At 59.9% G+C, this 115343-nt stretch carries 95 protein-coding genes, 4 tRNA genes and 1 pseudogene (2 of these 100 only partly in view); 47 read left to right on the plus strand and 53 right to left on the minus strand.

Annotated features, from left to right (window positions below; genetic code table 11):
• Positions 1-44: the end of an NUDIX hydrolase gene (locus B9G99_RS10075; RefSeq protein WP_086622064.1), read on the plus strand. Its footprint begins 454 nt before the window's first position; only the last 44 of its 498 coding nucleotides appear in the window; the start codon falls outside the window, past its left edge; the stop codon is at positions 42-44.
• A gap of 43 nt (positions 45-87) precedes the next feature.
• On the opposite strand, the gene dgcA is transcribed toward B9G99_RS10075, so the two are convergent.
• The 3 genes from dgcA to B9G99_RS10090 all read right to left on the minus strand — a co-directional run bounded on the left by dgcA (position 88) and on the right by B9G99_RS10090 (position 3101).
• A complete protein-coding gene (gene dgcA, locus B9G99_RS10080) occupies positions 88-1065 on the minus strand; it encodes an N-acetyl-D-Glu racemase DgcA (protein WP_086622065.1) in 978 nt (325 codons plus the stop codon).
• The gene (dgcN, locus tag B9G99_RS10085) at positions 1065-2099 is read right to left on the minus strand and encodes an N-acetyltransferase DgcN (protein WP_086622066.1); all 1035 of its coding nucleotides are present in this window, start codon (positions 2097-2099) and stop codon (positions 1065-1067) included. Before dgcN ends, dgcA begins: the two co-directional genes overlap by 1 nt.
• A 105-nt stretch (positions 2100-2204) precedes the next feature.
• Complete coding sequence (locus B9G99_RS10090; RefSeq protein ID WP_086622067.1) at positions 2205-3101, minus strand: LysR family transcriptional regulator; 897 nt, start codon at positions 3099-3101, stop codon at positions 2205-2207.
• 346 nt (positions 3102-3447) lie between these two features.
• On the opposite strand from B9G99_RS10090, the gene B9G99_RS10095 reads away from it, so the two are divergent.
• The gene (locus tag B9G99_RS10095; RefSeq protein ID WP_227875779.1) at positions 3448-5916 is read left to right on the plus strand and encodes a mechanosensitive ion channel domain-containing protein; all 2469 of its coding nucleotides are present in this window, start codon (positions 3448-3450) and stop codon (positions 5914-5916) included.
• Positions 5917-5989: 73 nt separating this feature from the next.
• Here the strand turns inward: B9G99_RS10095 and B9G99_RS10100 are convergent, their stop codons facing one another.
• Positions 5990-6403 carry a DUF7079 family protein gene (locus B9G99_RS10100; RefSeq protein WP_086622069.1) on the minus strand — a complete coding sequence of 138 codons (414 nt, stop codon included), beginning with the start codon at positions 6401-6403 and terminating at the stop codon, positions 5990-5992.
• 241 nt (positions 6404-6644) lie between these two features.
• On the opposite strand from B9G99_RS10100, the gene fabV reads away from it, so the two are divergent.
• The 17 genes and pseudogenes from fabV (at position 6645) to B9G99_RS10315 (ending at position 46691) form a co-directional block, all read left to right on the plus strand.
• Entirely contained in the window at positions 6645-7844 is a 1200-nt protein-coding gene (gene fabV / locus B9G99_RS10105; protein ID WP_086623418.1) for an enoyl-ACP reductase FabV, read from the plus strand.
• 8 nt (positions 7845-7852) lie between these two features.
• Positions 7853-8527: a DUF2959 domain-containing protein gene (locus B9G99_RS10110; RefSeq protein ID WP_086622070.1), complete on the plus strand. Its 675-nt coding sequence runs from the start codon at positions 7853-7855 to the stop codon at positions 8525-8527.
• 275 nt (positions 8528-8802) lie between these two features.
• Entirely contained in the window at positions 8803-27714 is an 18912-nt protein-coding gene (locus B9G99_RS16685) for an Ig-like domain-containing protein (RefSeq protein ID WP_158521485.1), read from the plus strand.
• A gap of 187 nt (positions 27715-27901) precedes the next feature.
• Positions 27902-30121 carry a type I secretion system permease/ATPase gene (locus B9G99_RS10250; protein ID WP_227875780.1) on the plus strand — a complete coding sequence of 740 codons (2220 nt, stop codon included), beginning with the start codon at positions 27902-27904 and terminating at the stop codon, positions 30119-30121.
• Positions 30105-31508, plus strand: coding sequence for an HlyD family type I secretion periplasmic adaptor subunit (locus B9G99_RS10255; RefSeq protein WP_227875781.1), 1404 nt, complete (start codon positions 30105-30107; stop codon positions 31506-31508). The genes B9G99_RS10250 and B9G99_RS10255 overlap by 17 nt, the downstream gene beginning before the upstream one ends.
• A 41-nt stretch (positions 31509-31549) precedes the next feature.
• Positions 31550-32902 (plus strand): TolC family outer membrane protein, encoded by a 1353-nt coding sequence (locus tag B9G99_RS10260; protein WP_158521486.1) that lies wholly within the window; start codon positions 31550-31552, stop codon positions 32900-32902.
• Positions 32899-34824: an EAL domain-containing protein gene (locus tag B9G99_RS10265; protein ID WP_086622073.1), complete on the plus strand. Its 1926-nt coding sequence runs from the start codon at positions 32899-32901 to the stop codon at positions 34822-34824. The genes B9G99_RS10260 and B9G99_RS10265 overlap by 4 nt, the downstream gene beginning before the upstream one ends.
• 51 nt (positions 34825-34875) lie before the next feature.
• Positions 34876-35535 (plus strand): transglutaminase-like cysteine peptidase, encoded by a 660-nt coding sequence (locus B9G99_RS10270; protein WP_086622074.1) that lies wholly within the window; start codon positions 34876-34878, stop codon positions 35533-35535.
• Between the two features lie 136 nt (positions 35536-35671).
• A pseudogene (locus tag B9G99_RS10275) lies at positions 35672-36885 on the plus strand (aspartate aminotransferase family protein).
• Positions 36886-36898: 13 nt separating this feature from the next.
• Positions 36899-37945 (plus strand): arginine N-succinyltransferase, encoded by a 1047-nt coding sequence (locus tag B9G99_RS10280; protein ID WP_086622075.1) that lies wholly within the window; start codon positions 36899-36901, stop codon positions 37943-37945.
• Entirely contained in the window at positions 37939-39000 is a 1062-nt protein-coding gene (locus B9G99_RS10285) for an arginine N-succinyltransferase (RefSeq protein WP_086622076.1), read from the plus strand. Before B9G99_RS10280 ends, B9G99_RS10285 begins: the two co-directional genes overlap by 7 nt.
• Positions 39001-39031: 31 nt before the next feature.
• A complete protein-coding gene (gene astD, locus B9G99_RS10290; protein WP_086623421.1) occupies positions 39032-40549 on the plus strand; it encodes a succinylglutamate-semialdehyde dehydrogenase in 1518 nt (505 codons plus the stop codon).
• Between the two features lie 12 nt (positions 40550-40561).
• On the plus strand, positions 40562-41929 hold the full coding sequence (astB, locus tag B9G99_RS10295; protein WP_086622077.1) for an N-succinylarginine dihydrolase: 1368 nt from the start codon (positions 40562-40564) through the stop codon (positions 41927-41929).
• A 93-nt stretch (positions 41930-42022) separates the two neighbouring features.
• On the plus strand, positions 42023-43078 hold the full coding sequence (locus tag B9G99_RS10300; RefSeq protein ID WP_086622078.1) for an NAD(P)-dependent alcohol dehydrogenase: 1056 nt from the start codon (positions 42023-42025) through the stop codon (positions 43076-43078).
• A gap of 86 nt (positions 43079-43164) precedes the next feature.
• Positions 43165-44109, plus strand: a complete 945-nt coding sequence (locus tag B9G99_RS10305) for a carbohydrate kinase family protein (protein WP_086622079.1) — start codon at positions 43165-43167, stop codon at positions 44107-44109.
• A gap of 322 nt (positions 44110-44431) precedes the next feature.
• Positions 44432-45868 carry an ethanolamine permease gene (gene eat, locus B9G99_RS10310; RefSeq protein WP_086622080.1) on the plus strand — a complete coding sequence of 479 codons (1437 nt, stop codon included), beginning with the start codon at positions 44432-44434 and terminating at the stop codon, positions 45866-45868.
• 70 nt (positions 45869-45938) lie between these two features.
• Entirely contained in the window at positions 45939-46691 is a 753-nt protein-coding gene (locus tag B9G99_RS10315) for a type 1 glutamine amidotransferase (protein ID WP_086622081.1), read from the plus strand.
• Positions 46692-46764: 73 nt separating this feature from the next.
• On the opposite strand, the gene B9G99_RS10320 is transcribed toward B9G99_RS10315, so the two are convergent.
• Positions 46765-47799 carry an FAD:protein FMN transferase gene (locus B9G99_RS10320; protein ID WP_086622082.1) on the minus strand — a complete coding sequence of 345 codons (1035 nt, stop codon included), beginning with the start codon at positions 47797-47799 and terminating at the stop codon, positions 46765-46767.
• 135 nt (positions 47800-47934) lie between these two features.
• Here B9G99_RS10320 and B9G99_RS10325 point away from each other — a divergent pair, with 135 nt between their 5' ends.
• Together B9G99_RS10325 and B9G99_RS10330 are read left to right on the plus strand one after the other, a co-directional pair.
• Entirely contained in the window at positions 47935-48894 is a 960-nt protein-coding gene (locus B9G99_RS10325; RefSeq protein WP_158521487.1) for an alpha/beta hydrolase, read from the plus strand.
• 275 nt (positions 48895-49169) lie between these two features.
• A complete protein-coding gene (locus tag B9G99_RS10330) occupies positions 49170-50636 on the plus strand; it encodes a carbon starvation CstA family protein (RefSeq protein WP_086622084.1) in 1467 nt (488 codons plus the stop codon).
• Between the two features lie 92 nt (positions 50637-50728).
• Here the strand turns inward: B9G99_RS10330 and B9G99_RS10335 are convergent, their stop codons facing one another.
• The 5 genes from B9G99_RS10335 to B9G99_RS10355 form a co-directional block, all read right to left on the minus strand.
• The gene (locus tag B9G99_RS10335; RefSeq protein WP_086623422.1) at positions 50729-51517 is read right to left on the minus strand and encodes a transporter substrate-binding domain-containing protein; all 789 of its coding nucleotides are present in this window, start codon (positions 51515-51517) and stop codon (positions 50729-50731) included.
• A 128-nt stretch (positions 51518-51645) separates the two neighbouring features.
• Complete coding sequence (locus tag B9G99_RS10340) at positions 51646-52371, minus strand: ABC transporter permease (protein WP_086622085.1); 726 nt, start codon at positions 52369-52371, stop codon at positions 51646-51648.
• Complete coding sequence (locus B9G99_RS10345; RefSeq protein WP_086622086.1) at positions 52371-53075, minus strand: ABC transporter permease; 705 nt, start codon at positions 53073-53075, stop codon at positions 52371-52373. The genes B9G99_RS10340 and B9G99_RS10345 overlap by 1 nt, the downstream gene beginning before the upstream one ends.
• 16 nt (positions 53076-53091) lie before the next feature.
• On the minus strand, positions 53092-53865 hold the full coding sequence (locus tag B9G99_RS10350) for an ABC transporter ATP-binding protein (protein ID WP_086622087.1): 774 nt from the start codon (positions 53863-53865) through the stop codon (positions 53092-53094).
• 126 nt (positions 53866-53991) lie between these two features.
• Positions 53992-55020, minus strand: coding sequence for a succinylglutamate desuccinylase (locus tag B9G99_RS10355; RefSeq protein ID WP_086622088.1), 1029 nt, complete (start codon positions 55018-55020; stop codon positions 53992-53994).
• A gap of 151 nt (positions 55021-55171) precedes the next feature.
• Between B9G99_RS10355 and B9G99_RS10360 the strand changes: the two genes are divergently transcribed.
• Positions 55172-56077: a cation diffusion facilitator family transporter gene (locus B9G99_RS10360; protein ID WP_086623423.1), complete on the plus strand. Its 906-nt coding sequence runs from the start codon at positions 55172-55174 to the stop codon at positions 56075-56077.
• A gap of 75 nt (positions 56078-56152) precedes the next feature.
• Positions 56153-57403: an ABC1 kinase family protein gene (locus B9G99_RS10365; protein ID WP_086622089.1), complete on the plus strand. Its 1251-nt coding sequence runs from the start codon at positions 56153-56155 to the stop codon at positions 57401-57403.
• A 16-nt stretch (positions 57404-57419) separates the two neighbouring features.
• On the opposite strand, the gene B9G99_RS10370 is transcribed toward B9G99_RS10365, so the two are convergent.
• Positions 57420-57743 carry a DMT family transporter gene (locus B9G99_RS10370; RefSeq protein ID WP_086622090.1) on the minus strand — a complete coding sequence of 108 codons (324 nt, stop codon included), beginning with the start codon at positions 57741-57743 and terminating at the stop codon, positions 57420-57422.
• A complete protein-coding gene (locus B9G99_RS10375) occupies positions 57725-58072 on the minus strand; it encodes a DMT family transporter (protein WP_086622091.1) in 348 nt (115 codons plus the stop codon). Before B9G99_RS10375 ends, B9G99_RS10370 begins: the two co-directional genes overlap by 19 nt.
• Before the next feature lie 125 nt (positions 58073-58197).
• On the opposite strand from B9G99_RS10375, the gene B9G99_RS10380 reads away from it, so the two are divergent.
• Positions 58198-58776 carry a TetR/AcrR family transcriptional regulator gene (locus tag B9G99_RS10380; protein WP_086622092.1) on the plus strand — a complete coding sequence of 193 codons (579 nt, stop codon included), beginning with the start codon at positions 58198-58200 and terminating at the stop codon, positions 58774-58776.
• Positions 58777-58788: 12 nt separating this feature from the next.
• Here B9G99_RS10380 and B9G99_RS10385 read toward each other — a convergent pair whose 3' ends face one another.
• Positions 58789-59328 carry a lipocalin family protein gene (locus B9G99_RS10385; protein WP_227875783.1) on the minus strand — a complete coding sequence of 180 codons (540 nt, stop codon included), beginning with the start codon at positions 59326-59328 and terminating at the stop codon, positions 58789-58791.
• 133 nt (positions 59329-59461) lie between these two features.
• On the opposite strand from B9G99_RS10385, the gene B9G99_RS10390 reads away from it, so the two are divergent.
• Entirely contained in the window at positions 59462-61105 is a 1644-nt protein-coding gene (locus B9G99_RS10390) for a methyl-accepting chemotaxis protein (RefSeq protein WP_269466777.1), read from the plus strand.
• Positions 61106-61211: 106 nt separating this feature from the next.
• Here the strand turns inward: B9G99_RS10390 and B9G99_RS10395 are convergent, their stop codons facing one another.
• The gene (locus tag B9G99_RS10395) at positions 61212-62291 is read right to left on the minus strand and encodes a tartrate dehydrogenase (RefSeq protein WP_086622093.1); all 1080 of its coding nucleotides are present in this window, start codon (positions 62289-62291) and stop codon (positions 61212-61214) included.
• A gap of 19 nt (positions 62292-62310) precedes the next feature.
• Complete coding sequence (locus B9G99_RS10400) at positions 62311-63237, minus strand: alpha/beta fold hydrolase (protein WP_227875784.1); 927 nt, start codon at positions 63235-63237, stop codon at positions 62311-62313.
• A gap of 85 nt (positions 63238-63322) precedes the next feature.
• Here B9G99_RS10400 and B9G99_RS10405 point away from each other — a divergent pair, with 85 nt between their 5' ends.
• A complete protein-coding gene (locus B9G99_RS10405) occupies positions 63323-64228 on the plus strand; it encodes a LysR family transcriptional regulator (RefSeq protein WP_086622094.1) in 906 nt (301 codons plus the stop codon).
• 52 nt (positions 64229-64280) lie between these two features.
• Here the strand turns inward: B9G99_RS10405 and B9G99_RS10410 are convergent, their stop codons facing one another.
• Complete coding sequence (locus B9G99_RS10410) at positions 64281-64721, minus strand: hemerythrin domain-containing protein (protein WP_086622095.1); 441 nt, start codon at positions 64719-64721, stop codon at positions 64281-64283.
• Positions 64722-64998: 277 nt separating this feature from the next.
• Between B9G99_RS10410 and B9G99_RS10415 the strand changes: the two genes are divergently transcribed.
• Positions 64999-66468: a glycosyltransferase gene (locus B9G99_RS10415; protein ID WP_086622096.1), complete on the plus strand. Its 1470-nt coding sequence runs from the start codon at positions 64999-65001 to the stop codon at positions 66466-66468.
• 19 nt (positions 66469-66487) lie between these two features.
• On the opposite strand, the gene B9G99_RS10420 is transcribed toward B9G99_RS10415, so the two are convergent.
• A complete protein-coding gene (locus B9G99_RS10420; protein ID WP_086622097.1) occupies positions 66488-67165 on the minus strand; it encodes a TVP38/TMEM64 family protein in 678 nt (225 codons plus the stop codon).
• Positions 67166-67383: 218 nt separating this feature from the next.
• On the opposite strand from B9G99_RS10420, the gene B9G99_RS10425 reads away from it, so the two are divergent.
• Positions 67384-68262, plus strand: a complete 879-nt coding sequence (locus tag B9G99_RS10425; protein ID WP_086623427.1) for a LysR substrate-binding domain-containing protein — start codon at positions 67384-67386, stop codon at positions 68260-68262.
• Positions 68263-68267: 5 nt separating this feature from the next.
• Here B9G99_RS10425 and B9G99_RS10430 read toward each other — a convergent pair whose 3' ends face one another.
• Positions 68268-69101 (minus strand): DODA-type extradiol aromatic ring-opening family dioxygenase, encoded by an 834-nt coding sequence (locus tag B9G99_RS10430; protein WP_086622098.1) that lies wholly within the window; start codon positions 69099-69101, stop codon positions 68268-68270.
• A gap of 1 nt (position 69102) precedes the next feature.
• Positions 69103-69561, minus strand: coding sequence for a DoxX family protein (locus tag B9G99_RS10435; RefSeq protein WP_227875785.1), 459 nt, complete (start codon positions 69559-69561; stop codon positions 69103-69105).
• Between the two features lie 102 nt (positions 69562-69663).
• On the opposite strand from B9G99_RS10435, the gene B9G99_RS10440 reads away from it, so the two are divergent.
• Complete coding sequence (locus B9G99_RS10440; RefSeq protein ID WP_086622099.1) at positions 69664-70560, plus strand: LysR family transcriptional regulator; 897 nt, start codon at positions 69664-69666, stop codon at positions 70558-70560.
• A gap of 11 nt (positions 70561-70571) precedes the next feature.
• On the opposite strand, the gene B9G99_RS10445 is transcribed toward B9G99_RS10440, so the two are convergent.
• The 3 genes from B9G99_RS10445 to B9G99_RS10455 all read right to left on the minus strand — a co-directional run bounded on the left by B9G99_RS10445 (position 70572) and on the right by B9G99_RS10455 (position 73418).
• Positions 70572-71393 carry a M90 family metallopeptidase gene (locus tag B9G99_RS10445; protein ID WP_086622100.1) on the minus strand — a complete coding sequence of 274 codons (822 nt, stop codon included), beginning with the start codon at positions 71391-71393 and terminating at the stop codon, positions 70572-70574.
• A gap of 147 nt (positions 71394-71540) precedes the next feature.
• A complete protein-coding gene (locus B9G99_RS10450) occupies positions 71541-71750 on the minus strand; it encodes a hypothetical protein (RefSeq protein WP_086622101.1) in 210 nt (69 codons plus the stop codon).
• Between the two features lie 105 nt (positions 71751-71855).
• Positions 71856-73418 (minus strand): bifunctional GNAT family N-acetyltransferase/carbon-nitrogen hydrolase family protein, encoded by a 1563-nt coding sequence (locus tag B9G99_RS10455; protein WP_086622102.1) that lies wholly within the window; start codon positions 73416-73418, stop codon positions 71856-71858.
• Positions 73419-73634: 216 nt separating this feature from the next.
• Here B9G99_RS10455 and B9G99_RS10460 point away from each other — a divergent pair, with 216 nt between their 5' ends.
• The 3 genes from B9G99_RS10460 to B9G99_RS10470 all read left to right on the plus strand — a co-directional run bounded on the left by B9G99_RS10460 (position 73635) and on the right by B9G99_RS10470 (position 76977).
• The gene (locus B9G99_RS10460; RefSeq protein ID WP_086622103.1) at positions 73635-74996 is read left to right on the plus strand and encodes a Na+/H+ antiporter family protein; all 1362 of its coding nucleotides are present in this window, start codon (positions 73635-73637) and stop codon (positions 74994-74996) included.
• A gap of 107 nt (positions 74997-75103) precedes the next feature.
• Positions 75104-75793, plus strand: a complete 690-nt coding sequence (locus B9G99_RS10465) for a glutathione S-transferase N-terminal domain-containing protein (protein WP_086622104.1) — start codon at positions 75104-75106, stop codon at positions 75791-75793.
• 143 nt (positions 75794-75936) lie between these two features.
• Positions 75937-76977 carry an extracellular solute-binding protein gene (locus B9G99_RS10470; protein ID WP_227875786.1) on the plus strand — a complete coding sequence of 347 codons (1041 nt, stop codon included), beginning with the start codon at positions 75937-75939 and terminating at the stop codon, positions 76975-76977.
• 58 nt (positions 76978-77035) lie between these two features.
• On the opposite strand, the gene B9G99_RS10475 is transcribed toward B9G99_RS10470, so the two are convergent.
• The 6 genes from B9G99_RS10475 to B9G99_RS10500 form a co-directional block, all read right to left on the minus strand.
• On the minus strand, positions 77036-77794 hold the full coding sequence (locus B9G99_RS10475) for an RNA methyltransferase (RefSeq protein ID WP_086622106.1): 759 nt from the start codon (positions 77792-77794) through the stop codon (positions 77036-77038).
• Entirely contained in the window at positions 77787-78284 is a 498-nt protein-coding gene (locus B9G99_RS10480; protein WP_086622107.1) for a GNAT family N-acetyltransferase, read from the minus strand. Before B9G99_RS10480 ends, B9G99_RS10475 begins: the two co-directional genes overlap by 8 nt.
• Before the next feature lie 119 nt (positions 78285-78403).
• Positions 78404-80044: a chaperonin GroEL gene (groL, locus tag B9G99_RS10485; RefSeq protein WP_086622108.1), complete on the minus strand. Its 1641-nt coding sequence runs from the start codon at positions 80042-80044 to the stop codon at positions 78404-78406.
• A 58-nt stretch (positions 80045-80102) separates the two neighbouring features.
• Complete coding sequence (locus tag B9G99_RS10490) at positions 80103-80396, minus strand: co-chaperone GroES (protein ID WP_086622109.1); 294 nt, start codon at positions 80394-80396, stop codon at positions 80103-80105.
• 164 nt (positions 80397-80560) lie between these two features.
• The gene (locus tag B9G99_RS10495; RefSeq protein WP_086622110.1) at positions 80561-81046 is read right to left on the minus strand and encodes an FxsA family protein; all 486 of its coding nucleotides are present in this window, start codon (positions 81044-81046) and stop codon (positions 80561-80563) included.
• A 237-nt stretch (positions 81047-81283) separates the two neighbouring features.
• On the minus strand, positions 81284-81550 hold the full coding sequence (locus B9G99_RS10500; RefSeq protein ID WP_086622111.1) for a ComEA family DNA-binding protein: 267 nt from the start codon (positions 81548-81550) through the stop codon (positions 81284-81286).
• A gap of 160 nt (positions 81551-81710) precedes the next feature.
• Here B9G99_RS10500 and pyrF point away from each other — a divergent pair, with 160 nt between their 5' ends.
• Entirely contained in the window at positions 81711-82412 is a 702-nt protein-coding gene (gene pyrF / locus B9G99_RS10505; RefSeq protein WP_086622112.1) for an orotidine-5'-phosphate decarboxylase, read from the plus strand.
• Positions 82413-82437: 25 nt separating this feature from the next.
• On the opposite strand, the gene lapB is transcribed toward pyrF, so the two are convergent.
• The 3 genes from lapB to B9G99_RS10520 all read right to left on the minus strand — a co-directional run bounded on the left by lapB (position 82438) and on the right by B9G99_RS10520 (position 84366).
• Positions 82438-83628: a lipopolysaccharide assembly protein LapB gene (gene lapB, locus B9G99_RS10510; RefSeq protein WP_086622113.1), complete on the minus strand. Its 1191-nt coding sequence runs from the start codon at positions 83626-83628 to the stop codon at positions 82438-82440.
• Positions 83629-83934, minus strand: a complete 306-nt coding sequence (locus tag B9G99_RS10515; RefSeq protein ID WP_086622114.1) for a lipopolysaccharide assembly protein LapA domain-containing protein — start codon at positions 83932-83934, stop codon at positions 83629-83631.
• Positions 83935-84069: 135 nt separating this feature from the next.
• Positions 84070-84366, minus strand: coding sequence for an integration host factor subunit beta (locus B9G99_RS10520; RefSeq protein ID WP_086622115.1), 297 nt, complete (start codon positions 84364-84366; stop codon positions 84070-84072).
• A 208-nt stretch (positions 84367-84574) separates the two neighbouring features.
• Between B9G99_RS10520 and B9G99_RS10525 the strand changes: the two genes are divergently transcribed.
• Together B9G99_RS10525 and B9G99_RS10530 are read left to right on the plus strand one after the other, a co-directional pair.
• Positions 84575-84868: an FAD assembly factor SdhE gene (locus B9G99_RS10525; RefSeq protein ID WP_086622116.1), complete on the plus strand. Its 294-nt coding sequence runs from the start codon at positions 84575-84577 to the stop codon at positions 84866-84868.
• Complete coding sequence (locus B9G99_RS10530; RefSeq protein WP_148663944.1) at positions 84828-85238, plus strand: hypothetical protein; 411 nt, start codon at positions 84828-84830, stop codon at positions 85236-85238. The genes B9G99_RS10525 and B9G99_RS10530 overlap by 41 nt, the downstream gene beginning before the upstream one ends.
• Here B9G99_RS10530 and B9G99_RS10535 read toward each other — a convergent pair.
• The 7 genes from B9G99_RS10535 to B9G99_RS10565 all read right to left on the minus strand — a co-directional run bounded on the left by B9G99_RS10535 (position 85229) and on the right by B9G99_RS10565 (position 93544).
• Positions 85229-86368: an FUSC family protein gene (locus B9G99_RS10535; protein ID WP_086622118.1), complete on the minus strand. Its 1140-nt coding sequence runs from the start codon at positions 86366-86368 to the stop codon at positions 85229-85231. The genes B9G99_RS10530 and B9G99_RS10535 overlap by 10 nt on opposite strands.
• A gap of 116 nt (positions 86369-86484) precedes the next feature.
• Positions 86485-87510, minus strand: coding sequence for a dipeptide ABC transporter ATP-binding protein (locus B9G99_RS10540; RefSeq protein WP_086622119.1), 1026 nt, complete (start codon positions 87508-87510; stop codon positions 86485-86487).
• A complete protein-coding gene (locus B9G99_RS10545) occupies positions 87507-88508 on the minus strand; it encodes an ABC transporter ATP-binding protein (RefSeq protein ID WP_086622120.1) in 1002 nt (333 codons plus the stop codon). Before B9G99_RS10545 ends, B9G99_RS10540 begins: the two co-directional genes overlap by 4 nt.
• A 71-nt stretch (positions 88509-88579) precedes the next feature.
• Positions 88580-89518, minus strand: coding sequence for an ABC transporter permease subunit (locus tag B9G99_RS10550; RefSeq protein WP_086622121.1), 939 nt, complete (start codon positions 89516-89518; stop codon positions 88580-88582).
• 15 nt (positions 89519-89533) lie between these two features.
• Positions 89534-90544: an ABC transporter permease subunit gene (locus B9G99_RS10555; protein WP_086622122.1), complete on the minus strand. Its 1011-nt coding sequence runs from the start codon at positions 90542-90544 to the stop codon at positions 89534-89536.
• A gap of 409 nt (positions 90545-90953) precedes the next feature.
• The gene (locus B9G99_RS10560) at positions 90954-91880 is read right to left on the minus strand and encodes a S66 peptidase family protein (RefSeq protein ID WP_086622123.1); all 927 of its coding nucleotides are present in this window, start codon (positions 91878-91880) and stop codon (positions 90954-90956) included.
• A gap of 68 nt (positions 91881-91948) precedes the next feature.
• Positions 91949-93544, minus strand: coding sequence for an ABC transporter substrate-binding protein (locus B9G99_RS10565; RefSeq protein ID WP_115504164.1), 1596 nt, complete (start codon positions 93542-93544; stop codon positions 91949-91951).
• 719 nt (positions 93545-94263) lie between these two features.
• Here B9G99_RS10565 and B9G99_RS10570 point away from each other — a divergent pair.
• Positions 94264-94869 carry a cytochrome b/b6 domain-containing protein gene (locus tag B9G99_RS10570; protein WP_086622125.1) on the plus strand — a complete coding sequence of 202 codons (606 nt, stop codon included), beginning with the start codon at positions 94264-94266 and terminating at the stop codon, positions 94867-94869.
• A 305-nt stretch (positions 94870-95174) separates the two neighbouring features.
• Here B9G99_RS10570 and B9G99_RS10575 read toward each other — a convergent pair whose 3' ends face one another.
• The 6 genes from B9G99_RS10575 to uvrC all read right to left on the minus strand — a co-directional run bounded on the left by B9G99_RS10575 (position 95175) and on the right by uvrC (position 98719).
• Positions 95175-95597 (minus strand): GFA family protein, encoded by a 423-nt coding sequence (locus tag B9G99_RS10575; protein WP_086622126.1) that lies wholly within the window; start codon positions 95595-95597, stop codon positions 95175-95177.
• Positions 95598-95816: 219 nt separating this feature from the next.
• Positions 95817-95903, minus strand: a tRNA-Leu gene (locus tag B9G99_RS10580).
• A 64-nt stretch (positions 95904-95967) separates the two neighbouring features.
• Positions 95968-96041: transfer RNA gene (locus tag B9G99_RS10585), tRNA-Cys, on the minus strand.
• Positions 96042-96105: 64 nt separating this feature from the next.
• Positions 96106-96180, minus strand: a tRNA-Gly gene (locus tag B9G99_RS10590).
• Between the two features lie 83 nt (positions 96181-96263).
• Positions 96264-96812 carry a CDP-diacylglycerol--glycerol-3-phosphate 3-phosphatidyltransferase gene (gene pgsA / locus B9G99_RS10595; protein ID WP_086622127.1) on the minus strand — a complete coding sequence of 183 codons (549 nt, stop codon included), beginning with the start codon at positions 96810-96812 and terminating at the stop codon, positions 96264-96266.
• A 71-nt stretch (positions 96813-96883) separates the two neighbouring features.
• The gene (gene uvrC, locus B9G99_RS10600) at positions 96884-98719 is read right to left on the minus strand and encodes an excinuclease ABC subunit UvrC (protein WP_086622128.1); all 1836 of its coding nucleotides are present in this window, start codon (positions 98717-98719) and stop codon (positions 96884-96886) included.
• A gap of 201 nt (positions 98720-98920) precedes the next feature.
• On the opposite strand from uvrC, the gene B9G99_RS10605 reads away from it, so the two are divergent.
• Positions 98921-98996 (plus strand) — tRNA-Ala (locus tag B9G99_RS10605).
• Positions 98997-99264: 268 nt separating this feature from the next.
• Here B9G99_RS10605 and B9G99_RS10610 read toward each other — a convergent pair.
• The 3 genes from B9G99_RS10610 to B9G99_RS10620 form a co-directional block, all read right to left on the minus strand.
• A complete protein-coding gene (locus tag B9G99_RS10610) occupies positions 99265-99468 on the minus strand; it encodes a putative motility protein (protein WP_086622129.1) in 204 nt (67 codons plus the stop codon).
• Positions 99469-99521: 53 nt separating this feature from the next.
• Positions 99522-99752: a hypothetical protein gene (locus B9G99_RS10615; protein WP_086622130.1), complete on the minus strand. Its 231-nt coding sequence runs from the start codon at positions 99750-99752 to the stop codon at positions 99522-99524.
• Between the two features lie 113 nt (positions 99753-99865).
• Complete coding sequence (locus tag B9G99_RS10620; RefSeq protein ID WP_086622131.1) at positions 99866-100072, minus strand: hypothetical protein; 207 nt, start codon at positions 100070-100072, stop codon at positions 99866-99868.
• A 158-nt stretch (positions 100073-100230) separates the two neighbouring features.
• Here B9G99_RS10620 and B9G99_RS16750 point away from each other — a divergent pair, with 158 nt between their 5' ends.
• The gene (locus B9G99_RS16750) at positions 100231-100779 is read left to right on the plus strand and encodes a hypothetical protein (protein ID WP_148663945.1); all 549 of its coding nucleotides are present in this window, start codon (positions 100231-100233) and stop codon (positions 100777-100779) included.
• 179 nt (positions 100780-100958) lie between these two features.
• Here B9G99_RS16750 and argF read toward each other — a convergent pair whose 3' ends face one another.
• Positions 100959-101879 (minus strand): ornithine carbamoyltransferase, encoded by a 921-nt coding sequence (gene argF / locus B9G99_RS10635; protein WP_086623429.1) that lies wholly within the window; start codon positions 101877-101879, stop codon positions 100959-100961.
• A 348-nt stretch (positions 101880-102227) separates the two neighbouring features.
• On the opposite strand from argF, the gene grxD reads away from it, so the two are divergent.
• Complete coding sequence (gene grxD / locus B9G99_RS10640) at positions 102228-102575, plus strand: Grx4 family monothiol glutaredoxin (protein ID WP_086622134.1); 348 nt, start codon at positions 102228-102230, stop codon at positions 102573-102575.
• A 75-nt stretch (positions 102576-102650) separates the two neighbouring features.
• Here the strand turns inward: grxD and rnt are convergent, their stop codons facing one another.
• Positions 102651-103313 (minus strand): ribonuclease T, encoded by a 663-nt coding sequence (rnt, locus tag B9G99_RS10645; RefSeq protein WP_086622135.1) that lies wholly within the window; start codon positions 103311-103313, stop codon positions 102651-102653.
• A gap of 255 nt (positions 103314-103568) precedes the next feature.
• Between rnt and B9G99_RS10650 the strand changes: the two genes are divergently transcribed.
• The 4 genes from B9G99_RS10650 (at position 103569) to B9G99_RS10665 (ending at position 108118) form a co-directional block, all read left to right on the plus strand.
• The gene (locus tag B9G99_RS10650) at positions 103569-104789 is read left to right on the plus strand and encodes an argininosuccinate synthase (RefSeq protein ID WP_086622136.1); all 1221 of its coding nucleotides are present in this window, start codon (positions 103569-103571) and stop codon (positions 104787-104789) included.
• Between the two features lie 105 nt (positions 104790-104894).
• Complete coding sequence (locus tag B9G99_RS10655) at positions 104895-105215, plus strand: HlyU family transcriptional regulator (protein ID WP_086622137.1); 321 nt, start codon at positions 104895-104897, stop codon at positions 105213-105215.
• A 45-nt stretch (positions 105216-105260) separates the two neighbouring features.
• Complete coding sequence (locus B9G99_RS10660) at positions 105261-106982, plus strand: SulP family inorganic anion transporter (protein ID WP_158521488.1); 1722 nt, start codon at positions 105261-105263, stop codon at positions 106980-106982.
• 74 nt (positions 106983-107056) lie between these two features.
• Positions 107057-108118, plus strand: coding sequence for a tRNA-queuosine alpha-mannosyltransferase domain-containing protein (locus B9G99_RS10665; protein ID WP_086622139.1), 1062 nt, complete (start codon positions 107057-107059; stop codon positions 108116-108118).
• 7 nt (positions 108119-108125) lie between these two features.
• Here the strand turns inward: B9G99_RS10665 and nth are convergent, their stop codons facing one another.
• From nth to metG, 4 genes are all read right to left on the minus strand, one after another.
• Positions 108126-108764 (minus strand): endonuclease III, encoded by a 639-nt coding sequence (gene nth / locus B9G99_RS10670; RefSeq protein ID WP_086622140.1) that lies wholly within the window; start codon positions 108762-108764, stop codon positions 108126-108128.
• Between the two features lie 42 nt (positions 108765-108806).
• Positions 108807-109820, minus strand: coding sequence for an RnfABCDGE type electron transport complex subunit B (locus B9G99_RS10675; RefSeq protein ID WP_086622141.1), 1014 nt, complete (start codon positions 109818-109820; stop codon positions 108807-108809).
• A 112-nt stretch (positions 109821-109932) separates the two neighbouring features.
• Positions 109933-111522 carry a sensor domain-containing diguanylate cyclase gene (locus B9G99_RS10680; RefSeq protein WP_086622142.1) on the minus strand — a complete coding sequence of 530 codons (1590 nt, stop codon included), beginning with the start codon at positions 111520-111522 and terminating at the stop codon, positions 109933-109935.
• 202 nt (positions 111523-111724) lie between these two features.
• A complete protein-coding gene (gene metG / locus B9G99_RS10690) occupies positions 111725-113809 on the minus strand; it encodes a methionine--tRNA ligase (RefSeq protein WP_086622144.1) in 2085 nt (694 codons plus the stop codon).
• A 116-nt stretch (positions 113810-113925) separates the two neighbouring features.
• Here metG and B9G99_RS10695 point away from each other — a divergent pair, with 116 nt between their 5' ends.
• The 4 genes from B9G99_RS10695 to B9G99_RS10710 all read left to right on the plus strand — a co-directional run.
• Complete coding sequence (locus tag B9G99_RS10695) at positions 113926-114390, plus strand: ASCH domain-containing protein (protein ID WP_169712219.1); 465 nt, start codon at positions 113926-113928, stop codon at positions 114388-114390.
• Positions 114387-114803 (plus strand): DoxX family protein, encoded by a 417-nt coding sequence (locus tag B9G99_RS10700; protein ID WP_086622145.1) that lies wholly within the window; start codon positions 114387-114389, stop codon positions 114801-114803. The genes B9G99_RS10695 and B9G99_RS10700 overlap by 4 nt, the downstream gene beginning before the upstream one ends.
• Positions 114804-114872: 69 nt before the next feature.
• Complete coding sequence (locus B9G99_RS10705; protein ID WP_086622146.1) at positions 114873-115190, plus strand: YkgJ family cysteine cluster protein; 318 nt, start codon at positions 114873-114875, stop codon at positions 115188-115190.
• 72 nt (positions 115191-115262) lie between these two features.
• On the plus strand, positions 115263-115343 hold the start of the coding sequence (locus tag B9G99_RS10710; protein ID WP_086623431.1) for a spermine/spermidine synthase domain-containing protein. It continues 594 nt past the right edge of the window; only the first 81 of its 675 coding nucleotides appear in the window; its start codon is at positions 115263-115265; its stop codon lies off the right edge, out of view.

Consider the following 115343-nt stretch of genomic DNA (forward strand, 5'->3'; position numbering starts at 1 on the left):
GGCAGGCGCTGAAGGCTCTGGTTGATCAGGGCTTCTTGTCATGAATGACGGATGTGAGCGCCCGCCTGCAGGCAGGCGCCCTGACTTTCAGGTGTCGTGGGTTTCCCTGACCCAGCCGTTGCGATAATCCAGTGCCGGAACATCATCATTTGACAGCCAGATCGGGCCATCCAGATCGACAATGTCGGCGTGTGCGGCCACCGGCAGTGCTGCCCGCATGGCCATGGAAGTGCCCAGCATGCAGCCCACCATGATGCGCATGTCATGTTTACGGGCCTCTTCCACCATCGCCAGCGCTTCTGTCAGCCCGCCGCTTTTATCAAGCTTGATGTTGATCATTTCATAGCGATCGCTCAGAAGGGCAATATCTTCCCGGGTATGGCAGCTTTCATCGGCGCACAGTGCTACCGGGTGAGCGAAGTCTGCCAGCACGCTGTCTTCTCCGGCGGGGAGGGGTTGTTCGATCATCTCGACATCGAGTTCTGCCAGCGCCTGACACCAGCTTTCCACGTTCTCCGGTGACCACGCCTCATTGGCATCAATGATGAGACGTACATCGGGAGCGGCTTCCCTTACCGCGCGTACCCGTTCGACAACCTGCTCATCGTTGAGCTTGATCTTCAAAAGCCGTGCGCCCTGTGCCAGCTCCCGACGAGCCGCCTCGGCCATCTCCTCCGGCGTGGCGATGGAAATGGTATGAGCCGTGACGATTTCATGTCCGATCGGAGGGCCCAGTCGTGCTGTTGGCGTTGTGCCCTCGAGGGCGCATTCCAGCGACCACAGGGCGCAGTCGAGTGCGTTGCGCGCAGGGCCTGCCGGCAGGCGCTTGAGCAATGCCTTGCGATCGATACCCTGTTCAATGGCCAGCGACACTTCGTCGATCTCTTCCATGACCGACTCTGCGCTGTGCCCATAGCGCGGGGTGGGTTTGCTTTCGCCCGTTCCCACAACGCCGTCCTGGTGAATCTCGACGCGGATAATTTCAATCGATGTACTGGCGCCGCGCGCGATCACGAAGGGGCGATCCAGCGGCCAGGTCTGGGTATAGCGCTTGAGCGTACGCATTACGCAGCTCCTTTCGTAAAGGTGGCGACCAGCGGTTCGATACCAAAGCGTATGGGGTCGGTTGCCGGTACCCCAAACTGCTGGCTCAGCGCTTCCAGCTCACGTCTCGCCGTCGCCTCATCCACCTGAGACGTATTAACGGAAAAACCGGCGAGCTGCACATCGGGGTTGGTAATGCGAGCAGCGCTCAGGCTGGCCTCGACACAGGCAGCCATGTCAGGCATCGGCCGGTTGGGCAGGTGGCGCATATGAGGCCGGCCCAGTTCATGACACATCACGATGTAGTCGGGCTGGGCACCATGTAGCAGGCCAAGGCTGACGCCTGCATAGGCAGGATGAAACAGCGAGCCCTGACCTTCGATGATGTCCCATTGGTCATCAGCGGCTGCCGGGCTCAACCACTCCACGGCACCGGAGATAAAGTCGGCGATGACGGCATCGATGGCGACGCCTTCACCGGCCACCAGTACCCCGCACTGCCCGGTGGCGCGAAAGCGTGCATTGAAACCGGCCTCTTCAAGGCCGCGCTGCAGTGCCAGTGAGCTGAACATCTTGCCCAGCGAACAGTCGGTGCCGACAGTCAGTATTCGCTTGCCCTGGCGAGGCTCGCCGTTGCCTACCTCCAGTGGCGGGTGGCTATGACGAATGTCATGAAGCGTGACGCCATGTTTACGTGCCAGTTCGGCCACGCCTTCGATGGCATCAAGGCGCTGATGCATGCCACTGGCCACATCCATACCGTTCTCGATGGCCTGACAGATGACATCGCGCCAGTGTGACGGAAGCTTGCCGCCCGAGTTGGCAACACCAATCACCAGCGTACGTGCGCCGCGGGCGCAGGCTTCTTCGATGCTGAGATCCTCGATGCCGACGCTGACCGTCTTCTCGGTCATGCGCAGCTGACCAACGGCTTTTTCCGGGCGCCAGATAACCACGGCACGCGCCATCTTCGCCGAGACGCTGTCTTCAATGTCTCCCAGAAACAAAAGGTAGGGCGAAACAATTTCTGCAGGTCGATAGGGCTGGCTCGTCATCACTGGCTCCGTGTGAGTGGGAAAGGGAGTCAGTGTCGACGAAAAAGGTCATAGCTTCGAATGCTGATTTGTCGATTCGGTATAACTTCAGCGTATACCTTGTCTCTAATCTGTCTGCCAGCGTTTTGAATGCGTTGCCAGCTGATCAATCAGCAACGTTCTCAACTGATGCGCCGCGTGGGGCCAGGGCACATGGCGCGCCCTTAGCAGGGCTACATTCATGTTCAGCTCGGGCGCCAGCGGCAATACCTGCAAACGGTCGCGGTAGCGCTCGGCAGTAAAGGGATCAACGATTCCCGTCCCGCCACCGGCGATGACCAGTTCGGCAATCACGCTGTAGGTCTTGACCCGAAGACGTGCCGCTGGAGACAGCCCCCGGGCCTTTAGTGCCTGACCCAGCAGGGTGCCCAGCGGGTCCTCTTCCGGCATCAGAATCAAACCGTGGTCGTTGAGCCATTCAAGCGTCGCCTGCATCGGGGCATCCATATCCGGCGGCAGCAGGGCTTTCATGGGTGCGCGCATCAGGTGCTCGCACTCGATCCCTTCAGGGGCCGGCTGTTCAAACGCCAGCGCCATGTCCAGCCGGTGGGCCAGCAGTTCATCGCACAGGGTGGAGAAATGCGAGGTGACCAGTTCGATCTCCAGCGCTGGTAGCCGGCGTTGAAGGGCAATAAGTGCCCCCGGTATGACCAGGTGTCCGGGCGCATGGGATGCGCCCAGACGCAGATGCTGATCCACGCCATGAGAGAGCTGGCGGCCCAGTTGATCCACCACGTCCAGCTGTTTGACCGCCGCCTCGATGGCCGGCCACAGCCGCAGCGCTTCCGGCGTGGGGGTCAGCCCACGCGGATGACGCTCGAACAGACGAACGCCCAGCGTGGTTTCGGCGTGAGCCAGCGTACGCGTGACGTTGGGCTGGGAAACATTAAGTCTTCGAGCGGCTGCACTGACACTGCCGCAACTGATCAGGGCATGGAAGACTTCGATATGACGCAGTTTCATGTTGAGGCCACATTGGCGAGGGGTTCATCCATGATGCCGACTGTCAGTGCCACATGCATTACCGGCTTGAGAGGCATGGGTATACCGATGAGACAGCGCATTCAAAATGCGGTGGCGTGTTTCAGAGAGCCTGACGGTATTTTTCATGGGCGCTGATGATTGAAGCAGGGCCTGCACCAGAACGTGCTCATGACAGACCGCTCTGGTGACAAGAAGGCCTGGACGATAGACTCTGGTCAGCGTTTTGAAAGCACTGGCCTTTTGTACCAGGTTATGAAAGCTTGTGCGCCGCAAAGGGGTTTTCGGGCCCGACGGTACCTATCTGATATGACCATGGAGAATACACGTGGCTTTAACGAGGCTGTTTTATTGGCTTCGGCTACCTCTGATGGTGCTCTTGTTGAGCACGATGTCGGTAGCCGCAATGGCAAGCCCCCAGGCAGAAGGGGCATCTTCTCAATCTTCCGAGCAACCCTCCTATGCGGCGCTGGCGGATCTGCTGGAAAATGAGCAAACGCGTAATGAAATGATCTCGCAGCTGCGCAGCCTTGCGCAGGGTGAGGCGCCTTCAGCCGAGAAGAGCAGCGATGCTGCCGCCGAAGCCGGCGTGCCGGCCGAACAGCAGTCACTGGGCGGACGTATTGCGAACATGACCCAGGGCTTTGCCCAGGGGGTTGCCGAGGATGTCACCAATGCCATCGCGGCTTTCCGTAGTGCCGGAGATGGCGAAGGCGCCGGGCTGCCCTGGGCGCTCTGGGGCACTATCCTGCTGGCCTTCGGTATTGCCGTAGCCTCAACGGTTGTCGCCTTTTATGTCTTTCGAGCTCTGGTGGCTCGCATCTATCAGCGTATCAATGCGTGGGTTGCACGTCGGCCTGCTCCTGCTTCAGCACCACCGATCGAGGCAGGAGATGAGGAAGCTCAGCAGACGCTGGACGAGAAGGAACAAAAGCAGGCCGCTGGAGCACTGCTCAAGCGCTGGAGTGCCGTACTCGGCGCGCTTTTAATCGATGTTGTCGTGATTTTGCTGGCCGGCGCCGTGGGCTACGTGATCAGTCTGTTCTTTGCCGGTGAAGCGGGCGAGATTGGCCGTGCCGAATCCCTGTTCATCAATGCCTTTGTCATCGTTGAGATCGTCAAGGCGCTGATCAGAATGGTGTTTTCGACCCGCTATGATTCTCTGCGCCTTTTTGCCATGTCGAGCGAGACGGCGTCGTACTGGAATCGCTGGCTGGCGCGTCTGGTAGGCATTACCGGTTATGGTTTGATGGTGGCGGTACCGATGGTCAATGCCATGCTGTCACCGGCGGTGGGGCAGATCCTGAGTTTGCTGATCATGATTGGGGTCTACATCTACGCGGTGCGCGTCATTCTGAAAAACCGCAAGACACTGCGTGATAACCTCAATGGTCGTGCCGACGAGAGCAACTTTGCCTTCTTCAGCACCCTGCTGCGTATTCTGGGTCGGGTCTGGCATCTGTTCGCGCTGGCCTACTTCACCGTGCTGCTGGTGGTCAGCCAATTGCAGCCAGCAGAAGCACTGCCGTTCATGGCGCACGCGACCGTGCAGACCCTGTTGGCCGTCGGGGTCGGTATCCTGATTTCGTCGCTTCTGACCATCGCTCTGTCACGTCGTATCCATCTCTCCGAGGGGCTTCGTGAGCGTCTGCCGCAGCTGGAAGCGCGGATCAACTCCTACGTGCCCAAGGCCCTGCGTGGTCTTCGCATTCTGCTGGGCATCTTCGTGGTCCTGACGGTGCTGGATGCGTGGAAGGCCTTTGATCTGCCGGGCTGGCTGACCTCGGACAGTGGCGCCGAGACCATCGGCATGATCGTGCATGTCGCGATTATCCTGCTGATTGCCACGCTGATCTGGACGGTCGTTGCAAGCTTTATCGAGCATCGCCTGAGTGCTGCTTCGGCGCCAAGCGCTCGCGAGCAGACCCTGCTGTCGCTGTTTCGTAATGCGATCCTGATTCTGATCGTGACCATGACCCTTTTGATCGTGCTGTCCCAGATCGGTATCAACATCGGGCCACTGATTGCCGGTGCCGGTGTCGTGGGTCTGGCGATCGGTTTCGGTGCCCAGAAACTGGTGCAGGACATCATTACCGGTGTGTTCATTCAGCTGGAAAATGCCATGAATACCGGGGATGTCGTGGGCGTGGCCGGTCTGACCGGGACGGCCGAGAAGATCACCATTCGCTCGGTAGGGCTGCGGTCACTTGATGGCACCTTCCACGTGATTCCGTTTTCCTCGGTGGATACGGTCTCCAACTACATGCGTGACTTTGCCTATCACGTGGGTGAATACGGCATCGCTTATCGCGAAAATGTGGATGACGCTATCCATCATCTGCACAAGGCCTTTGATGAGCTGCGGGAAAATCCGGAGCAGGCGGTCAACATCATTGATGACATGGCCGTACCGGGCGTGGTGTCGCTGGGCGACAGCGCGGTCAATATCCGCATCATGATCAAGACCAAGCCCGGCACACAGTGGGGGGTTGGACGTGCGTTCAATCGCCTGGTCAAGAAGCATTTCGATGCGGCCGGTATCGAGATTCCGTACCCACATACCACGCTCTATTTCGGTCAGGACAAGAATGGCGGCGCACCGCCGGCCAACGTTCACGTCCTCGACGAATACGTGGTGGAAGAAGGGCAGGCCGGCGCGGCAGGTCAGACGCCATCACAAAAGAGTGCCAAAACCGTTTCCAGAGGGGAGGCCGAGCGCAGTCGCCTGAAGGAAAACGAAAAGCTGCCGGATGAGGATAATGACGAGGGCGAGGGAGATAACGACGTCGATCGTTAAACCGGCGTGATCGTCAGCAACGACAGGGGCATCCAATGGATGCCCCTTTTTTTGCGCATGTCATGACGATGGTTTAATCGCCGGAAGCGGCGTCCTGCTCGGCGGCCATTCTGCGCCGGGTCAGCACGACATCCATGAGCATGTTGTAACGGTGGCGCGTCATCATGGTGGTCAGGCCGGAAAAAAGCAGCCAGAACCCGCGGCGCCAGCGAGTCAGCTTCCAGACATGGAAGGTCAATTGACGAAGCAGTCGATCTTCATCGAAGGCGCGCCACTCTCCGGCCAGTGACACCTGGTGGCGAACCAGCACCGGTGACATCTCGACACGATAGATGCGCTCGAGCTCGTCCGTGGTGAAATCATATCGCTCGATGACATCGGCCATACGGGCATAGTCGCGCTCACCCGGTTCTCGATCCAGCCACAGCGGTGCCAGCGCCATCCAGAGGTCACGACGATGATCGAGCAGACGCTGTGGGTCATTCATGTTGTCATGTGAAGATGACACCGTTTTCACCCTGCAGTATTGAGGTGGTTAAGAAACATTGGTTCCGGCGTGTGCGGACACCTGCGCCCGTACCCGGTAAAATACGCGTCAGGTCGTCATGACTCAATTTTGAGTATTACGGGACACTCGGTGGCCCGGCCAGCATTGATGCAGCATGACGGGAGGGCATTTCATTCATTGAGATGCCGTTCGTTTATCTTTCAGGCAAGTAGAGGTGAGTGTGGTTATCCATCCCAAGGTTCGCGGTTTTATCTGTACGACAACCCATCCGGTCGGCTGCGAGCAGAACGTGCGCGAGCAGATCGAGATCACTCGCTCGCGCGGCACCATCGAAGGCGGTCCGAAAAAGGTTCTGGTCATCGGTGCCTCTACCGGTTATGGCCTGTCGGCACGTATCACTGCCGCCTTCGGATGTGGTGCCGATACGCTGGGCGTTTTCTTTGAAAAGCCGGGTACCGAAACCCGCCCGGGATCGGCAGGCTGGTATAACTCGGCAGCCTTTGATCGGCTGGCCAGTGCTGAAGGGCTCTATAGCCGTTCGATCAACGGTGATGCCTTCGCCCATGAAACGCGCGATCAGGCCATCGAGATGATCAAAGGCGAGATGGGTGGTCAGATCGATCTGGTGGTCTATTCGCTGGCATCACCGGTGCGCAAGCTTCCCGACAGCGGTGAAGTCGTCAAGTCAGCCCTCAAGCCGATCGGTGAGACCTATCGAGCCACGGCGCTGGATACCAACAAGGATCAAATCATCGAGGCCTCGGTCGAGCCGGCGTCACAGGAAGAGATCGACAATACCATTCGCGTCATGGGTGGTGAGGACTGGGAGCTCTGGATCGACGCGCTTGATCAGGCCGGCGTGCTGGCCGAAGGCGCCAGCACGGTGGCCTTCAGCTATATCGGCACCGAAATCACCTGGCCGATCTACTGGCACGGCTCGCTGGGCAAGGCCAAGGAAGATCTCGATCGTGCGGCGCAGGCGCTCGACACCCGCTTGAGCGAAAAGGGCGGCCATGCCAACGTTGCCGTGCTCAAGTCCGTGGTCACCCAAGCTAGTGCCGCCATTCCGGTCATGCCGCTCTACATCTCCATGGTCTATCGCATCATGAAAGAGAAGAATCTGCATGAAGGCACGATCGATCAGCTCAACCGACTGTTCCATGAGCACCTGACTGCCGGCCAGCGCCCGGCTCTGGATGACGCCGGCCGCATGCGTCTGGATGATCGCGAACTGCGTGATGACGTGCAGGATGAGTGCAAGGCGCTGTGGCCGAAGGTTACCAGCGATAACGTTTTTGAGATGACCGACTACGCTGGCTACAAGCACGAGTTTCTCAAGCTGTTCGGTTTTGACCGTGATGACGTCGACTACGATGCCGACGTCAATCCGAAGGTCGATTTCGACGTGGTTCAACTCTGAGGCCTGCCATGGCGCTATCGAGACTCTCACGCCCAACGACATGGGCGCCTGTAGCGGTGCTGCTGGCGACCCTGACACTTTCAGGTTGCCAGAGTGCCTACTACGACGTCATGGAGCAGGCCGGCGTACACAAGCGAGATATCCTCTCGGACCGTGTCATCGCCGCCCGTGATGCGCAGCAGGATGCCGATGAGCAGTTCTCTTCCGCGCTGGAGCGCTATCAGAGCGTGGTCAAGGTACCTGAGAGCAAACTGTCCCGGACCTACGGTGAACTCGAGTCCGACTACGAGCGCAGCCAGGCGGCTGCCGAGCGTGTCAGTCAACGCATCGATGCCATCGAGAGCGTGGCACAGGCGCTTTTCAAGGAGTGGGAAGGCGAGCTGGACCAGTATCAGAACCAGGCGTATCGACGTCAGAGCGAGCGTGAGCTGGAGCAGACACGTCAGCGCTACGGCGAGATGCTTGATGCCATGCATCGCGCTGAAGACACGATGCCGCCGGTCCTGACGGCCATGCACGACAATGTGTTGTTTCTCAAGCATAACCTTAATGCGCGCGCTATCGGTGCGTTAAAGGGGGAGGTCAATCAGCTGGAAATGCAGATCGCCACCCTGAGGCGTGAGATGCAGGCCTCGATCGAACGCTCCAATCGCTTTATTGATGGCATGACGCCCATGGACTGATGTCTCCTGGCGTTTCGCTCGTCAAAGGCAGCCTCCCAGGCTGCCTTTTTTTATGCTGAAAGATCGGCTGCTTAGTCCAAGGCCTGATTGATTGTTTAGAAAGACTTTATGAATACTATTTCTGGCTGATACTTTTATGGCTTATAGAATTAATTAAAAGCAGGGATTGAAGCGTAGAAGAATCGTTAATCGACGATTAAAACAAGGCATCGATCGCTATATATTCACCGGTGCTGAAATTTGTCAGCAATATGGCGGGACAAGGGACGAACGTTATGGCTGCTTACACGGTTGCACGCGTTGATGGCGTGGTCTGGTTGCTGGATCCACGGACGCTGGTCATTCAGGGAATGGTGTTGCCGGAAAATGCTGTGTTGGTTGCAGCCGATGGGGGCCGCATCGTTATGGCGGATGGCAACGTCCTGAGCCTAAGCGCCGGACAGCCCGCCACTCTGGTCAGCACCGAAAACGTACCGGAGCTTGTCACGCAACAGCCGACAGGGGTCGACCCTGAAATTGCTGCGCTGCAGGCCGCCATTGCCGCCGGGCAGGATCCTACTCAGGTACAGCAGGCACCGGCCGCCGGTGCTGCATCTGACGCTGGTGGTGGCGACGCTTCTCAGGGCGGAGGGTTCTCTCAGCCTTTTGACGTGGATCGCAGTGGTCGTCAGCAGCAGACCGAATACCGTTACAGCGCCAGTTTCGAAGATACCGGCACCACGCCCTCTACCTTCAACAGCTTTTCAAATAGCGCCGAAGCGGACAATGCTGCGACAGCTCCTGTTGATAGCGGCGACACAATCACGCCCACCGCCCCGACCGATAACGGCGGCACGAACACGCCTACAGATCCGTCTGACGAGAACACACCGACCACGCCCAGCGATCCAGCCAATGGCGATAGCATAACCACGCCCACCGATCCGACCGATGGCGGCAGCACGGCCACACCCACCGCACCAAACGATGGCGGCGACACGACCACGCCTACAGATCCGTCTGACGAGAACACACCGACTACGCCCAACGATCCAGCCAATGGCGGTAGCACAACCACGCCCACCGATCCGACCAATGGCGGCAGCACGACCACACCCACCGTACCAACCGATGGTGGCAGCACAACGACGCCCACCGATCCGACGGATGGCGATGGTACGACCACGCCCACTGACCCAACGGATGGCGATGGTACGATCACGCCGGTCGATCCGGCCGATGGCGGTGGCACGACCACGCCCACTTACCCAACGGATGGCGATGGTACGACCACGCCGGTCGATCCGACCGATGGCGGTGGCACGACCACGCCCACTGACCCAACGGATGGCGGTGGTACGACCGCACCGGTCGACCCGACTGATGGTGATGGCACGACCACGCCCGCTGACCCAACGGATGGCGGTGGTACGAACACGCCGGTCGATCCGACCGATGGCGGTGGTACGACCACGCCGGTCGATCCGACCGATGGCGATGGCACGACCACGCCCACTGACCCAACGGATGGCGGTGGTACGACTACACCGGTCGATCCGACCGATGGCGGCGACACGACCACACCTTCCAGAACGCCTGTGGTGACGGTAGCACTTGATGCCATCGCCGTTGATGATGTTGTCAATCAGGCAGAGTCCCAGGGAACTGTTGCGTTGACGGGTCGGGGTGGCGAAGACGCCACTGCTGGTGATGCCATAACCGTCACCATTGGTGAAGCTACCTACTCAACGACGCTTGACGACAACCTGTCGTTTTCCATTTCGGTACCCGGTTCACTGCTGATCAATAATCCCTCGGCGACCGTGACGCTGACGCATGAGGAAGGAAATGTCAGCGTTACTGCCAGCTCTACCCGTCCTTATAGTGTCGATCTTGACGCCCCATCGCCGACCATTCAGCTTGATCCAATTGCCGTTGACGACATTGTCAGTGCTGAAGAATCCCGTCAGCCGATTGAACTGACAGGCGTTGTAGGTGGTGACGCCGCCGTTGGCGATCGGGTCACAATTCTGGTTGGAGAGGCGCAATTCACTGCAACGGTTGATCAGGACCTTCGGTTCAACGTTGCGGTGCCCGGTAATGCACTGGCAGAGGCTCAGGGCAGCCCCGTTATCGCTGTCATCAGCCACACTGATGCCGCGGGTAACGTCGGCAGTGCCACGACCTCGCGTGAGTATGTGGTGGATGCCACGCCACCTGCCCTGTCGATCACCCTGGATACGATCGCCGGCGACAACATCATCAACGCCGATGAATCGAGCCAGACTATCCCTGTTACCGGCGCCGTTTCCGGCGAGTTTAACGCTGGCGATATCGTCACGCTGACGGTTGGCAATCAGACCTACACTGGCGCGGTAAACGCCGAAGGCACGTTCTCGATCAACGTGCCCGGCAGCCAGCTGGCACAGAACACGTCCATGACTGCCGGGGTTAGCCACGCTGATGCCGCCGGCAATATCAGTTCGGCCAACACCGCAGTTAGCTACAGCGTCGATACCAACGCGCCCGTGGTCACCATCAACCTCGATACCATCGCGGGTGATGACGTGATCAACGCTGCGGAAGCCGGGCAGGACGTTGCCATCACCGGTCAGGCCGGCGGGGACGCCGTGGCCGGTGATACCGTCACCGCCACGGTCGGTGGTCAGAGCTACACCGCTACCGTGGGACAGAACGGCACGTTCAGTGTCGCGGTTCCGGGTTCGGTACTGATCCAGGCTGGTGCCAACACTGTGTCTGCTTCGGTCAGTCATATTGATGCCACCGGTAACGTCGGCAGCGCGGAGACCAGTCGCGATTACACCGTCGACGCTACCACGCCCTTGATCACGATCAGCCTCGACACCATTGCGGGCGATGACGTGGTTAATGCCACAGAAGCCGATCAGGATGTTGCCATCACCGGTCAGGCCGGCGGTGATGCAGTGGCCGGTGACACCATCACGGTCTCGATCGGTGGTCAGACCTATACCACCACCGTGGTTCAGAACGGTGCCTTCAGCGTTGCGGTGCCAGGCAGTGTGCTGGCCGCTGCGGGCACCAATACCGTCAGTGCGTCCGTTTCGCATACCGATGCGGCGGGCAATGTCGGCAGTGCCGACACCAGTCGCGATTACACCGTCGACACTACACCGCCGGCGCTGTCGATCACACTCGATACGATTGCCGGTGACAACATCGTCAATGCTGATGAGTCGAATCAGACCCTCCCTGTCACGGGTACGGTCAGCGGCGAATACGTCGCAGGTGACCTCGTCACCGTCTCGGTCGGCGGTCAGAGCTACACCGGCGCCGTGAATGCCGACGGCACGTTCTTGATCAATGTGCCCGGCAGCCAGCTGGCCCAGAACACGTCCATCAGCGCTGCCGTCAGTCATACCGACGCCGCCGGCAATATCGGTTCGGCCAACACCGCGGTCAGCTACAGCGTCGATACCGCTGCGCCGATCGTCACCATCAGCCTCGACACTATCGCAGGCGATGACGTTCTTAACGCTACGGAAGCCGGTCAGGACGTTGCCATCACCGGTCAGGCCGGTGGTGATGCCGTGACGGGTGACACCGTCACCGTCTCGATGGGTGGTCAGAGTTACACCACCACCGTGGGTCAGAATGGCGCGTTCAGCGTGGCCATACCCGGCTCGATACTGGCCGCTGCGGGTACCAACACGATCAGTGCCTCTGTTTCGCATACGGATGTGGCAGGTAACGTTGGCAGCGCCGAGACCAGTCGCGATTACGCCGTTGATACCGCACTGCCGGCGCTGTCCATCACGCTGGATACCATTGCTGGCGACAATATCGTCAACGCTGAGGAATCAGGGCTCGATATTCCGGTAACTGGTTCGGTCAGCGGCGAGTTTGTGGCGGGCGATACCGTCACGCTGACGGTGGGCGACCAGACCTATACCGGTTCGGTCAACGCCGACGGTACGTTCTCGATTAATGTGCCGGGCAGTCAGCTGGCACAGAATACCTCCATTAGTGCTGCCATCAGCCATACCGACGCCGCGGGGAATACCGGCTCGGCCAATACCGCCGTCAGCTATAGCGTCGATACCGCTGCGCCGGTCGTCACCATCAGCCTCGATACCATCGCCGGCGATGATGTTCTTAACGCCACAGAAGCTGATCAGGATGTTGCCATCACCGGTCAGGCCGGTGGTGATGCCGTGGCGGGTGACACCGTCACCGTCTCGGTGGGTGGTCAGACCTATACCACGACCGTGGGTCAGAACGGCGCGTTCAGCGTTACGGTACCGGGCAGTGTGCTGGCCGCTGCGGGCACCAACACGATCAGTGCATCTGTCTCACATACCGATGCGGCCGGCAACGCTGGCAGCGCCGACACCTCGCGCGATTACACCGTCGACACTACCGCGCCGGCGGTGTCGATCGCACTCGATACGATTGCCGGGGACAACATCCTCAACGCCGACGAGGCCGGTCAGAGCATTCCGGTCACGGGTTCTGTATCTGGCGAGTTTGTGGCCGGCGATACCGTCACCCTGACGGTGGGTGATCAGAGCTACACCGGCGCCGTGAATGCCGACGGCACGTTCTCGATTAACGTGCCGGGCTCGCAGCTTGCTGCCAATGACGCCGTGCAGGCTAGTGTCAGTCACATTGACGCGGCCGGTAATGTCGGCTCGGCCAATACTGCGGCCAGTTACAGCGTCGATACCGACGCCCCTGTGGTTACCATCAGCCTCGATACCATCGCGGGCGATGACGTTCTTAACGCCACGGAAGCCGATCAGGATGTCGCCATCACCGGTCAGGTCGGCGGTGACGCCGTGGCCGGTGACACCGTCACCGTCTCGGTCGGCGGTCAGAGTTACACCACCACGATAGGGCAGAATGGTGCGTTCAGCGTCGCGGTCCCGGGATCAGCGCTGGCGCAGGCCGGCACCAACACCGTGTCGGTTTCGGTCAGTCATGTTGATGCCGCCGGTAACGTTGGCAGTGCTGAGACCAGTCGTGACTACTCGGTGGATACCGCAACTCCGACGCTGTCGATCACGCTGGATACCCTTGCCGGCGACAACATCGTTAACGCCGACGAGGCTGGTCAGACCATCCCGGTGACAGGATCCGTTTCGGGCGAGTTTGCGGCCGGTGATACCGTCACCCTGACGATCGGCGACCAGAACTACACTGGTGCCGTGAATGCCGACGGCATGTTCTCGATCAACGTGCCCGGCAGTCAGCTGGCACAGAATACCTCCATCAGTGCTGCCGTCAGTCACACCGATGCGGCCGGTAATATCGGCTCGGCCAACAACGCCGTCAGCTATGGCGTCGACACCGATGTCCCGATCGTCACCATCAGCCTGGATACCATCGCGGGTGATGATGTGATCAACGCCACGGAAGCCGATCAGGATGTTGCCATCACCGGTCAGGCCGGCGGAGACGCCGTGGCCGGTGACACCGTCACCGTCTCGGTCGGCGGTCAGAGTTACGCCACCACCGTGGGGCAGAACGGCACGTTTAGCGTCGCCGTGCCGGGCGCGGTACTGGCTACTGCGGGCACCAACACGATCAGTGCGTCCGTTTCGCATACCGATGCGGCCGGCAATGTCGGCAGCGCCGACACCTCGCGCGATTACAGCGTCGACGCTACCGCGCCAGTGCTGACGATTGCGCTGGACACCATCGCCGGCGACAACATCGTCAACGCCGATGAGGCCGGTCAGAGTATCCCGGTCACGGGCGCCGTTTCGGGCGAGTTTGCGGCGGGCGATACCGTCACCCTGACAGTGGGTGATCAGAGCTACACCGGTACCGTGAATGCCGACGGCATGTTCTCGATCAGCGTGCCGGGCAGTCAGCTGGCACAGAATACCTCCATCAGTGCTGCCGTCAGTCACACCGACGCGGCCGGTAATATCGGCTCTGCCAACACCGCGGTCAGCTACGGCGTCGACACTGACGCGCCCGTCGTCACCATCAGCCTCGATACCATCGCCGGCGATGACGTGATCAACGCCGCGGAAGCCGGGCAGGATATTGCCATCACCGGTCAGGCCGGCGGGGACGCCGTGGCTGGCGACACCATCACGGTCTCGGTCGGCGGTCAGAGCTACACCACGACCGTGGGTCAGAACGGTGCGTTCAGCGTCGCGGTGCCGGGCAGTGTGCTGGCCGCTGCGGGTGCCAATACCGTCAGTGCGTCCGTTTCGCATACCGATGCGGCCGGCAATGTCGGCAGCGCCGACACCAGTCGTGACTACGCGGTGGACACTACACCGCCGGCGCTGTCGATCACGCTGGACACCATCGCCGGCGACAACATCGTTAACGCTGACGAGGCGAATCAGGCCCTCCCGGTCACGGGTACGGTCAGTGGTGAATATGTCGCGGGCGATACCGTCACCCTGACGGTGGGCGATCAGACCTACACCGGCGCCGTGAATGCCGACGGCACGTTCTTGATCAACGTGCCGGGCAGTCAGCTGGCACAGAACAGCGCCATTAGCGCTGCCGTCAGTCATACCGATACCGCGGGCAATACAGGCTCCGCCAACACCGCTGTCAGCTACGGCGTCGACACTGACGCGCCCGTGGTCACCATCAGCCTCGATACCATCGCCGGCGATGACGTCGTCAATGCGGCGGAAGCCGGGCAAGACGTCGCCATCACCGGCCAGGCAGGCGGAGACGCCGTTGCTGGTGACTCTGTCACGGTCTCGGTCGTTGGTCAGAGTTACACCACCACCGTGGGGCAGAACGGCGCGTTCAACGTTGCGGTGCCTGGCAGCGCACTGGCAGAGGCTCAGGGCAGCCCCGTTATCGCTATCATCAGCCATGCTGATGCCGCGGGTAACGTCGGTAGTGCTACAACCAGTCGCGATTACGCTGTTGATACCACGCCGCCGGCGCTGTCGGTCACGCTGGATACGATTGCTGGCGACAACATCGTCAACGCCGACGAGTCCGGTCAGAGCATCCCGGTCACGGGATCCGTTTCGGGCGAGTTTGCGGCCGGCGATACCGTCATCCTGACGGTCGGCGACCAGACCTATACTGGCGCCGTGAATGCTGACGGCACGTTCTCAATCAACGTGCCGGGCTCGCAGCTTGCTGCCAATGACTCGGTGCAGGCAGTCATCAGTCACACCGATGTCGCGGGGAATATCGGCTCTGCCAATACCGCGGCCAGCTATAGCGTCGATGCCGCTGCCCCGATCGTCACCATCAGCCTCGATACCATCGCTGGCGATGACGTGATCAACGCCGCGGAAGCCGGTCAGGATGTTGCCATCACCGGTCAGACCGGTGGTGATGCCGCGGCCGGTGACACCGTCACCGTCTCGGTCGGTGGTCAGAGCTACACCACTGCCGTGGGGCAGAACGGCGCGTTCAGCGTCGCGGTGCCGGGCGCGGTACTGGCCGCTGCGGGCACCAGCACCGTGTCGGCTTCAGTCAATCATGTTGATGCGGCCGGTAACGTCGGTAGTGCCAACACCAGTCGCGATTACACCGTCGACACCACACCGCCGGCGCTGTCGGTCACGCTGGATACGATTGCTGGCGACAACATCGTCAACGTCGACGAGGCTGGTCAGACCATCCCGGTCACGGGCAGCGTTTCCGGCGAGTTTGTGGCGGGCGATACCGTCACCCTGACGGTCGGCGATCAGACCTATACCGGCGCCGTTAATGCCGATGGCACCTTCTCAATCGACGTGCTGGGCTCACAGCTTGCCGCCAATGACGCCATGCAGGCCGTCATCAGTCACACCGATGCCGCGGGGAATATCGGCTCGGCCAACAACGCCGTCAGCTACGGCGTCGACACTGCAGCGCCCGTGGTCACCATCAGCCTCGATACCATCGCCGGCGATGACGTGATCAACGCCGCGGAAGCCGGGCAGGACGTTGCCATCACCGGTCAGGCCGGTGGAGATGCCGTGGTCGGTGACACCGTCACCGTCTCGGTCGGTGGTCAGAGTTACACCACCACCGTGGGTCAGAACGGTGCGTTCAGCGTCGCGGTGCCGGGATCAGTGCTGGCACAGGCCGGCACCAACACCGTGTCGGCTTCGGCCAGTCATGTTGATGCCGCTGGTAATGTTGGCAGCGCTGAGGCCACTCGAGATTACACCGTCGACACTACCGCGCCGGCGCTGTCGATCACACTCGACACCATTGCCGGGGACAACATCGTCAACGCCGATGAGTCGAACCAGTCCCTCCCGGTGACCGGGTCGGTCAGCGGCGAGTTTGTGGCGGGCGACACCGTCACCCTGACGGTTGGCAATCAGAGCTACACCGGCGCCGTGAATGCCGACGGTACCTTCTCGATTAGCGTGCCGGGCAGCCAGCTGGCCCAGAACACGTCCATCAGTGCTGCCGTCAGTCACACCGACGCGGCCGGTAATATCGGCTCGGCCAATACCGCGGTCAGCTACAGCGTCGATGCCGATGCGCCAACCGTCACGATCTCGTTGGATACCATCGCAGGCGATAACGTGATTAACGCGTCGGAAGCCGGGCAGGACGTTGCCATCACCGGTCAGGTCGGTGGAGACGCCGTGGCTGGTGACACCGTCACCGTCTCGGTCGGTGGGCAGAGCTATACCACCACCGTGGGTCAGAACGGCGTGTTCAGCGTCGCGGTGCCCGGTGCGGTATTGGCCGCTGCGGGCACCAACACCGTGTCGGCTTCGGTCAGTCATGTTGATGCCGCCGGTAACGTCGGCAGTGCCGAGACTACGCGTGACTACTCGGTGGATACCGCAACACCGGCGCTGTCAATCACGCTGGACACCATTGCCAGTGACAACATCGTCAACGCCGACGAGGCCGTTCAGAGTATCCCGGTGACCGGGTCGGTCAGCGGTGAGTTTGTGGCGGGCGATACCGTCACCCTGACGGTGGGCGACCAGACCTATACCGGTTCGGTCAACGCCGACAGTACGTTCTCGATTAATGTGCCGGGCAGTCAGCTGGCACAGAATACCTCCATTAGTGCTGCCATCAGCCATACCGACGCCGCGGGGAATACCGGCTCGGCCAATACCGCCGTCAGCTATAGCGTCGATACTGATGCGCCGGTCGTCATCATCAGCCTCGATACCATCGCGGGCGATGACGTGATCAACTCGTCGGAAGCCGGGCAGGAGGTTGCCATCACCGGTCAGGCCGGTGGTGACGCCTTGGCGGGTGACACCGTCACCGTCTCGGCCGGTGGGCAGAGCTATACCACCACCGTGGGGCAGAACGGTGCGTTCAGCGTCGCGGTGCCGGGCAGTGTGCTTGCCGCTGCGGGCACCAACACGATCAGTGCCTCTGTTTCGCATACGGATGTTGCGGGTAACGTTGGCAGCGCCGATACGACCCGCGATTACAGCGTCGATACCGACGCTCCCGTGGTCACCATCAGCCTCGATACCATCGCGGGCGATGATGTGATCAACGCCGCGGAAGCCGGTCAGGATGTTGCCATCACCGGTCAGGCCGGTGATGACGCCGTGGCTGGTGACACCGTCACGGTCTCGGTCGGCGGTCAGAGTTACACCACCACCGTGGGTCAGAACGGTGCGTTTAGCGTGTCCGTACCGGGTGCGGTACTGGCCCAGGCTGGCACCAGCACTGTGTCTGCTTCGGTCAGTCATGTTGATGCCGCCGGTAACGTTGGCAGTGCTGAGACCAGTCGTGACTACTCGGTGGATACCGCACCGCCGGCGCTGTCGATCGCACTCGATACCATTGCCGGCGACAACATCGTCAATTCTGAAGAGGCCGGTCAGAGCATTCCGGTCACGGGATCAGTTTCCGGCGAATTTGCGGCCGGCGATACCGTCACCCTGACGGTGGGTGATCAGAGCTACACCGGTTCGGTCAATGCCGACGGTACATTCTCGATCAACGTGCCGGGCTCGCAGCTTGCTGCCAATGACTCGGTGCAGGCAGTCATCAGTCACACCGATGCGGCCGGTAATGTCGGCTCGGCCAATACTGCGGCCAGTTACAGCGTCGATACCGACGCACCCGTGGTCACCATCAGCCTCGATACCATCGCGGGCGATGACGTGATCAACGCCGCGGAAGCCGGTCAGGATGTTGCCATTACCGGCCAGGCCGGTGGGGACGCGGTGGCCGGTGACACCGTCACCGTCTCGGTCGGTGGTCAGAACTACACCACTACCGTAGGGCAGAATGGTGCGTTCAGCGTGTCCGTACCGGGTGCGGTACTAGCTCAGGCTGGCACCAGCACTGTGTCTGCTTCGGTCAGTCATGTTGATGCAGCTGGCAACGTCGGCAGTGCCGACACCAGCCGCGATTACACCGTCGATATCACGCCCCCGACACTGTCGATCACGCTGGATACGATTGCTGGCGACAACATCGTCAACGCCGACGAGTCGAATCAGACTATCCCTGTCACGGGCACCGTTTCAGGCGATTTTGTGGCGGGCGATACCGTCACCCTGACGGTTGGCAATCAGACCTACACTGGCGCGGTGAACGCCGACGGTACGTTCTCGATCAACGTGCCGGGCTCGCAGCTTGCTGCCAATGACTCGGTGCAGGCAGTCATCAGTCACACCGATGCCGCGAGGAATATCGGCTCTGCCAATACCGCGGCCAGCTATAGCGTCGACACTGACGCGCCCGTCGTCACCATCAGCCTCGACACCATCGCCGGCGATGACGTTCTTAACGCCGCGGAAGCCGATCAGGACGTTGCCATCACCGGTCAGGCCGGTGGAGACGCCGTGGCTGGCGATACCGTCACCGTCTCGGTTGGTGGTCAGAGCTACACCACCACGGTAGGGCAGAACGGTTCGTTCAGCGTCGCGGTGCCGGGCAGTGTGCTTGCCGCTGCGGGCACCAACACTGTGTCTGCTTCGGTCAGTCATGTTGACGCCGCCGGTAACGTTGGCAGCGCCGACACCAGCCGCGATTACACCGTCGATACCGACGCCCCCGTGGTCACCATCAGCCTCGATACCATCGCAGGTGATGACGTTCTTAACGCCACGGAATCCGGACAGGACGTTGCCATCACCGGTCAGGCCGGTGGGGATGCCGTGGCAGGTGACACCGTCACGGTCTCGGTCGGTGGGCAGAGCTACACCACCACCGTGGGTCAGAACGGCACGTTTAGCGTGGCCGTATCCGGCTCGGTGCTGGCTACTGCGGGGATCAATACCGTCAGTGCGTCCGTCTCGCATACCGATGTGGCAGGCAACGTCGGTAGCGCCGATACCAGTCGTGACTACGCGGTGGACACCACACCACCGGCGCTTTCGATCACTCTTGATACCATTGCCGGTGACAACATCGTCAATGCTGAGGAATCAGGGCTCGATATTCCGGTGACCGGGTCGGTCAGCGGTGAGTTTGCGGCCGGTGATACCGTCACCCTGACGGTCGGCGATCAGAACTACACTGGCGCCGTGAATGCCGACGGCACGTTCTCGATTAACGTGCCGGGCTCACAGCTTGCTGCCAATGACTCGGTGCAGGCAGTCATCAGTCACACCGATGCCGCGGGGAATATCGGCTCTGCCAATACCGCGGCCAGCTATAGCGTCGATACCGCTGCCCCGATCGTCATCATCAGCCTCGATACCATCGCCGGCGATGACGTTCTTAACGCCACGGAATCCGGGCAGGACGTTGCCATCACCGGTCAGGCCGGTGGTGATGCCGTGGCGGGTGACACCGTCATCGTCTCGGTCGGCGGTCAGAGCTATACCACCACCGTGGGTCAGAACGGCGCGTTCAGCGTGGCCGTACCGGGCAGTGTGCTTGCCGCTGCGGGCACCAGTACCGTGTCGGCTTCGGTCAGTCATGTTGATGCGGCCGGTAACGTTGGCAGTGCTGAGATAACCCGCGATTACACCGTCGATATCACGCCCCCGGCGCTGTCGATCACACTGGATACGATCGCTGGGGACAATATCGTCAATGCCGACGAGGCCGGTCAGAGCATTCCGGTCACGGGCGCCGTTTCGGGCGAGTTTGCGGCCGGCGATACCGTCACGCTGACGGTGGGTGATCAGAGCTACACCGGCGCCGTGAATGCCGACGGCACGTTCTCGATCAACGTACCGGGCTCGCAGCTTGCTGCTAATGACGCCGTGCAGGCGAGTGTCAGTCACACCGATGCCGCCGGCAATATCGGTTCGGCCAACACCGCGGTCAGCTACGGCGTCGACACTGACGCGCCCGTCGTCACCATCAGCCTCGACACCATCGCGGGCGATGACGTTCTTAACGCCACGGAAGCCGGACAGGACGTCACCATCACCGGTCAGGCCGGCGGGGACGCCGTGGCCGGTGATACCGTCACCGTCTCGGCCGGCGGTCAGAGCTACACCACCACCGTGGGTCAGAACGGCACGTTCAGCGTGGCCGTACCGGGCTCGGTGCTGGCGCAGGCCGGCACCAACACCGTGTCGGCTTCGGTCAGTCATGTTGATGCGGCCGGTAACGTTGGCAGCGCCGACACCAGTCGCGATTACACCGTCGACACCACACCGCCGGCGCTGTCGATCACGCTGGACACCATCGCCGGCGACAACATCGTCAAAGCTGAGGAATCAGGGCTCGATATTCCGGTAACTGGTTCGGTCAGCGGCGAGTTTGTGGTGGGCGATACCGTCACACTGACGGTGGGCGATCAGACCTATACCGGTGCCGTGAATGCCGACGGCACGTTTTCGATCAACGTGCCCGGCTCGCAGCTTGCCGCCAATAATTCGCTGCAGGCGGTCGTCAATCACACCGATGCGGCCGGCAATATCGGCTCGGCCAACACCGCGGTTAGCTACAGCGTCGATACCACCGCGCCGATCGTCACCATCAGTCTCGATACCATTGCGGGCGATGACGTGATCAACGCCGCGGAATCCGGGCAGGACGTCGCCATCACCGGTCAGGCCGGTGGGGACGCCGCGGCAGGTGACACCGTCACCGTCTCGGTCGGTGGTCAGAGTTACACCACCATCGTGGGGCAGAACGGCGCGTTCAGCGTGGCCGTTCCGGGCAGTGTGCTTGCCGCTGCGGGGACCAATACCGTCAGTGCGTCTGTTTCGCATACCGACGTCGCCGGTAATGTCGGTAGTGCCGAAACGACTCGTGATTACCAAACGGATGTTCTGCCGCCGGAGGCTCAGGCGGATACCGGCAGCACCGAGCAGGATGTCATCCTGACGGTGGATGCGGCCAATGGCGTACTGGCCAATGACACGGACCCGGACAGCGACAATGCGACGCTGCGAGTCGTGGCGATCAATGATGACGTCGGCAGCGTCGGACAGCAGATTGCAGGTTCCAATGGCGGGCAGTTTACGGTTGCAGCGGATGGCAGCTATCAGTTCCAGCCCGGCGACGCCTTTGACTATCTGCCGGCCGGGCAAACCGCCACCACCCAGATTCGTTATACGGTCAGCGATGCACAGGGTAATGCCAGTACCACCACCCTGATCGTGACCGTTACAGGCACCAATGATCTGCCGGTCATCACCGGTACAGCTACCGGTAGTGTGACGGAAGCGACCATTACGCAGGCTCAGGAAAGTGAGCAGGTCACAAGCAATGAGCTGTATACGATGGCCGGCTCGTTGACCGATACGCTTTCCGGGCTGCTCAACCTGAGCATTCTGCCCAGTACGGTGATTCCGGGCGTCGGCACGCTGGGGCTTTTGAATATCAATACCGATGGCAGCTTCAGCTATCAGATTGATCGATCCAGCCTTGCCACGCTGGCCGAAGGTCAGGTCAGGGTCGATCTGTTCGAGTTCACCGATACGCTGGGCAATACCCATTCGGTCAGCGTCGCTCTGGTCGGTACGGCTCAGGGCGCTGTGGTTGGTCAGCCCATCATCGATGGGCTGGTAGGGGATACGCTGGATCTCTCCGGCGAGCTGTCGCTCGAGGCCGGTGTGACAGTGAATCCGGGCGAAGCCATTCCGGCGCTCGGGGCTCTGGGCACGCTGACGATCGGTCTCGACGGGCGTTTCGTTTATAGCCTGCTCAGTGGTAGTGCACCGGTGCTGGCGAAAGGAGAAATCCGCGCTGAGGTCTTCAATTACCTGGATGCTGCCGGCAATACGCACAGCGTCACAATCAATCTGGTGGGGACGGGCGGGGTTCCCGTGCTGGCTGGCCCGGGGGATATGGTTGTTGGGGAAACGGGCGGAAGTACTCCGACAATACTGACGACCTCGGGTGTATTGAATGTCAGCGATATCGATACCGACGAAAGTGCCTTTGTCCCGGAGAGCATTCAGGCGGCGCCCGATACGCTGGGGACGCTGACCATTACGCCCGATGGGCAGTGGCAGTATCAGGTCGATAACGATCAGGTGCGCTATCTCAATGAGGGCGAGACTCGGGAAGAAATCTTTACAGTCTATACCGTGGACGGTACCGCGCAGACCATCACCGTCACGATCAACGGCGTCAATAACCCCGCCGTGATCGGTGGGCAGGATACCGGCGTGGTCACGGAAGTCGTGCCCACCAGTGACACGTCGGTATTGAGCAGCAGCCTGGCCTCCTTCGGCGGGCTTCTGGACGGTTTGCTGGGCAGTATTTCACTGCTGTCGACCTCCATTCTGCCGGCGCTGGGAACACTGGGGCATCTGTCGATCGATGTGTCGGGCAATATCAGTTATGGCATCGATAATGGCCTGCTGCCGACGCTGGCTGAAGGTCAGATCAGGGTGGAAACCTTCAGCGTGCTGGATAGCAATGGTCAGTTGCACCAGGTCACGGTCAATCTGGTGGGTACGGCCAATGGCACGACAGTCGGTCTTCCTGTTCTGGATGGGCTGCTGGCCCAGGGCGGTCAGCTCGATGTTGGGCTCAGTGTTTCGCTGGATCCAGTTAGCGTTGTCTCAAGCGATGGCAATCTCGGCGCATTGACGATCGATGCTACCGGCAAGTGGACCTATCACGTTGACCAGAGCGCCACGCTGTCGCTGGGCATCGGGGTCGTCAAGCCCGAGATATTCACCGTGACCGACGTACTCGGCAATCTGCATACCATCGTGGTCAATCTGACTGGCGAGGCCGGTGGGGCACTGATCAGCCTGCCGGACTCTGGCGGTGAAAGCGCCGATCCAATGCTGGTCACCAGCGGCGTGCTGACCATTCGTGATGCTGACGTCGATGAAGCTGCCTTTGATCCATCAAGTGTGACATCACCGGCCGGTACGCTGGGGAGTCTCACGCTGGCCGCTGACGGGCAGTGGGTGTATAGCGTGCTCAACAGTGTTATTGCCTATCTGGGCGCGGGGCAAACGAAGGTGGAAACCTTCACCGTGTCCTCGCTGGATGGCACGACGCATACCATTACAGTCACTGTTGTCGGCAAAAACAGTCCGGTCGAGGCCGTGGCTGACACTGGAATGATCGATGAAGACAATGCGCTGGTGGTGAATGCCGCACAAGGGGTATTGAGCAATGATCAGGACCCGGATGCCTCGGCCGCTCTCAGCGTCAGCGCTGTCAATGGCTCGTCGGCAGGCGTCGGGCAGGCGGTGGCCGGCAGCAATGGCGGCAGCTTTATTCTCAATGCCGACGGCAGCTATACCTTCAATCCGGGAACGGCGTTTCAGGCGCTGGCCGAGGGCAGTCAGCAGACCACCTCGATTACCTATACCGTCAGCGACGGTCAGGGAGGCTCGGCCGATACCACTCTGACGGTGACCGTGACCGGTAATGTGGATGCGCCGACCATTCAGGTCGTCGATCAGAGCACTGGTAGCGGCAGCATTCTGGGCGGCTCGCTGGGTCTGATTGCCGATGTCTATCAGGGCGCGGCATCGCTGCTGACGGACACTCTGGGCAACATCATTACCAGTCTCGGCGGTGCCATCGGCGGTGCTGGTACGCTTTTAACCGATGCAGGCACGCTGCTGGGCGGCAGTGGCTCCTTGCTTGGGGGGCTGGTGACCAGCACCGGTGAGGTCCTTACCGAGACAGGCTCAACGGTCTCCTCGGTTGACGTCGGTGAACTGGATCTTCTTGGCGCGCTGGTGCCAACCACCTCAACGACTGCCTCGACCGGGCTCAACACCTCGATTGCCGCAGGTAATGCCTATGCCAGCCAGGGCATGATCTACCTGGAAGCCGGGCATACCTACACCTTCAGCGGCAGCGCTCATGGCGGAGCGCTACTGTCGGTCGGGGGGCAGGCCCTGCTGGCCAGTACCTCGCTGGGCGGCACCTACAACTCGGTGTCCTTCACGCCCACCGCCAGTGGCTACTATCCGGTCGAGCTGTATGTGGCCAATACCTCAACCTCCGCGCAGACCTTCTCGATCGGGCTGAGCGTCGATGGCGGCGCGCTGCTGCCACTGTCATCGCTGAACTTTGGCCTTTATGACAGCCCGGACACCCTGATCGGTGCGCAGCTTTCCTTCTCACCGCTGAGCGTTGACGCCGGCATCAGTTATTACCCGGTACATGAAAATCAGGGCATGACCGGAACCCGTATCGAGCTGGGCACGCCGGTGGCGGCACTGACCGACACGATCGGCAGCGAAACGCTGTCGATCTCGGCCAGCAATCTGCCGGTGGGCTCAGTGCTCAGCGATGGGGCCGGCCACAGCATCACAATCACGTCAGCCACTCAGTCGGTATCTCTTGAGGGCTGGTCGCTGCCCGATTTGAAACTGCTGCCGCCGTCAGGCTTCGTGGGCGTGATTCCAATGGTGTTCACGGCGACGGCTACCGGTGTTCAGGGAGGGCAGGCGTCCACTTCCGTGACCCAGAACGTGGCGGTGTTTGCCGCCAGTCCGGATCGCGGCAGTGTGACGGAAGATCAGTCCCCCGATACGCTGACCACAACCGATACGCTGTTGCTGGTCGACAGCCAGAATCAGCAGGTCGCCATCGACCCGACCAGTGTCACGCCGGCACAGGGCAATCTGGGCAGTCTGGTCATCAACGCCCAGGGACAGTGGACCTATAGCGTGCCCAACTCGGTCACCCAGTCACTGGGCATGGGACAGACAAAAGTCGACACCTTCACCGTCAAGGCGGCGGACGGCTCGACCCAGACCATTCGCGTGACCGTCAACGGCGTCAATGATGGACCGGTGTCCGTCGCGGATACGGCCTCGGTCAGCGGTCAGGGCGAACAGAAGGTGGTGTATCTATCGACTCACACAGGAACCCTGGAAGCCTGGAACCTGACGACAGGGACACAAACCAGTGTGACCCTCAAAACCCCTCTGGGTGGCAGCATACCGACGCTTGGGGATATTGCGACCAGCAATACGCCCGGGCGACTGTTTGGCGTGAGCTACTCGACAACCTCGGGGGGAACCACGCTCTACAGCATCAACGCCACGACCGGCGTAGCCACTTCGCTGGGCAATCTGGCGGGCACGCTGGGTCTGGCGGCCCTGACGCTGATGCCCAGTGGCCAGCTGCTGGCGGCCAGCTATAACAACACCGGTCTCTATCAGATTAATCCGATAACACTGAAAGTGACCCAGGTGGCCACCAGCCCCTTCCTGTCAGGGGGCGATCTGCAATATGTCGGAGGACATCTCTACAGCTCTGACCAGAGCGGACGAGTCTATGAGCTGCCCATCAACAGTGACGGCACGATCGGAAGTGGCTCGATATCACTGGTGGCGACCATGCCGGCGCAGGTCTACGGGCTTGCCGAGGATGCCCGCGGCAATCTGTTGATCATGACCACGGACAACAAGGCCACACCCATGAACGTGGATACGCACGCTTTGGGTACGCCGACAGCACTGACAAGTCTGGGCAGCGGTGTGCTCTATGGTGCTGCAGGCAATGTGGGACTGGCGACCGAAGGCGTGCCCACCGCCACAGGCAATGTGCTGGCCAACGACAGTGACATCGACAGTGGCGATCTGCTGAGTGTCACCGGGGCGGCCAACAGCGTGGCTGGCAGTTCGGCGGCATTGGCGGCGGGCGGCAGTACGATCCTCCAAGGCGTTTACGGCACGCTGACACTCGGCGCCGACGGCAGCTACAGCTACCGGCTTGACCCTGATAGGCCCACCAGTCGCGCGCTTTTCGGTGGCAAAACGGCGGATGACACCTTCAGCTACACCGTCAGCGACGGCAAGGGTGGCACCGCCACAGCGACGCTTGCCATACAGGTGACCGGCAGTACGCATAATCAGACGCCGACCGCGTCCGATTTCACGGTCATGCTGACCACGACCAGCATCAGCAGTGATGTGGTGTACATCGATTTTGCTCGCCAGGGAAAATTGCACGATCTGGAAAGCGGCTCAAACCTCGGTGTGGTGATTACCTCGATTCCCATCAACGGGGTGCTCTATTCCGGTACCACGATGGTAACGGCCAACGATGTGTTGTCCGGCAAGGTATTTGATCCCACTACGCTGACCTATAACCCAACGGATCAAAAAACCTACTCACTGTTTGGACTGTTTTCGGGCGATGCAGGCCCGAAAGCCGATGGCTTCACCTTTGCCACGGTCGATGGCAATGGCCAGCACAGCAGCGACCACACGGTCACGCTCAGCAATAACCAGCTGCTGGGTCTGGGGGCCGGGACTCCGGTCAATGTGGTCTCCGGCAGTAGCGTTGGAGGAACGGCCGGGGCTGATCTGGAACTGGGAACGACCGGCAATGACATCCTGACCGGCGGAGACGGCAACGATCTTCTGTTTGGTTACGGTGGCAGCGATACGCTGCGCGGCAATGCCGGTAATGACCGCATCTACGGCGGTGCCGGCAACGATTTGCTGGAGGGCGGTACCGGTAACGATCTGCTGGCAGGGGGCTCAGGCAACGATATTCTGACCGGCGGAGAGGGCGGCGATACCTTTGCCTGGATGCGAGGAGATCAGGGCACCAGCGCCAGCCCAGCGGTGGATCGCATTACCGACTTTACCCGTGGCAGCGGTGGCGATGTTCTCGACCTATCGGATCTGCTTGATATCGGCGGCAGCGGCAGCAATGCCCAGGATGCCAGTCTGGCTTCCCAGTATCTGCACTTCGTCAAGGGCGAGGCGAGCGGGGCGCCGGGCACGGCAGGCAGCAACAGCTCGACGCTCGAGATCAAGACCGACGGGCCGGGAGGCAGCGTGACACAGAAGATCGTGTTCAGCGGCGTGGACTTCACCACTCTGGGCAATTCCGATACGGAGATCATCAAGACGCTGCTGGACAACGGCAATCTCAAGACGAACCTAGACGGCTAGGGAAAGTTTCCCCGGATGATGGTTTTATGGGCCATTCTGGAAATAGGCCCATAAAACATCGCTATTTCCGGGAGGGATCAGAGACGGCGCCAGTCACAATGAGCTAGAGCATTGATGACGATGAGTTTTTGCGCGGTGGAAGCGGACCGCCCTGTGCATCAGGATGAATCAGAAAAGGGGCAGCAGTTTGGTAGATGAACCCACACCACTTCGCCCGGACCCCGTTGGCGAAAAGGAGAGCGACCCGCTTTTGCAGTCGCTCGTCTTTCTTTCCCGTTATCACGGGGAACCTCGCTCGGGCGAGGCCATCAGCGCTGGTCTGCCGCTGGATGACGGGCGACTGACGCTGTCGCTTTTGCCGCGTGCCGCCCAGCGTGCCGGCCTTTCGGCCAAGCTGGTCAGCCAGCAGCCCGATCGCGTCGCCGATATCCTGTTGCCCTGTATCGTGATTCTCAAGGGGCGTCGTGCTGCGATCATGCTGTCACGCGACAGCGAGCGCAAAAACGCCACCATCTATCTGCCCGAAGCTGACGGCACCCAGCAGATCCTCATGGATAGCCTGTGTGAGGAAGCAACCGGCCAGATCGTCTATATCCGCCGTGAGCACCGCTTTGACGAGCGCGCGCCGGAGACCGTTAAGCTGGCCGAAGGCCACTGGTTCTGGTCGACACTGAAGCTCTCCACCCCGATTTATCGCGATGTTCTGATCGCCTCGCTTCTGATCAATCTGTTTGCGCTGGCGGCGCCGCTTTTCACCATGAATGTCTATGACAAGGTGGTGCCCAACATGGCGTTCGATACGCTCTGGGTACTGGCCAGCGGCATGGGCATCATTGTGGCGTTTGATCTATTGGTGCGTCAGGTGCGGGCCTTCTTTCTCGATACGGCCGGACGCAAGTCGGAGGTGCTGCTCTCCGCAAAAATCTTTGCCAAGGTCATGAACCTTCGCATGGACGCTCGCCCCGTGTCGGTCGGGGCGTTTGTCAAGAATCTGCAGGAGTTCGACTCGGTTCGCGACTTCTTCACCTCCATGACCATGACCACTCTGGTCGATATGCCCTTTGCCATCTTCTTTTTGGTGGTGATCTGGATTGTGGGCGGCCCGCTGGTATGGGTACCCGTCATTGCGCTGCTGATCCTGCTGGGATACAGCATCGTGATTCAGTGGCCGATGAAGCGCTCGATCGAGCTGGGCTCACGTCTGGCGACCGAAAAACATGCGCGTCTGGTCGAGAGCGTGGCCGGGCTTGAAAGCCTCAAGCTTGCCAATGCCCAGGGCGACACCCAGCGCCGCTACGAGCGCGCGGTTGGTGAGATTTCCCGCTGGGGCGTGAAAAGCCGAAACCTCTCGACGTCCGTCTCGTCGCTTACCATGAGCGTCAACCAGCTGGCGACCGTGGCGCTGGTCATTTATGGCGTCTATCTGATCGGGGATGCGCAGCTCTCCATGGGCGCCCTGATTGCCGCGGTCATGCTGACTGGCCGGGCGCTGCAGCCACTGGCACAGATGGCGCTCTTGATTACTCGTCTGGGGCAGACCCGCAGTGCGATGGCGGCCATCGATCAGATCATGCAGATGCCCGATGAAGTCGAAGAGGGCAAGAACTATGTGCATCGTGATCGTCTCAATATGCGCATCGAGTTTGACCACGTCGGCTTTCAGTATGCCCCGGAGTCTCCCGAGATCCTGCATGATGTCTCGCTGACCATCGAGCCCGGCGAGCGTATCGGGATTATCGGTCGCATGGGGGCCGGCAAAAGCACCCTGCAGCGCATGATGACCGGACTTTACCGCGCTACCAGCGGCAGCCTGCGCATTGATGGGCTGGACATCAATCAGCTTCATCCGGCCGATGTGCGCCGCCATATCGGTCATGCCGGTCAGGACAGCGCGCTCTTTTTTGGCACCATTCGTGAAAACATCACACTGGGCCAGCCGCATGCCAGTGACGAAGCCATTCAGCGGGCGGCCGATGTGGCCGGGGTGACCGAGTTTACCCGCCACGACCCGGACGGCCTCGATCGTCAGGTCGGCGAAGGTGGTCGTCTGCTTTCCAGCGGGCAGCGTCAGTCTGTGTTGATGGCCCGGGCGCTTTTAACCCGCGCGCCCCTGCTGCTGCTTGATGAGCCAGGTGCGCATCTGGATAACCGTGCCGAGGCACGGCTACGACGCGTACTGATCGAAATGCCGCGGAGTCAGACCGTCGTACTGGTGACCCATAAAAGCTCAATGCTGGAAGTGGTAGACCGTCTGATCGTGCTCGATCAGGGCCGCGTGATTGCCGATGGCCCGAAGGCCAGTGTTCTCAAGGCGCTCAATGAGGGGCGGGTACATGCGCCTGGCGCCGGCCCGGGACCGGGTGCCGGCAATGCAGGATCGGAGGTGCGCCATGGCACTACTGGCTAAATCGAGGCGCTGGCCGCGTCCTGGCAGTCATGAACTTGAACTGGCCGACGATGCCAGTGCGGCCATGCTGCTGGCCACGCCCTGGCGTTCGCGCATTCTGCTGTGGGTTCTCCTGGCGGTGCTGGCGGCCTTTATCACCTGGGCGGCGCTGGCGCATGTCGAGGTCGTCACCCGTGGCACCGGTCAGGTCGTCCCCTCAAGTCGGCTTCAGACCATTCAAAACCTGGAGGGCGGCATCGTGCGCGAGCTCTACGTCCGTCAGGGCGATATTGTCGAGCCGGGGCAGCCACTGGCCAGAATTGATCCAACCCGCGCCAGTTCCGATCTTGCCGAGCGGGAATCCACACTGGCGGGCCTTCAGTCCATTATTGCCCAGTATCAGGCCGAGCTTGCCTCGGTCAGCATCGATGCTTCTGTCGATAATTGGCAGGATCAGGTGGTCATCACCTCGAACCCACCTGAATTCGATGACGCGTTTCGCTCAAACAATCCGGCGCTGGCAGAGACGGCCACGGAAGGCTATCGCGAGCGAATCGGTGGGCTGCGTACCCAGCTGGACCAGGCCCGTGATCAGATTGCCCAGCGCAATCAGGAGCTCAGCGAGCTTCGTGCCAGGGTCGGAAGTCTGTCTCGCAGCTATCAGCTGGCCAGTCAGCAGCTGGCGATTACTTCACCGCTGGTGCAGGAAGGGGTCGTTTCCCGAGTGGATCTGCTCGAGCAGCAGCGGCAGGTCAACGACCTGCGCGGCGAACTCGAGTCGGCACGTCTGTCGATTCCTTCCAAGCAGTCCGAGCTGCAGGAAGCCATCAGCCGACGGCGTGATCTGGCCGCTCAGTTCCGGGTACGCAGTGCCGATGCCCTGAGTGAGGCGCGAGGCCGCCTGGAGAGTCAGCAGCAGGGACGTGCCAGCCTTCAGGATCGACTGGATCGAACGCTGGTGACCTCACCGGTGCAGGGCAGCGTGCGCACCATCAACGTCAATACCATCGGTGGCGTGATCGAGCCCGGGGCAAGCCTCATGGAGATCGTGCCCATCGATGATCAGCTGCAGATCGATGTGCGTATTCCGCCGCGTGATATCGGCTTCATTCATCCGGGGCTGCCCGCCACCGTCAAGCTTTCAGCCTATGACTTCACCATCTATGGCGGTCTCAAGGGCGTTGTTCAGCGTATCAGTCCGGATACGGTACAGGATGAAAAGGGCAACAGTTTCTACGAGGTCACGGTCGTGACCGATCAGAATCATCTGGGTCGTGACAATAACGCCATGACCATCATTCCCGGCATGCAGGCCACCGTGGATGTCATTACGGGAAATCAGACCATTTTGCAGTATCTGCTCAAGCCGATATTGAGAGCGCAGCAGGGCGCGCTGCGGGAACGCTGATGGCGGTCACGCAAAAAAAAGACAAAGGGATCAGGGGGTTCATGATGAAAAAGGGGTGGGCCGGGTATTTGGTGCTCTCACTTGCAGGGGGCGCGCAGGCGCAGTCGCTCGATGATGCCGTGACGCAGGCCATCATGGAAAACCCCATAACGCGCACGGAAGTTGCCCGCTATGAGCAGTTCAGAGACGATGCTCGCGCGCAGCGGGGCGCGTGGCTGCCATCGGTGGATCTGGAAGCGCGTGCCGGGCGTGGCAGCAACGAAAGTGAAGTCAATGGTCTCGACCGCTCGAGCGATCCGCACAGCTATCGCCGTGGTTCCATCACGCTGTCACAGCTGATCTGGGACAATAACCGTACCCTTGAGCGTGTGCGTAATGCCGACAGTCAGGTTGATTATCAGCGCTGGGAGGTGGCGGCGGCGGCCAATCGGGTAGGGCTTGCCACCGTCGAGACCTATCTGGATGTGCTGCAGACTCAGCGACTGATTGAGCTGGCCGAGCGTAACGTCGATACCCATCAGCGCATTGCCGCCGATATCCGTCGCCGTAGCGAGCTGGGCGCCGGTACTGCCACCGACGCCAGCCAGGTGGATGGTCGTCTGGCGCGGGCCCAGTCCAGTCTGATTGCCGCCTACAACAATCGCGAAGATGCCATCTCTTCCTTCGTGCGTCTGGTGGGAGAGCCTCCCCGGGATCTGGCGTTGCCGGAGGCGGTCGACCTTGCCCCCGTGCCCGATGGTCTTGACCAGGCGCTGGCCATGGCCAACGAGCAGAACCCGATTCTGATGGCCGCCCGTCATTCCGTGACGGCAGCCGGTCATGAGGTGGGGGCCGAGCGGGCAGACTTTTTGCCTGAGCTGCGCTTTCAGGCCAGTCGACTGGCCAGTCGGGATTACGATTTTGAAGGCAGTGACTCCGATGACTGGAACGCCGGTCTGGTGATGTCGTGGAATCTGTATCGCGGAGGCATCGATTCGGCGGAACTGCGCGCGCGTCAGCACTCGCTGGAGGCGGTGCAGTACGACAGTGACCGCGCACTGCGAGAAGTCCGTGACGAGCTGCGCCTGGCCTGGAATGCCCGCGATTATGTGACCAGCCAGTTGCCCTATCTGGCCCGGCACATGAGTGCCAGTGAGCAGACCCGGGTCAATTATCGCAAGCAGTTTGATATTGGCCGGCGCACCCTGCTGGATGTGCTGGACAGTGAAACCGAGCTTTATAGTGCCCAGCAGGATCAGCTACAGGCGCGTTTTGCCCTGATTCGCGCGCAATATCGGTTACTGGCCGTGACCGGTAACCTGCTGGATACCCTTCAGATTCGCATTGATCTGGACGATGTTGATGGAGATGAGTTGCTCGAGGTGAGCGCTGCCGGACAGGGAGTCGGTTCATGAGCCTCTTTCGTCGCCTCGTGCTGGGCGTGGCCGGGCTACTGCTGGTCTTTTCGCTGGGCGTGTTCGTCATTGACGTGCACCAGACACGCCAGTCGCTGGTGGAAAGCCAGCGCATGGAGGTTTCCAATCTTGCCCAGGGACTGAGTCTGACGCTGGCGCGCTTTGTCGCGGACGAGGATTGGACCAGTGCGCGCACACTGCTGCAGGCGACCGCCGACGGTGGCTTCATCAATGCGCTCAGGCTTGAGGCGCCGACACTTGCCTCGCCCATGGTCATTGAAAGCGAAACCAGTACCCGGGCCCCCGGTTGGTTTCAGTGGTTGATTGCGCTGCCACAGCTCAGTGCCCAGCGAGACATTCCCGGCGGCTGGGTGGCGCTGGGCACCGTGTCACTTGAGGCCGACAATACGGAAACCTATGACCAGCTCTGGTCACTGGGTACACGACTGCTGCTCTGGCTGGTCGTCGGCATGCTCTTGGCGCTGGGACTGTGCGCGCTGGGCTTTCGTCATCTGCTGACGCCTCTTCACCGTCTCTCCAGCTATATCGAAACCCTGCAGATCGAAGGGTATGCAGGCCCCATCGAGTCCACTCGCATTAGTGAGCTCAAGGGCATCACCGAGGCCGTCAATCAGCTCAGTGCACGACTCAGTGACCAGTTCGTGGCACAGACTGCTCAGGTGATTCGTCTGCAGCGCATGGCCGAGCAGGATGCGGTCTCAAAGCTGGGCAATCGCGCCTATCTGACCCGTATTCTGGATGAATGGCTGGCGGCGCCCGAAAGCGGAGCCCTCATGATCCTGCGGATTGATCACCTCAGTGAAATCTATCGCCGTAATGGATTTGAGCAGCGCGATAACGCGATCCGTGCCATCGGCGATTACCTTTCGAGCATCAACGTGCAGGGCGCTCCCATTCAGGCCGCCAGGCTCTCGGCTGAAGAATTTGCCGTGATCGTACCGGATGACAGCGATGACGGGCGCGAAGAGCTCTTGCTCACGCTGCTGAATCGAATCGACGATATCGTGGACATCAACCCGCTGGATGAATCGCGCATACATCATGCCCGCGCCGGGGTCGTATTGCGTGAGCCGGGATTGCAACGCGCCACCATGCTGTCCAAGGCAGACAGCGCACTGCGCGAGGCCATTGAAACCGATCAGCGCTGGTACACCGCACCCCGGGAAGCGCCCCACAACGAGCGCAGCCGCGGTGAATGGCGCATGGTGATCGACCGTGCGCTGGCCGCCAACGCTGCCAATTTCGTCGCGCAGCCTGTACTGCTCAACGATGGTGAGGAGCTGCATCGAGAGCTTTTCATGCGTCTCCGAGAGGGCGATGAGGTGCATCTGGCCTCGACCTTTCTTCCCATTGCACGTCATTTCGGTATCGGCGCGCAGATGGACCGTTATGTGCTGGACTGGCTAAGCCAGCATGGTCATGACCTCGATAGCCGCCTGGCGGTCAATCTGACTCAGGATCTGGTGGGAAGTGATTCTGAGGTCGACGGTCTGATCGAGTGGCTGAAAATGTACCCCACGCTGGCTCGCCGTCTTGATATCGAAGTGACGGAAGAGTGCGTGTTGCGCCACACCGACAACGTACAGCGGCTGTTTCGCGTGGCGTGGCATCTCGGCGGGCGCGGCGGCATTGATCGGTTTGCCCGTGACCTGAACTCCCTGCCGATTCTTGCCAGACTGCGGCCGGACTACGTCAAGATCGATCAGACCTTCTTTGTACGTGACGATGTTGACAACGAGTTTCTGCACAGCCTGTGTATGGCAGCCCACCAGATCGAAGCGCTGGTGATCGTGACGCGGGTTGAATCCGAGGCACAGCGTGCCAGGGTTACCGAGATCGGTGCCGATGGCTATCAGGGGTATCTGGCACCGGCCGTGCCATTGAATCCAGGGGTTCATTGATTTACGCATCGGCCGATAGACAAACATGACCTGAACCGGGAATGTCTGCTGATGTGTCGATGGGGCCGATGGGGATTGACAGCGCTGCTGGGGATCACCATTCCGGTGATGGCCGGAATGCTGTCGAGTGCCTCAACGCCGGTGCCTGCCGCCATCACTGCCCACTATGGCAGCCCGGGACTTGAACGAGTGCAGCAATGGCGATCGCTGGTGGCCCGACTCCAGGGGCAGCCGGTCCCCGTGCAACTGGCCGGGGTCAACGACTTTTTCAATCGACTGGATTTTGTGGACGATATCGACGTCTGGCGCCAGGAGGACTATTGGGCCACGCCCATCGAGTTTCTCGGCATCGGGCGCGGTGACTGCGAAGAGTTCGCCCTGGCCAAATACCTGACCCTGCGCGAACTCGGAGTGCCTGATGCGCAGCTGCGCCTTCACTACGTCAAGTATGTGCCCTATAACCAGTTTCACATGGTGCTTTCCTGGGCGGCTGCGCCACAGCAGATGCCGGTGATTCTGGATAACATCGATAAAACCATTGAAGCGGCCACTTCTCGCCGTGATCTGATCCCCATCTATAGTTTCAACGGCAGCAACCTCTGGACCAGTACCGCGGGCGGTCAGGAGGCGTCTGTCGGTGACTCCGGTCGCCTGAGCCGCTGGGAAGACTGGCAGGTACGTGTGCGAGGCGGTGTCATGCACACACCCTGACCCTACTACCAATGTGGCGGTGCTTTTCCCGCTGGATCACGTCTGCCCCCTGCCTTTTGAGGGTCTCCTCTGCGTATACTGATATACCTGTTGGCGACGTCTTGTCGCCGGAAGTGTTTGTCAACGGAGACCTGTCATGAGCTGGACCCCCACCCGTGAAGCCTTTGATCAGTACATGCTGCCCAACTATTCACCCCAGAAGGTGATACCGGTGCGCGGTGAGGGTAGCCGCCTGTGGGACCAGGAGGGTCGTGAATACATCGACTTCGCCGGGGGCATTGCCGTCAACGGTCTGGGGCATCGCCATCCAGCGCTGATGGAAGCCCTGAAGACGCAAAGCGAGAAGATCTGGCACCTCTCCAATGTCTATACCAATGAGCCTGCCCTGAAGCTGGCCCGCACGCTGGTTGAGAAGACCTTCGCCGACAAGGTGTTCCTGTGCTCCTCGGGGCCGAGGCCAACGAGGCGGCTCTGAAGCTGGCGCGTCGCTATGCCCATGACACGGTCGGCGAGCAGAAGCACCGTATTGTTTCCTTTCGACAGTCCTTTCACGGGCGTACCTTCTTCACCGTCAGCGTCGGCGGCCAGCCCAAGTATTCCCAGGGATTCGGGCCGGTGCCGGGCGGTATCAAACACGGTACCTACAACGATCTCGACAGCGCCCGCGAACTGATCAATGACGATACCTGTGCGGTCATCGTCGAGCCGATGCAGGGCGAGGGCGGTGTCACACCGGCGACACCCGAATTTCTCGAGGGGCTGCGCAAGCTCTGTGACGATCACAGGGCGCTGCTGATCTTTGACGAGGTCCAGTGTGGTGTCGGGCGCAGCGGTCATCTTTACGCCTACATGCATTACGGTATTACCCCTGACATCCTGACCTCGGCCAAGGCGCTGGGTGGCGGCTTCCCGATGGGGGCGATGATGACCACTGACGAGATCGCCCGCGTGTTTGTGGTGGGGACTCATGGTTCAACCTATGGCGGCAATCCGCTGGGGTCCGCAGTGGCTCTGGCAGCGGTGGAAACCATCAGTTCGCCCGAAGTGCTTCTGGGCGTCGAGGCGCGCTCGCAGCGTTTCCGTGAGCATCTGCAAAGGCTCAACGAGAAGTACGACTGCTTCAGTGATATTCGTGGTCTGGGCCTGCTGCTGGGGGCGGAATTCAAGCCCTCCTTTGGCGAGCGCGGCCGTGACGTGCTGGCCGCGGCGACCGAAGAGGGGTTGATGATGCTGGTGGCCGGTCCCAACGTGCTGCGATTTGCACCGTCGCTGGTCATCGAGATGGAGGTCATCGATGAGGGCATGGCGTGTCTCGACCGTGCACTGGCGAAGGTGATGGCCAACAGCTGACGGGGGCTTTGTCATGTCACTGATTGTACGCAGTGCCACCCCCGCCGATCTCGACGCCATCATGGCCATGGCCATGATGGCGCGTCCGGCCCTGACCAATCTGCCTGCCGATCGTGAGCGTCTGAAGGCGCGTCTGGCCCTGAGTCAGGCGGCGCTGTCGACGGGTATTGATCGCCCGGGGGATGAGCAGTACATGCTGGTGGCGGAGACCGATTCGGGGGAGGTCATCGCCACGGCCACCATCAAGGCGCTGGCCGGGGGGCGGGAGGCCTATTACACCTATCGTCAGGAAACGCTGATTCACGCCTCGCAGCAGCTCGACGTGCGCCGCGAAGTCAATATCCTTTCCATTTCGCATGAGATGTCTCACGCCACGCTTTTGTGCGCGCTGGCCACCACCGATCACGATCAGGCGGCCAGCGCCAGGCATCTGCTGCGCGCTGCTCGACTGGCATTGATTGTCCGGTCTCCTGAACGCTTTGCTCCGACGCTTTTTGTGGCCCTTTCCGGCTATCGTGAGGCCGGGCGAACCCCGTTCTGGGATGGTGTCGGGCGTCATTTCTTCTCGCGGGATTTCGACGAGATTCATCGAGCGGCCAGCCTGGGGTCGAGAAGTTTTATCGGTGAAGTCATGCCGCCATTTCCGCTTTATTTACCCCTGCTGGATGACCAGGCCCGCGAGGCCATCGGACGTGCCGGCGACAATCATCTCGAGGCAGTGAGGGCCTGGCAGCGGGAGGGATTTCGCCTGTCGCGCCACGTTGATCTGCTTGATGGCGGCCCGCTGCTGGAAGCCTCGCGCGACCATCTACCACACGGTCAGTGGCTGCCCGCACAGATCGCCGAGACGATGCCAGAAAATGCCTGTCCGGGGACCATGCTGATCACCCCGCAACGGCTGGGCGATTTCAGAACCTGTGTGGTGACAGCCGCCATCAACGAGCATGGGCAGTGCGTCATGGATGCCAACAGCGCACGTCGTCTTTCAGTCGAGGCCGACGAGCCGGTGCTGGTGATTCCCTTTGGTCAAACAAGTGATTCGGAGGGACGTCCATGCTGATTCGCCCCATCGAGGAAGGCGACATCGATGCCCTGCAGGCGATCGCCGTTGAAACCGGCCCCGGCTTTACCTCATTGCCGGACAGTCGCGACTTTCTGATCGACAAGATTGCCCACGCCCGCGAGAGCTTTCAGCGCACTCAGGAGGCAGGCGAGGGCATCAATGAGGCCGCGCTTTACTTTTTCGTGCTTGAGGATGATCGCCAACCGCTGGACAGCGCCGATCGTCTGGCCGGCTGCTGCGCGATCGAGGCACGCGTCGGGCTTGACGCGCCGTTTTATCACTATCGCATCGGTCAGCTGGCGCACTCGTCCAGCCATCTCGAGCTGCATCGAACGCTGGATACGCTGTTTCTGTGCTCCGACCACACCGGTTCTGCCGAGGTGTGTTCGCTCTATCTGCGAAAGCGGTGGCGCGGTGAGGCGCAGCGACCGATGCGCAACGGCACGCTTTTGTCGCGGGCGCGATGGCTGTTCATGGCCGGCTTTCGTGAACGCTTCCCGGGCCGGGTGCTGGCTGAAATGCGTGGTCGCTTTGACGACGACGGTAAAAGTCCATTCTGGGAGGCACTGGGCCAGAAGTTTCTGCCCATTGAATTTCAGCGCGCCGATCATCTCACCGGCATGGGAGAGAAAGGCTTCATCGGCGAGATGATGCCGCGCCATCCGATCTGCACCTCCTTTCTGCCGCCGAGTGCCCGGGCCTGTATTGGCCAGGTACATACCCAGACCCGCCCGGCGCTGGCCATGCTCAATCGTGACGGCCTGCGCTTTGAGGGCTACATCGACATCTTTGACGGCGGCCCGACCGTTGAAGCCTACATTGATGATGTGCGCTCGATCCGTGACAGCCTGACGGCCCGTGTCAGCATCGAGACGGCGCTGTCGACGGAGGAGCGACCGGGGTGGCTTGCAGCCACGACCGGGGCGGCTGCGGACTTTCGTGCCGGCTGGGTCGGGCGTGGCCCGCAGGAGGGTGTGATTGCCCTGACGCCAGAAGAGGCGAAGCGTCTGAACGTTGAAGAGGGAGAGACGCTCAGGCTGCTGGCCACCTGAGCGCGCCATGTTCATGGAGGATGAGATGAGTATCGAGATCACGCAGCAGCTGTTGGTGGACGGTCAATGGACCCCGGGCGAGGGCGAGGCGTTTGACAAGCATGACCCGGTCAGCGGTGAGCGACTCTGGCAGGGGCGAGGTGCCAGCGCGGGGCAGGTGGCGCGCGCCATCGAGGCTGCGCGCCAGGCCTTTCCCGACTGGGCACGCCAGCCGCTTGAGGCGCGCATCACATTGCTGGAAGCCTTTCGCGAGCGTCTGGAGCATCACCGCAGCGCCCTGGCCGATACCATCGCCCGGGAGACCGGCAAGCCACGGTGGGAGGCCGGTACCGAAGTTCAGGCCATGATTGGCAAGATCGCGATCTCCATTGCTGCCTGGCATGAACGCACGCCCACGCGCGTACGTGAAAACGCGGGAGTACGCGCTGTAGTGCGCCATCGCCCCCACGGCGTCATGGCCGTATTTGGCCCCTACAACTTCCCCGGTCACCTGCCCAACGGCCATATCGTGCCGGCACTTCTGGCCGGCAATACGGTGGTCTTCAAACCGAGCGAGCTGACGCCGGCCACCGCTGATCTGGTGCTCTCCTGCTGGCAGGAGGCGGGACTGCCGCCCGGTGTGATCAATCTGGTGCAGGGCGGTGTCGAGACCGGTCAGGCGCTGGCCGGTCACGACGGTATCGACGGGCTGCTCTTTACCGGCAGTGAGGGAACCGGCAGACGTCTGCATGAAGGCATGGGAGGGCGGCTCGATACCCTGCTGGCGCTGGAGCTGGGCGGTAACAATCCGCTGCTGGTGCATGACGTGCCGGAGGACCTCGAGGCGACGGTATTGACCATCATTCAGTCGGCCTATCTCTCGGGTGGCCAGCGCTGTACCTGCGCGCGACGCCTGCTGGTGCCGGTCGGGGCCGAGGGTAACCGTTTGATCGAGGCCCTTCGCTCGAGCCTGGCCACTCTGGTGGTAGGGCCGCAGTTTGACGGGCTGGACGGTCACGGCGAGCAGGAGCCGTTTTATAGCGGTCTGGTATCGCCCAATGCCGCGCACCGAATGCTCGATGCCCAGCAGCAGCTCGAGGCGATGGGGGCACGAGTGCTATCACGCATGGCGCCGGTGAAAGAGGGTACCAGTCTGCTGTCTCCGGGGCTGATCGATGTGACCGGTATTGACGTGCCGGACGAGGAATATTTCGGACCGCTTTTGAAGGTATACCGTTATCAAGGCTGGGAGGAGGCCATCGAAGAGGCCAACAACACGCGCTTTGGCCTGGCTGCCGGACTCGTGGGCGGTACCGCAGCGATCTGGGAAGACTTCGTGCTTCGCATTCGGGCCGGAGTGGTCAACTGGAACCGCCAGACCACCGGGGCGGCCAGTGATGCGCCCTTTGGCGGTGTGGGCGCCAGCGGCAATCATCGCCCCAGCGCCTGGTATGCGGCGGATTACTGCGCCTGGCCGGTCGCGTCCATGGAAAGCGATACGCTGGTGCTGCCGGATCAATTGCCACCCGGAATCACCCTGGCCCGTGTCGACGGCGAACAGGCAACATGAGGTAGAGGCGACATGGACAAGACGCTTGAGATCAACTTTGATGGTCTGGTCGGACCGACGCACAACTATGCAGGACTGGCACAGGGTAATCTGGCCTCGAAACGCCATGCCGGGCTGATCTCCAATCCACGTGAGGCGGCACTGCAGGGGCTTGAAAAGATGAAGGCCTCCGCCGATGCCGGCTTTCCTCAGGCCGTGCTGCCACCGCAGCAGCGTCCTGATATGGGATTGCTGCATCGTCTTGGCTATCGCGGCGCGCCAGAAGATGTGCTCCCCCGGGTAGGAAGCGAGGCGCCCGAGCTTTTATATGCCGCCTGCTCGGCGGCCGCCATGTGGACGGCCAACGCCGCCACCATCACGCCTTCGCGCGACACGCTGGATTCACGCGTACACATCACGCCCGCCAACATGCAGTCGGCGCTGCATCGCTCGATCGAGGCGTCGCAGACCGCGCGAACCCTTCAGGCGATCTTTCGTGACGAGCGACACTTTGCCCATCACTCCGCGCTGCCGTCCACCCCCTGGTTTTCCGACGAGGGTGCGGCCAACCATACGAGGCTGTGTGCCCATCATGGCGGGCCCGGGGTGCATCTGTTCGTGCATGGTGATCCGGCGCCGGATACCCTGGCAGCCCCGAAACATCATCGTCCGCGTCAGACCCTCAGAGCCTGCCGGGCACTGGCGCGCCAGCATGGCCTGAGCGATCAGCAGACCGTCTTCGCGCAGCAACATCCCGAGGCCATCGATGCCGGCGTTTTTCACAATGATGTGATCTGTGTCGGCAACGGGCCGGTACTGCTCTATCACGAACGTGCCTTTTTCGATGAGCGAGCGGTGCTGGAGGCACTGCGGGACCGTCTGGCCGCGCGCGCCGAGGGCCAGCCCCTGATTCCGGTTCGGGTGCCTGAAGAGGCCGTCACGCTCGAGGCGGCAGTGGCGAGCTATCTGTTCAACTCCCAGCTTCTGAGTCGGGAGGACGGCAGCATGACCCTGGTCGTACCCGGGGAGTGTGAAAGCGATGAATCGGTCTGGATGACGATCCAGAACCTGCTGCTCGGCGGTAATAACCCGATCAGCGAGGTCGTGGTACGCGACGTCAAACAGAGCATGCGCAACGGCGGTGGCCCGGCCTGTCTGCGCCTGCGCGTGGTGCTCAATGAGGCCGAGCGTCAGGCCATGAGCGGGCAGGTCATGCTCGACGATGCCCTTTATCAGGACCTCACGGCCTGGGTTGAGCGTCATTATCGGGATCGTCTGACACTCGAGGATCTCGCCGACCCGCAACTGGCGCATGAGTCGCTGGCGGCGCTGGATGAATTGACCACTCTACTGAAACTGGGATCGATCTATCCCTTCCAGCTGGAGCCCGGGACAGGATGAAACGGTTTTTGTAAGACCATGGTGGTAGCGCGCTGACGTGCTCTGTCACTGACACTGCAGGGCAGTTCACTAACGCTTTAGGGAGGTCATAACATGAAGGCAAGGGCACTGGTACTTGAGCGTCAAAACGAGCTGGCCCTGCGTGAGATCGAACTGCCCGATGAGGTCGGCCCGGACGAGGTGCGCATCAGCATGCACACCGTGGGCATCTGCGGCAGCGATATTCACTATTACACCCACGGGCGCATTGGTCCCTTTGTGGTTGAAGCGCCCATGGTGCTGGGTCACGAGGGTGCCGGGACCGTCACCGAAGTTGGCGCCAATGTGACCACGCTCTCCCCTGGTGACCGGGTCTGCATGGAGCCTGGCATTCCCGATCCGACATCACGCGCCTCGAAGCTTGGGATGTACAACGTCGATCCGGCCGTGCGCTTCTGGGCCACGCCACCGGTACATGGCTGTCTCACGCCCGAGGTCATCCATCCGGCGGCCTTTACCTTCAAGCTGCCGGACAGTGTCTCCTTTGCCGAAGGCGCCATGGTCGAGCCGTTTGCAGTGGGCATGCAGGCGGTGGTCAAGGCGAAGCTTCAGCCAGGAGATACCTGCGTGGTGACCGGCTGTGGTCCGATCGGACTGATGGTGGCGCTGGCAGCGCTCGCATCGGGCGCCAGCCGGGTGGTGATTTCTGATGTGGTCGACGACAAGCTCGATATCGCGGCTGGCTATGAGGGGCTGATTCCTGTCAACGTCGCGCGCGAGTCGCTGACCGAGCGCGTGGCTGAACTTGCCGGTGAGGGCTGGGGCGCCGATGTGGTGTTCGAGGCCAGCGGCAGTGCGCGGGTGTATGACGATGCGCTGGCCTGCGTGCGCCCGGGTGGCGCCATGGTGCTGGTCGGCATGCCGGTCGAGAAGGTCAGTCTCGATGTGGTGCTCGCCCAGACGAAGGAAGTCCGCATCGAGACCGTGTTTCGCTATGCCAACGTCTACGACCGTGCCATCGAGCTGATCGCCTCCGGCAAGGTGGATCTCAAGCCGTTGATCGTTGAAACCTTTGACTTCGAACAGAGCGTGGCGGCCTTTGATCGCGCCGTTGAGGCACGCCCTACCGACGTCAAACTGCAGATCAGGGTCGCCGACGACCGACACTGATCATATGATCGAAAAGGGGCAGGCACGACGTTCAGGCTTGCGTGCGTTAAGCTTGCCCCTTTTGCGAACGGTTGTGGAGGCATTCGATGTTTCTGGTCTGCGGTGAGGCCCTTTTTGATTTCTTTTCCGATGAGGGGCAGATTGCTCCGGACGCTTCATCGCTGTCGTTTACGGCGGTGGCCGGCGGCTCGCCCATGAATGTGGCCATCGGACTTTCGCGCCTTGAGCGGCAATCGGCATTTTTTACCGGGCTGGCCGGTGATGCGCTGGGTGAGCGCCTGCGCGCGGTACTCGCCAGCGAGTCGGTCAATACCGACTTCATGACCGAGATTCCCGGCAGTGCCACGACGCTTGCCATGGTCACGCTCGATGAAAACGGATCGCCGCGCTACGTCTTCTATAACCAGTGTGGCGCCGATCGCATGCTGGAACCGTCACATCTGCCGGCCAGCCTCGAAACCGTGCATGCCATCCACGTCGGCTCCTATGCGCTGGCCGTGTCACCGACCAGTGAAACGCTGGAGACGCTGGTCGCGCGTGAGCGGGATCGCTGCCTGATCTCGCTGGACCCCAATATTCGTCTAAAGGTCGAGCCTGATGTGGCGCGCTGGCGTGAGCGTATCGATACCTTTGCCGGTCATGCGCACCTGATCAAGATCAGCGATGAGGACCTTGATGCGCTCTATCCCGACAGGGCACCGGAAGAGGTTATCCGCGGCTGGCTGAGTGATCGCTGCCCGATGGTGATCATGACCCGTGGGGAAGAGGGCGTGACGCTTTTCACGAAGGATGGCAGCGAGTCGTTCTCTCCCGAAGCGATCCGGGTCACGGACACCGTGGGCGCCGGTGACAGTTTCATGGCGGCCCTTCTGGCATGGCTTGATGAGCAGAAGCTGGCCACGCCCGAAGGCCCCGGCCAGCTGACGCAGGATCAGCGTCGTGACATGGTCGAGTTTGCCATGCGGGCAGCCGCGCATACCTGCCAGCAGCGCGGTCCGGATCTGCCCCGTCGTCATGACATCGTGACGTAAATACCGTCACATTGATCCAACAGAAAGAGAGGGAATGTTCTCGGGAGCCCGTTGCGCGATATCACTGATTGGGGGGCTGTCGACATCGGTACTGGCCAGCAAAGGGACATTGATCTGCTAAAGCGCTGGATTACCGAGCACGACGACAGGGTATCCAGAAAGGCTCAATAAGCTTTCGCAGGACGAATGCCTCTCGCCTGATCCGTTCATGCAAGGCATGATGACAAGATGCCGGGTTCACGCTTGATTCGTGTCCGGGGATGGGCCGTCTCAAGGCGGCCCAACACAAAGCGACCAATAACAACAATCGCGAGGTGTCATCATGACACAGGATACGAAGCATGATAGCGGCGTTCGTCATGACGCCGTGACAGACGACTATCTGCAAAAGCGCCAGCTGAAAAAGGGGGCCGCCGGCTGGGTGCTGCTGGCAACGCTGGGGGTCTCCTATGTGATCTCCGGTGATTTTGCCGGCTGGAATCTGGGCATCGGCGTGGGCGGCTTTGGCGGCATGCTGGTCGCCACGATCCTGATGGCCATCATGTACACCGCCATGGTGCTGTCGCTGGCGGAGCTCTCCTCGTCGCTACCGACCGCCGGCGGCGGCTACAGCTTTGCCCGTCGGGCCATGGGGCCCTGGGGTGGCTATATCACCGGTACGGCCATCCTGCTGGAATACGCCATTGCCCCGGCGGCCATTGCCATCTTCATCGGCGGCTATGTCAACTCATTGATCGGGCTCGATGGGCCGCTGGTCTATGCCGCCTTCTATATCGTCTTTGTCGGGCTGCATCTTTGGGGGGCCGGTGAAGCGCTGCGGATCATGATGGGCGTAACAGCGCTGGCCGTGATTGCCATCATCGTGTTCATTGTCGGCATGCTGCCGCACTTTGACAGCGCGCGGCTTTTCGATATCGCTCCCGGCGATGCCGCAGGCGCCTCGGCTTTTCTGCCCAACGGCTATCTGGGCATCTGGGGGGCGATCCCCTTTGCCATGTGGCTGTTTCTGGCGGTCGAGGGTGTCCCGCTGGCTGCCGAGGAGTCGCGCCATCCCGGGCGTGACATGCCGCGCGGCATCATTGCCGCCATGGCCGTGCTGCTGGTCTTCGCCTTTTGCATGCTGCTGCTGGCCCCGGGTGGTGCCGGGGCTCAGGCCATGAGCACCTCGGCGGCGCCGCTGGTGGATGCGCTCAACGCCGTGTATGGGCTTGGCAGCTGGGCGGCAAGCTTTGTGAATCTGGTTGGCCTGTTCGGGCTGATTGCCTCGTTTTTCTCGATCATCTTTGGTTATTCACGCCAGGTGTTTGCCCTGTCACGGGCCGGCTATATTCCCCGGATACTGTCGATTACCAGTCGTCGCGGGGCACCGGTGCCGGCACTTGTGGTGCCCGGCATCATCGGTTTTTTGCTGTCGCTGACCGGGCAGGGCGATCTCATGATTACCATGGCGGTGTTCGGCGCCACCATCTCGTATGCCATGATGACGCTGTCGCACTGGCTGTTGCGCACCCGTGAACCTGACCTCGAACGGCCCTACCGGACGCCGGGTGGTCGATGGACCTCCGGGCTGGCGCTGGGGCTTTCCATCATTGCCTTTATCTCGACCTTCGTGGTTAGCCTGCAGGCCGCGCTCTGGGCGGGACTTTTCTACGCTCTAATGCTGGCCTGGTTTGGTTTTTACAGCCGCAAACGGCTGGTGGCGCAGGCCCCGGAGGAAGAGTTCGATGCCATTGCCAGCGCCGAGGCGACGCTGAAATGATGTTCAATAATCGGATTGGGTAACCGGGCTTGATAAAAGAGTCTGATGACAGGAAAGGGGTTGATAACGCATGAAAGTCGGTCTGCTGCAGTGTGATGATCTGGCCGCCCATGTGGCCCGAGTGCATGGCAATTATCCGGCCCTGTACTCGGGGCTTTTGCAGGCGGTAGACCCCACCCTCGAGTTTGTGACCTGGCGTATTCACGATGGCGAGCTGCCTGCTGATCTCGACGCGGCGGATGCCTGGCTGATCTCCGGTAGCAAGGCTGGCGTCTACGAGGATCATGCCTGGATAGAGCCGCTTTTGACGCTGATTCGCCGTCTTCACCTTGAAGATCGGCCACTCGTGGGGATCTGCTTTGGCCATCAGGCCATGGCGCAGGCGCTCGGCGGACGTGTGGGGAAAAGCGATCGTGGCTGGGGCGTGGGAGTGTCGTTCAATACCGTGGTGGGACACAGGTCATGGATGACGCCCTGGCAGGCGGGGCTGGACCTGATTGTCAGCCATCAGGACCAGATACTGGCCCTGCCGAAAGGCGCCGAAGTGCTGGCCGAAAGTCCATTTTGTCCCTATTACCTGCTTCAATACGGCCCTCATGCCATGAGCGTTCAGGGCCATCCCGAGTTTTCGAAGGCGTGCAGCGCTGATTTGATGGCCGCCAAGGAGGGGATGATGCCGGACAGACGCCGCCGTGAGGGCATGGCCTCGCTCAGTGCGCCGGTCGATGACCATGTCATGGCGCACTGGATCGTCAATTTCATGCGTGAGGGGCTCGCTCCTGCATCTCGGGCGACCAGTGCCAGGGATCACCTGGCGCAATAGTCGTTGAGGACGGGTCGGTCGGGGAGATTACCGGCCGCCCTGTCCTGCGGCCGGGTCTTCACCTGTCGAGTCCTTATTTGAGCGTCAGCCGCTTCGTCTCCTTGAGGGCCCTGGTGCGACTGTCGCTAAAGTCGTGGTCGCCGTGGCGTTCGATGAGATAAACCGGTAATCCCTCCCGGTCGGCCACCTCCGTACCCTGTTTACGCCCCAGACAGAGCATGGTGGTCGCCCAGGCGTCACTGACGGCGGCCTCATGACCAAAGACGGTGGTCGAGACCAGATCATGGGTGGCGGGCGCGCCGCTTCGCGGGTCAATAATGTGGCCGTAGGCATGGCCGCTGTCGTCGAAGTAGCGGCGGTAGGTGCCTGATGTGTTAATGGACAACCCGCTGCGGTCGTTGACGGTGACGATGTTGCCGGCACGACGCTCGCCCGGACTGGGCGTTTCGATACCGACTCGCCACGGCTCGTCGTCGGGCTTGGCGCCACGAATGCGCATGTCGCCGCCCAGCTCTGCCAGATAATCATGAATGCCGTGGGATTCCAGCATCGCGGCGATTTGATCGACGCTGTAACCCTCCCCCATCGAAGAGAGATCGATGGAAAGCTCAGGGATCGTCTTGCGAACCTTTCCGGCGCTTTCATCGATCTCGAGATGTTCAAGGCCGACATGGGTCATCGCCTCATGGATGGCCTTGTCGGAGGGCACCTGAAAGTGCTCATCCTGAAAGCCCCACAGGGCAAACAGCGGCGCGACCGTCGGGTCGTAGCAGCCCTGCGACTGGTCATGAACCCTGCGTGCGATCTGCAGCAGATGGATGACTCCGGCAGGCGCGGTCTGCCAGTTGGTAGTGCGACTGGCATTAAAACGTGAAATCCAGGAGTCATCCCGATAGGTCGAAATGTCCTCATCGATCTTCGTGAGCACTCGGGTCAGGTCCGCTTCGATGTCACCGTGGGCAGGGACATCCTCTCCCCACCACTTGATGTGGTAGGTCGTCCCCTGCGCTTCTCCCTGTGCCAGTTCAATTTCCGGTGTGCGATCGCAGCCGGCCAGCAGCAGGGTGGTCACAAGGGCGGGTAGGGTGACAAGGGCACGTGTGTTCATGAGCAACCGTTAACAAAAATGAGTCCGTGTTCACGACCATGATGGTGGTGAATAGATCATCCATTGTGCGTCATCGCGACGCGCGGCTCCATTCAGGTTACGCTGAGTGCTTGCAGCTACGCTATGGGAGAGAATATGCCACTGGATTCGCAGTTTGAACGCTGGCTACAGGAGGCGGCCGAACGGGCGCCGGATATCAGTGCCATGAGTGCTGCCCAGCGTCGTGCCGTCGCCGATCAGGCCAACCTGAAGCTTCAGCGTCCGCCGCTGGCCTATCCGGTGGCCGAAATCAGGGACCTTGCCATTCAGGGCCCTGCAGGCCCCATGACACTGCGACTTTATTACCCCTTTGTACACGGCTCGAGCGGGCCGCGACCGGTGACGGTGTTCTTTCACGGTGGCGGCTTCGTGACCGGCTCGCTTGCCACCTATGACGTGATCTGCCGCGCGCTGTGTCGCGCTTCAAAAACCATTGTGGCCTTTGTTGACTATCGCCTGGCGCCGGAACATCCATTTCCGGCGGCGCCGGACGATGCGCTGGCCGCCGTGCGTTATATCGGCCGCCATGCTGGAAGCTTCGGTGGAGATGCGCAGCGTCTGGCGCTGGCTGGTGACAGTGCCGGCGCACTGCTGGCAGCGCTGACCGCGCTGCGAGTACGCGATGAAGGCGGCCCGGCGCTTTGCGGGCAGTGTCTGCTTTATCCGATGCTGGACTTTCGACATGACGGGCTTGCGTCGCTCACGCGCAATGCCCATGGCTATGGTTTCACCCGTGAGGCTCGCGACTGGTATATCCAGCAGTATCTGCCTGATGAGGCATCGCGTACTCATCCCTTCAATACGCTGCTTGAGCGTCAGGATCTGGCGGATCTGCCGCCGGCGCTGGTCATGACCGCCGAGTTCGATCCGGTCTGTGATGAGGGCGTGCGCTATGCCGAACTGCTGGCCGAGCAGGGTGTACTGACGCGCCACAGTCACTATTACGGCATGATTCATGCCTTTGTTCGACGGCTCGGTCAGCACCTTCAGGCCGATCAGGCCATTGATGAATGTGGCGTCTGGCTGCGGCGTATTCTGACGTCTCCCGCCATCTGACCCTCTCTCTGCTCCCTCTTCACCGCGTCTTGTCGATCAATGCCCCCTGGCAATATGTCAGGGGGCTGGCGATCACTTCAGGCAAATAACAGCCACAGGAGTTCATGTTTCAGGGGCCAGGACCTTGGTCTATAGAACCAAGGTCCATCTGTTGACGCCTCCTGCGTGTGAATAAGCTCTGCGGGTTACAAAAACCTCACAGTAACCCTGGCGGCGGCGACCGGATCGTGTCGATCCGAACCCTGACGTACGCAAGGGTCAAGGAGAATATTGATATGGTGACCTTTCTGGCAGGAATCGTGCTGCTGGTAGTGGGGTATTTCACCTACGGCAAGTTCGTGGAACGTGTTTTCGAATCCAATCACCGCCGTCCTACCCCGGCACATACCCTGCGCGATGATGTTGACTATCTGCCCATGGGCACCAAGCGCAACGCACTGATCCAGCTTTTAAACATTGCCGGCGTTGGCCCCATTTTCGGGCCGATTCTTGGCGCGCTGTATGGCCCGGTCGCCTTTATCTGGATCGTCGCCGGCTGCATCTTTGCAGGTGCCGTGCATGACTATCTCACCGGCATGATCTCGATTCGCAACCACGGTGCGCACCTGCCTCAGCTGGCCGGCAAGTTCCTGGGCCGAATCATGAAGCATGTGGTGAATTTCTTTGCGCTGCTGCTGCTTTTGCTGGTGGCGACCGTGTTCGTCACGGCGCCGGCGACCCTTCTGGCCAACATGATGCCGGTATCGCTGACCATCATTACCCTGGCCATCTTCGCCTATTACCTGCTGGCCACGGTGCTGCCCATCGACAAGATCATTGGGCGCATCTACCCCTGGTTTGGCGCACTGTTGCTGTTTAGTGCTGCCGGCATCGGCATCATGATGATCGTACGTGGTGCCCCGATTCCGGAACTCAATTTCTCCAACATGCATCCGGATGGCGCACCGATCTTCCCGCTGCTGTTTTTGACCATTTCGTGCGGCGCACTGTCGGGCTTTCATGCCACTCAGACCCCGATCATTTCGCGCACCACCGGTAACGAGAACAACGGTCGCAAGATCTTTTACGGCATGATGATTACCGAAGGCGTGATCGCGATGATCTGGGCGGCGGCGGCCATGAGCCTGTTCCACGGCGACAACAGCCTTTCTCAGGTACTGGCGCAGGGCGGTCCGGCAGCCGTGGTACAGAGCGTGTCGGTCAATCTGCTGGGCGCGGTAGGCGGAACGCTGGCCGTACTGGGGGTCATTGTGCTGCCGATCACTTCGGGCGACACCGCGTTTCGCAGTGCGCGCATGATCATTGCCGACTACCTCCACATCGGCCAGCGGCCGATGATGAAGCGCATCATGGTGGCCGCGCCCCTGTTCGTGATCTCCTATGGTCTGACCCATATGGACTTCACACTGCTGTGGCGCTATTTCTCCTGGGCCAACCAGACCACGGCGGTCATCGCACTGTGGGTTGCTACCATGTATCTGATTCTGGCCAAAAAGGCCTACTGGATGACGCTGTTGCCGGCGCTGTTCATGACCATGGCCACCTTCACCTACATCGCCTGGGCGCCGATCGGGTTTGGACTGCCCCTGACCGTGGCCTACATCGTGGCTGCGCTGGGGACGGCTCTGGCACTGGCGCTGTTTCTCAAGCGAGTACGCAGGCTCTCCGGCGGTATCTTTGCCGTTGATGAGCCGGCAGAGCCCGGCACCAGAGGTGTTGAGCTTAACGGCGTGCCGGCCTGATCATTTTCCGGCCTGCCTGCTGATAACCAAAAGCCCCGTCAATGACGGGGCTTTTTTCATGCAGCGGATAACGACGGGCGCTATCTCGTGGCTCAGTCGCCGGCTTGTGGGGCGTTGGTGCCGTCTTCGTTGAAGTACTTGTCGTGAATCTCGTCGTAGGTGCCGTTGGATTTCAACGTGGCCAGAGCCTTGTTGAATGTTTCGGCAAGATCCTTGTCGCGCTGGCGAAAGGCGATCCCGAAGCCATCACCGAAGTACTCCTTGGGCTCGGTCATCAGCTCGCCCATGGTCTTGTACTTGCCGCCCTTGAGCAGTGCGGCCTGACCGGTGGGGTAGTCCAGAAAGGCGATATCCAGACGACCGGTTTCCATGTCGACGGCGACATCATCAGCGCTGGCATAGCGCTGAATGTTGGCGACATCCCCAAACTTGTCGGTCACGTAGCTGTCCTGCACGGTTCCGCGCTGTACCCCGATGTTTTTGTCCTTGAGATCGCTGGACTCCACTCCGGCCAGTGACGTTGAGGTGGGGGCAAACCAGGCAGACGGCGGTACCAGATAGGGATCAGAGAAGAGCACCTGCTGACGGCGCTCGTCGTTGATGGTCATCGACGACATGATGGCGTCAAACTTGCGCGACATCAGACCCGGAATGATGCCGTCCCAGCCCTGTTCGACCCAGTTACACTTCAGTTCGGCCTGCTTGCACAGGGCGTTGCCCAGCTCGATATCAAAACCTGCCAGCTCACCGGAAGGCGTACGGTATTCCATCGGCACATATGGAATATCCACACCGATCCGGACCGTATCATAGTCACGCGCCTGTGCCGAGCCGGCAGCCATTGCCGCTCCCAGCAGGGAAACCGTCAGTAGTCTTTTCATCATTGTCTCTCTTTTTAAAAGGACCGCCCGGTGACCCGGGTCGACGCTGGATTATCACCATGATCTCCCTGCCGGATGCAAGTGCTGTAACGGCATGTAAGGGAGATCATGATGATGTCAGGGGTGTGTCAGCGCGGCTTCAGGTGTGCCAGCATGCGTTTTTCCAGCAGCCTGAAACCGCCCTGAATGGAAAAGCTCAGCACCATGTAGCACAGCGCCACAAAGATGAACGCTGAAAAGGGCGCGTAGTACCGCGAATAGATGTTGTAGGCCACACCGGTGAGGTCGGCAATGGTCACGACGCTTGCAATCGCGCTGGCATGCAGCATGAAGATGACTTCGTTGCCATAGGCCGGCAGGGCACGGCGCAGGGCGCTGGGCAGAATGATGCGTCGGTAGGCCAGCATGGGGGACATGCCGTAGGCGCGAGCGGCTTCAAGCTCGCCTCGAGGCATGGCCTTGATGGCCCCGTAAAAGATCTCGGTGGTATAGGCGGCCGTATTGAGCGTAAACGCCAACAGGGCGGGGTAGAGCGGGTCCTTGATCAAGGGCCATATCAGACTGTCCTGCACGCCTGGGATGAAGGCCAGGCCGTAATAGGCAATATAGAGCTGAATCAGAAGCGGCGTGCCGCGAAAGATCCAGGTATAGAGCCAGATGCCCTTGCGTAGCAGCCAGATCGGGCTGGCGCGGCCAATGGCCAGCGGTACGGCCAGAAACAGACCGATCACCAGCGAGATGAAGACCAGCTGGACGGTATTGACGAAGCCGCCCCAGTACTGGGCAATCGTCGACGGTGTAAAGATGGCGTTGTCGCTGAGCCAGGGGGCGATCGACTGAAGAAGCTCCTGCATTATGGTGCCTCCTCGAAGCCGGCGTTATAGCGTTTTTTCATCCACTGCATGACGATTTCCGACAGTGACGTGATGGCCAGATAGCCCAGTGCCACCGGAATCATGAACAAAAACGTCTGATGAGTGGCGCGAGTGGCCTCTGCCGCCACGCGTACCATGTCGGACAGCCCGATGATCGACACCAGCGCGGTGGTCTTTAAAAGCACCATCCAGTTATTGCCAAGCCCGGGCAGGGCGTGGCGCATCATCAGGGGAAAGCGAATGCGCCGAAACAGTAGCCATGAACTCATGCCAAGGGATTCGGCCGCCTCGACCTGGCCCTGATCAACCGCCATAAAGGCGCCTCGAAAGGTTTCGGCCATGTAGGCGCCAAAGATCAGTCCGATGGTGATGACACCAGCCACAAAGGGGTCAACATTGATGAAGATGTCCCAGCCCCAGCGCTCATAGATCAGATCGGTAGCCTGATTGATGCCGATCTGGGCGCCATAAAACAGCAAAAGCATCAGCACCAGGTCGGGCACGCCGCGGATGATCACGGTGTAGATGATGGCAGGCAGGCGCAGGATGGCCAGGCGTGACATGCGGGCACTGGCGGTCACAAGCCCCAGCACGACCGCCACGAGCAGCGAGAGTACCGCCAGCTCAAGGGTCAGCAGGGCGCCCTCCAGAAGACGGGGTCCATAGCCCTGAAAATCGATCATGGCAGTCTCCTTGAGATTAACGCCCGCGCGGTGCGAGAAACTGTTGCAGGCGTGACGAACTCGGGTGATTCAGCACCTCGGAGGGGTGGCCCTGTTCCTCGACCATACCCTGATGCAGATAAACCACCTGGTTGGAGACGTCGCGGGCAAAATCCATCTCATGGGTGACCACGATCATGGTGCGGCCCTCGTCAGCCAGTTCCCGCATGACCTTGAGCACATCGCCCACCAGTTCCGGGTCGAGCGCCGAGGTCGGCTCGTCAAAGAGCATGACCTCCGGCTCCATGGCCAGTGCTCTGGCAATCGCGCCGCGCTGCTGCTGGCCGCCGGAGAGCTGCGCCGGGTAGTAATGCGCCCGGTCGGCAAGCCCGACGCGCTCGAGAAGCGCCATGCCCTGTTCCGTTGCCCGGGCCTTTGGAATGCCGCGAACGTAAACAGGGGCTTCGATGACGTTGGCAATCAGCGTCATGTGCGCCCAGAGATTGAAACTCTGAAAGACCATCGACAGCCTTGTGCGAATCCGCTCGAGCTGACTTCGGTCGGCAGGTTCGCGACCGTGACGGGTCTGACGAAAGCTGATGGGCTCGCCGTGAACGATGATGTCGCCACTGTCAGGGCGTTCAAGCAGATTCATGCAGCGCAGGAAGGTGCTCTTGCCAGAGCCGGAGGCGCCGATCAGGGTGATGACGTCGCCCTTTCTGGCTTCCAGCGAAATGCCCTTGAGCACTTCATTGTCGCCAAAGCGCTTGTGAATGTCGCTGACGATCAGCGGAATGGAGGCGTCGGCCAAGGCACTCTCCTGAATGTTGTCATTGGTGGTATGAAATCATGCGACAGGCCGTGTTTACTCTGGCGGCCCGAGGTGTTTGGCGGCGCATGTTAACAGGCCCGCCCGATACGCGCCCATCTGATGGGATCATTGTGTGCCAGGATACTCTGAAGCCAGAGGGCGGGCCAGCAATAGTGCCCTGGCGCCGCGTTCGACATTGGCATTGGGGAACACGACATGTACCGGTGCTTCCCTGACGATCCACTCGCCGTCGTTGCCATCCCGGGCGAGACAGCTCCCCGGGGGAAACTCGGTAAAGTTGGCAATGTCGTCGGCGAAACAAAGCTCGAAATCATCGCTTTTACGCATGATTTCATCGGTCACGACAAAGCGCATCAGGGGCCTCTGGTGCGCGATACTGTCATGGGTACCGGCGATGCGCGCGCGCAGTAGATCCAGCATCGGGGCAAGCGGTTCGAGATCGTTGCTGCCGAAAGGCGCGACGCGTCCCAGTTCCAGCGTGAAGCCCTGAGCGCCGTGATAATGTCGAGTATAGTGTGAAAAGGTCCAGCTGTGCTGATGCTGGGAAAGCCCGGCCTGCAGGCCTGCACTGGCCAGCTGTTGCCAGATGGCATCCGGTGTCGGGGTTTCGCTGAAGGGTTCGACGGCAAAGCGGGGGTAGCGACTGTCGCGAATGGCGGTGTGCATGTCCAGATGCAGCACCGACCCTGCATCGTTATTTTTGACGACGTCACTCATGAAACGGTCCACCGCGTGCATCAGTTCAAGCGCGCGCTGACACTCGAATCGATGGTCATCCTGAAGCAGCGTCTCACGGCGAAAGAGCCGATTGAGGTTGGTGTCGATATAGCGCCGCCCGGCGGCAATGGCGCGTCGATTGCCCATGATCAGCAGGGTCGGAGCCCCAACGCGAAGCTGTCCGGCATCGAGGGCGGCCAGCAGTTCGCCGAACAGCTCGATCGGTGCCGTTTCATCACCGTGAATGCCGGCCGAGATGATGGTGGCCTCCGGTGATCCCTCAACGGCCCTCGGCACAAGCGCCATGACGCCCGGCGCATACTCGACCACCGATACCTCTGGCAATGCGTCACAATCCGACCACACTGTCATCTCATTGGTGGCAATGAACTCCGCAAAATAATCGCTCAGTGACATATTGGCCCTCCGGTCCTTTGCCATTATCTGATCGTAGTGTACGACAGGATGGCTGCATTAACGCCTGCGACCGCGGGATGGTGTGCTAAAGAATGGGGCTGAAAGTGGCGGTTTTGCCCAATGGCCCTGAAAGCAGGGCCGGAGAATGATCATGGACGCTCGTCTGGAGCAGCAAACGCTGAAGCGCTCGATCGCGGCCACGCTTTGCGTGTCGTTGCTGGGAATTGTCTTCGGTCTGCTGTCGGGCTCCGAGTCCATTCTGTTTGATGGCATGTTCTCGGCCATCGATTCTGTCATGTCGGCGCTGTCGCTTTTTGTGGCCCGCCTGGCCATGCGTGAGACGAGTCACCGATTTCAGCATGGATTCTGGCATCTGGAGCCGCTGGTGGCCGCGCTCAATGGCGGAATCCTGACGCTGTTATGCCTGTATGCCTTTCTCAATGCCATACAGGGCATCATCAAGGGCGGTCATTCGCTGGCCTTTGGTCCGGCACTGGGATACGCCGTGGTAGTGGCCGTCATCTGTCTGGTCATGTACCGCATGGAAAGACACGTCAACGCGCGCATTGATTCGGTCTTCATCCGTATCGATGCCCAGAGCTGGCTGATGGCCGGGCTGATCACCCTGGCGCTGATCGTGGCCTTTGCGCTCTCGCTGGTGCTGGAGCGTACGGCCTGGGTCATCTACACGCCCTATGTGGACGTGGTGCTGCTGGCGGTCCTGACCCTGTGCTTTCTGCCCGTTCCCATCGGTATCGTGATTCGGGCCATGAAGGAGGTGCTGCTGATGGCGCCCCGCGAGCTGGATCAGCAGGTGCACGCCGTCATGGAAAGTGTCATGAAGCGAGAAGGGCTCAGGTACTACTACAGTCATGTGGCCCGTACCGGACGCGGCAACTTTATCGAAATTCATATTCTGACCACGCCCGAGTTTGCAGCGCATGCCGGCGTGGCGACGCTGGACGACGTGCGCACCCAGATTGGTGCGGCACTGAGTATTGCTCCGGAGCAGCGCTGGTTCACGGTCTGTTTTACGGCTGATGAGCGCTGGATGTGAGCCATGAACAGGGCGGCGCGGCGTGCAACGTCATCTTCAATGCTGGACCCTCAACGTCTGAAAGGAGTCACGTGAATGAGAGAGCGAGGCAGAACCCGACGGATGCTGGGTATGGGGGCGCGTACCGGTGGTGCCCTGTTGCGCTCGCGCATGGGGCGTGATGCGGGCTGGGAGGTCCTGGGCGAGCAGCTGTTCAATGAGCTTTCCGAGCTCAAGGGGCCGGCCATGAAGCTGGCCCAGATCATGGCGCAGTGGGACGATCTGCTGCCGCCGGCGCTGGCAGAGCAGCTGGCCCGGCTCCAGCGCCAGGCACGCCCCATGCCGTGGCAGGACATTCGTCGTACCCTTGTGGATCAGTTTGGCGATCTCGAAGCGGTCTTTGCCGATATCGAAACGACCCCCTTTGCCAGCGCCTCCATGGGTCAGGTGCATCGCGCCACCACCCATGATGGCGAGACGCTGGTGCTCAAGGTGCAGTATCCGGGCCTTGAGCGTGTGCTTGAGCAGGATCTGGTGCAGGTGCGGCGCATGATGCGGCTGATGCGCTGGATGAAGGTGCCTCAGGCCCGACTGGATGCCATGTTCGATGAATTTGCCGACAGCCTGCGCAAGGAGCTCGATTACCGCGCCGAGTTCGAGGCGCTGGAGCGCTATCGCTCGCGCTACGCTGACAACGACGGGCTGCGCTTTCCCGAGCCGCTGGCGGACTATTCCGGTGACCGCGTGCTCGCCATGCGCTATCTGCCCGGGATTCCGATGCGGGAAGCCGAAACGATGGCGGACGAGGTGCGTCAGCGCCTTGCGGCCAATCTGGGGGACTGGCTGACCGAGGAGATGTTCACCCATCGCGAACTGCACGCCGATCCGCACGCCGGCAATTTTGCCACCGATGACGAAGGTCGATTGATCGTCTATGACCTGGGGGCGGTGATCAGCGTGCCCGAGGCGCGGCTTCGCTCGATGATGCTGTTGCTCGGGGCGGCGATCGGCGATGACCCGATGGGCATGGACGAGGCGCTGCGCTCAATGGGGGGACGTCAGGGCGAGGGCGCGCCGCTGGCGCTGTATCGCGAATCGGCTGCTGCCATGCGACCCCTGTTTGAGCCCGGCGAGCAGGACTTCAGCGATGCGCGCATTCACTATCGGCTGCGTGAGATCAGTCCGCGGGTCTGGTCGGCCATGGATCGTCTGCAACCGCCGGCGGATACCATGTTGCTCTCGCGCACGCTCAACGGGCACTACTGGAATATGGTGCGTCTCAAGGCGCGACTGGACATGCATGCGCGCACCCGGCCGTTGCTGGCCTGGGCACGGGAGACGCAGTGACGCTGGATGGGTGGCGTCACTGGCCGCCGGAAACCAGCTTGAGCCCGACCACCGAAGCGATGATCAGGGCAATAAAGCCCAGTCGGATCGGGCTTTTCGATTCGCCCCAGAACAGCATGCCCAACAGCGCGCTGGCCACGGTGCCGATGGCGGTAAACACGGCGTAGGCAATGCCCAGACTGATCTCGCGCATGGCAAACGAGATAAATGCCAGTGAGAGTCCAAAGCCGATCACCAGCATGGCAAGCCCTGTCCGGCGTGAGCCGCGATTGAACTTCTCGATGCCGGTGACGCCCACGACTTCCATGAGCCCCGAGACAATCAGTGCGAACCAGTACATGACACCTCCTTCTGACGGGAAGAGTAGAGCTTGAGACCCACCACCCCGATCAGCAGGGTCACGATCAGCATCAGCGTCAGGACATTGAACGGCGCGCCCAGAAAGGCGATGTCCACGACCACGGTACCCATCGCGCCAAGGCCGACAAAGACGGTGTAGACCGTGGTGGTGGGCAGCGTGCGTGCCATCCATGTTGCCAATCCCAGACTCACCGTCACCAGCACCAGCGTGGCGAGCCACTCGACAGGGCCGTGCGCGTATTTAGCGCCCAGCGCCCAACCGATCTCGCACAGCGTGGCGGGTAGCATCAGCCACCATTTTGAAGTCATGAGCCCTCTCTTCCTGCCGGCAGTGCCTTACGACAGGGGTTGCTTGAACTAACGATCGTTAGTTAGTCTAGAGGCGTGCAGGCGAGACAGCAACCCCTGGCCATTTTTAGGGAGAGAATACCTTCATGAGTACCGAAGCACGTATTCGGGAAATCGGCCTCAAGCTCTTTGCCGAACAGGGCTATGAAGCCACGCCCCTATCGGCGATAGCGTGCGGGACCGGCATTCGCACCCCGTCGCTTTACAACCATTTTGCCAGCAAGGAAGCGCTGTTCATGGCATTGGTGGCAGATGTCGAGGCCGAGATGCTGAGCGTGATCGAGCAGAGTCTTGTCCGTCATGAAGAGGTGGAAGCGCGCCTCAAGGCCCTGCTTCAGGCCTGCAGCGATTTCATTTTTGATTCCGGCAAGGGCGTGTTCTACAAGCGTTTTCTGTTGTTTCCGCCAGCATCGCTTGCAACGCCGCTCAAGCGCATCAGTCGCGAGAGCGAAAGCGCCATCGATGCGCTGTTGAAAAGAGCCCATGCGCAGGGCATCGACCAGGGCGTGCTGCGCAGGGATCTTGATGAGGGCGATTTCATCGCCATGACCTACTGCATCATCGACGGTCTTTTCAGCGAGAGCTTTTTGTATGACCGGTCAACCTTCGATCAGCGTCTGGCCAGTATCTGGCGGGTCTTTAGAGCCGGTATTCTGGTGCCCTGAACCGGCTTGATGTCATGCCTCTGACATGTCGTGGGAGACGCGTATCAACGCGTCGGTGTCAAAACCATTGCCGCGCGCCATCTCGAGCATGTGTTTGTACATCTCGGGGGTAATGCTTGATGAGCGTGCGAGCAGCCAGAGAAATCCGTGGTTGGGTCCGGCCACAATGGCATGCTCGTAGTTTTCATCCAGCCAGAGAATGTTGTAGCCGGCGTAAAAGGGGCCAAAAAAGGACACTCGAAAACGCCCGGTATGGGCATCTTCTTCGAAAAAGGCCTTGCCCTCGGCTTCATCCCACTGCTGATCCTCGGGGTTGAAGCCCCGATTGGTCAAGGCCACGCCACCATCGTCACGCATCGCGTAATGGGCCGTGACCCTGTCGAGCCCCCGTTCGAAGCTGTGATCCAGTCGGGCGATTTCATGCCAAAGCCCCAGATAGCGCGCCAGATCAAAATCCTTGACGGCCTGACAACCTGTCGGTATTCCTGTGTCGCCGCCCATGGCAGTGGCCAGACTGCCCAATAATCCCTTCAGATCTGCCATGTCAGGCATGTGATTCTCCTTTTAATCGGGTGGATGTACCTTCCGACGCGACCTCAAGTCTAGCCCCTGTCGGCCGATGTTGTTCATTGAGTCGCGCCGGTATGGTGCAGGTTATGGACGTGAAGTCCGAAGGGAGAAACACATGGCGTCGCAGGCAGGCTGGACGGAAATGACATCGGGAGAGCATTCGGGCTCTCAACCCAATGCGAAAGCGACACAGCGTCGTCGCGCAGGCTTCAGCCTTGGCAACTGGACGCTCAGAAAAAAAATGTTCGCCATTCTGGCCCTGATGTGGATCGGCATGCTGGTACTCGTCACCAGCATGGCCTGGAATGCGCGGGGCATGATGTTTGAGGAGCGCCAGCGCAGCCTCCAGGCGACCGTGGGCGTGGCCCAGACGCTGTTCGAGCGCTATCACGAGCGCGCCAGTGCCGGCGAGTTCACCATGGATGAGGCGCGTCGTCGGGCACTGGATGCGCTGGGCGGCCTGCGCTTTGGTGATGACCGTCAAAACTATATTTTCGCCTTTGATGACAGCGCACGCGTGCTTTATCACCCGCGTCGTGATGCCGGCGCAGACATGTCGACCTATACCGATCCCAACGGGGTAGCCGTTTATACCGAGCTTTTGAACAAGGCACTGTCTGGCGGTAGCGGGTTTGTGAAATATGATTCCCGCGATGCCACCGGTGACACACTGCTGCCCAAACTCGGTTACGTCGAGCGCTTCGCGCCCTGGCAGATCAACCTTGCAGCCGGGGTATACACCAACGATATCCAGCATGCTTTCATGGCCAAGCTTTTCCAGTTTGTTGCTCTGCTGGCGGCGGTAGGGGCGGCCCTGACGGTGGCGTTTTTGCTGCTGACTCGCAATATCTATCGGGGCCTGGGCGGGGAGCCTGCCTACGCGATCGATTGCGTGCGTGAAATTGCTGATGGCCGACTGGGCACACGTCTTGAGCTGAAAAACGGTGATCAGACCAGTCTGCTTTATCATATTGAACATATGCGCGCAGAGCTGGCTGATACCATCGCCAGCATTCGCCAGGCGAGTGAATCGATTGACGTCGGCGCCCGAGAAATTGCTGCCGGCAACAACGATCTGTCCGCACGTACCGAGCAGCAGGCGGCCTCGCTTGAAGAGACCGCGGCCAGCATGGAAGAGCTGACGGCCACCGTGCGCCAGAATGCCGATAATGCCGCTCAGGCCACGCGTCTGTCCCAGAGCGCATCCAGTGAGATGGACAATGGCCGTGAAGTGATTCAAAGAGTTGTGGCGACCATGAGTGAGATTCGCGAAAGCTCCAGCAAGATCAGCGAAATCATCACCATGATTGACAGCATTGCCTTCCAGACCAATCTGCTGGCGCTTAACGCCGCCGTTGAGGCCGCCCGTGCCGGCGAGCAGGGACGCGGCTTTGCAGTGGTGGCCGGAGAAGTACGGCAGCTCGCCAGTCGTTCGGCCACTGCGGCCAGCGATATCAAGGCGCTGATCGAGCGCTCGGTCGCTCAGGTGGCCAGCGGCACCACGCTGGTGGACGAGGCCGACACCACCATGTCGACCATTACGCAGAGTTCGCGTCGGGTCAACGATCTGATGGCCGAGATTGCAGCGGCCTCCAAGGAGCAGACCAGCGGTATCGAGCAGGTCAACCAGGCCGTGAGTCAGATGGATCAGGTCACCCAGCAAAACGCAGCACTGGTCGAGGAAGCTGCAGCGGCCGCTTCGTCGCTGGAAGAGCAGTCCGGGCGTCTGTATCAGTCGGTCGTTCGCTTCACGATCTGATCTTCTGCGCGAGAATGACAGCAGGGCCGCATCACGACAGTGATGCGGCCCTGTTTGTTATGGCCGTTTTTCATGACCGCGGTGGCGCTGTCATGACGTCGGGCGGTCAGCCGGTCTTGATCGCTTCGGCAATGGTTTCGCCCAGCTCACTGGTCGTGCCTCGCCCGCCCAGGTCCGGTGTCAGTGGGGCATCACTCGGGCCTGCTGCCAGTACGCGCTCGATGGCATCCACCACGGCCTTGCCGGCATCGATGTGGCCAAGGTGTTCGAGCATCATCGCTGCCGACCAGATCTGACCGATCGGATTGGCAATGCCACGGCCGAAGATATCCGGCGCGCTGCCGTGTACCGGCTCGAAAAGACTCGGAAAATGGCCTTCGGGATTAATGTTGGCCGATGGGGCCACGCCGATGGTGCCGGTACAGGCCGGACCCAGATCCGAGAGAATATCGCCAAAGAGGTTGCTGGCCACCACCACATCAAACCAGTCCGGATGGAGCACGAAGTTGGCGGTCAAAATGTCGATATGGAACTTGTCGACGCTGATGTCAGGATAGCTTTTGGCCATCTCCAGCACGCGCTCGTCCCAGTAGGGCATGGTAATCGAGATGCCATTGGACTTGGTTGCAGAGGTCAGCTTTTGACGCGGTCGGGTTTTGGCCAGTTCAAAGGCAAACTTCAATACGCGATCGATGCCGGTGCGGGTCATGACCGTGTCCTGAATCACCACTTCACGATCGGTGCCTTCAAACATTCTACCGCCGACGCTTGAATACTCGCCTTCGGTATTTTCCCTTACCACGTAGAAATCGATGTCGCCTGGCGCGCGTCCCGCCAGCGGACTCTTGATGCCCGGCATCAGCCTGCACGGGCGCAGATTGACGTACTGGTCAAAGGCGCGACGAAACTGCAAAAGCGAGCCCCAAAGCGAGATGTGATCCGGCACGCGCTCGGGCATGCCCACGGCGCCAAAAAACAGGGCGTCCATGCCGCCCAGGCGGTCGCGCCAGTCATCGGGCATCATCTTGCCGTGGCGCTCAAAATAGTCGCAGCTGGCAAAGTCGATATCGGTAAATTTGAAGTCCAGATCAAAACGTCGAGCGGCGGCCTCAAGGGCGCGCACGCCTTCAGGCATGACTTCAACACCGATACCGTCGCCGGGAATAACGGCAATGTTGTGGCTCATGAATCTCTCCTTGTCAGCATCAAACAGCACCCGCAGAGGCATTAAAGAATGTCAGCGCCTCATCAATGATGTCATCGGGACGCTCTTCGGGCAGATAGTGGCCGCAGGGCAGGGCGCGCCCGCTGACCTCGAGAGCGCAGGCCTGCCAGAGGGCCATGGGATCGAACAGTTTTTCGATCACGCCATGCTCGCCCCACAGCACCCTGAGCGGACACTGGATGCGATGGCCGGCATCACGATCGAGTCGATCATGTCTTGGATCGATGGTGTTGGCGGCGCGGTAGTCCTCGCACATGGCGTGCGCCGTGCCTGGCAGCGCCATCGCCTCGCGATAGGCCTCAAGGGCTTCATCTGAAAACGGGGCGAGCCCGGCATGACGATTGCCCATCACGCCATCGATCCAGGCGCGGGGATTGGCCTCTATCAGCCGCTCGGGCAGCGGTGCCGGTTGAATCAGCATGAACCAGTGGAAATAGGCGCTGGCGAAGGCCCGATTGGTGCGCTCGTACATATCAAGCGTCGGAGCGATGTCGAGAAACATCGCGCGCTCGACGCGCTCGGGATGATCCAGACACAGGCGGTGGGCGACACGGGCGCCGCGGTCATGGGCCAGTACGGCAAAGCGCTCGAATCCGAACGCCGTCATCAGCGCGACCAGGTCCAGAGCCATGACGCGCTTGCTGTAGGTCTCGTGTTCGACGTCGCCCGGCGGTTTCGAGGAGTGGCCGTAGCCGCGCAGATCCACCATGACGACATGGAAGTGATCCTTGAGCCCTGGTGCCACACGGTGCCAGATGGCGTGCGTCTGCGGATGACCGTGCAGCAGCAGAAGAGGGGTGCCCTCACCACCAGCGCACCCATGAAGGGTCACGCCGTTCACATTCAGGTCAAAGGTCTTGAACATCTCGAGCATGAAGGGCTCCGACAGGGCGTCCACGATGTCCATTACTCTAGAGGATTGTCCAGCGTTTATAATCAGGTCATCACGCAATTGATTATTGAACATGAGTAAATAATCGACAGGAGTCATCATGAAGGCCATCAGTGATCTGCACTTTTTTCAGGTGCTGGCCCGCCATACGTCGATGACGCAGGCCGCACAGGCGCTGGGGCTATCGCTGTCGGCGGTCAGCAAGCGTCTGGCACAGCTTGAAAAGCGTCTGGGGGTTCAACTGATGCGCCGCACAACGCGACGTCTGGCCCTGACCGGGGAGGGAGAGCGCTATCTGCAGCGGGGTGCCTCGCTGCTTCAAGAGCTTGATGAACTGGAGGCCTCACTGGGCGCGCAGCGCCATGCCCTGTCCGGCCGGTTACGGGTCAACGCGACCTTCGGGTTTGGCCGTGCTCATGTGGCGCCATTGATCGAGCAGTTCACGCGCGCGCACCCTGACGTCGAGGTGTTACTGGATTTAAGTGATTATCCGCGCGATTTGCTGGCACATGATCTGGATCTCGGCATCATCGTGGGGCCCGCGCCGGATTCACGATTACGGGCCCGACGGCTGCTGGCCAGTCGCCGGATTGCCTGTGCCTCACCGGACTATCTTGCACGCGCCGGCTGGCCGTCTACGCCTGAAGCACTGGTCGATCATAACTGTCTGGTGGTTCGCGAGCGCGAGGCCGGCTTTGATGACTGGCGTTTTACCAGCGATGGACAGGAGCATCGCGTCCGGGTCAGCGGCACGATGAGCAGTAATGACGGCGAGAGTGTGACGGCCTGGGCCATGGCCGGGCACGGCATTGTTTACCGCTCCTGGTGGCAGGTACAAAACCCGCTGGCTCAGGGCAGGCTTCAACAGATCCTGCCCGGTTTCGATACGCCGCGCATGGATTTCATGGTGGTGCATCGTCAGCAGCGTTTTGTGCCGGAGCGCATTGCCCGGTTCATCGATGCCATGACGGCAGGGCTTGCCGAACGACTGCCGCCGCTGCCGTAATCTTCAACAGGTCACCGTGTCGGATGACGCAGGCACCGGGCAACTGATGCGATCAGCTGTTCAGACGATCCATTTCGCTGCGATATTCCTGGCCCAGTTGCGTTTTCTCGTCGTCATTGAATTTCTGACCGGCCGAGATGAAAAACTGCTGCTCTTCATCCTCGAAGTGGTGCAATGCCATCTCCCGAAGCTTTTTGGCATGGCCAAGCCAGGCCGGTGAGCTGAAGTCGGTACTCTCCATCTGTTCGATGACTTCATCCATCTCATGATGCTCGGCGATACCGTGACGGGATTTTTCGACCCCGTTGTCATAGGCCATCAAGGGGCGATAGAAGAAACGCTCCTCGGCGGTTTCATGCGTCTGAAGCGCCGCCTTGACGCGCTGGAAAAGCTCTTCTCGCCCATCGCTGTCGCCGTGGGTCTTGACCAGCAGGTCCAGCAGCGTGCGTTGAGTGTCGTGGTCCTTGCGAATCTCTTCAAAAATGGTGCTCATGGAGGTATTCCTTCATCAGGCGGTCGGCTTTTATGATCAATATCGCGGCCGTCAGGTGGCCGAGCCTCGTGTCTCAAGGACAGGGCGTTATTCATATGGTGTGATGCCGCCTGCAGTGTAGTTCCCGTCACGCCGGAATGCCTGGCGCCATGCAGCTCTGCTAGACTCCGTCGGCTATAATGCGCGCAAGGTATCGTGATCCTCGATACGTTTGCGCAATCAGGTTTGTCAGGTGCAGCCGGCGGCCTTTTTACAGGCCAGCACCAGGAGGAATGGCTTGAACATTTTGATGTTCACCAACACCTATAGTCCCATCGTGGGGGGTGTCAGCGAATCCGTTCAGCGGTTCGTCGAGTGTTTTAGAGCATCCGGTCATCGGGTGCTGGTCGTGGCGCCCACGCTTGACGGCCAGCCCGACACGGAGACCGATGTCATTCGGGTGCCTGCCATGCAGCGCTTCAACGGCAGCGACTTTTCCCTGCCAGTCACGATTCCCGGCTCACTGGATGACGCCATTCGGGACTTTGCCCCTGATATCGTGCACTCCAATCATCCGTTTCTGCTGGGAGATACGGCGGTGCGCGTCGCCCAGGGGCGCGGGCTGCCGCTGGTGTTTACCCATCACACCCTTTATGAACATTACACCCACTACGTGCCGGGCAACTCTCCGGTGATGCAGCGCTTTGCGCTGGCGCTTTCCAACGGCTATAGCGCGCTTTGCGATACCGTGATTGCGCCCAGTGACAGCATTCGCGACATTCTGCGTGAACGCGGCGTGAAGACGGCGCTGGAAGTGGTACCCAGTGGGGTGGATATCGAACGCTTTTCCAGCGGTAATCGCCATCACTGGCGGTCGCACTTCGGTATCGATGATCATGCTCATGTGGTCGGCCATGTCGGACGACTGGCACAGGAAAAAAACCTGCCGTTTCTCACCCAGAGTGTCTGTCAGGCGCTATGCGATCATCCAGACATGCACTTCATGGTGGTCGGTGATGGTGACGAGCGGGATGCCATCCTGACCCGGGCCCATCAGATGGGGGTGGGTGAGCGGGTGCATCTCACCGGCGTGCTCAAGGGGCAGTCGCTGATCGATGCCTATCACGCCATGGACAGTTTTGCCTTTGCCTCCTTCAGTGAAACCCAGGGGATGGTGGTGGTGGAGGCGATGGCCGCAGGCCTGCCAGTAGTGGCACTTGATGCCACCGGTGTGCGCGAGGTGCTTTCTCATGAGCGCAACGGATTGCTGTTGCCGGAGCAGGATGAGCAGGCGTTTGCCCGGGCGCTGGGGAGTCTTTCGGACCCGCAGCGCTGTCAGAGCCTGCGTCAGGGTGCGCTGGAGACGGCTTCGAAGTTTGATACCTGCAAGTGCGCCGATCAGTGTCTGGCGGTCTATGAGCGCCTGCTGGCGGCCCATCAGACCCGAAAGGCATCATCAAACGGTGACCAGACGACCTGGGATCAGGCGCGCGCCCGACTGGAGGCAGAGTGGAATCTGCTGTGTCATCGCGGCACGGTACTGCGCCGTGTCTTCGGTGGCTCAAAGCGGGTAGCGCCGCGCATGCGTCCGGCGCCGCCGACCGGGCAAAGGGTGCCGCTGGTCGAGGGCAGCCTGACGCCGCTGACCCAAGGACACCATTTTCAACCCGGTAGCGCCACCTCGATCACCCCGGGGGAAGTGACCCTGATGCAGCTTCGCGATGACCTGGAGGGCAACGTACCTGCCTCCGGCGTCAAGAAGACCTGAGACCACGACGCCGACCGTATCAGGCCTGCTGTCGGTGTCGTGAGATCCAGCGAAAGACAAGACCCAGTACGACCACGCCTGCGACTGCAATGACCAGCCAGAGAAGATCATCCAGACTGCGCGAGCGGATCAGCTCGCCCAGTCGGCTGCCCGCGACCGTGACGGCCGCCAGCCCCGGCAGAATGCCGATGACCGAGCCGACCATGTAGACCCCATAGGGCATTCGGCAGGCGCCGGCGATCATGTTGGTGAAAGTGAACGGGGCGAGTGGCAGCAGGTTGAAGACAATCATGGTTCGAATGCCATGACGCGAGACGCTGTCGGCCAGGCGATGAATACGATCGCCGCCGTAGCGGGTCAGAATCTCACGCCCCAGCGCTCGGCCCAGAAGCCAGGTCGCCGTTGACGCGACCATGGTGCCCGAAAGCGCATAGAAAAGCCCCCACCAGGGACCAAAGATCAGCCCGGTTGCCCCCACCAGAATCGTCAGCGGAAACATGATCAGGCTGCCAATCATGTAGGTCAGCATCAGCACTGGCGGTGCCCACCATGATTCGCGCAGACTCATGGTTTCACCCAGCCACTGCTCGAGCTTTTCAGCCGTAATGGCATCACCCATGGCAAGCCACTGCCAGAAACCGCCCATCGCCAGCATGAGCACAATTACAATAATGACAAGCCACACACGCCTGGTCATGACAACGCCGTCCGCAGCCAGAGAAGGGCCACGAGTCTAGTCAGGCCGGACAGGCGCATCAACCGGTGCGATGACGATAATGTGACAGTGCTGTCATGAACGCGCGGCCTCATGCCAGCATCAGCACAGTTTTGGGTCTCACCAAAACGTTTGATGCCAGCACGTTGCCACCATGAAAAGCCCCGGTCAGGACGACTGATCGTTTGATGGAGAAAATCGTGACTCGTCTACCGCCGCTGGCCTGGATGCAGGCCTTTGAAGCTTCGGCCCGTCACTTGAGCTTTACCGCCGCCGGTGTAGAACTTGGCGTCTCACAATCGGCAATCAGTCAGCGTATTCGATTGCTTGAAGATCGTCTCGGACAATCCCTGTTCATTCGTCATTCACAGCGCATTTCGCTGACGGATGCCGCCCGGGCCTGGTTGCCCGGCCTGCAGACGGCCTTCTCACAGCTGTCCATGGGCACTGCGGAAGTCTTTGGGCCGGTCAGTAACGCGCCTGTCATTTTAAGAGCAACGCCGGGGGTTCAGCAGTACTGGCTGGCACCTCGGCTGGCGGCTTTTCATCGCCAGCATCCAGAGATCGAACTGCAGGTGGTGACCGCCATCTGGTCACAGCAGTTTGGCACTCTCGATGCCGACATCGAAATTCGATATGGCCTGGGAGACTGGCAGGATGTTCAGATGCAATCGCTGGGTCATGAGGTCATGACGCCGATCTGTGCCCCGCAGGTAGCAGCCATGCTGGAAACCCCCGAGGATCTGGCAGGGCAGACCCTGTTGCATGCTACCGGGTTTTCCGCGGGTTGGGCCGGCTGGCTGGAAGCCGCAGGGGTTGGACATCTGACTACCCATGCGCGCCGGCTGGTCTGTGATACGCAGATCATGACGCTGCGCCTGGCTGCCTGTGGGTGCGGTGTGGCACTGGCGCACCGTCGTCTTCTTGAAGAAGATGATCCGGCGCTGGTCATGCCCTTCGAGGCCACTTTGCCTACCCGGGAAGGGTTCTGGCTGGTGCGACCAGAAGAGCGCACCCTGCATCAAAACGCCGGGCTTTTATGGCAGTGGCTGGCCCGCGAGGCAAGCGGGCCTGCCTGACGGGGCTAGCGTCCGACGCTGACCAGCGAGCGTATCGGGCTCGATAGCGCCGGGGCATGATCGACGGTGGCACGCTCGAACAGATAGGCATCCATGGCCAGAGACTGTTGGGAGATAACCGCGTTGAAACGCTGTGGAGCCCGGGTATCACCAGCCCCCAGTGCGATAAACAGGGGCAGCAGATGCTCATCGCTCGGATGGGCGCGTACCGCCTCAGGGGCCAGACGGCGATAGTTCAGCAGTGCGCCATCGTTTCGCTGGGCCATCTGCTGGCTGATCCAGGTCTGGAAGGCATCGACATAGCCGGAGACCTCGATACGATCACCGTGCATGTCGCCCAGGTTGTGGGTGATGCTGCCGGAGCAGATCAAAAGCGTCTCGTCATCGAGCGACTGTGCCAGTTGGCGACCCAGATAGTAATGCCAGTCGGGATCATGGCGGGCGCTGATGGAGATGCCCACCACCGGAATATCAGCGTCGGGGTAGAGATGTCGCAGTGGTACCCACATGCCATGATCCAGGCCCCGCTCAGGGTCCAGCCAGGACTGCAGGCCGGCAGCGCTCAGCCGGCAGGCGATGTTGCGGGCCAGCTGTGGCTCGCCGGGTGCCGGATACTGCAGGTCATACAATGGCTCAGGAAAGCCGTGAAAGTCATGAATCGTTTTCGGCGCCTTGCTTCCTGTCAGGCGAATGGGAAAACCCGACCAGTGGGCCGAGGCGATCACAATGCGCGCCGGGCGCTTGAGCTGACCGGACAGGGCACGCCACGCATCGGCGTTGTCACTCTGATCCAGGGCTTCTACAGGTGAGCCATGGGAAATGAACAGAACCTGTGCCATGTCATGAACTCCGGTCGTTGAGGGAAGAGTGCTGTCCGGCAAGGCCTGACAGGCCCAGCCTGCCGCCATCAAGGCAGCTCAGGGCCAGGGCGGTCACGGCGAGAAACACCGGATACTCCCAGCCACCGCCGGATGAGGAAAACATCCACCCGTTGGCGATATGAGGAATGCTGGCACCGACGAGCTCAAGGGCCAGAATCAGCGCCACCCAGCGCACCCGAACGCCCAGAATCAGCAGCGCTCCACCGACCAGTTCAAGCCCGGTAATGGGCCAGGCCAGCCAGGCCGGCAAACCGATCGAGGCAAAAAATGCGCCGGTGCCGGACAGTGTCCAGACCAGCAGCTTGGTCAGGCCGTGAGCAATGAACATGGCGCCCAGTGCCAGACGCAGCAGCAGGGCGGCGATATCCTGCCCCGTCAGGCTGCGAGTCGAACCGGTCATCTCCGAGGTGACCTGCATGATGAATTTTCCCTTAACATTGAATGCCGGCAGTTTGATTGCTTCCTTATCCAAGATAAAGATGCTAATTAGAGAGTATTGGTTTTTGATCTGGAAACAATCATGGATACCGTTGCGGCCCTCAAGGTCTTTATGGAAGTGGCGCAGCAGGGCGCCTTCATTGGCGCGGCTGAGCGGCTTTCGATGTCCCGCTCCTCGGTCAGCAAGCACATTGCCTTTCTGGAGCAGCGTTTTGGAGCGCGCCTGATCAACCGAACCACACGGCGCCTGAGCCTGACGGATGCCGGGCGGGAGGTTCTGGCTCGGGGGGAGACCATTGTGCGAGAGCTGGCCACCCTTGAGGGAGTTTTGCACGATGATCAGGCGCTGCTGGATGGTCGGTTGCGTATCAGCGCGCCTTATTCCTTTGGCATTCGCTATCTGGGGCCGCTTCTGGCCCGCTATCGACAGGAGTATCCCTCGGTCTCGCTGGAGCTGGTACTCAGCGACCGCCAGGTCGACCTGGTCGATGAGGGCTTTGACATGGCGCTTCGTATCGGGATGCTGGAAGATTCCACGCTGGTTGCGCGTCGTATCGGCAATATCGGACTGACACTATGCGCCTCGCCAGACTATCTGGCGAGAAAGGGCACACCTCAGCATCCCTGGGAGCTGTCGTCACATCAGGGGCTCCACTATCGTTATGCCCGCCACGGTCAGCGCCTGCATTTTACCCGTGGTGCCAATCATCACAGCGGTGCGACGCAGGCCGGGGTGACGGCCAACAGCGGCGAGATCCTGCGTGACATGGCCATTGCCGGCATGGGCATCACGCTCCAGCCGGACTTCTTGCTGCGGGAAGCACTGGATAGCGGACAGCTGGTGCGCGTTTTGCCGAAATACGACCCGGATGTGCTGGGACTTTATTGTGTGTATGCCCATCGCGATCAGGTAACGCCCAGGCTTCGCAGCATGCTCGATCATCTGCGGGAGTGGTTCGAGCACCGTCCAATCTTCTGAGGGTGACAGGGTCATGGCGGCCGGATAGAAGCCTGCTCATGTTCACGGAGCGATTCTTTCAGACGCTTGAGGGGGTCCTGATTGAAATAGCGTACCAGCAGGGCATAAAGATCCGGCCAGACAGCCTCAAGTTGCTCCGGTGCACTGAAAAAATATTCACAGCATACGGCAAGAAACTCGCTGGGGTGTGTGGCTGCATACTCGTCGATGGGCGGTATTTCACCGCGCGCCAGCGTGTCCTGCATCGCCTGCCAGGCTCGCATGAAGGTGTCATACCACTCCCTGGCATCGATATGGGCCGGCAGGGCAGGCTGGCCATCGAAGGCCATGTTGCCGGTCATGTCGAGCTTGTGGGCGAATTCGTGAATGATGATATTGAAGCCGTCCCAGTGTCCGCAGCACTCGACCTCCCCCAATGACAGCGCGACCGGTCCTCCCCAGGAGGTTTCCCCGGCGCGTTCATCATCAAATTCATGCATGACGCCAAAGTCATCCATTTCCTGAACATGGCGATGAAAGGCGCCGGGGACCACGATAATCTCGCGGGTATCTCCCAGCGCTGCCAGTGCCTGCCTGTCCGACCAGCCAAGACTCATCAACGCGATCTGTGAGGCCATCCTGAGATGCGTTTCAACGGACCACTCGACACCTGGCGGCAACGATAGACGCAGCTCGAACAGCACGCGCCAGCTGCGCTGGCCAAGGCGGTCCAGCAGGGCCTCGGAAAGCCCGGTCAGCAGCGGCAGCGTAGTACAGACGTGCTGCCACGCTGCTTCGGGCAGCGGGTGATGCGTCTTCCAGCGCTGCCATTTCTGCTCCTGCCACCAGCCCATGCGTCTCTCACTCTTTGCTCATTGATTATTCAATGATAGATGAGCTGTGTGTATTAGGGCATGACCGAGTCGAGATCGACAGGTGCCCATGAAAAGGGCCTCCCGATGGGAGGCCCTGAAGACGATCGAAAAATCATCGGATCACGATCAGGTGGGCGTCCAGCCGCGGCCCTTCATACAGTCATCATAGGTCTGATCGTTGTCTGCCTTGTTTTCCATGACCTGGCAATCGGCCTTGTCGGAATGCAGCTGCTGTGAGGTGCCGTCCGGCTTTTGCCAGTCCGGCCCACCGGCACAGCCGCCCAGCCAGAGAGTGGTCAGGGCAAGGGTGGCACCTGTCATCAAAACTTTTTTCATCGTCGCCTCCTGCTGATGGGTGAATCGGCAGGTATGCCCGCCGATCCTTGCCAAAGCTTAGAATACTGGCATGTAAAGACAATCAGAGTTGTACAACCGTTCGTGTCAATATGAATCCGGGTTGGAGCCTGATTTCCACGACCAGTCACGCCAGCGCAGATCAAACAGGTCCTTGCGGCGATCCTTGAGATTGGTGACCGAGCCCTCGCTTCTGACCACGCGCAGACGCGTCAGGTCGAGATCCGAAAACATGACCATTTCGGTATTGGGCGTGGTTTCCGACATCACGGCATCATGCGGGAAAGCGAAGTCCGAGGGCGAGAAGACCGAAGACTGTGCGTACTGGATATCGAGATTCTCGATCGAAGGCACGTTGCCGACGCTGCCGCAGGCAACCACGTAACATTCGTTTTCGATGGCCCGGGCCTGACTGCAGTGGCGCACGCGCAGGTAGCTGTTTTTGGTATCGGTCCAGAACGGGACGAACAGAATATCCATCTCCTGGTCGGCCAGCAGGCGCGGCAGTTCGGGAAATTCGACGTCATAGCAGATCAGGATGCCGATACGCCCGGCATCGGTGTCGAAGACGCGCAGTTCATCGCCGCCTTCAACTACCCAGTCGCGCCGCTCCTGCGGGGTAATATGCAGCTTGGCCTGACGCTCGATGTTGCCATCGCGGTGACAGAGATAGGAAACGTTGTAGAGCTTGCCTTCGCTGCCTTCCTCCATCATCGAGCCGGCAATGATATTGATGTTGTAGGACACTGCCATGCGCGAGATTTCCGTCTTGAAGCGTTCGGTAAATCCGGCCAGGAAGTGGATGGCCTTGATCTGGTCCGACTGGTCGGTCAGTCCCATCAGGGGCGTGTTGAAAAGCTCCGGGAATACGGCGAAATCACTTTGATAGTCGGCGATGGCGTCGACATAGAATTCGACCTGCTGAAGCACCTGCTCGACCGAGGCGAACTCGCGCATCTGCCACTGAACGGCGCCAATGCGTACCTGGGTCTTGCGCGATTCCAGCACACGATCGACCGGCTCATAGAGAATGTTGTTCCACTCAAGCAGGGTGGCGTAGCCCTGCGAGCGTTCATCCTCGGGCAGATACTTCTTTAAAAGGCGCTTGACCAGAAAGTCATTGGCCAGCTGGAAGGAGAGAATCGGATCATAGATCTCCTTGCGCGAGACCTGATCGATGTACTGCGTCGGTGACAGTTCGGCGGCGTGCTCGAAATAGTTGGGAATGCGACCGCCGGCCAGAATGGCGCGCAGGTTCATGGAGCGACACAAGTCCTTGCGCGCTTCATACAGTCGCCGTCCAAGACGATAGCCCCGATAGGCCGGATCGATCAAAACATCCAGCCCGTAGAGCGCATCGCCCTGAACGTTGTTGAGAATGATCTCCCGATTGCCGATCAGGTCATCATACTTGTGCGGGTTGGAGAAGGTTTCATAGTCGACCAGCACGGTCAGGGCGACGCCCACGATACGGTCTTCATCCTCGATGACAATCTGGCCATCCGGAAATTCGGCGATCAGACGATCGATGGTGTGCTTTTCCCAGGCGCCGCCAATGTCGTTGTAAACAACATCCATCAGTACCTTGAGTTTGGCGTAATCCTCGACTTCAAGATTGCGTAGATTGAGGTGTAGATCTTCGATCGACATGGCGATCCTTGCTCCAGAAAACGTCGGTCATGGTAGGCCTCAGTCTAGCATGGGGCGATGACAGTGCCTGAAAGCGATGTGCCGAGGCGGGAGGCGTATCCCGAAGCGGCTTCATGACAGGCGTTTGTGATAGAGTGCGCGCGCCCTTTTAAAGCGGCAATGCCATCCGGCCATATGGTCGGGCTCCACTCTCCTATCCCTGGTTGTGCTGCATCAATGAATGCCATTGTCATCTCCATCCTTATCATGGTCGGCCTGAGTCTTTCTCGTGTGCCGGTCGTGGCAGCCCTGATCGTGGCGGCAGTGTCCGGCGGTCTCTATAGCGGTCTCTCCATCCATGAGGTGCTTGACGCCTTCAATGATGGCATTGGCGATGGTGCCGGGATCGCGCTTTCCTATGCCTCCCTTGGCGCCTTTGCCGTGGCGCTGGCACGTTCCGGGATCACCGAGGGTGTGGCGCAGCGATTTCTTCGAGCGCTTGATGGCCAGCGGACCCATCCGAAAACCCTCAAGACGCTGCTGGTAGTTTCCCTGCTGACGGCCGCCGTCTGCTCACAGAACCTGGTCCCGGTCCACATTGCCTTTATCCCCATCGTGGTCATTCCGCTGCTGCCGGTCTTTAATCGCCTGAAGCTCGATCGGCGGCTGGTGGCCTGTGTGATCACCTTTGGTATTACCGCACCCTATATGCTGCTGCCGGTCGGCTTTGGCGCCATCTTTCTCAACGACATTCTGCTGGCCAATATCAACGCTGCAGGTGAGTCGGCAGGACTCGAGATCACGGCCGCTCAGGTACCCATGGCCATGGCGCTGCCCATTTCGGGCATGCTGGTAGGACTTCTGGTGGCCGTCTTTATCAGCTATCGCCGCCCGCGTGTCTATGAGGATCGCCCTGTTGCCAATCAGGCCGATGCCGCAGCGCCGCAGAGCAGTACCGCTGAACACGATGCTCGAGCCCGGCTCAGGCCCTGGCAGTGGGTCGCACTGGTCGTATCGATTGGCGCCACACTGACCGTTCAGCTCTGGCTGGATTCGATGGTACTCGGCGCGCTGGCAGGTTTTGTGGTGCTGTCACTCAGCGGCGTGTTTCGCTGGCGCGAACAGGACGGTGTCTTCAGCGAAGGCATGCGTCTGATGGCGACCATCGGATTTATCATGATCACGGCGGCAGGCTTTGCCAGCGTCATGCAGGCCACCGGCGAGATTGATTCACTGGTACAAAGCGCCCATGCCTTCGGCAGCAGTCAGGCAGTGGCGGCGCTGATCATGCTGCTGGTGGGGCTTTTCATCACCATGGGCATCGGCTCATCGTTTTCGACCATTCCGATTATCGCTTCTCTCTACGTGCCACTGGCGCTGAGTTTCGGTTTCTCGCCCATGGCTACCGTGGCGCTGGTGGGGACGGCCGCAGCACTGGGTGATGCCGGCTCTCCGGCGTCCGATTCCACGCTGGGGCCAACCTCCGGTCTTGCGGCCGACGGCCAGCACGATCATATCCGCGATTCGGTGGTGCCGACCTTTATTCACTACAACCTGCCACTGATGGCCTTTGGCTGGATTGCCACCATGATTCTCTAGGAAGGCCGCTCCCTGTGAGGTATCTCTCAACTGCTATAGTTGGGAGGTACCGCGACAGTACGGCGTTGGGCGTGTACGGCTGTCGATCACATCAAGAAGGAGGAAGCATGGCGCGCATCATGTATGACCTTTGTGGCGAAAATACTGCACTGCGGTTTTCTCCCTTTTGCTGGCGAGCGGGGCTGGCCATGCATCACAAGGGTCTGACGTTCGAGACCCGGCCATGGCATTTCACCGACAAGCAGGACATTGCCTTTTCAGGGCAGGAGAAAGTGCCGGTCATCGTTGACGAAGACGATGAAGTGGTCACTGACAGTTTTGACATCATGACCTGGCTGGACAGGAAGTATCCGGGTCCGGCACTGTTTGGCGATGACATGGCACGCTCGCGGGCGCGTTTTATCAAGCACTGGGCGGAAACGCAGCTTGCCCCGGCACTGATGAAAGTGGCCATTCTGGACGTGTTTTCAAACATTGATCCAAAGGACCAGCCGTATTTCCGGGAAAGCCGTGAAGCGCGTTTTGGTATGACGCTGGAAGCGTTTCAAAATACCGAGCAGGGTCTGGAGATGCTGGAGAAGGCGCTGCCGCCGCTGCGCGCGCAGCTTGAAGGATCTTCCTTTATTGACGGAGATCATCCGGGTGGCGCTGACTATCTGGTCTTTGGCATGTTCATGCTGGCCTATGTGGTTCGCGATGGCGCGCTGCTCAAGTCCGATGATCCGGTCGCGCAGTGGCATGAGCGCATGCTGGATCTTTTTGGTGGTCTGGCACGTAACGCGCCCCGGGTAAGGTAAATCCGGCATCTCGCTGTCTGGCATGGAGTCGGTCACCGTATGACTGTCATGCCTTTCGAAACTTAACACGGGTTTGACGCCACCGCCTCGATATCGATTAATAGTGATAATCATTCACATTCATGAGATACGAGGCGGCACCCGTGAAGCCATCCACTCCTTTTCGTAGACTTTCCTGTCTTGCCCTGTGCCTTGGCAGCGCTTTCGCGACAGCGCCAGTGCTGGCCGATGCGCTCAATGTCTATACCATCCGTCATCATGATTCCCACGATGCCCTCTATGACGCGTTCAGCGAACGCACGGGCATCGATGTCAATGTTCAGGAGATCGAATTTGAAAGGCTTCTTGAGCATGCCGAGGGTCGAAACAGAATCAATGATGCCGACCTGGCAGTAATTGTGGATGCTGTGCGTCTACATCAGGCAACAGAGAAGGGGCTCTTTGATCGTACGTCGTCTGCCACGCTGAATGAGCGGCTGCCCGAGTCAGTCCGACATCCGCAAGGGGAGTGGTTCGGCTTTGGCCAGCGTACTCGGGTCGTATTTTACGATCCACGCGATGTTCAGGCCGACGAGATCCGCGAGTATGCCGACCTGGCCGATCCGCGCTTTGAAGGACAGATCTGCGTGCGCTCCTCCAGTAATACCTACAATCAGGCTCTGCTGGCCTCGATAGTGGCACATGAGGGCGAGGAAGCTGCCGAGGCGTGGGCACAGGGAATCGTCAACAACATGGCACGTGCACCTGAAGGCGGCGATCGTGATCAGATCAGTGCCGTAGCCGACGGTACGTGCAATATCGCCATCGCCAACCACTATTACCATGTTCGCATGATGAAAGGTGGCGACGCCGAACAGCGTGCCGCCGCCGAGCAGGTTGCCATTGCGTTTCCGGAGCAGGGAGAGGGGCAGCGCGGGGCCCACATGAACGTGGTTGGCATGGGAGTGATGGCAGGCGCCCCGCATCGCGACAATGCCGTGCGGTTTATGGAGTTCATGACCACAGCGCCAGCACAGCAGCTTTTCGTGCAAGACAGCTACGATTATCCCGTCGTGGCGGGCGTGGCCCCGGCTGATGCCGTGACGGCGCTGGGCACATTCAAAAAGGATACGCTGGTGGCCAGCGAGTTGGGCGAGCACCTGCAAACGGCCAATGAAATTTTCGAACGTGTCGGATGGCAGTAACGATCGATCCGACCGCAGCATGACAAAAGATAAACCCGGCCTGGCCGGGTTTTTTCATTTAGTGCGGCTGGCGCAGCGCCTTTAACGCTCCCTGCAACAGCGATAGCTCCTTGCGGGTTGGAGACGCGCGCCGATAAAAGTTTTGCAGCCGCTCCAGCGTCTGGGCATGAGGCTGATTGAGAAATCCGGCTTCCTGCAGTGCAGCGGCCAGAGACTGCTGGAAGTGCTGCATCTGTTCGCGGGTGGGTGGAAGATCCTTCTCCCGCTCACTCTCACCCTCATGCGTTGTGATCCCGCTGTCCGTTCGGCGGTGTCGCCAGGCGCGATACAGTTCGTGGGCGCAGACCTGAACGGCCTGTGAGAGGTTGAGAATCGGGTAGTCCGGATTGGCCGGCAGGCTCAGCTGATGCGTGCAGCAGGCGATCTCGTCGTTGGTCAACCCCGAGCGCTCGCGACCAAAGACGAGTGCGACCGGCATCTCTTCGGCCAGCGACATCAGCTCACGTGCCATCTCGTCGCCTTCTTCAAACTGCGGCAGTGCCAGATTGCGCAGGCGGGCAGACAGGCCCACCACGATGCCGCAGTCGGAGACCGCGTCTTCAAGGCTTTCCACGACACGCGCCTGCTCAAGCAGCGGCTCACCACCGGCTGCCATGCGGGTAGCTTCTTCGTCGGGAAACCGGCGCGGGTTGACCAGCACCAGCTGTGAAAGTCCCATCGTCCGCATGGCGCGCGCAGCGGCACCGATGTTGCCCGGGTGCCAGGTCTGTACCAGCACGATACGGACATTCTTGAGCGCTGAAGGTTGCTCAGTCATGCTGGCGTGCTCCCGAATCGGCAAACCGCTTGAGGGCCTCACCCTCGAGCCGATAGGAGAGCCACTCCTTTCGAGGCAGAGCGCCGATGGCATCATAGAAATCGATCGCAGGCTGATTCCAGTCCAGCACCTGCCAGTCAAAACGCGGGCAGTTGTTGTCCACCGCGATACGGGCCAGTGCCTGCATCAGCGCAAGCCCGGCGCCCTGGCCTCTGGCGCTTGAGGTGACGAAAACGTCCTCGACATAGAGACCGCGATGGCCAAGCCAGGTCGAATAGTTGAAGAAATAGACGGCTAGGCCAATCGGTTGATCGTCTTTCATGGCGATCAGGGCATGGGGGTGTGGGCGGTCGCCGAAAAGGGTGTCTCGAATCATCGATTCATCAGCCTTCATCTCGTGCTCGGCACGCTCATAAATGGCAAGTTCGGTGATGAAACGCACAATGTGGGCTGCGTCATCGGGGACGGCGGCGCGGACGGTGAGAGACATGAGAGCAGACACGCTTTTAAATCATGAATGGGGCATGAAGCATACCATAGACATGAAAAAGCCCCGCACAAGGCGGGGCTTTCGAAGTGACCCGGAAAGGGTCGGGCTTCGGGGGATGATTACATCATGCCGCCCATACCACCCATACCGCCCATGTCACCGCCACCGGCAGCTTCCTTCTCTTCCGGATCATCGGCGACCATGGCTTCGGTCGTGATGATCAGGCCGCCTACGGAACCGGCAGATTGCAGGGCAGAGCGCGAGACCTTGGCCGGGTCGAGAACACCCATTTCAAACAGGTCGCCGTACTCGCCGGTCTGAGCGTTGTAGCCGAAGTTGCCTTCGCCATCGCGGACACGGTTGAGAACAACAGACGCTTCTTCACCTGCGTTGGTAACGATCTGGCGCAGCGGAGCTTCGAGAGCACGAATGGTCAGCTGAATGCCGTGCGTCTGGTCTTCGTTGGCGCCCTTCATGTCGCGCAGGCGAGCCGAGGCACGAACCAGTGCGGTACCGCCACCGGGCACCACGCCTTCTTCAACGGCAGCACGAGTCGAGTGCAGCGCGTCTTCAACGCGGGCCTTCTTCTCTTTCATTTCCACTTCGGTGGCAGCACCGACGCGGATAACGGCAACGCCGCCGGCCAGCTTGGCAACACGTTCCTGCAGCTTCTCGCGATCGTAATCGGAAGACGTATCTTCGATCTGCGTACGGATCTGGCTGACGCGCGACTCGATGTCGGATTCAACACCGTTGCCGTCGATGACGGTGGTGTTTTCCTTGGACATGGTGATGCGACGAGCGCTGCCCAGGTGATCCAGAGTGGTCTGCTCGAGGCTCAGGCCGACTTCTTCGGAGATCACGGTACCGCCGGTCAGGATGGCGATATCCTGCAGCATGGCCTTGCGACGATCACCAAAGCCCGGTGCCTTGGCCGCTGCGACCTTGACGATGCCGCGCATGTTGTTGACGACCAGAGTGGCCAGCGCTTCGCCTTCGATGTCTTCGGCGATGATGACCAGAGGCTTGCCGGCCTTGGCCACGTTTTCCAGCACCGGCAGCAGTTCGCGGATGTTGGAGATCTTCTTGTCGACCAGCAGGATGTAGGGGTCTTCCAGCTCGACCGACATGGTGTCGTTGTTGGTCACGAAGTAGGGCGACAGGTAGCCGCGATCAAACTGCATGCCTTCGACAACTTCGAGCTCGTCTTCGAAACCGCGACCTTCGTCAACGGTGATGACGCCTTCCTTGCCAACCTTTTCCATCGCATCAGCGATGATCTGGCCGATGGTGCTGTCGCCGTTGGCAGAGATGGTGCCAACCTGAGCGATGGCGCGCGAATCGGTGCACGGAACGGCCATGCTGCGAATTTCTTCGACGGCCTTGGCGATCGCCAGGTCGATGCCGCGCTTGAGATCCATCGGATTCATGCCGGCGGTTACGCCCTTGAGGCCTTCGTTGACGATGGCCTGGGCCAGAACGGTTGCCGTGGTCGTGCCATCACCAGCAACGTCGGAAGTCTTGGAGGCAACTTCCTTGACCATCTGTGCGCCCATGTTCTCGAACTTGTCCTTCAGCTCGATTTCCTTGGCGACGGAAACGCCGTCCTTGGTGACGGTCGGTGCACCGAAGGATTTTTCCAGCACAACGTTACGACCCTTCGGCCCCAGCGTTGTCTTGACGGTATCGGCAAGAACGTTGACACCGCGCGCCATGCGCTTGCGGGCATCATCGGAGAACTTGATCTGCTTGGCGGACATTACGGTAATTCCTCGATTCTATGTTCGTGTAAAAAATGACGTAGACGTAAAAGAGGTATCAGCCTTCGAGCACGCCGAGGATGTCGGACTCGCTCATGATCAGAACTTCTTCACCGTTGATCTTTTGTTTCTCGACGCCAAAGCCATCCTTGAAGATCACCTTGTCCCCGACCTGTACGTCGAGGGGGCGAGTTTCACCGTTTTCAAGGATACGGCCCTTGCCAACTGCGAGGATTTCACCGCGGGTGGGTTTTTCCTGCGCGTTGCCGGGCAGAACGATGCCACCGGAAGTCTTTTGTTCTTCTTCCACGCGACGAACGACAACGCGATCGTGCAAAGGACGGATGTTCATTTCTCACGTTCTCCCTAACTGGTTACATGGACTGCTCGAGGGCGCTCAGCAAATGGCTTTATAGCCCTCAGGTTCCGGCATCACCGGAGTATTTGGGTCGATATCACGACGTGGCAGATTAATGAGGTCGCATGAAACGGTTTCAAGGGGGTGAGGCAATTTTTTTAATCGCGACGATCGTTTTCACGGTCAACGATTTCGCCTTCAATGACATGGGGTTCCGACGACTGATTGGCCGAAGTATCGCGCCCGGGCTGGGTGTAGGTATCCCCGCGGCGGTCGCGTTCGGGATGATAACGGTGCACGTTGACCTTGCTGCGCATGAAACGGCCCAGAAGTGCGCTGCGAGAAAACGGCATCAGACAGAACATGGCAAGCACATCGGTCAGGATGCCCGGCATGACAAGCAGTACGCCTGCCATGATCAGCGCGGCGCCGCGCTTGAGTTCCGAACTGGCTTCGCCACCGGTGGCCATTTTCTGCTGGGCCTGACGAAACGAGTCGACGCCTTCACGGCGTATCAGATGTATGCCAAAGGCGGCCGCCAGCACAATGACCAGCAATACCCAGGCACCGATCAGCTTGCCCAGTACAAAAATCGAGATCAGATCCAGCAGTAGAAAAAAGCCGATGGGTAACAGCAGGGGCATGATGTCTTTGCACTCTCGCGTTCTATGTGTTCACAAAAAAGGCCGTTATCACTCGAATTGCCCGGTTGGGAAGGGTCGAAGACGGCAGCTGTCGTTAGCACAGGATACTGGCATGTCAGATGCAAGAGGTATATGCCCGGATGATGACAGGAGACAAAAGTCGAGCGGGAGGTCGGCAGAATCAGAAGGGAGGGGAAAGGCAGGGCGGCAGTCGAAGACCTGCCGCCCATCGGTCGGTCAGAGCTCGATGCTATCGCGCAGCTGCTCGACGGTGGCACTGCCGATACCACTGACGCGGCTCAGATCATCGGCACTTTCATAGGCACCGTGGGCTTCGCGGTCGGCAATGATGGCCTCGGCCTTTTTCTCGCCGATGCCCGGCAAGGCGGTCAGTTCGGCGGCGGTGGCGGTATTGATATTGACGCTTTGCGGCGCGGCCATCAGCGGTGCAGAAAGGGAGAGGGCAGCGGTGGTCAAAAGCATTGCGATCAGTTTACGAGACATGCCGGTTCCTTGTAGTAAAAAATGGCCTTCAAGATATCGGCAGAGGATTACTCTTATTTAGTTTGTTTTTATATATTGGTTCTGATGTGTTGATGCCTCGTAACTATCCCGCTCATGGAATATAGCCCTTATACTGATGGCACGAACCATAGGAGCCTGCATGTCTTCCCCTCTGATCATCGCCCTCGATCATGCCAGTCTGGACGCGGCACTGCCGCTGGTGGACCAGCTGGATCCGCAACGCTGTCGGCTCAAGGTGGGCAAGGAGCTTTTTGTCCGCAGCGGCCCGCAGACGTTGAAAACGCTACATCAGCGCGGTTTCGATGTCTTTTTGGATCTCAAGTTTCACGACATTCCGAACACGGTGGCGGCTGCCGTTCATGCTGCCGCCGATCATGGTGTCTGGATGGTCAACGTTCACGCCTCGGGCGGTCGGCAGATGATGCAGGCAGCACGCGATGTGCTCGTTAAAAACGGGCTCGGCACGCATCTGATCGCTGTAACGGTACTGACCAGCATGGATGATGACACCCTGGCTGAAACCGGCGTGATGCGTACGACCGGCGACCAGGCGCTGCATCTGGCAGGGCTTGCCCGGGATAGCGGCATGGATGGCGTAGTGTGCTCGGCGCTTGAGGCCGGCGATGTGGCCGCACGGTGTGGTGATAACTTTCTGCGGGTCACGCCCGGCATTCGGCCGGCGTTTGCTCAGCGAGATGATCAGAGTCGGATCATGACCCCGCTTGAGGCGATTGAGGCCGGTAGTACGCATCTGGTGATTGGCCGACCTGTAACACGCGCCAGTGATCCAATGGCGGCGCTTGTAGCCATCGAGCAGGAGCTTTCGGTCCTAGAGAGGTGACGGCGCAACCGGCAGGACAGCGGCGTTATTCGCCTTCCAGACCCGTAATCGGCTTGATGGTGCCCCACTGGCGACAGCTGGGGCAGTGCCAGTAAAGCCTTTCGCCCTGAAAGCCGCAGCTCTTGCAGCGATAGCGCGCGCGCTCGGCCATGAGCTGCTCGGTATGGCGCTTGAGCAGGCGCAGATGTTCAAGCTCATGCTCGGGAACCTCCTTGAGATAGAGGTCCATCAGGTAGTCGATGCCGCGCAGGCTCGGATGGCGCTGTAGCTGTTCGCTGACCAGCCGGGTGGCATGTTCGATGCCGTCACGGGTGCGCAATCGTTCGGCCAGCAGCAAAACGAAGGAGACATAAGGCGCCTTTTCCACCTGATCATGCAGAAAGTCGATCAGGCCTGCTTCGTCATCGAGCAGATCAAAGGCGCGCTGAATGGGTGCTAATGTGATCGGCACCATGTCGCTGTCCTGATCGCGGATACGGCGCAGGGCGCGGATTTCGTTACGATAGCTGCCAGCACGATGCTCAATGTCGGCATAAAGCCAGTTGGCACGAACGCAGCTCGAATCAATGGAAAGTGCCTGCTTGAGATGTCGACGCGCGGGTCCGGGGCTGCCTTCTTCGATGTTTTGTTCGGCCAGTTCGCAGTGCCAGTGGGCGGCCGCCCTGCGAAGTGATTCATCCTGTCGCACCAGCTGTGGCAGCGCCACGTCGATCGCCGCCTGCCAGTCCTTTTCCCGCTCGTAGAGATCCACCATCAGACGTTTGGCAGCTGTCGCGGTGTGTTCATTTTCACATTGACGCACCAGCCCCTCGAGCAGCCGCTCGACGCGATCAAGAACGCCCAGACGCATAAAGTCGCGGGCCAGCTCGAGCTGCACCTGCTCGCTCTGTTCCGAGGTCAGTACGGGGCGTGCCAGCAGGTTCTGATGAATGCGCACGGCGCGGTCGGTTTCACCGCGCATGCGAAAGAGATTGCCCAGTGCGATGTGGGTATCGATGGTGTCGCCGTTGACTTCAAGCGCCTGTACGAAGGTTTCGATGGCGCGGTCGGGCTGCTCGTTGAGCAGAAAGTTCAGCCCGACAAAATAGTCGCGTGACAGATGCTGGCCGGACAGCGCCCGCTGGCGATAGCGGTAGTGCTTTCGCTCCATGCGGCCCAGCCACCAGCCGATGCCGATTGCCGCAACGAGTATAAGGAGCAGCACGGGATCCGGCATTCAGGGAGCTTCCTTGAACTCCTGAACGCGCAGACGATCAAGCTCCTTGCGCTGTTGCTGGTTATCGTGGCGAGTACGCATGAGCGTGGTACGCAGGCGCAGATAAAGTCCTGACATGGCCACCATGCCCAGCAATACGCCGGCCACCAGCGTTGAAAGCAGCCACAGGGACAGTGAAGCAGGCGGTAGTTCCGCCCAGATGACGTCCAGCGGTACGGTCTGCTGGTTGCGCACGGCAAACAGCATGCCTAGAAGCAGAACGATCAGTGTGACAACCGCAAGTACCACGCCCTTGAGCCAGCGCATAGCAGATCCCTGATTTTCCTTGTCCAATTAAAGGCAGTGTAACACCGGCATTGGCATGCAGCGATATTTGCAGTGCTTGTCTACCGCCGTTGTGAGGCAGGAATGCTCATTGGACAGGTGTGACAAGGGAGGGAATCAAAGTCCGTACTCACGACTGGCGTTGACCTGCTCTCGCAGTTCCTTGCCGGGCTTGAAATGGGGCACGTGCTTGCCAGTGAGGCTGACAGGGTCACCGGTTTTTGGGTTGCGCCCGGTTCGCGGCTCACGGTAGTGGAGAGAAAAACTGCCAAACCCGCGTATTTCGACTCGACCACCGCTGGCCAGTGTATCGGTAATGTCGTCAAGAATCAGGCGAACGGCCGACTCCACTTCCTTGACGGAAAGCTCTGACTGTTGCGCAGCAATCTGTTCGATCAATTCGGACTTCGTCATCGGGGGTTCTCCATCCGTCCTGTCGGGACCCTTTTCAGGGCTTTTTGTTTGATTTCAGCATAGCCGCTAATGTGAGATAAAACAACGCACTACAGGCCGCTCCAAATTCATGCCGGGGGTGGCTTTCAAAGTTTCAGACAATCATGGGCGTGACGCGCTGGCTGCGTATAATGGGCAGGCGGCAACCGCCCTCTGACAGGAGATTGATGTGAGCGAACAACAAGCCTTTGATGCCACGGCGCGCAAGCGTCTTTACTGGCATTCCCGTCGTGGCATGTGGGAGCTGGATCTTATGCTGGTACCCTTTATCGAAAATTGTTTCGATGGGCTCAGTGACGAAGACCAGTATGCCTATCAGACGCTGCTGGCCTGCGAGGATCAGGACCTTTTCCTGTGGCTGATGCGCCGTGAACTGCCTGATGATCCGACGCTTGCGCCCATCATTAAAAGGATCGTGGACTATGCCGAAAGCACTCACACCAGTGAGGTTCGTCCGCTCTAGGGTTGCTTTCGGGCTCTATTGTCTGCTTGGCAGCGCCATCGCACTGGCCTGTGCGCTCTGGCTATCGGTGGTCTGGGCGAGCGTGGTGCTTGTTGTACTGGTGATCTGCGGCTGGCATCAGACAGGTGCATTGCCACCTCCGCTGCGCATGACCGGCAGCGGCCAGTGGGAGCAGTATCACCAGGGGCAGTGGCAGGGCGTGACCCTTGAGGGGTCACGAGTCGGACCACTGCTGTGTGAGGTTCGCGTTGATCGCCATCGTTATGCGCTGTGGTTTGACTCGATGCCGCCAGAGCAGTTTCGTCTACTTCGCCGGTCGCTTTTGAGCCCGACCACCGCCGATAAGGCAGGCGAGGGATATCAGGGTTGAGCGCTATCAGGACGTTCATCACTCAGGCGTCGGCCGCCTACCAGATGATGTCGACTGGCGCGCTTTCTCAGCCGCGAGCTGGGAAGGCGCTGAAGGTTGCCCAGATAACCGACCAGAGCGCGGGTCTGACGGGCCAGCTCACGGTTAAGCCAGAGATATCCACTCGGGCTGAACAGGGCACGACCTGATGCAGAGCGCCCAGAAAAGGCGCGATTGACGTAGCGTTGCAGATCAAACGCGGCAACATTCATGTCAATTTGGTGACCGGTGCGCACCTGATGGGCCAGCATCGACAGCGACCGTGCCAGCTGTTGCTGGTCGGTGCGCAATCCTTCCAGACTTTCAATGATGTCGTGACCATTGCGGGTATCCCAATGGGTTTCCAGCAGCAGCTCGACGGTTGAAATCATGCGCCGTTCCAGTGACAACAGGCTGTTGAGCTCACCCCGGCGCAATCTCCCTTCCTTGTGAACGGCGTCGACCAGAGCGCGCTGCTTGATCAGCTGCGTGGTAGTCTTTTTCATCTCCTCCAGAGCCTGATCGTGATCGGCTTCGGTTGCAAGGGTATGGGCGTAATAGAGACTGGCCAGCCGGTCCAGGTTGTCGGCCAGCATGAAGCGGAAAAGATCCGTGGCCTTCTGGGGCAATACAATGATGGTGATCAATATTCCGATGCTGGTGCCCAGTAACACATCAAAGGCGCGCCACAATGCGATGGTCAGATCCTGATTGCCATCGCCGGTCACCATCAGGATGGTGATGCCGAACATCAAAACGCTATAGCCATAGCGTGAGGTAAAGGTGGCGTGCAGGGCCACGGCAATGGCGGCGAGCGTCAGCACCTGAATGGTGCCCGGTGGCGCCGCAGGGATCAGCAGCAGGGCAATGCCCAGCAGTCCACCCAGTGCAGTACCGATCAGGCGCTGACCGCCCTTGTCCAGCACACCACCAACATGCGGCAGATTGCCCATGACCATCAGCGTACTGACCGGTGCCCAGATGCTGTGAGGAATGTCGAAAAGCGAAATAATGAAAAAGGTGACGCTGAGCGCGATGGTGGCACGCAGCGTGTAGAGGTAGTGACGGTAACGGTAATTGAAATAGGGGTCGCGAAAGCGTATGCGTGCCATGGAGCGCCGGACTGAAAGAGAAAGTATCCCTATCTTATCGTCGAAGAATCCGAAAACTCGAGTCATCATCCTGTTTTACAAGTAATCGGGGCGACGTTGCACCGCCCCGATGCGTCTCAAGCTGCGCCGCTGACGCGTTGTTCCATGAGTTCTTCGGCAAAGTGGCAGGCCACCTGCGCGCCTTCAACGTCGCGCAGTTCCGGGCGCTTGTCTGCGCATTCGGGTCTGGCGTGCGGGCAGCGGCGGTGAAAGGCACAGCCCGATGGCGGCGATAGTGGCGAAGGCAGCTCACCGCTGAGCGCAATGCGGTGTCGTCGCTCGTCAGGATTGACTGACGGCGTCGCCGACAGCAGTGCCTGGGTATAGGGGTGGCGCGGCGTCGTAAACAGTGCCTCGCGTGAGCCTACCTCCACCGGCCGACCCAGATACATCACCATGACGTTATCGGCCACGTGGCGAACCACGCTCAGATCATGCGAGATGAACAGATAGGCCAGCCCGAACTCCTGTTGCAGATCGTTGAGCAGGTTAAGCACCTGGGCCTGTACCGAGACATCCAGCGCCGAGACGGGCTCATCCAGCACCAGTACGCGGGGGCGCAGCATCAGAGCGCGCGCCACGGCAATGCGCTGACGCTGTCCGCCCGAGAACATGTGCGGATAGCGGTCATAGTGCTCCGGACGCAATCCGACACGTGCGAGCATGTCACGCGCCATGCGCTGACGCTCCTCGGCCGGTGTCGAGGTATTAATGACCAGAGGTTCTTCGAGAATGGTCCCGATACGTTTGCGCGGATTGAGGGAGCCATAGGGGTTTTGAAAGACCATCTGTACGTCACGACGCAGCGCGGCCAGCGTCTGCGCGTCGGGCCGGGTCGCATCCCGCCCGCCGACCCGAAGCTCTCCCGAGGATGGCGGCTCCACCAGGGTCAGCATGCGAGCCAGCGTTGACTTGCCACAGCCGGATTCCCCCACCACAGCTAGGGTTTCACCACCGTGAAGGGTGAAGCTGACGCCTCGTACGGCATGCAGTTCGGCGCGGCGCAGAAATCCCTGGCGCACCTGATAGGTCTGAACGAGGTCGCGCGCCTCCATCAGGGGCGCGTCGAGCAGGGGGGCATCAGGAATGTCGGGTCGGCTCATGACATGGTCTCCAGATCCTCTTCATTCAGTGGGTGATAGCAGCGCACGTGACGTGTGCCGAGCCCGGTTTCGGCATGTATGGCCTCAAGCGATGGTCGGCTGGCGCGGCAGTCCTTTTGGGCATGGGCGCAGCGGGGGTGAAACAGGCATCCCTGTGGTCGGTCACCGATGCCCGGTACTACCCCGGGAATGGTGGGCAGGCGCGCGGTGCCTGGATGACGCTCCGGCAGGGCGTTGAGCAGCGCGCTGGTATAGGGGTGGCCCGGCTCGCGAAAGACATCGTGACTGGTGCCGGTTTCCATCAACTGACCGGCGTACATGACGGCCACACGTTTGGCGGCGCCGGCCACCACGCCCATGTCGTGAGTGATCAGGATCATCCCCATGCCGCGCTCTTCCTGAAGCCTGAGCAGAAGATCCAGAATCTGCGCCTGGATGGTCACATCGAGCGCTGTGGTCGGTTCGTCGGCAATCAAAAGCCGTGGATTACAGGCAATGGCCATGGCAATCATCACACGCTGATTCATGCCGCCCGACAGCTGGTGCGGATAATCACTCAGCCGCTTGCCCGGCGCAGGAATGCCAACCTGGTCGAGCAGTTCGATGGCGCGTTCACGCCGCTGGCGGCGGCTGCCGCCTTCATGAGCCTTGATGGCTTCCAGCAGTTGAAACCCGATGGTAAAGCTCGGATTGAGACTGGTACTGGGTTCCTGAAAGATCATCGCAATGTCGTTGCCGGTCAGGCGCCGTCGAGCGCGATCGCTCAGGGTCTGCATGTCCTGACCGGCGAAATGAAACCGGCTGGCCTCGACCCGCGCGTTGAAGGGCAAAAGCCCCATCATTGCCAGCATGGTCACACTCTTGCCGGACCCGGATTCTCCAACGATCCCGAGCACTTCGCCTTCTTCCAGCCTGAGACTTAGATCCGATACTGCCGGGAAGGTCCCTTCATCTGTATCGAAGGATACGCTGAGCTGTTCAATGTCCAGAAGCGCCATGGCGCTCTCCTGTTTTGAAATGGTCGATGTTTGTCGTTGTTGTCGTATCGGTGCGCTCTTTGCCGTCATCATCAGCGCTTGAGGCGCGGATCGAGGGCATCGCGCAGGCCATCGCCCATGATGTTGAAGGCCAGTACCGTGATCAGCACCGCAAGCCCCGGGAAGGTCACCACCCACCAGGCCTGTAGAACATACTGGCGAGCATCAGCCAGCATGCTGCCCCATTCCGGCGTTGGTGGCTGGGCGCCCAGACCCAGAAAGCCCAGTGCGGCGGCATCGAGTACGGCATTGGAAAAGCTGAGCGTGGCCTGCACGATCAGCGGGGCTAGGCAATTGGGCAGGATGGTAATGAACATCAGTCGGAACATGCCGGCCCCGGCCAGTCTTGATGCCATGACGTATTCACGCTCGCGCTCGGTGATGACCGAGCTGCGCGTCAGGCGCACGTAGTGGGGCAGATAGACCACCGCAATCGCCAGCATGGCGTTAAAAAGTCCCGGCCCGAGTACAGCCACGACGACGACGGCCAGCAGAAGGCTTGGAATCGACAGCATGATGTCCATCAATCGCATGATGACAGTGTCGACCCAGCCGCGCAGAAAGCCGGCCAGAAGGCCGAGCAGCACGCCGATGCCCAGCGACAGCGAGACCACGATGACGCCGATGGTCATGGAGAGTCTGGCGCCATGGATCAGGCGGCTGAGGATGTCGCGGCCCAGATCGTCGGTGCCCAGTACAAAGCGCAGGGAGCCGCCGTCCTGCCAGAAGGGCGGGGTCAGAACGCTGTCACGAAACTGCGCAACCGGCGAATAGGGCGCGACCACGTTGGCCAGGCAGGCAATCACGATGATCAGCGCAATAATGATCATGCCGACCAGTGCGGCACGGTTGCGGCGGAAACTGCGCCAGACGTCACGCAGCGGGGACGGACGCTTTGGTGTGCGCTCCGCCTGTGTGTCCTCGTCGATCTCCGGCACGGCGGCCGGCGGCTGAGGGGTAACCTGTGTCATGTGTGGCCTCCGGGCTCAGCGACTGTTGCGAATGCGGGGGTTGATCAGCCCGTAGAGCAGATCAACGATCAGATTGACCACCATGACAATCAGGGCGATCAGCAAGATGCCGCCCTGAAGGGAGGGATAGTCGCGCCGTCCGACGGCATCGATCAGCCATTTGCCGATCCCGGGCCAGGAAAAGATGGTTTCGGTCAGGATGGCGCCGGAAAAGAGCAACCCGATCTGTAGCCCGATGACCGTGGTGACCGGAATCATGGCATTGCGCAGCGCGTGGATGGCGATGATCCGCCAGGGAGAAAGTCCCTTGGCCCGAGCGGTGCGGATATAGTCCTCGCCCAGCACTTCAAGAATCGAGGAGCGGGTCATGCGGGCAATCACGGCCAGCGGGATGGTGGCCAGCACGATGGTAGGGAGAATCAGGTGCCGCAGAGCATCAACGAAGGCCCCGGGTTCGCCGGAGAGCAGAGTATCGATCAGCATGAAACCGGTGGGAGTTTCGATCCAGTAGTTCGAGGAGAGTCTTCCCGAGACCGGCGTCCAGCCCAGAATCCCTGAAAAAAGAATGATCAGAAGCAGGCCCCACCAGAAAATCGGCATCGAGTAGCCGGTCAGCGAGGTGCCCATGACGGTGTGGTCGATGATCGAACCACGCTTGATGCCGGCAATGACGCCCAGTGGAATGCCAAGGGCTACGGCCAGCAGCATGGCGCAAAAACCAAGCTCGAGCGTGGCCGGGAACAGCGACAGGAACTCATCGAGGACCGGATTGCTGCTGATCAAAGAGTGTCCCAGATCGCCCTGGGCCAGATTGCCCAGAAAGCTCAGGTACTGTTCCCACAGTGGGCGATCAAGGCCCAGCTCGGCCATGACCTGAGCATGGCGCTCGGGTGAAATGCCGCGCTCGCCGGCCATGATGGCCACCGGGTCGCCGGGAATGAGATGCACCAGTGTGAAGGTCACCAGCGTGATACCGATCAGCGTCGGGATCAGCATTAAAAGTTTGCGAAAGACAAAGCTCAACATAGGGGTTTCCGCCACCGCGAACGTGTGATCCGTGCCTGCCGGCAGTACGTCGACATGGCCTGTCGGCCAGAGCGTATTGATCAGCAGGAATAGGCAGACAATGAAACCAGGCGGTGTGATCTTCGCGCCGGAGTCATGCCTGAAGAGCGAGATACGGTCTAGCCGGGATCGGAACGATATGCAGGGCCGGCCTGGCAAGTGGCGCGAAGGGTGAGACGAGCCTTGTAGAGACGGCGAGTCGAGAGGGTCGTGGTCATGGTGATGTATTCCTGCTTGTTATTGTTGCTGCAGCGTGGATGCCTTGTAGGCTGCGATGCAGTAAGGGGTAGACCCTAGGGGATTGCGCTGATCCTGTCCATGCCCGTAACGGCGCATGGACAGGCAATCCGATTTCGTCAATCGAGTCCTTTCAGCAGGCGTGCCAGTCAAGTCCGGCACTGCTCAGTCTTGCCTTCCGGCCGACCGGCCACGCCTGATTGTGCACGCCATGGCCGAAAGGCAGCTGGTGATGGAGCGCAATATCGTGCGGGGCCAGCCACTCCTGCACCATTGCCTCGACACTGCTGTCACCGGTATCACAGTCCGTGAAACTGCCCAGACAGACGGCGCTCAACCGGGACGGCTCAAGGCTGTCCAGCAGCTGGCACAGGCTGCGCTCCAGACGGTAAAGCCTTTCCCCCACGTCCTCCAGCATCAGGATTGCGCTCTCTGGCATGTGCAGTGCACCGGATGTACCGGCGACGCTGGCAAGTGTGGTGAGATTGCCACCAATGAGCGTGCCTGACACCTCAGCTTCAGGGCCTGCCACGTGTGTGGCGCTCATGTGACCACGGCAGCCATCGAGTACCGATGCGATGCTGGCCATGGACTCGGCCCGTGCCTTGTGCGCCGGCCCCTGGGCCTGTTCAAGCAGGGCCAGTTCGGTGGCCACCGGTGCATGAAGGGCCCGGCGCCCTCGGGCGTGGAAGGCACTCAGCAACACACTGATGTCGGAATAGCCCACCAGCGGCACGTCCGGGAGCCTGTCCCAGTCAATATGATCGATCAACTGGGCGCAGCCATAGCCCCCACGCAGACACCACACCGCGGCCGCGTTCGGCAGATGAAAGGCAGCATGAAAATCCGCCAGACGCTGCTCGACGGTGCCGGCCAGATAGCGATGTCGCGCCCGGGCGTTGGGCATGAGATGTGGGCTATAGCCCATTTGCCTGAGCAGCGTGCAGGTAGTTTCGATGCGCTCGGGTAAAACGGCGCCGGCGGGAGCAATGAGCGCCACGGTCCGCGGGCCACCGCCCAGTGGACGCAGCCTGGAGAGTTCAGTAGTCGTTCGTGTCATGGGCACCTGTCTGCAAGGCATGAAAAACCCCGCTCGTCAGAGCGGGGTCATATCCTACGTCAGAGGGCCTATTCCTTGATATCTACCCCATAGAAGATGTGGGAGCCGGTGGGCTGTACCTGATAGCCGGTGACGTTGCTGCGGACCGGATCGTAGACGATCGAGTGGGCAATCGGCAGCCAGGGCAGCTGGTCACGGAAGATCTCCTGTGCCTGTACATAGAGTTCTGCACGCTTCTCCTGATCGGTCTCGGTAGCCGCCTGACGGATGATGTCGTCGTACTCCGGATTACACCACTTGGCGTAGTTGGAGCCATCGCGTGCGGCGTTACACGACAGCAGCGTATTGAGGAAGTTGTCCGGATCGCCGTTGTCACCGGTCCAGCCAAACAGGCCGGTCAGGGCCTCGCCCTCAGAGGCGCGACGCAGATACTCGCCCCACTCGTAGGAGACGATTTCGGCGTCAACGCCCACCTTGCGCCAGTCTGACTGAATGATTTCAGCCATGCGCCGCGCGTTGGGGTTATAGGGACGCTGTACCGGCATGGCCCAAAGCTGGGTCTTCAGGTTCTCAACGCCGGCTTCCTTGAGCAGTTTTTTGGCCTGCTCGGGGTCATAGGGGATTTCCTTGACGTTCTCGTCATAGCCCCAGAGCGTTGGCGGAATCGGGTTTTTAGCCTTTTCGCCGGCGCCCTGATATACCGACTCGATGATGGCATCACGGTCCACGGCCATCGACAGTGCGCGACGCACCTTCGGATCATCGAAGGGCGGCTTTTCGGTCTGGAAGGAGAGATAGCCCACGTTCAGCCCTTCAGCCGATTCCAGATTGATGTTGGGGTCGTTGCGCATGGCCTCCAGGTCGGCCGGATTGGGGAAGACCATGACCTGGCATTCGTTGGCCTGAAGCTTCTGGAAGCGCACCGAGGCATCAGGCGTGATGGAAAAGACCAGCCGGTCGAGCGGTGATTTACCGTCCCAATAGTCCGGGTGTGCCAGGTAACGGATATAGGCATCACGCTGGAAGCCGGCGAACTGGAAGGGCCCGGTCCCCAGCGGTTGCTGATTCATGCGCTCCGGGTGGCCTTCCTTCATCAGCTTGTCGGCGTATTCGGCAGACAGGATCGAGGCAAAATCCATGGCCATATCGGAGAGAAACGGCGCCGAGGCGCGGCTCAGGTGAAAGCGCACGGTATGCTCATCAACCTTTTCGACACTGTCGATCAGATCCGGCATGCCCATGCCTTCGAAATATTCATAACCGCTGCCGACCCCGTGCCAGGGATGATCGTCTTCCAGCTGGCGATTGAACGAATAGAGCACGTCATCAGCGTTGAATTCACGTGAGGGCGTGAAGTAGTCGGTGGTCTGGAACCTGACGCCCGGGCGCAGGTGGAAGGTATAGGTCTTGCCGTCATCGGAGACCTCCCATGATTCGGCCAGCGCCGGCTTGATTTCGGTTGTGCCTGACTTGAACTCGACCAGTCGGTTGTAAATGGTGCGCGAGGAAGCATCGAAGGTCGTCCCGGCAGTGTAGTGCTGCGGGTTAAAGCCTTCCGGGCTGGCTTCGGAGCAATATACGAGGGTCTTGGCATGGGCAGTACCGGTGGCTGCCAGCAGCAGGCCACCTGCCAGCATCAGCCGGCGGGGAGTTGTCTGGGTCATGAGCACGTCTTTTGTATATTGTTGGTGTGACCGGCCGGGTAGGCCGGCTGTCGCCACGCGACCGACGATGGATCGGCCTCGTGGATGTAACGTCATGACACAACGTCACGCACTGAAACTATGTCGGGGTCGGGCAGGCTGTCAATTGCAGTAAAGACTTATGTGGGGCGATCCGGGTCAGAAATATCAATGTTTTTTCAGAAAACATGGTCTGTCGAGGCATCTTGAAAAGCAGGCGGGTGCAGGGGCCGCTATGCACAGCCCCTGGATACAAGCCCATCGTATAGCAACGGGCGGAGTTCAAAGGATAAATCGAGAGGGATTTGTCACGGTTTAAAAAAATCAAGAATGAAATGCTTGCTTAAGCTATCGCCATTTTAAACGTTGTACCCTGTCTGAACTGTTTCTGAAGATGCATCAGCTCTGCAGTTGAAAAACATAAAAAGGTGCGTCGATGTCACAGGGGTGAGTCTGGAAATACTGTCTGTTTAATAAATGAAAGGCATTTTGCCAGCTGTTTTGACACGAGGTTGTGATGGGGTGCGACATTGGCCTGTCGTATGTCGGGCAAATGTCAGCCCGAAAAACAGGCCTTGTACGTGAATGGGGTCATTCATCCATTTGGCAGCTTTAATCGCCGTTTCAAAGGCGTCCTGATGAAGGGCACTTGAGTCCTTTACGGGGCCGGCCGAGCGAAGGTTTATCTAAATGGAGTTGATATGACTACCGACCATGCCGCTATTCGACACTCTCTCGCCACACGACTGGTTCATGCCGGGCTTGCCATTGCCGTCATCATTCAGCTCTCGACCAGCCTTGTCATGCATGCCGGTCGGGCGGGAGATCCTTTTTTCAAGGTACACAGCTTCAGCGGTCTCACGGCCATGGTTTTTGTGACGTTATTCTGGATCGTCGCTGTAGTACGTACCAGTGGTACGGACCCGGGCATGCTTCTGCCATGGTTCAGCCAGGCCCGACGTCGGGCGCTTTTACAGGACATAAAAACGACGTTGAGCGCTTTGGGTAAAGGACGCCTTCCGCCCTTCAAGGAAGCCTCTCCGCTTGCCGCCATGGTTCATGGGCTGGGGTTGTTACTCATGACGGCCATGGCATCCAGCGGCACTCTCTATTTTTTCCTTTCCGACACACGGCTCGGATTTGTTGAATGGGTAATCGAAGCTCACAAGCTTCTGGCCAGCCTTGTCTGGGTCTACCTGATTGCACATTCATTCATGGCTCTGCTTCATCATTTTGTCGAAGAAATAAGCCTGAGCAGAATGTGGTCGGTTACATCAAATCGCAGGACTCCTCCGGGCCGTAAATAATTGATCAGATCATCATCGCTGTTTCGGTGTTCAAGCGGGAATGGCTCGAGTAAAGATGATTCAATACGTGATCAATGGTCCTGGATTAAAGTGTAATCTGACCATGTTATTGCTCTTGAATCCGGGCATTTCTGGAATGATCGGCGTGCCAGAGTGAGGTGAATCATTTTTTGATGGCCTGTACGGCCGGCACTCCATGATGCCGGCGCTCTGGGCGCCGACGGGTGATCAGGGGTGGTTGGCGATTGTCGCGCCGGACGCAGCATGCACCGAAAGGACTCTGCATGCTGCCTGGAAAGGGCATGTCACATTCCCATCAGTTCTCCGCCGTCGGATTTAGGCAAATCATCGGCGACATCCAGCACGCGGTCACGATAAAAAAGATGCAGGGTCGGGGCGAGCTCGGCCGGGAGTTCACCGCCATTGGCCTTTCGAAACAGCGAATGCGGAATGACCGGCATACCTGGTTTGTGACGCCCATAGACCGTGACGCCACACGTCTTGCAGACAAAGCGACGCATATCGCGATCACTCATCTTGTAATCAATAATGTGCTCCGCTTCTGGCAGCTCGACCTTGTCATCGCGCCAGGCAGTGCCTGCCAGCATGACGGTGCCATAAAGGGCACGGCAGCTACCACAGTGGCAGTAGAGTGACACCTCGGGTTCGCCATGCGCTGTCAGTGTTGCATTTCCGCAGTCGCAGCTGAGGCGATAGGTAGTGCTCATCGGGCATTCTCCAGGCGGTGAAGGATGGTGTCAGTCAAGCACACGATTTCCCGGCTCGCCTGGAAATTGTTCGATAGTCTCGTTCGATTAAATGCAAGCTACAGACGTGAGTGTTCAATGCAGGGAGTGTGAGGCATCAAAAGGATTCAGTTCGTAGAGGAGGCGAAATCCGAGAGGTATATAAAAACGGGAGGAGAGTACTGATTTTGCTGAAATGATTGGTGCCCGGAGCCGGGATCGAACCGGCACGACCTTGCGGTCGAGGGATTTTAAGTCCCTTGCGTCTACCTGTTCCGCCATCCGGGCGAGGAGTCGACGGCTAATCTGCTTGAGGCCATCTGAAGTGGCCAGGAGTCAGGCAGAAGGGAGATGGAGGCTGGAGTCGGAATCGAACCGGCGTACACGGAGTTGCAGTCCGCTGCATAACCACTCTGCCATCCAGCCTCAAAAACGGTGCGGAAAACGAGATGGCGTTACTCATTGACCTGTCCGTTGATCCCGTAAGGGATGGAGCGGGAAAGGAGATTCGAACTCCCGACCCTCGCCTTGGCAAGGCGATGCTCTACCACTGAGCTATTCCCGCTCAACGGGTGCGAAATATACCGATGTGACAGGGAGGTGTCAAATAAAAGCCGGTAAAAATCGCACCTGAGTCACACGTTACGCTCACATCGAGCGTGTCAGTTCCGGCCAGGCGGCACGCAGATACTTGTACATCGACCAGAGCGTCAGAATGGCGGCCAGATAAAGCAGCAAAAAGCCGATCTGCGCCAGCAGAGTGCCGGGTGCAAAGCCCAGCAGCAAAATGATCGACACCATCTGAAAGGCGGTCTTGTATTTGCCGATGCTTGAGACCGAGACGCTGGCACGCTTGCCGAGCTCTGCCATCCATTCACGCAGGGCTGAAATCACGATCTCGCGGCCGATGATCACCAGTGCCGGCAGCGTCAGAATCACATCGCTATAGAACTCGATAAGCACGCCCAGCGCCACGGCAACCATCAGCTTGTCGGCCACCGGGTCAAGAAAGGCACCAAAGGGCGTGCTCTGGTTCCAGCGTCGTGCCAGATAGCCGTCAAACCAGTCGGTGACGGAGGCAATGGTGAAAATCAGGGCCGCCAGAAGATTACTCCAGCCGGTCGGAAGATAGAACACGATGACCAGAAGCGGTATGAGTACGATTCTTGTCAGCGTCAAGATATTGGGGATGCTCATGGCACTATCGGTCCTGACCGGGGGTGAAACATACCTGCAAGAGTGGTGGATTCTAACGCCTGACGGCGTCATCAGCCATGCAGTGCCTGATGAATCTGTGTAGCAAGTTGTGCATTGATGCCCGGCACTCGGGCAAGATCATCCCGGGAAGCATTGCGAATGCCCTGCAGACCACCAAAATGACGCAGCAGTTCCCGGCGTCTTTTGGGTCCGATACCAGGAATCTCCTGAAGGGTAGACGAACGACGGGCCTTGTCACGTTGTTGGCGGTGTCCGGTGATTGCGAAGCGGTGCGCTTCATCGCGGATATGCTGAATCAGATGCAGCGCGCCGGAGGCGCTGTCCAGCGACAGGCTACGCTCGACAGTGTCGATAAACAGCGTCTCAAGTCCCGGCTTTCGAGTAGTGCCCTTGGCGACGCCCAGCAGCACGATATCAAAAACGCCCTGTTCCTCGAATACCTCTCGCGCCATGTTTAGCTGACCCTTGCCGCCATCAACGATCAGAATGTCGGGGCGGGCCACGTCACCGCTCTGGATGCGCTTGTAACGTCGCGTCAGGGCCTGACGCATGGCGGCGTAGTCATCGCCGGCCGCCACACCGTCGATGTTGAAGCGGCGGTAGTCCGACTTGATGGGGCCGCTCTGATCAAATACCACACAGGAGGCAACCGTGGCTTCTCCGCTGCTGTGACTGATGTCAAAGCACTCCAGCCGATGAGGCGTCTCTTCCAGATCCAGTGCCTCGGCCAGTGCCTTGAAGCGTGCGTTGAGCTGCTGGCGGCTGGCCAGCTTCGTGGCCAGATGCTGATCGGCATTGGTCTGTGCCAGCTCCAGCCACTGGGCGCGATGGCCGCGCACCTGATGGGCAATGCGTATGCGGCGCTCGGCATGTTCTGACAGGGCGTCCTGCAGAATCTCCTGATCTTCGAGAGCATGTGAAGTCAGTACCTCGGCAGGCATCTCATTGCTCTGGCCCAGATAGTACTGGCTGACAAAGCTGCCCAGAAGTGCCTCAAGGCTCAGGTCGAGACCGTTGTCGGGCATGTGATGACGTGAACCAAGCACGCGTCCCTGACGGATGATCAACACACTGACACACAGCCCGCCCGGGCGCTCGGCGAGTGCAAAAACATCGGCATCGCCACCGGCAGTGTCCACCGATTGCTGGCTCTGGAGGCGGCGCAGTTGCTGAACCTGGTCACGCAGGAAGGCCGCCTGCTCGAACTGAAGCTCCTTTGCGGCTGCTTCCATGTCGGCATAAAGCTTTTGAGTGACCTGATCGCTCTTGCCTTCCATGCACATCAACGCGTGGTCGAGGTCGCGCTGATAATCTTCCTGGCTGATATAGCCCACGCATGGCGCTGTACAGCGATCGATCTGATACTGCAGGCAGGGTCGGCTTCGATGCGCGAAGACCGAATCTTCACAGTTGCGAATGCGAAAGATCTTTTGCATCAGCGACAGGCTCTCGCGCACGGCGCCCGAGCTGGTGAACGGGCCAAAATAACGGCCGTCACCGCGTTTTTGACGTACGCGGCGAAGCTCCAGTGCAGGGTAGGGATGGCGGTCACTGGCAAAGATGTAGGGGTAGGACTTGTCGTCACGCAGCAGGATGTTATAAGGCGGGCGCTGCTGTTTGATCAGCGTCTGCTCAAGCAAAAGCGCCTCGGTTTCGCTGCGGGTCACGGTCACCTGAATGTCCCGAATGCGGCTGACCAGCGCCTGGGTCTTGGCGTTGAGTCCGGTATTGCGGAAGTAGCTCGAAAGGCGCGCCTTGAGACGTTTGGCCTTGCCGACGTAGAGAACATTCTCGTGTTCATCGAGCATGCGATAGACGCCCGGTGACTCGGTGACCGTTTTGAGAAACTGGCGTGGATCGAACGCCGTGATCACCTCATCGTTCATGATGGTCTCCGCAAGTCATAATGCCCTTATTTTAACAGATATCCCCGAAAAGACCGTGGTATCCCTGTCAGCGGCTGTTCCAGCGAGGTGATTTGACGTGGTTTGTGAGGGCTGATGGAAGAGCGTACGTCTTGTTGCGATCTCTCATCGTGGAAAAGTGTTGACGCAGACATTCCAGTGTCGTAAATTACGCACCGGTTCGGGGCCTTAGCTCAGCTGGGAGAGCGCAACACTGGCAGTGTTGAGGTCAGCGGTTCGATCCCGCTAGGCTCCACCAAAAACATCATCGAAAAAGCCGCTTCAGTACTTCTGAAGCGGCTTTTTTGTGTCTGTTTTTATCCTGCGAATCATGATGGTTGATGGCCTGCTTAGACCGTCCCGAGTCCGCATGGGCTGTCTGTTGGATGACCAAATGGAGTCAACGCAGCAGGATTGACGCAGCAGGCGGTCGGTCGGATAGAGAGCATGTTGCCTGCGTACAGACGATCAAAGGCACCACCCGTGAAGGTGATGCCTTTGCATTAGGGTGCCTACGCCCATTGCAGTCAGGCAGTAGTGTTAATGCGCGTGCCTACCAGACCTTCCGTAGCAAGCTTTGGCATCGTATCGACGGACGACATGAGCTGTGCCATCTGATCGGCCTGGCCATCCAGTGATTTTTTCAAAACGCTGGTCTGTATCTCGCTGGTGAGCTGATGCTGCTGCAGCGCCATTGAAGCATTTACCATGCCATTTACGCTCACATCCATAAGCCTTCTCCTGCGTCGAGTGGATTACCGCTGCTCAAGCAGCGGATGGCGCCTCAGCCAACGATGGCTTCGGCAGCCTCGGGGGAGAGTGTCTCGATAATCACGCACTCTGCCGCCTCGGGCACAAGACCGGTAATTCTGACCCGGTAGTAATAGTGGACATCGTTGCCGCTGCCCCTGTTTTCTGCCACGACACTCGACATCATGTGGCACTCATCGCCGGGATGAAGATCCGGCGGCATTAATTCGATGGGAATCCATGCTTTTGTTCCGGTCGCCAGCATAGATCGCTCCTGCTCGTGGCCTTGTCAGGCAGCACCGGCTGCCCGTATGGCTCTCTTATCGGCACCGTTTGCCACCGCTTTAGTTCGGCGTGAGAACTGGCATCAGACACGGATCATCTCGTGGTGGTGGTGTCCTCAGGCGACTCGACAGCAAGTATCTCGCACAGGGCTTCCGTAGGACCGACCTCTCTTACCAGCAGTGCACAGCTCACCTGTACGCCCGTCTCGCGCACAAGGCGCCAATGAAACAGTGTGCCAATGTCGGCATTGTCGGGCAGTTCTTCGAGTGCCACGACCAGTTCATCGCCTGTCGTCATCATGTCCTTCCGTTGTAAAAAAAGATTCGGGCAAAAATAAACTGTACGCATATACAGTTTTGACTTGTTCTGTTTGTCGTTTGGCGCAATAATTATCCATAAGGGATAATTATTGCCCTAAGTGGATGCGTCACACCAACATGTTCGAACAGGAGGTATTCATGTGGAACGTGCTCTGGGGGTTCTTCGGCAGAATTCCTGCCCGAGTGCTGATTGCGCTGGTGGCCATCGTGCTTTTGCTCGGCGGTCTATGGGGCTTTACCTATCGACTGGACCAGTGGCGGCAGGCGCTCTCCAGTGCTCAGGAAGATGCTCGCAGTGCTCATGAGCTTGCGCAGCGCCAGCAGCTGGTGGCGCGTGCCTGGCAGGCTCATGCCGAGCATCTGGCCGAGGTAGGGGCTCGCCGCGAACAGCAGCTCGAGGCCAATCAAAAGGCCCTGGCCGGTAAACGACAACAGCTGGAAAGGATAATCAATGATGACCAGACATCAAAGAAATGGGCTGATCACGCTGTGCCTGACGGGATACATCAATGGCTGCGCCAGCTCGCCGCCTCAGACAACGCCGGTGATGGTGCCACCGCCCCCCATGCCCCGTTACCTGACCCAGCCCCTGCCGGCACCGCAGGGCATCGACAATATCCGCACCAATCAGGATCTCGTCTCGTTGCTGACGGACTACGAACAGCTGCGACGGCGAATGAACACTGATCGGGAAAGTGTTCGCAGGCTATGGGAGAACATGGCGCTGTCGGTGAGCGATGAATCGCTCACTGAAGATGAGGAGTTCGATGGGCAAAATGCGGAGAGTGGGCAGAGCCAGGCGGAATGAGTAGAAGATATTCAGAACAGCATCGACGTCATCGCCCGGGCGATGACGTCGCATGAGATCATCCGTCGACGCGGCCGACCATCAGAAACTCCAATAGCGCCTTTTGAGCATGGAGTCGATTACCCGCTTCCTGCCAGACGAAGGCGCGCGGGTCATCCAGTAGCGTTTCGCTGACCTCTTCACCGCGGTGGGCGGGCAGGCAATGGAGGAACATGACGTCATCATCGGCGGCGTCGAGCATGGCCTCGTTGACCTGAAAGCCGCTGAAAGCCTTCATGCGCGCAGCCTGTTCTTCTTCCTGGCCCATGGAAGCCCAGACATCGGTGGTGATCAGGTGGGCGTCTTTTACTGCCGCTTGCGGATCACGATAGATTTCGACGCGTGAACCGGCCGCTTCAAGAATGTCCTGATCGGGTTCGAATCCTTCAGGGCAGGCAATGCGCAGATGGAAGTCAAACTGTCGTGCGGCGTTGATCCAGGAGTGACACATGTTATTGCCATCGCCCACCCACACGGCCGTCTTGCCCTTGACCGGCCCGCGACATTCGATCCAGGTCTGCATGTCGGCCAGCAGCTGGCAGGGATGATAGTCATCGGAAAGCGCGTTGATGACCGGAATCGAGCTGGCATCGGCAAATGATTCGATGCTTTCGTGCGAAAAGGTACGAATCATGACTGCATCGACCATTTCGGAAAGGACGCGAGCAGTATCACCGACCGGTTCACCGCGACCGAGCTGGCTGTCACGCGGCGACAAAAACAGCGCATGGCCGCCAAACTGGGTCATGCCGGTTTCAAAGGAGACGCGGGTTCGGGTGGAGGACTTTTCGAAAATCATGGCCAGCGTTCGATTTTTCAAGGGCGTATAAACGGGGCCATTTTCGGCCAGCTCGCGCTTGATGGTGATCGAACGATCAATGAGATAGGCCAGTTCCTGAGGTGACAGATCCATCAGGGTAAGAAAGTGGCGAAGGGCCATGTCTCGATGCTCCTGTGTGGGCATAACGTTACGGTGATTGAAACGTCGCAGAGCGTCACACCGGGCATGACGCTCGAAGATGAGCATGCCTTGATGCCGCGCCCTGTTGAAAAAACCAATGAAAAAGCGCCGCACGATAGCTGGCGGCGCTTTGGAATCTTGCCATGGTCGATGGCGCAATGCGGGCCTTGCTGCTCGACATCGACCCCGTTCATCCTAACCAGAGCCTTTTTGGCGCGCAACTTCCTGTATGGCAATGCCTTGATCCGGGCTGATTTAGCCCCCATGTCGGCGTACACTGAGGCCAGACATTCATGGGCGCTTGAAGCCCCCTCCTGGAGACCGGATATGAGCGAGACACTCGACACCATCAAGCAGCAGATCAGCGAAAACAGCATTCTGCTTTACATGAAGGGTTCACCGCAGATGCCGCAGTGCGGATTTTCCGCGCAGGCCGTACAGGCGCTGATGGGCTGTGGCGAGCGCTTTGCCTTCGTCAACATTCTGGACAACCCGGACATTCGTGCCGAGCTGCCCAAATACGCCAACTGGCCGACCTTCCCGCAGCTGTGGATCAACGGCGAGCTGGTCGGTGGCTGTGACATCATCGTTGAGATGTATCAAAACGGCGAGCTGGCCCCGATGATCAAGGAAGCGGCTGCCAATGCCGCGCCGCAGGAAGGCGACAACGCCTGATTCGGTCAGTGGTTGATATGAAAAACCCGCCTCCATGGAGGCGGGTTTTTTAATGTTGGCATTCGAGGGGCGGGGTCAGTCGCCGTCCATACTCTGCTCACGCAGCGCCAGATCCCAGCCGCCCAGATCCTTGAAGCGATTGACGATGGCACAGAAAAGCTCGGCGGTGCGCTCGGTGTCATAGCGTGCTGAATGCGCTTCCTGACTGTCGAACGCAATGCCCGCAGCGCGACAGGCGCGTGCCAGTACGGTCTGCCCGTAGACCAGCCCCGAAAGCGTTGCGGTGTCAAAGCTCGAGAAGGGGTGGAAGGGGTTGCGCTTGATACCGGCGCGTTCAACGGCAGCATTGAGAAAACCGTGATCAAAGGCAGCGTTGTGACCGACCAGGATGGCGCGATTGCACTGGTGAGACTTGATCGCCTTGCGCACCGGTTTAAAAATCTCCTCGAGCGCTTCCTTTTCCTTGAGTGCTGCGTTCTGGCGCAGCGGGCTGTCCAGGCGAATGCCGGTAAAATCGAGCGCCGACTGTTCGACATTGGCACCCTCAAAGGGCTCGATATGAAACGAGAAGGTCTCATCCGGGAGCAAATGCCCCTGTTCGTCCATGGTCAGCGTGACGGCTGCAATTTCAAGCAGCGCATCGGTGCGGGCGTTGAAGCCGCCGGTTTCCAGATCGACCACGACGGGCAAAAAGCCTCGAAAGCGACCGGACATGAGTTTCGGGACAATATCGTTCATCGTCGAGTTCTCCTGTCGCAGGCAGCAGAAAACGCCATGGGAATCAGGAACGCGTATAACCGGGCGGAGCCCGCAGAGTTGGTGACCGGCACAGGAAGCCTTCTGGTCGAAAGATGGATTCGGTTTGCAGGGTCGCAGTGTAGCATTGTGCTTGCTGTCAATCCCATCCATCACACGCAACGCGGTGTTCGCCGCGATCCGGTGACGATATACTCACGATACACACAAAGCATGACTACGCCTTAAGGAGCCGGTATGTCCGATGTAAAAAAGGTTGTCCTGGCCTATTCCGGGGGACTCGATACCTCCGTGATCGTCCAGTGGCTCAAGGATACCTACGACTGTGAGGTCGTGACCTTCACGGCTGACCTGGGTCAGGGAGAAGAGGTTGAGCCGGCACGTGCCAAGGCACAGGCGCTGGGTGTGAAGGAAATTTACATCGAAGATTTGCGCGAAACCTTCGTGCGTGACTATGTGTTCCCGATGTTTCGTGCCAATACCATCTATGAAGGCGAGTACCTGCTGGGCACCTCGATCGCCCGTCCGCTGATCGCTCGTCGCCTGATCGAAATCGCCAATGAAACCGGTGCGGATGCCATCGCACACGGCGCCACCGGCAAGGGCAACGATCAGGTGCGATTCGAGCTGGGTGCCTACGCGCTCAAGCCCGGTGTGAGGGTCATCGCGCCGTGGCGCGAGTGGGACCTCAACTCCCGTGAAAAGCTGATGAACTATTGCGAAGAGCGCAACATTCCGGTCGATTTCGCCAAGAACAAGAAGAAATCTCCCTATTCGATGGACGCCAACCTTTTGCACATCTCCTATGAAGGCGGCGTGCTGGAAGACCCCTGGACCGAAGCCGAAGAAGAGATGTGGCGCTGGAGTGTCAGCCCCGAAGCCGCACCGGATCAGGCCACCTACATTGACCTGACCTTCGAGCGTGGCGATATCGTCGCCATCGATGGAAAGGCCATGAAGCCGCACGACGTGCTCTCGCATCTCAACAAGGTTGGTGGCGAGAACGGCGTCGGGCGTCTGGACATCGTTGAAAATCGCTATGTGGGCATGAAGTCCCGTGGCTGCTATGAAACGCCTGGCGGCACCATCATGCTGCGCGCGCACCGCGCGATCGAGTCGATCACGCTGGATCGAGAATCCGCGCACCTGAAAGATGAGCTGATGCCCAAGTACGCCGAGCTGATCTACAACGGCTACTGGTGGAGCCCGGAGCGCAAGATGCTGCAGGCCGCGATCGACCAGTCCCAGGGTTGTGTCAACGGTGTGGTTCGCCTCAAGCTTTACAAGGGCAATGTCATCGTGGTGGGCCGTGAGTCGGAAGACTCGCTGTTTGATGCCTCGATTGCCACCTTTGAAGACGATGCCGGTGCCTACGATCAAAAGGATGCCGAGGGCTTTATCAAGCTCAACGCCCTGCGTCTGCGCATTGCGGCGAAAAGGGGTCGTCTCGACGACTAAATGACAGAGGTCGTGTCATGAAGGGGCCGCTTTTCAGCGGCCCTTTTTGTGTCAGACTGAAAGAAATCATGCGCGACAAGCGCATCGACATCATCAGGAGTGGACATGCTGAAGAAACTCTTCGATGCGCTGCGCGGCCCCGGCAGCAGCGCCAGTGCTGACGAGCCACATCGAGAGGTGGCCGATACCGTTGAGTACAAGGGTTGTGAAATCGTGATCACACCGGCGCCGGCGGGTGGACAGTATCGCATCAGCGGTCTGATTCGAAGGGCGCGTGAAGACGGTGAGGTTCAGGAGCTGCGCTTTGAGCGCTCCGATGTTCTGCCCGATCGCGACAGCTGTATCGACATGACTCGCACCAAGGCCGAGCGCTATATCGATGAGCAGGGCGATCGGCTTTTTGAAGATCCTCATCGCCCGGCCTGAAGCCATCTGTTGCCCGTCTCGTGAGCCAGGGGAGTCGTGATGAGCATGTCCGATACCGGAGTTCCCGCCCTGTTGCCGGCCATCACGCGCTGGCGCCAGCTCTCGACCGGGGATCGCTTCAGCGATCTGATTGCGGGGTTGATCACGGCCGCGCTGCTGGTCCCTCAGGGCATGGCCTATGCAACGCTTGCCGGATTACCGGCACAGGCAGGGCTTTATACGGCACTGGCACCGCTGTTGCTGTATGCGCTTTTTGGTACCAGCCGTGTCATCGCCATGGGCCCCATGGCACTGACCTCGCTGCTGGTCGGTGAAACGCTGCGCAATACAGGTATACCGTTATCTTCATTCGCGGGATATGCCGCATTGCTGGCGGCACTGGTGGGCATCTGGCTACTGCTGATCCATGTCTGCCGGCTGGGGCGGCTGATTGATTTTGTCAGTCCCAGCGTCATGCAGGGGTTTACCACGGCTTCGGCGCTGATGATCGTGCTGTCGCAGACCAGCGACCTGCTGGGGATTGATGCCGCGTCCGGCAATGCCATTGAGCGTCTGGTGACGCTTGCCGGCTCGCTGGGTGAGGTCATGCCGGGCGCCGTGCTCTTTGGCGGTGGCGCCATGGCGCTGTTACTGGTCATGAGACGGGGGTTATCAGCGCTGCTGTCTCGTTTGGGGCTGCCCGATGCGGCCGCGACGGTACTGGGCAAGACCGGTCCGCTGATCGTGTTGATTCTGGCACTGGTACTGGTACCGCTGTGGCCCGGCGCACTGGCACAGGTCGGACAGATTCCGGCGGGGCTGCCGCTGCCCGCGCTGCCTGCACTGTCGTTTGGCGCAATAAAGGTGCTTTGGTTGCCGGCACTCGGGATTGCATTGATCAACTATGTCAGCGCCATTTCGGTCGCCCAGACGCTCGCTGCCAAACATCGCGAGCGTCTTTATCCGCAGCGCGAGCTCTGGGTACTGGGCGCGGCCAATCTGCTGGCGGCCCTGACCCGCGGTTTTCCGGTCACCAGTGGTCTCGGACGCGCCGTGGTCAACGACCAGGCAGGATCAAAAACGCCATTGTCATCTCTTTTCGCTGCGCTGGCTCTGGCGGCAGTGCTTCTGTTTGCAACCTCCCTGTTTGCGCCACTGCCACAGGCCGTACTGGCCGCCATTGTGATCCAGGCGGCCATCCCTCTGGTCGACCCGAGCCCGCTTTTGAAAGCATGGCGTTATTCCCGCGCTGATGGTCTGGCCTGGCTGGCCGCTTTTGCCGGCGTGTTGCTGCTGGGGGTCATGCAGGGGCTGCTGGCAGGCGTTGGCATTGCGCTGGCACTGCTGCTGGCCCGTGCGAGCAGGCCTCATATCGCCGAGATCGGCCAGCTGCCAGACGGAGGCTTTCGCAACTGCGAGCGTTTTGAGGTCGAGCGCCTGCCCCATCTCATGATGGTGCGACCGGATGCCAATCTGCATTTTGCCAACATGGGCGCACTGGAGCGCTGGATCAACGAGCATCTATCTGACCGGGATCAGGTCACCGACATGGTATTGGTGCTCAGCAGTGTGACCCATATCGACGGTGCGGCGCTGCACGCGCTGGAAACGCTGGATGAGCGCCTGAAGCAGCAGGGCGTGGCGCTGCATCTGGCCGAGCTACGTGGCCCGGTACGTGATCAGCTTCGCCACACGGCCTTCATGAGTGACCATCATCCTCGCGTCTTCTTCACCTGCGCTGCTGCCTGGCAGGCGCTGTCGGGTGACCAGATCGAGTTCAATATCTAGTACCGGCGGGGTCAATGCCACCCTGCATGCTGAATGGCGCTCTACAATGGTTCTTTTGTTGTGAGAGGCCTGTCATGAAGGCACTGTTATTGTCGGCCTATGCCGCTGACAGCCATCGTTACTGGGCGCGCGGTCTGATGGCGCACCTCGAGGCCATCGACTGGACCCTGATCGAGCTGGCACCACGTCATTTTCAGTGGCGTGTGCGAGGCAACCCCCTGAGCTTCATGAGCGAGCACGATGCGACGCTGTCCCAGTCCTTTGATCTGATCGTGGCCACCTCGCTGGTGGATCTGGCCACGCTCGTCGGACTCTATCCACATCTGGGGCGCGCCTTTCGTGTGGTCTATTTTCATGAAAATCAGTTCGCCTATCCGCTGGGAGAGCAACAAGCGCGTCGTCTTGAGCCCTTAATGGTCAATCTCTACAGCGCACTGGCCGCCGACCGGGTGCTGTTCAACAGTCAGTGGAACCGGGACAGTTTTTTTGACGGGGTGGCGGCCTTTCTGAAGAAGATGCCCGAACGGGTCGCGCCGGCGCGACTTGAAGCACTGCAAAGAGACTCGGAGATTCTGCCCGTGCCGCTGTGGCCGCTGGATCAGGTGTCACCATGTGAACAGGGGGCGCCGTCCCGCATCCTCTGGAACCACCGCTGGGAATATGACAAGAACCCGGAAGACTTTTTTGCCGCACTCGAGGCGCTGTCCGATTCAGGCCTTGAGTTCGAGCTGGTCGTGATGGGGCAGGTCTTTCGCAATGCGCCCGAGGTGTTCGAAGCGGCCCGATCACGCCTGGCCAGACACGTGACCTGCTGGGGGCATCAGACGCGCGAGCGCTATCTGGAAGAGTTGGGAAAGGGTGGCATCGTGGTGTCGACCGCGTGGCATGAATTTCAGGGGCTGGCCGTGATGGAAGCCGTCCAGCATGGCTGTGTGCCGCTGGTGCCGGAGCGACTGTGTTTCCCTGAATACTACGCCGATGACTATCGTTATGACGGCAGTCGGCAGGCACTGACCACACGTCTTGAGCAGTGGCTGCTGTCACCCGGCTCGCGGCCGCCTTCGCCGGAGATCAATGCCTGGACATGGCGTCAAATGAGGATGCGCTACCAGACACGACTGCAACCTGCGAAGTAGCATCGGATCAGGCCAGCTCGACCTTGTCCTTGTATTCGCACAGATCCTCGATCACGCAGCTGCCGCAGCGCGGCTTGCGGGCTACACAGGTGTAGCGGCCGTGCAGGATTAACCAGTGATGGGCGTCGCGCTTGTAGTCGCGCGGCACCACCTTCAAAAGCTTCTGTTCGACCTGATCGACGTTCTTGCCGGGCGCCAGATGGGTTCGATTGGAAACGCGGAAGATATGCGTATCCACCGCAATGGTAGGTTCACCAAAGGCAGTGTTGAGGATCACGTTGGCGGTCTTGCGACCCACGCCCGGCAGGGCTTCAAGCCCCGCGCGAGTGCGAGGCACTTCGCCGCCGTGATCGCGTATCAATAGTTCGCACATGGCGACCAGATTTTTGGCCTTGTTGTTATATAGCCCCAGTGTCTTGATGATTTCCTTCACGCCCTCAACACCGAGGTCGACGACGGCCTGCGGGGTGTTGGCGATGGGAAAGAGCCGTGCTGTGGCCTTGTTGACCCCTACATCGGTGGACTGGGCGGACAGTGCGACCGCCACCAGCAGCTCAAAGGGCGAAGACCATGCAAGCTCGGTAGTAGGCTCGGGGTTGGCCTCTTGCAGGCGGCGAAAGATTTCGCGGCGTTTTTCGTTGTTCATGGCAACTGATCGACAGAATAAAGGGAAAGAGCGATGACGCTGTCAGCGGTGCTCGGCGTTGTCCAGCGCCTGACAGGCGTCCTGCCAGGTTTTCTCGGCGCGCTCGACCAGGGTCTGCGCCGCGGCGATATCTTCCGGCCCGCCCTGACGTCTGGCATGGGCCAGCTGACGATTGGCCAGTGCCAGCCGCTGTTTGGCCGCCGAGCGGGCGATACGCAGAGAGTTCAAGGAGCTGGCAGGCGCTTTTTCAGATGCAACGGTCGAGCCCTCCGTCACCTGGCTCTGCGCTTGGAGATCGGCCATCTGTTGACGGGCATGCTGTAACGAAGCCTGGGTATCAGCATCATCAGGCGCTGCGGCCAGACGCTTTTCCAGCCGACGCACAGTGGCACTCAGGGCGGCCTTGCGTGCACGCGTGTTGCCGGCGGCGGGCGGTGTCGACGGCGTGCTGTTCGAGGCTACCTGCTCGGTCTGCATAGCCGGTTCGGCAGGCTCTCGACGAGCCTGCATGCGCGCGCGTCTGCGGGCTTCCTTTTCCAGACGCTGGCGTTCAAGACGGGCGTTGCGGTTTTCAAAGCGGCGTCGGCCCTGCTCGGCGCGCCGAGCCAGCCAGAGGTTTTGTTCGTCTTCGGTATTGGCGGCCTGCCAGCCGGGATGAGCAATGATGTCGATGCAGTCGACCGGACAGGGGGCCACGCACAGCTCACAGCCGGTGCATTCGGCTTCAATGACGGTGTGCATCTGTTTGGCGGCACCCAGAATGGCATCGACCGGGCAGGCCTTGATGCACTTGGTGCAGCCAATGCATTCCTCTTCGCGAATGACGGCAGCCTTCGGGGATTCAGCGTCCATCTCCAGCGGCACGATTGGCCGTGCCAGCAGGGTGGCGAGCTCGGCCACCGTGGCGTCACCGCCAGGCGGGCAGCGATTGATGGCCTCGCCCTCGGCAATGGCTTCGGCATAAGGGTGACAGCCGGGATGGCCGCATTTGCCACACTGGGTCTGAGGCAGCAGGCGGTCGATGTCGGTGACGGTAATACTGGCAGATGCACTCATGCAGATTGTCGGCGGGCCCGGGCGTTATGATCAAGGAAAGTAGGTCGATTATACGCGTAATGAGACAGCGCTTCGAACACGGCCTCATGGGGCTTTGCCCGGCATGGGTGCCCTAAAGCGTGTCGATCTGGTGATGTGGCTCCCGATGGTGAGCATCGATCCGGTTGCGGCCCGCCTTTTTGGCACGATAAAGGCTTTCATCGGCCAGTCGCATCAGCTCGGCGGGTTGACAGGGCGCCTCTGGCAGGCTGATGGCCATACCCACGCTGATGGTGACATGCGGCGCAACCCTTGAATGCTCATGCGGCAGCGACATCGCCGCCACGGCCAGGCGCAACTGTTCGGCCAGACGCCAGGTGCGCTTGCGATTGGTTTCGGGGAGCACAACGACAAACTCCTCGCCGCCGGCGCGGGCCACGATGCCCTGATCATCCACGACACGATCCATCGTACGGGCCACTCGTGTCAGGCAGTGATCGCCTTCCGGATGGCCATAGTGGTCGTTGTAAGCCTTGAAATAATCGATATCGATAATGATCAATCCAACGCTGTGACGCGCCTGGTGGGCCTGCGTCAGGGCCTGGACCAGATACTCGTCGAGATAGCGCCGATTAAGCAGGCCGGTAAGGTGGTCGCGCTGGCTGAGGTGCTCCAGTGTGTCGGTACGCTGTTTTTGATGCATCAGTAGATGCTGAAACTCGCGTGCCAGGCTTCCGAGCTCATCGCGCCGGGCAATGAGGTTGACCGGCAGCGTCTCCGAAAAATGATCTTCCTGACGCTGCTCCCGGGTAAATCGGGCCAGGCGTCGGGTGGGGGCCAGAATAATGAATTCCAGCAGCCCCAGAATGACCATCACCACGGTGAACAGAACGCCGATCGTCCAGAGCATGGCGAAGTTGAACGAGGCGGTGTTGGCCATGAAATCCCGACGTGCCAGTGTGGCCTGCAGGGAAAGGATGTCGTCGTTGGGCTCGGCGTTCAGCCATCGGGTGGCCAGTAATTGATCATCGCTGATGCGAATGATGGGGGGCGGTTTGACGATCAGATCGGGATGTAGGATCGGCTCGATGGAGACATTGACACCGGTCTGATGGCGAACGGATTCAAACCAGGGACGATCCATACTGCGCACAATGGCCAGCCAGCCCAGTGGTGGTTCGCTGCCACGCTCGGTTGGCACGATGGGGCTGGTGGCAATCATGGCCGGCGTCGGCACGCTCAGAAGCCATTTGTCCAGCTCGGGGGCCTGCTGGTGAACGTGCGCCTGTATCACGTTGAAAAAGGGCGACATCCAGCGACACTCATTGGTGGCCGAGGTGCAGGTACTGTAGGTATCCGTATCGGGGTTGTAGCCGGCCATCCAGACGGGCGTGCCGTCCATGCGCATGAATACCATCATGAGATGGTCCATGTCTTCAAACATTTCCTGACTGAAATTGCTCTCTGCAAAGTCGGGTGCCTTGCCCTGCATGAAGTCGTAGGCATCGTCCCAGCTGGCCCAGTCGCGGGTATCTCCCCCCAGATTGTCCAGATCGTCCTTTAACGCACTCTCGACTCGCCCCATCTCCAGAGCTACATAGTCGTTTTCGCGCGCGAGCAGCTTGGGATAAACCAGAAAATGTGCAATTCCCCACAGCGCCAGCAGAGCGAGGCATGCCACCAGCACAATGGACAATAAAAAACGAAATCGTAATGAATGCATGCCGTCGGCGTTCCATGGCGACCTGACTTCGCCCGTAGCTTTCAAGGGGCAGATTCGTCAGCGTAAGGATATATCGGCGCCGCATTTGATTTATGAAGGTGTGAGACGTTTCAGGGAGGGAAGAAATGACGGGGGCGAAAGAGACAGAAAAACGCCAGCCTTCAGGAGGCTGGCGTTGGGAGAAGCACAGTAAACGTCGCGATCAGCTCACGCGGCTTCCCGGCTTCGCACCGCTGTCGGGTGAGAGCAGGTAAATGCCATCGTCGTCGCCGGCGGCAAGCACCATGCCTTCCGACAGACCAAAGCGCATCTTGCGCGGGGCCAGATTGGCGATCATGACGGTCAGCCGCCCTTCAAGCGCCTCGGGGGCGTACTGAGCGCGAATGCCGGAAAAGACCGTGCGGGTCTCATTGCCGATATCGAGCGTCAGCTTCAAAAGCTTTTTGGCCCCCTCGACGTATTCGGCCTGTTCGATTCGAGCAATGCGCAGATCGACTTTTGCGAAATCATCGATCGCGATTTCCGGCGCGATGGGCTCGAGATCGGCAGTCGCTGAATCCGCCGCAACATCGCCCGGTGCGCTGGTCGCCTCCCCCTGGGCGGCTTTCGCATCGTCCTTGAGCTTTTTCTCGACGGCGAGATCCTCCTTTGAGGCTTCGATCATCTGATCGATCCTGTCGCTCTCGACGCGCGTCATCAACGGCTTGAATTTCTCGATCGCATGATCGGTCAGCACCGTGGTACGGCTGGCCCAGTTGAGGGTGTCGAGATTGAGGAAGCTGCGCGCGCCTTCGGCAAGCGTTGGCACGATGGGGGCCAGATAGACCACCAGCTGGCGGAAGAGGTTGATGCCCACCGAGCAGATATCCAGCACCTCCTGCTCGCGGCCTTCTTCCTTCGCCAGCGCCCAGGGCGCCTTCTCGGCGATATAGCCGTTGGCATCATCGGCGAGCGCCATGATGCGACGTACCGCACGGGCAAATTCGCGCGCCTCGAAATCGGCGGCGATCGCCTCGCCTTCATCGATGAAGCGCTGCACCAGTTCGGGCTCGGCGCAGGTGGCGGAAAGGCGCCCACCGGATTTTTTTACAAAGCCCGCACAGCGGCTGGCGATGTTGACCACCTTGCCAACCAGGTCCGAATTGACGCGGGCGGCGAAGTCCTCAAGGTTCAAGTCGAGATCATCAACGCCTGCAGTCAGCTTGGCCGCGAAGTAATAGCGCAGATACTCGGGATTGAGGAACTGCTCATAGGTCTCGGCCTTGATGAAGGTGCCGCGGGATTTCGACATCTTCGCGCCGTTGACCGTCACGAACCCATGGCAGTTGACCCCGGTGGGCGTGCGAAGGTTGGCGCCTTCCAGCATCGCCGGCCAGAACAGCGCATGGAAATAGACGATGTCCTTGCCGATGAAGTGATACAGCTCGGCGGTGCTGTCCTTTTTCCAGTAGTGGTCAAAGTCGATGCCTTCACGCTCGCAGAGCTGCTGAAAGCTCGCCATATAACCGATCGGCGCATCCACCCAGACATAGAAATACTTGCCCGGTGCGTCAGGGATTTCAAAGCCGAAGTAGGGCGCGTCGCGGGAGATGTCCCAGTCGTTGAGGCCGGCTTCGAACCACTCCTGCAGCTTGTTGGAGATCTGCGGCTGCAGACGATCGGAGCGCGTCCATTCCTTCAGAAACGGCTCGAACTTGGGCAATTCAAAAAAGTAGTGGGTCGAGCTCTTGACCACCGGTGTGGCCCCAGAGACGGCCGAGACCGGGTTGAGCAGTTCGGCCGGGGTGTAGGTGGCACCGCATGCCTCGCAATTGTCGCCATACTGATCGTCCGTGTGGCACTTGGGGCAGGTGCCCTTGACGAAGCGGTCGGCCAGAAACATGCCGCGCTCGGGGTCATACATCTGCTCGACGTCGCGGGTGGCGATGAAGCCACCGTCACGCAGGGCGCGATAGATGCGCTCGCTGTGGACGCGGTTCTCTTCCGAGTGGGTCGAGTAGTAGTTGTCAAAGGCCACGCCAAAGCGGGCGAAATCGGCCTGGTGCTCGGCGTTGACCCGGTCGATCAGCTGTTGGGAAGTAATGCCTTCCTGCTCGGCGCGCAGCATGATGGCAGTGCCATGGGCGTCATCGGCGCAGACGTAGTGGCACTCATGGCCGCGGCTTTTCTGAAAGCGCACCCAGATATCGGTCTGAATGTATTCCAGCAAATGGCCCAGATGGATCGAGCCGTTGGCATAGGGCAGGGCACTGGTGACCAGAATCTGGCGCTTGGCGTTGTTCGACATGGTGGCTGGAAGATTCCCGTGACGAACCCGCGGGCGCCGGTATCGACTGCGCCCAGGGGTGGATAGACTGTAAACTCGACCGGCGATTGTAGCATCGATCATTGGAGGCGTTGAGCGTGACACCTGCACAGTGGCGGTTTTTCAAGCGTTATCGTGAGACCTGCGTTTCTGATGAGCGATCACGTGAAAGTGGCGTGATTGCAGAAGCGTTCGGTGATACCCCTGAGTTGATCGATGAATGTGCTCGTTTGGTCAACGCCGGGATCAAGCGGGCCAGTTGCGGTTTGAAGGTGTCGTATTTGGCTGCCAATGAGCGGCTGCCGACAGTCGGGCAACTGACCGTCGTACTGGACAGTCTTGAGGCGCCGGTATGCATCGTTGCGCTGACGTCTGTCACCACCTGTCGATTCGATGAGGTGACGCCGGCCTTCGCTGCCCTTGAAGGCGAGGGGGATGGCACCTACGCCTGGTGGCATCGTGAGCATGTCCGTTTTTTTCAACACGAGGCGGCAGGGCTGGGTGTCGAGTTTACTGATGCCTCCGAGCTGGTGCTCGAGCGCTTCGAGAAGGTATTCCCATGACGCGCTGCACATCAAGACCCGCGACACGAGGCCAGCGCATCGGTCTTGCCGTTGTCTTCAGCTGGTTCTGTCTTGGCGGCATCGCCCACTTTGTCTGGCCGGCAGCGTTTGCCTCGATCATCCCGCCGGCGTTGCCTTTCAAAATGCCGGCGGTCTTCATCACGGGTGCTTTTGAACTGCTCGGGGCCTTCGGCATCCTGCTGCCGCGCTTTCGCCGAGCCGCCGGTATCGGGTTGATCGCGCTGACGCTGTGCGTAACCCCGGCCAATGTCTATATGTGGTGGCATGCCGAAAATTTTCCACACGTGCCCGAGATTTTGCTGCTGTTGCGCCTGCCGTTACAGGTGTTGCTGATCCTGTGCATTGCGTGGAGTACGAATCTGATCGGTGCTCGGCGTCATGATGTGTCGTAAACAGGACCTTGGCTTGCCTGACGGTGTGTACAATGGCCGGCCAATTTTGATCGATGATGGCCGTGCCTCATGTCCGGTGATATCCACCTTGAAACCATCGAGACGCCCGACGGCGTCAGTTGTTTTAACTGCGAGGCGTGCTGCTGCCGGCTATTGGTGATGCTCGATGATGATGATCTGGCCCGCGGTGTCCCTCAGGGGCTGCTCGATGAAGATGAGTGGGGCGGTGTGGTGATGCGCCAGGATGAAGAAGGCTGGTGCGCGGCGGTGGATCGCAACACCATGCTGTGCAGCATTCATCCGCGTCGCCCGCAGGTCTGTCGCGACTTCGATGAGGCCAGCTTTGAGTGTCGTGAAGAGCGCGCGCTGTTCGGGCTGGTCGACTGACCCCTTTATATGGTGACCGGCGCCCAAAGAGACCGGACGTCGCTGTTTTCTCTTTTTTCTGACAGGTATGTCATGGCCAAGCTGAGTGAAATTGATACCGCCGATATTCCCGGCGGGCGTGGGCAGCTGCGGCTGTTACAGCGTAACGACGAG

The sequence above is a fragment of the Kushneria konosiri genome, assembly GCF_002155145.1.
In the GTDB taxonomy this organism is placed as follows: domain Bacteria; phylum Pseudomonadota; class Gammaproteobacteria; order Pseudomonadales; family Halomonadaceae; genus Kushneria; species Kushneria konosiri.

What these genes read in the sequence shown, in the direction of transcription:
- dgcA (WP_086622065.1), bottom strand. Translation starts at nt 1,065, where the DNA reads ATGCGTACGCTCAAGCGCTATACCCAGACCTGGCCGCTGGATCGCCCC.
- dgcN (WP_086622066.1), bottom strand. Translation starts at nt 2,099, where the DNA reads ATGACGAGCCAGCCCTATCGACCTGCAGAAATTGTTTCGCCCTACCTT.
- B9G99_RS10090 (WP_086622067.1), bottom strand. Translation starts at nt 3,101, where the DNA reads ATGAAACTGCGTCATATCGAAGTCTTCCATGCCCTGATCAGTTGCGGC.
- B9G99_RS10100 (WP_086622069.1), bottom strand. Translation starts at nt 6,403, where the DNA reads ATGAATGACCCACAGCGTCTGCTCGATCATCGTCGTGACCTCTGGATG.
- B9G99_RS10110 (WP_086622070.1), top strand. Translation starts at nt 7,853, where the DNA reads ATGGCGCTATCGAGACTCTCACGCCCAACGACATGGGCGCCTGTAGCG.
- B9G99_RS16685 (WP_158521485.1), top strand. Translation starts at nt 8,803, where the DNA reads ATGGCTGCTTACACGGTTGCACGCGTTGATGGCGTGGTCTGGTTGCTG.
- B9G99_RS10255 (WP_227875781.1), top strand. Translation starts at nt 30,105, where the DNA reads ATGGCACTACTGGCTAAATCGAGGCGCTGGCCGCGTCCTGGCAGTCAT.
- B9G99_RS10260 (WP_158521486.1), top strand. Translation starts at nt 31,550, where the DNA reads ATGATGAAAAAGGGGTGGGCCGGGTATTTGGTGCTCTCACTTGCAGGG.
- B9G99_RS10265 (WP_086622073.1), top strand. Translation starts at nt 32,899, where the DNA reads ATGAGCCTCTTTCGTCGCCTCGTGCTGGGCGTGGCCGGGCTACTGCTG.
- B9G99_RS10270 (WP_086622074.1), top strand. Translation starts at nt 34,876, where the DNA reads ATGTGTCGATGGGGCCGATGGGGATTGACAGCGCTGCTGGGGATCACC.
- B9G99_RS10280 (WP_086622075.1), top strand. Translation starts at nt 36,899, where the DNA reads ATGTCACTGATTGTACGCAGTGCCACCCCCGCCGATCTCGACGCCATC.
- B9G99_RS10285 (WP_086622076.1), top strand. Translation starts at nt 37,939, where the DNA reads ATGCTGATTCGCCCCATCGAGGAAGGCGACATCGATGCCCTGCAGGCG.
- astB (WP_086622077.1), top strand. Translation starts at nt 40,562, where the DNA reads ATGGACAAGACGCTTGAGATCAACTTTGATGGTCTGGTCGGACCGACG.
- B9G99_RS10300 (WP_086622078.1), top strand. Translation starts at nt 42,023, where the DNA reads ATGAAGGCAAGGGCACTGGTACTTGAGCGTCAAAACGAGCTGGCCCTG.
- B9G99_RS10305 (WP_086622079.1), top strand. Translation starts at nt 43,165, where the DNA reads ATGTTTCTGGTCTGCGGTGAGGCCCTTTTTGATTTCTTTTCCGATGAG.
- eat (WP_086622080.1), top strand. Translation starts at nt 44,432, where the DNA reads ATGACACAGGATACGAAGCATGATAGCGGCGTTCGTCATGACGCCGTG.
- B9G99_RS10315 (WP_086622081.1), top strand. Translation starts at nt 45,939, where the DNA reads ATGAAAGTCGGTCTGCTGCAGTGTGATGATCTGGCCGCCCATGTGGCC.
- B9G99_RS10320 (WP_086622082.1), bottom strand. Translation starts at nt 47,799, where the DNA reads ATGAACACACGTGCCCTTGTCACCCTACCCGCCCTTGTGACCACCCTG.
- B9G99_RS10325 (WP_158521487.1), top strand. Translation starts at nt 47,935, where the DNA reads ATGCCACTGGATTCGCAGTTTGAACGCTGGCTACAGGAGGCGGCCGAA.
- B9G99_RS10330 (WP_086622084.1), top strand. Translation starts at nt 49,170, where the DNA reads ATGGTGACCTTTCTGGCAGGAATCGTGCTGCTGGTAGTGGGGTATTTC.
- B9G99_RS10335 (WP_086623422.1), bottom strand. Translation starts at nt 51,517, where the DNA reads ATGAAAAGACTACTGACGGTTTCCCTGCTGGGAGCGGCAATGGCTGCC.
- B9G99_RS10340 (WP_086622085.1), bottom strand. Translation starts at nt 52,371, where the DNA reads ATGCAGGAGCTTCTTCAGTCGATCGCCCCCTGGCTCAGCGACAACGCC.
- B9G99_RS10345 (WP_086622086.1), bottom strand. Translation starts at nt 53,075, where the DNA reads ATGATCGATTTTCAGGGCTATGGACCCCGTCTTCTGGAGGGCGCCCTG.
- B9G99_RS10355 (WP_086622088.1), bottom strand. Translation starts at nt 55,020, where the DNA reads ATGTCACTGAGCGATTATTTTGCGGAGTTCATTGCCACCAATGAGATG.
- B9G99_RS10360 (WP_086623423.1), top strand. Translation starts at nt 55,172, where the DNA reads ATGGACGCTCGTCTGGAGCAGCAAACGCTGAAGCGCTCGATCGCGGCC.
- B9G99_RS10365 (WP_086622089.1), top strand. Translation starts at nt 56,153, where the DNA reads ATGAGAGAGCGAGGCAGAACCCGACGGATGCTGGGTATGGGGGCGCGT.
- B9G99_RS10370 (WP_086622090.1), bottom strand. Translation starts at nt 57,743, where the DNA reads ATGTACTGGTTCGCACTGATTGTCTCGGGGCTCATGGAAGTCGTGGGC.
- B9G99_RS10375 (WP_086622091.1), bottom strand. Translation starts at nt 58,072, where the DNA reads ATGACTTCAAAATGGTGGCTGATGCTACCCGCCACGCTGTGCGAGATC.
- B9G99_RS10380 (WP_086622092.1), top strand. Translation starts at nt 58,198, where the DNA reads ATGAGTACCGAAGCACGTATTCGGGAAATCGGCCTCAAGCTCTTTGCC.
- B9G99_RS10385 (WP_227875783.1), bottom strand. Translation starts at nt 59,328, where the DNA reads ATGCCTGACATGGCAGATCTGAAGGGATTATTGGGCAGTCTGGCCACT.
- B9G99_RS10390 (WP_269466777.1), top strand. Translation starts at nt 59,462, where the DNA reads ATGGCGTCGCAGGCAGGCTGGACGGAAATGACATCGGGAGAGCATTCG.
- B9G99_RS10395 (WP_086622093.1), bottom strand. Translation starts at nt 62,291, where the DNA reads ATGAGCCACAACATTGCCGTTATTCCCGGCGACGGTATCGGTGTTGAA.
- B9G99_RS10400 (WP_227875784.1), bottom strand. Translation starts at nt 63,237, where the DNA reads ATGGACATCGTGGACGCCCTGTCGGAGCCCTTCATGCTCGAGATGTTC.
- B9G99_RS10405 (WP_086622094.1), top strand. Translation starts at nt 63,323, where the DNA reads ATGAAGGCCATCAGTGATCTGCACTTTTTTCAGGTGCTGGCCCGCCAT.
- B9G99_RS10410 (WP_086622095.1), bottom strand. Translation starts at nt 64,721, where the DNA reads ATGAGCACCATTTTTGAAGAGATTCGCAAGGACCACGACACTCAACGC.
- B9G99_RS10420 (WP_086622097.1), bottom strand. Translation starts at nt 67,165, where the DNA reads ATGACCAGGCGTGTGTGGCTTGTCATTATTGTAATTGTGCTCATGCTG.
- B9G99_RS10430 (WP_086622098.1), bottom strand. Translation starts at nt 69,101, where the DNA reads ATGGCACAGGTTCTGTTCATTTCCCATGGCTCACCTGTAGAAGCCCTG.
- B9G99_RS10435 (WP_227875785.1), bottom strand. Translation starts at nt 69,561, where the DNA reads ATGCAGGTCACCTCGGAGATGACCGGTTCGACTCGCAGCCTGACGGGG.
- B9G99_RS10440 (WP_086622099.1), top strand. Translation starts at nt 69,664, where the DNA reads ATGGATACCGTTGCGGCCCTCAAGGTCTTTATGGAAGTGGCGCAGCAG.
- B9G99_RS10445 (WP_086622100.1), bottom strand. Translation starts at nt 71,393, where the DNA reads ATGGGCTGGTGGCAGGAGCAGAAATGGCAGCGCTGGAAGACGCATCAC.
- B9G99_RS10450 (WP_086622101.1), bottom strand. Translation starts at nt 71,750, where the DNA reads ATGAAAAAAGTTTTGATGACAGGTGCCACCCTTGCCCTGACCACTCTC.
- B9G99_RS10455 (WP_086622102.1), bottom strand. Translation starts at nt 73,418, where the DNA reads ATGTCGATCGAAGATCTACACCTCAATCTACGCAATCTTGAAGTCGAG.
- B9G99_RS10460 (WP_086622103.1), top strand. Translation starts at nt 73,635, where the DNA reads ATGAATGCCATTGTCATCTCCATCCTTATCATGGTCGGCCTGAGTCTT.
- B9G99_RS10465 (WP_086622104.1), top strand. Translation starts at nt 75,104, where the DNA reads ATGGCGCGCATCATGTATGACCTTTGTGGCGAAAATACTGCACTGCGG.
- B9G99_RS10475 (WP_086622106.1), bottom strand. Translation starts at nt 77,794, where the DNA reads ATGACTGAGCAACCTTCAGCGCTCAAGAATGTCCGTATCGTGCTGGTA.
- B9G99_RS10480 (WP_086622107.1), bottom strand. Translation starts at nt 78,284, where the DNA reads ATGTCTCTCACCGTCCGCGCCGCCGTCCCCGATGACGCAGCCCACATT.
- groL (WP_086622108.1), bottom strand. Translation starts at nt 80,044, where the DNA reads ATGTCCGCCAAGCAGATCAAGTTCTCCGATGATGCCCGCAAGCGCATG.
- B9G99_RS10490 (WP_086622109.1), bottom strand. Translation starts at nt 80,396, where the DNA reads ATGAACATCCGTCCTTTGCACGATCGCGTTGTCGTTCGTCGCGTGGAA.
- B9G99_RS10495 (WP_086622110.1), bottom strand. Translation starts at nt 81,046, where the DNA reads ATGCCCCTGCTGTTACCCATCGGCTTTTTTCTACTGCTGGATCTGATC.
- B9G99_RS10500 (WP_086622111.1), bottom strand. Translation starts at nt 81,550, where the DNA reads ATGTCTCGTAAACTGATCGCAATGCTTTTGACCACCGCTGCCCTCTCC.
- pyrF (WP_086622112.1), top strand. Translation starts at nt 81,711, where the DNA reads ATGTCTTCCCCTCTGATCATCGCCCTCGATCATGCCAGTCTGGACGCG.
- lapB (WP_086622113.1), bottom strand. Translation starts at nt 83,628, where the DNA reads ATGCCGGATCCCGTGCTGCTCCTTATACTCGTTGCGGCAATCGGCATC.
- B9G99_RS10515 (WP_086622114.1), bottom strand. Translation starts at nt 83,934, where the DNA reads ATGCGCTGGCTCAAGGGCGTGGTACTTGCGGTTGTCACACTGATCGTT.
- B9G99_RS10520 (WP_086622115.1), bottom strand. Translation starts at nt 84,366, where the DNA reads ATGACGAAGTCCGAATTGATCGAACAGATTGCTGCGCAACAGTCAGAG.
- B9G99_RS10530 (WP_148663944.1), top strand. Translation starts at nt 84,828, where the DNA reads ATGCCGAAAGCACTCACACCAGTGAGGTTCGTCCGCTCTAGGGTTGCT.
- B9G99_RS10535 (WP_086622118.1), bottom strand. Translation starts at nt 86,368, where the DNA reads ATGGCACGCATACGCTTTCGCGACCCCTATTTCAATTACCGTTACCGT.
- B9G99_RS10540 (WP_086622119.1), bottom strand. Translation starts at nt 87,510, where the DNA reads ATGAGCCGACCCGACATTCCTGATGCCCCCCTGCTCGACGCGCCCCTG.
- B9G99_RS10545 (WP_086622120.1), bottom strand. Translation starts at nt 88,508, where the DNA reads ATGGCGCTTCTGGACATTGAACAGCTCAGCGTATCCTTCGATACAGAT.
- B9G99_RS10550 (WP_086622121.1), bottom strand. Translation starts at nt 89,518, where the DNA reads ATGACACAGGTTACCCCTCAGCCGCCGGCCGCCGTGCCGGAGATCGAC.
- B9G99_RS10555 (WP_086622122.1), bottom strand. Translation starts at nt 90,544, where the DNA reads ATGTTGAGCTTTGTCTTTCGCAAACTTTTAATGCTGATCCCGACGCTG.
- B9G99_RS10560 (WP_086622123.1), bottom strand. Translation starts at nt 91,880, where the DNA reads ATGACACGAACGACTACTGAACTCTCCAGGCTGCGTCCACTGGGCGGT.
- B9G99_RS10565 (WP_115504164.1), bottom strand. Translation starts at nt 93,544, where the DNA reads ATGACCCAGACAACTCCCCGCCGGCTGATGCTGGCAGGTGGCCTGCTG.
- B9G99_RS10570 (WP_086622125.1), top strand. Translation starts at nt 94,264, where the DNA reads ATGACTACCGACCATGCCGCTATTCGACACTCTCTCGCCACACGACTG.
- B9G99_RS10575 (WP_086622126.1), bottom strand. Translation starts at nt 95,597, where the DNA reads ATGAGCACTACCTATCGCCTCAGCTGCGACTGCGGAAATGCAACACTG.
- pgsA (WP_086622127.1), bottom strand. Translation starts at nt 96,812, where the DNA reads ATGAGCATCCCCAATATCTTGACGCTGACAAGAATCGTACTCATACCG.
- uvrC (WP_086622128.1), bottom strand. Translation starts at nt 98,719, where the DNA reads ATGAACGATGAGGTGATCACGGCGTTCGATCCACGCCAGTTTCTCAAA.
- B9G99_RS10610 (WP_086622129.1), bottom strand. Translation starts at nt 99,468, where the DNA reads ATGGATGTGAGCGTAAATGGCATGGTAAATGCTTCAATGGCGCTGCAG.
- B9G99_RS10615 (WP_086622130.1), bottom strand. Translation starts at nt 99,752, where the DNA reads ATGCTGGCGACCGGAACAAAAGCATGGATTCCCATCGAATTAATGCCG.
- B9G99_RS10620 (WP_086622131.1), bottom strand. Translation starts at nt 100,072, where the DNA reads ATGATGACGACAGGCGATGAACTGGTCGTGGCACTCGAAGAACTGCCC.
- B9G99_RS16750 (WP_148663945.1), top strand. Translation starts at nt 100,231, where the DNA reads ATGTGGAACGTGCTCTGGGGGTTCTTCGGCAGAATTCCTGCCCGAGTG.
- argF (WP_086623429.1), bottom strand. Translation starts at nt 101,879, where the DNA reads ATGGCCCTTCGCCACTTTCTTACCCTGATGGATCTGTCACCTCAGGAA.
- grxD (WP_086622134.1), top strand. Translation starts at nt 102,228, where the DNA reads ATGAGCGAGACACTCGACACCATCAAGCAGCAGATCAGCGAAAACAGC.
- rnt (WP_086622135.1), bottom strand. Translation starts at nt 103,313, where the DNA reads ATGAACGATATTGTCCCGAAACTCATGTCCGGTCGCTTTCGAGGCTTT.
- B9G99_RS10650 (WP_086622136.1), top strand. Translation starts at nt 103,569, where the DNA reads ATGTCCGATGTAAAAAAGGTTGTCCTGGCCTATTCCGGGGGACTCGAT.
- B9G99_RS10655 (WP_086622137.1), top strand. Translation starts at nt 104,895, where the DNA reads ATGCTGAAGAAACTCTTCGATGCGCTGCGCGGCCCCGGCAGCAGCGCC.
- B9G99_RS10660 (WP_158521488.1), top strand. Translation starts at nt 105,261, where the DNA reads ATGTCCGATACCGGAGTTCCCGCCCTGTTGCCGGCCATCACGCGCTGG.
- B9G99_RS10665 (WP_086622139.1), top strand. Translation starts at nt 107,057, where the DNA reads ATGAAGGCACTGTTATTGTCGGCCTATGCCGCTGACAGCCATCGTTAC.
- nth (WP_086622140.1), bottom strand. Translation starts at nt 108,764, where the DNA reads ATGAACAACGAAAAACGCCGCGAAATCTTTCGCCGCCTGCAAGAGGCC.
- B9G99_RS10675 (WP_086622141.1), bottom strand. Translation starts at nt 109,820, where the DNA reads ATGAGTGCATCTGCCAGTATTACCGTCACCGACATCGACCGCCTGCTG.
- B9G99_RS10680 (WP_086622142.1), bottom strand. Translation starts at nt 111,522, where the DNA reads ATGCATTCATTACGATTTCGTTTTTTATTGTCCATTGTGCTGGTGGCA.
- metG (WP_086622144.1), bottom strand. Translation starts at nt 113,809, where the DNA reads ATGTCGAACAACGCCAAGCGCCAGATTCTGGTCACCAGTGCCCTGCCC.
- B9G99_RS10700 (WP_086622145.1), top strand. Translation starts at nt 114,387, where the DNA reads ATGACGCGCTGCACATCAAGACCCGCGACACGAGGCCAGCGCATCGGT.
- B9G99_RS10705 (WP_086622146.1), top strand. Translation starts at nt 114,873, where the DNA reads ATGTCCGGTGATATCCACCTTGAAACCATCGAGACGCCCGACGGCGTC.